Raw genomic sequence first — 115,343 nt, 5'->3', positions numbered from 1 at the left:
CATTGTTCCCATGTGCGTCGATGGGCGTCGACGAGCGGTCTGTAGGGGGCTGGTGGGCGCGCCCGCCCGAGGACCAGGCGCGTCGGACGCAGAACGGGCCGCGTTTGTGCATCAGATCCAGCAACGTCCAGACGGTCCGTCCGCACCTCAGTAGCGGATTGATGCTCGTTCGGAGCACGCGCTGGAAGCAACGGTAGCGTCGCAACCTCGCATTCTTCAGGCGTGGCCAAACTCGCGGTTTGCCGTCAAACACCCAGGGTAGGAGCCGTATGCCCGAATTGGGCTTGTCCGGATCTGGGCAGGGGGCTCAATATGAGTTTCCTACTGCGATACCCAATCGCGCTTTTCGGCGTGGTTGCTCGGCGGGAGAGCGACAAATTCATTTCGGCCTATGCGCTCCCCGCACGCTACACGTTGACGGGATCGCGAGCGTAGCTGGACGAACTGGCGCCGGGGTTTCGAGTAATGCTCTCAAGTCCGCCGTGTGGCGCTCGGCGGCGGCGGCCAGTGTGGGAAAACCGAAGAATTCGAGATAGAGCGAGGCCTGTTGCACCAGCATGTCGAATCCCGGTGACGCACGTAGACCACGCGCACGGGCCGCGGTGACGAGCGGCGTCGGCTGGCCCTTCATCAGAATGTCGTACACGAATGCCTGCGCTCCGAGTCGTTCTACCGGCACGGGCAACGGGTCACCAGCGCGTAGACCGAGCGGCGACGCGTTGACGACGAGATCGTAGCCGGCCGGATCGTTCGATGGCACGCTGTCGACCCGACAATCGGGGAACGATTGCGCGATCGTTTCAGCGAGTTGCACGGCCTTCGACGTGTCCGGATCGAAGAGGCCAATGCGTGCCGCGCGTTGCTCCGCGAGCGCCGATGCCAACGCCGATGCGGCGCCGCCCGCACCGATCAGCAGGACACTGCGGCCGGCGACATCGAAGGCCAGTCGCCGGAGCGAGCGGACGAAGCCGAGGCCGTCGAACAACTCGCCTTCGATACCGGCTGGACCGCGCCGGATCGCATTGATCGCATGTGCGATCCGCGCCTGGTGCGTACATTGCGACACCAGGCCGACGGCCATGGTCTTGTGCGGAATCGACAGCGAGATGCCGCCGACGGTCGGCGACGCGAGCAGCGCGTGCAAGGTCGGGGCGAGCTGGTCGGGCGTCACCCGTAGCGGCACCATGACTGCGTCGACGTCGTACGCGTCGAACAGGTGGTTGAACAATTCGGGTGCCCGTACCTGCTCGATCGGATCGGCGATGCAGTAGAACACTCGTGTGGCTCCGTTGATCTTCATGATCGGTTCCGCAGGTGATGGTGAAATGCGCGGCACTTGCGGTCCGCCGGTGCCGCGTCGACATCGATGCGCCGGACGCTCAGGCCGCATGCAGGCCGAGAATCGCGCGGGCCTGGGTCGGGGTTGCGACAGGGCGGCCGTATTCGGCGCACAGCGCCGCCACCCGCGCGACCAGTTGCGCATTGCTGGACGCGAGCGTGTCCTTGTCCCAGCGCACGTTGTCCTCCAGGCCGGTGCGGCAGTGGCCACCCATCTGCAACGTCCAGTGATTCACTTCGAGCTGGTGCCGCCCGATGCCGGCCGCAGTCCAGGTCGCGTCCGGCAGTAATGCACGAAGTTGTTCGACTTCGAACGCAAGAATCTCGCGTCGCGCGGGCAGGGCATGCTTGACGCCGAACACGAACTGGACATGTACGGGCGGCTTCAGCAGACCCTGTTGGACGAGGTCGACGGTGTTGTACAGCATGGCTAGGTCGAAGATTTCGATCTCCGGCTTGACGTCGTGCTGCAGCATCGTCGCTGCAAGTGAGCGGATGAAATCGGGCGGGTTCTCGTAGACGATGGTCGGGAAGTTGACCGATCCCGTGGCGAGCGATGCCATGTCCGGACGCAGGTCGAGCATCGCCCCGCGCTGCTCGAACGAGCGACCGCGTCCGCCCGTCGAAAACTGCACGATCATACCCGGGCAGTGCTTTCGGATGCCGTTCTGGAGCTCGGCGAAACGCGAGCGGTCGGAGCTGGAATTTTCCTGCTCATCCCGCACGTGCAGATGCACGAGCGTGGCGCCAGCCTCATAGGCTTCGTGCGTGCTTTCGATTTGCTCGGCGACCGAGATCGGCACGGCGGGGTTGTCCTTCTTGCGTGGCACGGAGCCAGTGATCGCGACGGTGATGATGCAGGGGGAGTTCATCTCATGATCCTGACGATAAGGGGGGCAGGGTTGGGGTGTGATGGGTATCCGCGCGGCGCCGTGCATCTGTGCACGGCGCCACCGCGCCGGCGGCCGTCGCTGGACGATGCGTCACTGTGCCGTGCGCATGCGCGCCGCGACGATCAGCGACAGCAGGCAGCCGACCGCGAGATAACCGGCGACGAGGTGCCACGAACCGCCGGCGAGACTGACCAGGCCGACCGCGATGAACGGCGTGAACCCGCCGCCGACGACGCTCGCGAACTGGTAGCCGACGCCCGCGCCGCTGTAGCGGTATTCGGCGCCGAACAGCTCGGTGAACAGCGGCTGCTGGACGCTCACGACCATGTCGTGCGCGGCGTTCGCGAGCAGGATCGAGAAGATCACGATCCACGCGATCGACCGCGCCTCCAGCGCGATGAAGAACGGCACCGCCGACGCGAGGCCGATCACCGCGCCGATCAGGTAGATGCGGCGCAGGCCGAAGCGGTCGGCGAGCCACGCGAAGCACGGGATCGTCACGCAGCTCACCGCACCGACCAGCAGGCCGATGTTCAGGAACAGGTCGCGCGACATGCCGAGGTTGGTCGTCGAATAGCTGAGCGCGAACGCGGTGACGATATACATCGTGAACAGTTCGGCGAGCCGCAGCGCGATGATCAGCAGGAACGCCTTCGGGTGACGCGTGAGCGCTTCCAGCACCGGCAGGCGCACCTTGTGGTCCCCGTGCTCGACCTTCTCGACGAACTCCCGCGATTCGTCCATGCTCTTGCGGACCCACAGCCCGATCAGCACCAGCACGATGCTGAACACGAACGGCAGGCGCCAGGCCCAGGCCTTGAACGCGGCTTCGCCGAGGGTATGGCTCAGGATCGACACGATGCCCGTCGCGAGCACGAGCCCGACGCCGTAGCCGACCTGCACGCCGCTGCTGTAGAACGCCTTTTTTTGCTTCGGTGCGCTTTCGACGGCCATCAGCGCCGCGCCGCCCCATTCGCCGCCCACCGCGAAGCCTTGCAGCGCGCGCATCAGCACGAGCAGCACGGGCGCCCACCAGCCGATCGACGCGAAGGTCGGCAGCAGGCCGATCGCGACGGTCGACAGCCCCATCAGCATCACGGTCAGCACGAGCATCCGCTTGCGGCCGAGCCGGTCGCCGTAATGGCCGAACACGACACCGCCGAGCGGGCGGAACAGGAAGCCGACGCCGAAGGTCGCGAAAGCCGCGAGCGTGCCCATGGTCGGGCTGACCTTCGGGAAGAATTCGGAATTGAAGACGAGTGCGGCGACGATCCCGTACAGCAGGAAGTCGTACCAGTCGACGACGGCGCCGACGAAGCTGCCGATCGCGGCCTTGCGGGCCTGGATGCGTGCGCGGGCGCCGGCAGCGGCGTCGAGGGTGGCGAAGGTTGTGGTCATGGTGGTGTCTCCTGGCACGGCGCATCGTGGAAGCGTGGCGGCGCCGCGTCCGATGCTGCATTGAAATCGATGGGTGAATGAAGGATAGGGTCGGCGCGACGGCTTGGGCAATTGGCCTGCCGCATGTTATGCGCGACTATCGCTCACTTTCGTGCGATGATCGAACGGATTGCGGGTTAGCACTGAGCCGACCTCGAGCAGCACGCGACTCGAGGTTCGGTGTCGACATCGGGATGGGTATCGAACTGTCGACAGAGTCCGTTTGTGGTGGTCGGCTGCTCGGGAATCGCGGAGTCAGCGCGCGAAAGTGAGTTTCGCCGGTCAATGGAAACCGTCGTGCCGTACACATGGCATGCTGCGCAGAAAGCGGGCGTGGTCAAGCAGTGGCGCCCCGCGTTGCCTGGCGGCGAATGCTCGCCCCTTTGCCAGTCGGATGCCATGGCTTGCCGAGATCGGTTCACGGCTGCTCATGCTGGTGTAACAGGCATGGGCTTGCGAAACATCCGACACGTTGGCCACTGGGTGAAGCAGTCTGTGAACCAGATCCGAATCGGCGTCGGCGCCAGTGTCGGGTAGCGGTGGCGCATTGCTGCGTCACGGCCCCCTACGAACCGGACATGCGGGGCGCCCCGCATCCAGCCCGCACCTTTCGTGGGTTGCCGACGCATCGCCCATTACCACAAGAGATCTACATTCGCGGAATATGTTCGACGACAAAGTCTATGAATACTCTGGCGCGCTGGGATAAAAACCGAGTTTGAGGATAGAGAATGTTCACGGGTTGAGGCGTTGCGTAGTAGTCGGGCATCAGGACTTTCAATCGACCGGCCCGGATATCTTCGGCCGCACGCCATTCGGGAATCACGGATATACCCATGTGGGCGAGGGTTGCATCGTAAATGGCGTCCAGATCGTTGACCCTTACGGCACCCGCAATCTCTACTGCCTGGCGTCCGAGCTCGGAGTCGAATTCCCAGCGACTCCATCGCGGCGCGCCCGCGTAAGCGATACAACTGTGATCCGCGAGATCTAGCGGTGACTCGGGTTTCCCATGTGCCTTCAGATACTCCGGGGTTGCAACAACCTTTTGTTGAGCCATCCCTAGCGTACGCGTGATGAGCGTGCTCGACGGGAGCTCTCCGATCCGAATTGCAAGCTCCATTCCCTCCTCGACCAAGTCCAGCATGCTGTCGCCGAAGATTACTTCGACGACCAGTCTCGGGTGGCGAGCAAGCAGCTTAGGAAGAAGCGGCATGATCATCTTGCGACCGAACGCACCCGGCATCGTTACGCGAAGCGTCCCCCCGACGCCCGTTGCCGGCATGCCGTGAACCTCCGATTTCACTACGTCGACCGCATCGAGTAGCTGCCGGACATGCGGATACAACTGCAGTGCCTCGCCCGTCGGATTCAATTTCCGGGTCGTCCGGCGGAACAACTGGACGCCGAGTGTCGCTTCGAGCGACGCGATCTGTTTGCTGATAGCAGATTGGGATGTTCCCTGATCTCGCGCGACTGCGGAGAAGCTGCCCATCTCGACTGTACGCAGAAATGCCTGCAGAAGCTGGAGGTTATCCATGATGCGGATCAATTCAGTCCAATTTGGAATGTATGTTATCCCAGTTGCCTAGGTTTTCGCTGAAATTCGTGCGGAATATATTGAGAACTCACCAGCAGATCGAAATTGAGGGCTGTAACGAACCTCATAACCTAGGAGACAACTCGTGGCACAGAAGAAAATCGGCATCATCGGGGCTGGTACGGCCGGCCTTCATCTTGGTCTCTACCTGCGTCAGCACGACGTAGACGTCACCATTTATACGGATCGCCGGCCGGAGGAGTACGCGTCGATGCGCCTGCTCAATACGGTCGCGCATCACTCCGTCACCATCGCACGCGAACAAGCACTGGGCGTGGACCACTGGGCGGGTCTTGGCTACTTCGGTCATTACTACTACATCGGTGGTCCTCAGCCGCTGCGCTTCTACGGTGACTTGAAGGCGCCGAGCCGTGCGGTCGACTATCGGATTTATCAGCCTGCTTTGATGAACGACTTCGTCGAGCGCGGCGGCAGGATCGAGTACAAGACGCTCGAGGCATCCGACGTGCCGGAACTCGCTGCGGCTTACGATCTCCTCGTCGTTTGTACCGGTAAAGGGCCTCTCGGTCAGATGTTCCAGCATCGGGCGGAATATTCGCCATTCGACCGCCCCCAACGGATGCTGTGTGCTGCTCTCTTCAAGGGTATCGCCGAGGCGCCGATTCGCGCGGTAACCATGTCCTTCTCGCCCGGCCACGGCGAAATGATCGAGATTCCGACTGTCTCGTTCGACGGAATGGTGACGGCGCTCGTCATCGAAAACATCCCCGGCGGCGACATGGAGATCGTCGCCAGGCAAAAGTACGAGGATGACCCCGACGCGTTCATTAAGATGCTGATCGGCAAGTTGCGCGTGCATCACCCGAGCGTCGCGGAACGAATCAACGAAAGGGAATTCGACCTCGCCAACAGCCCGTTGGATATTCTTCAAGGCGCCGTCACTCCCACCGTTCGCGCAACACACATGCCGCTCGAGGGCGGGAAGGTGGCGCTCGCATTGGGCGATGTCCACGCAACGGTCGATCCCGTGCTCGGACAAGGGGCCAACATGGCATCCCACGCCGCATGGATCGTCGGCGAAGAAATCGTTCGTCAAAACGTGTATGACGAACGTTTTTGCGAACACGTCAACATGCGCAGGAGCGATCGAGTACTCAGCGCAACGCGCTGGACCAACTATATGTTGACCAACCTCAGGCTGCTTCCCGCCGAACTCCAGAATTTCATCCTCGACCTCTATCAGCATCGAGAACTCGCGGATGCCTTCACGGACAACTTCAACTATCCGGAAGTGCAGTGGGACTGTTTCTCGAGCCCGCAACGGATGGCCGTGTGGCGTCAACGTTTGAAGGGCCTGGCCGCTGACGCGCACGACGCGCCGTCGATGGCGGCGTAAGAACTGCACTGTGAGGACCACTGCCAATAACGACAATTGATCGGGTGGTCAGCACAAAACACTGGCGCGAGGAAACCGCCGACTTTCGGAGCATCAGATGATTAACACGGAAGTAGAGCAGCGACGAGTGACCGCGGACGACCGGTTGCAATTTCGCAAGACCATATCGCTGTTTGCCACCGGGATTGCAATCGTGAGCGTCGACGCAGAGAGCGCTGGCGAAGTGCATGGCACGACGATCAACAGCTTCACGTCGATCAGTCTTGACCCGCCGACGATCATGATTTCATTGAAACCCGGTCGAACGCATCGGCTCATCAGTGACCAGGGGTGCTTCGGGGTCAGCATTCTGCATGACGAACAGGAGAGTTACTCGGCGCTGTTCAGTGGGCGCGTCGAAAGCGACTGCAAGCCAGAATTCGTCGTTCCGTCGCGGGTACCGGTCCTGCGCGCCGCTCTGGCATGGTTCGAGTGCGATGTGACTGAGCGTGTGGAGATGTGCGATCACACACTCTTCTTCGCAAGAGTGGTCGCGTGTGATGGTTCCGCCGGCTCGCCCCTGGTGTTCTACGCAAGCCGATATCACAAACAGCCGTCGTGGGCATAGCTCGCTAAGCGGAGTGGGATCAATCAACTATTAGGAACAGGAGGCATTTGTGGAAAAGACATTGCAGCAACGAATGGCCGGGCACGGAGTGTTGATGATTTTTTGTACGCTGCTTTTCGGGTTGGGGTTGTGGGTAAGATTGCTCGATGGTTTCGAGCTTTTCCCGGGATATATGCTGCATTTCAAGATACCGGGAACGCCGGAGGGGTGGGCGCGTGCTCACGTGGGTCCCGCCCTGAACGGCATGATGGTGATCGCCGTCGCGTTCGTTCTTCCCACGCTGCGGTTCTGCGAGAGGATTCGTAGCCTGCTCGGGTGGATCGTTGTCGGGGACGGCTGGTCCAACGTCGTTTTCTACTTTTTTTCGAATTTTGCATCGAATCGCGGGCTCTCCTTCGGCGCAAACCATTTCGGGGCCGGCGACATCTTCGGCGTGATCGCACTTGCGCCCGCCTATCTGTTTGGCATTCTCGCAATGGGTGCTCTGCTGATTATCGGCATTAACGCCGTACGCCCGCTTCGAATGCCCGCTCGAACCCACGACGCACACGCATGAGACGCCACCAGGCGCAGCATCTCATCCGGACCGGGTTTGGATATCTACCAATAGTCTAATTCGTCAGCGTCAGACGTCACGTCGATAAATGTCTGAATTATTTCGAGCGTCGGGTGCCAACCGGATTTATATTAAGGAATGCATAATGTATAGAGAAATATCAATGCCACTGGAAGTGACGGGTTCGAGCCTGCGCACCAGCATGTTCATCAATGGTGAATGGCAACAAGCGAATTCCGGCAAGATGATTCCGGTCTTCGATCCGTCAAACGGTGAAAGGATTGCAAGTGTTCCAGATGCCGATGTGGCAGACATCGACCGAGCAGTCGAATCCGCTTCACTAACCTTTCGGTCGACGTCATGGAAGTCGATGCCGCCAGCAGCGCGAGAGCGGATTCTGCTGCGTCTCGCTGATCTGATCGAGAAGCACGGGGAAGAACTTGCCGCGCTGGAGACTCGTAACAACGGGAAATTGATCGCCTACTCGCGCATGTTCGAAGTTGGCGCGGGCACGCAATGGTTGCGCTACATGGCCGGCTGGGCGACGAAGATATCCGGCTCGACACTGGATCTCTCTCTTCCGCTGCCTCCGACCGTGCGTACGTCAGCTTTCACCCGGCGCATTCCCGTTGGCGTTGTCGGCGCAATCATTCCGTGGAATTTCCCGCTCCTGATGGCGGTGTGGAAAATCGCGCCGGCGCTTGCTTGTGGCAACACGGTCGTTCTCAAACCTGCGGAAGAAACTCCTTTGACGGCACTGCGTCTCGCCGAACTTGCTGTCGAGGCCGGACTGCCGGCAGGCGCGTTGAACGTTGTTACCGGCAGGGGGGAGACGGCTGGTGCCGCACTTGTCGCACACCCCAAGGTAAGCAAAGTGACTTTTACCGGATCGACTGAGGTGGGGCGTCTGATCGGGGCGACGTGCGGTCAGAACCTCAAGCCTGCTTCGCTCGAACTCGGCGGCAAGAGCCCCGTCATCGTGCTGAACGATTGCGATCCTGACGTAGCCGCCCGAGGCGCAGCAGACGCGATCTTCTTCAACCACGGGCAGGTTTGCACGGCAGGATCGCGGCTCTACGTTCATCACGATATCTATGACGATGTGCTCGATCGACTCTCCGCGATTGCAGACACCATCGTCGTGGGGTCTGGATTTGACGAATCCGCACATATGGGGCCGCTCGTCTCGCTGCGCCACCAACAGCGAGTGAAGTCGCTGATCGAATCCGGACGCGCTGACGGTGCCGAACAACTTTGCGGTGCGGGTGCGACGCCGGAGAATGGCTACTACGTGCGGCCGACCGTGTTTGCGAACCACGATAACAGGCCGATGCGCCTTTTGACCGAGGAAGTTTTCGGGCCGGTGTTGGTTGCGATGCCATTTACCGATCTGGCCGAAGTCGTTGATGAGGCGAATGACTCGGCTTACGGTCTCGGCGCGAGTGTCTGGACGAATAACCTCTCGGCAAGCCTTGCGTTGACCGAAGCGATCGAAGCAGGGACCGTCTGGGTCAACACGCACAACATGGTCGATCCGAATCTTCCGTTCGGAGGGTTCAAGGACTCCGGAATCGGTCGCGAGCACGGTGCGTCGGCGATTGAGAACTACACCACGACCAAATCGGTATGCATTGCATATCAAGGCTGATTGGCACGCGATTTCGAATACGGACCGAGCTGGACAATGGCCGATAGAACTACAAAAGGCCCGATGGATGGAGACATGATGAGACGAAAAAGCAAGGTAGGTTCGCGCCCGGCAAAAGCTGTTGCTGCAGCTGTACTGTTGGGGCTTGCTGCTGTTCCGGCACATGCACAGTCATCCGACGCGCAACAGGATGGCGGGCGCTGGTGGGTGCGAGCTGGTGCTGCATGGGTGGCATTTGACGAGAATGCCGACTTGACTGCGGGAGGGCAAGCGGTCCCGGGCGGCAACGCCAAGGTGAAAGACAATGCCGCATTTCTGGTCGAAGCGGGCTATCGTTTGACGCCAAACCTCTCCGTTGGGCTGACCGTCGGTTATCCTCCGACGACGACGCTAACGGGTACGGGGACGGTCTCTGGCGTCGGCACGATCGGTAAGGTCAAGTACGCGCCTGCTGCGCTGACGCTGCAGTATCAGTTCAGTACATTCGCCAAGTACAACCTGTACCCCTACGTCGGCGCCGGTATCACTTACATGAAGGTGTTTGATACATCGGACGGCACGGTCACCGATTTTCAGGCCAGGAACGCATGGGGTGGGCTGGCTCAAGTCGGACTCGAGTACCGCATCTCCCGGCATGTGGGCGTGTTCGTCGATGTCAAGAAATTCATCGTACGAACGAGCGCAACAGGCTATCTCGGCCCCGCTCCGGTGCACGCCGCGGTTCGCCTCGATCCACTGGTTACGACTGCCGGGATCGCGTTTCGCTTCTGAATGCACACCACGCGATTGACAGAACCCGAGTGACGATGACCAGCGGGGCGGCAACTATAGCAATCAACGCCCCGCTGGCCGCCACTTGCCTGTTTCTCATCGTGCTGCGCGCGGGGCTCACCCTCTCGTCACCAGTCGCATGCCAACGCGAGCAATCGGTCAACGGTACAAGAAACCAAACGCAACAGGGGCCGCGACAGCGGGGTGGTCACGCACGGAGGCGGCGGTGACCGTCATTTTTCCTGGGTTCGATGGGACAGTCACATCAAGCCGGTCACGTTCAATTCAGAGCAGATGACGCGAAAGTGTGGTTCGGGCGTCCGCTTCCTACGTGCTCGCCAGGTTTTGCTTCGCTATCCCCAACATGTGGATGTCCGCCAGTTCGGATTTTCCATTGCGGGGCAGCGCATCGCTCCACTCGAGGGCACCCACGCATGGGCCCATCCCGAAACTAAGGTTCATCGCTCAGGCTTGCTTGGACCCACCAAGTGGTGTCAGCAGCAGCCGTTCCATGAATGCGCGTCGGTCGCTTTTCTCCTTGTCCGTACCTTGATGTGAAAGGAGCGATTCAGAGAGTTCATAGCTGTAGAGCGCGAACGCGCGTGAACGTGCTTCGCTGGCGCTGAATCCGAGCGCACGAAAGCATTGCGTGATATAGGCCAGGCGTTTTGCGTCGACTTCGTCGAGCACGCTTCGCGCCGACTCGTCACGACGCGCCCACGCCCGGATTGCCAGTTCGGTCGCAGCCGCTTCCTTTGCCGATGCGCCGCGGAAGGGAAGCGTCAGCAGGTCGCGAATCAATTCGCGCGCCGAAAGGCCACGACTTTCAAAGCGGAAAATGATCTGCTCGGTCGCCTCGTCGCGCCATGCGGCCAGCATGCGGCGCAGCAGGTCGTCGCGGTCCTTGAAGTGCCAATAGAAACTGCCTTTGGTAACGCCCATCTCCTTGGCGAGTACCTCCACGCGAACGGCATCGATGCTGCGGCTCTCCAGGACCCGTTGCGCCGCGTGAATCCAGTCGTCCGGGCCAAATTGCCCGCGACCGCTCTGACTAGCTTTTGTCTCTGCCATATCGGCTCCGGAAAACGCTCATTTTATCGCCTTTCAATATGCGGGTCGGTACGGGAGTGGCCCAGACCGTTCCACTACCGAGCGGTCAAGGACGGCGTTTACCCCTAGATCGCGTTCATTGACGACGATCAAGTCGCCTTCTACCATACGCATACGTATGGGTATGGAGGAAATGATGGCGAATCAGGAAGGGATGGGGCGGGAACTCGTAGCCGCCGATCATCGGACGAACTATTTCGACGAGGGACACGGCAAGCCGCTGTTCCTGTTGCATGGCTCTGGTCCAGGCGTGTCTGGCTGGACGAACTGGAAGGGTGTCATGCCCGAACTGGCGGAGAAGTTCCGAGTGATCGTGCCGGACATTGCGGGCTTCGGTTTCACGGAATTCAAGGACGGCAGCCAGTACGACATCAAACTCTGGGTGCGCCACCTCGTGGGCATCATGGATGTGCTCGGGATCGAAAAAGCCTCGTTCGTGGGCAATTCGTTCGGCGGCGCGCTCTCGCTCGGGTTGGCTGTATTCGATCCGTCGCGAGTCGAGCGCATCGTGCTGCTGGGCACGCCGGCGGGCGAATTCGAGCAGACGCCGGGTCTGCGCGCGGCATGGGAATACGAGCCGTCGCTGGAGAACATGGAAAAGACCATGCGCCTTTTCCCGTTCGACCAGTCGATCATCACGCCGGAGATGGTCAAGTCGCGCTATGAGGCGAGCGCACGTTCTGGCGCTCAGGACGCGCTTCGCAAGCTGATCCCGAAGCCGAACGTCGAAGGCCCGACGATCGTGAAGGGTTTCCCCGAGCACGTTGTCGCGAAGATTCAGGCTCCCGCGCTTGTCTTGCACGGCCGTGAAGATCGCGTCGTTCCGCCTGCCTGCGGCCAGTTGCTCGCCCGTGCGATTCCGCGCGCCGACCTGCATCTGTTCGGCCAGTGCGGCCACTGGGTTCAGACCGAGCGCCGGGCGGACTTCCTGCGCCTCGTCACGGCCTTCTGCGAATAAGAGCCATGAGCCGCCACGTACTGGAGCGCGTGCTCCATCAATTGAGCGTCGATCGCGCTGCGAAGCAGCGATTTCGTGAGGATGCCGATGGATTTCTGCGGCGCTTCGCGCTAAGCGATGCAGAGCGCCGGATGGTCGTCGATTTCGACGTGCTCGCGTTGCAACACGCGGGCGTCAATCCGATGTTGACGATGGGCTTCTGGCAAGAGCTTTCGCCAGACCGGGACATGCGCGCGTATATGCGGCGCTTGCGACCGATCGGAGATGGCGAAGCGTTGCACGTTGCGGCGCTCAAACAATAAACAGGGAGAAAGCCGACATGGCAAAAGTGGTAGGTGGCTTTCTCGTGCCACATGACCCGGTGATGTTCGTCACACCGGAAGCGCCGGAGCAAGGGGTGCGCGAGCGCATGTGGAAGGCGTTTGAGACGTGCGCGCGGCGCCTCGCCGAGCTGCGTCCCACTAGCGTGGTGATTGTGGGTGCCGATCATTACATGCTCTTCGGGACGAATTGCCTCCCGAGTTTCCTGATCGGGACCGGGGATGTAGACGGGCCGCTCGACGCGCTTCCGGGCCTCAAGCGCGGTGTGATTCCAGACAGCGCGCCGCTGGCCCAGCACATTGCGGAACATGGTCTCGAGAACGGTTGCGACTGGGCCGTTGCGCGCGCCCTTACGGTCGATCACTCGGTGGCAATCCCGAACCAGCTGATCGTCCAGCCGCTTCGCGATGCGGGTGAGCAGGTCGGGACGATCCCGGTGTACCTCGCGTCGGGCGTCGACCCGTATATCCGCCTGACGCGTGCAGTCGCGCTCGGACGCCAGATTCGTGAAGCTGTCGAAGCGTGGCCGGGCGACGAGCGCGTGGCCGTGATCGGCAGCGGCGGAATCAGTCACTGGGTCGGCACGGCTGACATGGGTCGGGTAAATGAAACGTTCGACCGCGAGATTCTCGACTACGCGACGCGTGGCGCCGTCGACGCGCTCGCGAGCCTGAGCGACGCCTACATCCTCGAGAACGGCGGTAACGGCGGTATGGAAATTCGCAACTGGGCGTGTGCGATGGGCGCGCTCGCGGGAGCGCGTGGTGAAGTCATCGACTATGCACCCGTACCCGAATGGGTGACCGGGCTCGGCTTCGTCCAGCTCCATCTGCAATAACGGAGTGCTTCGAATGAACAAGGTATTTTTGCTCAAGCGTGAAGATCTCGCGCCAGGCGAGGTGCGTCAGGTCCAGACCGGCGGCTGTCCGCTCGCCGTCTACAACCTCGAAGGTCGCTTCTACGCGACGAGCGACGTATGCACGCACGCAACGGCTTCGCTGTCCGGTGGCGAGATTGTCGACGGCGATCTGATTGCGTGCCCCGTGCACGACGGCCAGTTCCACATTCCGACGGGCCAGGCGGTCACTTTTCCGTGCACGGTTGACCTGCGCACTTATCGAATCATCGAAGATGGCGATCAAGTGTTCGCCGATCTGGACGCCGAGTCGGAAGACGCGGTCTCGTCGGTCTGAGGGGGGCGGAGATGTCACACGATTGCACGGGGGCTTGCCCTCGACTCAAGCGCGACACGGCGAGCGAACCGCTGCCGTATCTCGACAGGCTGCTCGACCTGGAGAAGGGCAGTCTGTCGCGTCGGGTCTACTGGGACCATCAAATCTACGAGCAGGAACTCGAGAAAATCTTTGCTCGTAGCTGGCTGTTTCTCGCCCACGAATCGCAATTGCCGAAGGCGGGCGACTATCTGACCACGTACATGGCCGAGGATAACGTCATTGTCGTGCGCCAGAAGGATGGCTCGGTCAAGGCGTTCCTGAATACGTGCCCGCATCGCGGCAACAAGCTCAACTTTACCGACGCCGGCAATACGCGCAGCTTCGTCTGCAACTATCACGGCTGGAGTTTCGGCATCGATGGCGCGCTGCGCGGCATGGCGGGCCAGGAACTGTTCGACGCGAGCGGCATGAAGGCGGGCGAGCACGGTCTCCATCCAGTCGCGCAGGTGGCGTCTTACAAGGGGCTCGTGTTCGGCAACATGGATCCGGATGCGCCGCCCCTCGACGAATGGCTCGGCGACTTCCGCTTCTATCTGGACGTGATGCTGGACATGGACGGGCAGGGCACGGAGTTCGTCGGCAGTTGCGTGAAATCCGTCATCAACTGCAACTGGAAGGTGCCCGTCGAAAACTTCATCGGCGACATCTATCACGCGCTCTGGACGCACGATTCGGCGGCGCGCGCAATGCTCGGCGGCCCTGTTGCCGAGGTATACCGCGATCCGGATTCCTATCATGTGAACTACAACGGACACGGTTGGGAATTCAATCTCGACGTGGTCGGCAATGCCGCGACGCTGGGCGACAAGGAAATCCGCAAGTATCTCTACGGCATCCAGCCCGCTGTCGCAGAGCGGCTGGGCGAATTCCGCTCGAAGATGATCGGTTCGATTTCGTCCGTGAGCGTGTTCCCGAATCTCTCGTTCCTGCCGGGACAGAACACGTTCCGCGTATGGCATCCGCGCGGGCCGGGAAAGATCGAACTTCACACGTGGACGATCGTGAACCGTAGCGCCCCGCAGGACATCAAGGATCGATGGCTCAAGGGCACGATGATGACGTTCTCGCCTTCCGGTGTCTTCGAGATGGACGACGGCGAGAACTTCGAATTCTCGACTCGCACCAACGCGGGGTTCGTGACTCGCCAGCAGGAGCTGTACATGGGTCTCGGTCTTGGCACGCGGCTGACCGATACCGATCTGCCCGGGAACGTCTACCGAAACCAGGTGAACGAGGCGAATCATCGCGCGTTCTATCAGCGGTGGGCCGACCTGCTGAGTGCTCGTTCGTGGAAAGACGTGCCGAAGCGCGACAAGGCTGCGCTGCGGGAAAGTGCGTTCAACTACGACGACAGGAAGGTGAGCGCATGAACGTGAATGTGAAAGGCGAATTCGCTCCTGCGGCGGAGCAACATGTCGACCGCGATACCGCAAATCGAATCGAGCAGTTTTTGTTTCGAGAGGCTCGGTTGCTCGATAGCGAGGCGTGGGAGGCGTGGCTCGCGCTGATGACGCCCGACATCCATTACTGGATGCCGGCGATTGAAAACCGTCGTCGGGCGGACCGAATCGGCGCGTACGGGCCTGGGCGAGGTGCGTACTTTGACGACACTTATCTGGACCTGCAGCGCAGGGTTGCCCGTTTCATGCAACCGTCGGCTTGGGCAGAAGATCCGCCGACGCGGCACGTACACGTCATCAGCAATGTCGAGGCGTGCCGGACGGAAGTCGAAGGCGAGTACCTGGCGCATTCGGTATTCGTGAATTATCGCAGCCGGGGCGAGGCAGATAACGACCTGTTGCTTGGCCGTCGCGAGGACATTTTGCGCGAAACCGAGGACGGCCTGCGAGTCGCACGCCGAAAGATAGTCATCACGCAGTCGCTGCTGATGTCGAAAAACCTCAACACCTTCTTCTGATCATGGGCTGGCTCAACGATGATGTCGCGCTCATTACGGGCGCTAATTCGGGAATCGGACTCGCCGTGCTGCGGCGCTTTCTCGAGGAGGGTGCACGCGGCGTCGGTGTGCTGATTCGCAATGCCGCACAGGCTGATTCCCTGTATGAAACGTTCGGCGAACAGATCGTGGTCACTGTCGGCGACGTACGGTCTCCCGAGGCAAACGCAGAGGCCGTCGATGCGACCGTACGCAAGTTCGGCAAGCTCGACACGTTGGTCGGCAACGCGGGGGTGTGGGACCACTTCGCATCCTTGCGAAAGTTCGACGGGCCCACGCTGAAAGCGACTTACGAAGAAGTCTTTGGCGTGAACGTGCTCGGTTATATGTTGGCCGCGCATGCTGCGGCACCGGCGCTGCGAGAGCGCCGCGGGAGCATGATTTTCACGCTATCGAACGCGAGCTTCTACGCAGGCGGTGGTGGTCCGGTGTATGTGGCCTCCAAGCACGCGTGCGTGGGTTTGATCCGGCAACTCGCCTACGAACTTGCACCCGACGTTCGCGTGAACGGGGTCGCCCCAGGCGGCACCGTCACGCCATTGAAGGGGCCGCAGTCCCTCGGGCGCGAAAACGATCGACTCTCCGATATACCCGGTTTCGCGGATACGGTCGCGGACAGCATGGCGCTCGGATTCATCGCGCAGCCCGAGGACCACACCGGGCATTACGTGCTGCTCGCCTCACGTACGAATTCGCCTGCGACGACGGCTGCAATCCTCCAGAGCGATTGCGGCTGGGAAATTCGCGGGCGGCCCGCCCGCCGGAGGTCGCAATGACGCAACAAATCCATCAGAACGCCATGCAAGAAAAATCCACTGCCGTCCATCTTCGTGAATTGTTCGCGAAAACCCGCCTGCCGGTGATGGCCGCACCGATGTTTCTGGTATCCAGCCCGGAACTCGTGATCGCGTCGTCGCGTGCCGGCATCGTCGGTACCTATGCGGCGCCGAATGCGCGGAACATTTCGATGCTCGATGAGGCGCTGGGCACGATCGCCGACGGTGTGGCTCAAGGTGGTACCGCCCCCTGGGCGCTGAACATGATCGTTCATAGCAGCTACGACCGCTTTGACGCCGAGCTTGAACTGGTGCGTCGTTATCAGCCGAAAATTGTCACGACTGCGCTCGGCAGTCCACGCCGAGTATTGGAGCACGTGCATGGATATGGTGGGTTCGTGATGGCCGACGTCAGCACGCCCGTCATGGCGCGCAAGGCCGTGGATGCAGGGGTCGACGGCCTGATTCTCGTGTGCTCCGGTGCCGGTGGGCATACGGGTACATATCACCCGTTCTCATTCGTCGATGAAGTGCGCCAGTTCTGGCGTGGGCCGCTTGGTCTCGCGGGCGCTGTATCGACCGGAGCGCATACGCGTGCCGCTCTGCAGATTGGCGCTGACTTCGCCGTGCTTGGCACGCGCTTCATCGCCGCCGAGGAGAGCATGGCGCAGCCTGCATATCGCGACATGCTCGTCGAAAGCACGATGGAGGACCTGGTTGCGTCCAAGGCAGTGTCGGGTGTGCTCGCGAACTGGCTGCGCCCGACGCTCGATCGCGCGGGACTTTCAGCGGCACAACTCGGCGAAGAGAAGAAGATCGACTTCTCCGGTGACATCAGTACGGCACCGAAGGCCTGGAAAGACGTATGGTCGGCTGGTCATGGTGTGGGCGCTGTCACGGCGGTCGAACCGCTGTCGGCAATCGTGGACCGTCTGGCTGACGAATATGCCGCATGCCTCTCGTCGGAGCGCGACGTCATCGAACGCCTTGCCCGGCAGGTCAAGAACTGGAAGGTGGCAGATGTATCCGCTGCGCACAGCGAGGGAGCGACAAATTGATGAATGACCGTATCGAACAAGCCGCGGCGGCGCTGCGTGCCGCTCGTCTCGCGCGCACGACCATCCCACGCATTTCGGAAACCTACGGCATCGAAGGCGTAGAGGCTGCGTATTCGGTCGCCGAGATCAATACGCGCGCCGCGATTGCGAGCGGGCGACATATCGTCGGGAAGAAAATTGGTCTCACGTCCAAAGCAGTGCAGCAACAGCTCGGCGTGGACCAGCCGGACTTCGGCGTGCTCTTCGACGACATGGAGTATCTGACCGGCGCCGTGGTGCCGGCAGATCGCCTTGTGCAACCCAAGGCCGAAGCGGAAATCGCGTTCGTGTTTGGTCGCGATCTCGATGACGATGTGATCAGCTGGGGTCGTTTTCTCCACGGCATCGAATATGCGTTGCCGGCAATCGAAGTCGTAGACAGCGTCATCGACGACTGGCGCATTACGCTTGTCGATACGGTCGCGGATAACGCTTCCTGCGGCCTGTATGTTCTGGGAAATACGCCTCGCCGTATCACCGATATCGATCTGATAGGTTGCCGGATGCAGTGCTCGGTGAACGCGGATGTCGTCTCGGAAGGTTCCGGTCAGGCATGCCTCGGGAACCCCCTTTATGCAGCCTGGTGGTTGGCGAAGGCGCTATCGGTATGTGGTCAACCCTTGCGCGCCGGTGACGTTGTGTTGTCGGGCGCACTCGGGCCGATGATTGCAGTATCGAGCGGCGCTCAAATTGAAGTGCACATCGGCGGCTTGGGGTCCGTTGGTTGCCAGATTGGTTAGTTGTCCATTGAAAAATGGCGGATGGAGGAGAGACTCAATGAATGAGACAAATGACGCACTCGACGGCAAGAGCGTACTGACGACCGTTGAGACCACGTTGGAGCGAGCATGTTGACCGGGGCTCCTCTGCAATCACCCCTGGCACGTCCGGGGGCGCTGGCTGTCCCCCGCATCATTCGGGAGGATCGTGGCGACGGCAGCTTCGTTCTGCGCTCGGCGGAACTTCTTCAGCCTTATCACCGCCGTGTCGGCGAATGGCTGATCGAGTGGGCGACGAACACACCTAACGCGACTTTCATCGCTGAGCGTGATGTAGATGGCACACGCAACTTGTGGCGCGAAGTGAGTTACGCGCATGCGCTCGACAAGGTGCGTCGGATTGGTCAGGCGCTGCTTGACCTTGACCTGACAGAAGGCGGCTCGATCGTTGCACTGTCGGATAACAGTGTCAATCTCGCGCTGTTGTCGCTTGCTGCCATGCACGTCGGAAAACCTATTTCCATCGTCTCGTCGGCATACTCGCGTGTTGCCAAGGACCACTCGAAGTTGCACGCGATGCTCGACCAGCTCGCGCCGGCTGTCATTTACGCAGAAGACGGTGAGTTGTATGGGCGGGCGGTCGATACCTATGCGGGTCGCTGCCACGTTGTCTACACCCGGAACGTTCGCCCGGGCGCCATCTCGTTCGCCGAACTGGAGGCGTACGCTCCAACGGATGCTGTTGAGCAGGCGTTCCAGGCAGTGGTGCCTCATACGCCTGCCCGCCTGTTGCTGACGTCGGGTTCCACCGGAAAGCCGAAGGTCGTGATCAACACGCACGACATGCTCTGTGCGAACCAGCAGATGATTGCGCAGTGCTGGCGTTTCGTCGACCGCGCACAGCCTGTCGTGCTCGACTGGCTGCCGTGGAGTCACACGTTCGGGGCAAACCATAACTTCAATCTCATCCTGCGCAACGGCGGGTCGCTGTACATCGACGATGGCCGGCCGGTGCCGGCGATGGTCGAGCGGACCGTTCAGAACCTGAAGGACGTTCGCCCGACGCTGTTCTTCAATGTGCCGCGCGGCTACGACGCGTTGTTGCCGCTGCTCGAAAAGGACCCTGAGGCTACCTCGTCGCTTTTCGAGCGACTCGACATGCTTTTTTTTGCCGCGGCTGCTCTTCCGCAAAAGACCGCCGACCGAGTTCGCGCGCTTGCTGCGACGGTGCGGGACGAGCCGGTGTTCTTCACGACGGAGTGGGGCGCGACCGAAACTTCACCCGTTGTTACGAGCGCACATTTTTCGACATCTGACTCGCGGAACATCGGCGTACCTGTTCCAGGCATTGAACTCAAGTTCGTGCCTTGTCAAGACAAGCTCGAGATGCGGGTTCGTGGCCCGTCTGTTTTTACGACCTATCGAGATGACCCCGAGCGCACGCATGCGGCGTTTGATGAGGAGCGGTTCTATCGTATCGGCGATGCGGGTCGTCTTGCCGACCCGAGCGATCCCAATGTTGGCGTCATTTTCGACGGCCGCGTCGCCGAAGATTTCAAGTTGACCACGGGAACGTGGGTGTCCGTGGGTACGCTGCGCGTTCGCGTCGTATCGGTGCTGAACCCCTATATCCAGGACGCAGTCGTCACCGGACATGATCGGGACGAGGTCGGCCTGCTTCTTTTCCCGTCGATGGCGCTGCGTGCGCTCGCGAACGACTTGAGGTCGGAGATGAGTGGTGACGAGCTTGCCTCATGCGAGGAAGTGCGCCAGCTCATTACGCGGGCGCTTGCCGATTTTGGGGCTGGTCTTGGTTCGTCCCAGCGGCCCGCGCGTGCTGTTCTGCTCACCGCTCCGCCGTCTCTCGAGCTGGGCGAAATCACCGACAAGGGCTATATCAATCAGCGCGCGGTGTTGACCCTGCGTGCAGACGAGGTCGAGCGCCTCTATTCAAATCACCACGCCGTCATTCGCGTGCGCTGAAGCAATCTGGATCGGGAGTTTTCCATATGAAACTTAAGGCGGCCATCATCGGTTCCGGCAATATCGGCACGGATCTGATGATCAAAATCATGCGTAACAGCGCGCACCTTGAAGTCGCGGCGATGGTCGGCATCGACCCTGGCTCGGACGGTCTCGCGCGCGCGGCACGCTTGGGCGTGGCGACCACGCACGAAGGCGTCGAAGGCCTCACGCGCCTGCCGGTGTTCGACGACATCGACTTCGTGTTCGATGCGACCTCGGCCGGTGCGCACATCAAGAACGATGCGCTGTTGCGTGAGCATAAGCCGTCGATCCGCGTGATCGACCTGACACCCGCGGCGATCGGCCCGTATTGCGTGCCGGTGGTGAACCTCGACACGCATATCGATGCGCCTAACGTCAACATGGTGACGTGCGGCGGTCAGGCGACGATTCCGATCGTCGCGGCAGTTTCGCGCGTGGCGAAGGTGCATTACGCGGAGATCGTGGCGTCGATCAGCAGCAAGTCGGCGGGCCCGGGTACTCGCGCGAACATCGACGAGTTCACCGAGACGACCTCGAAGGCGATCGAAGTGGTCGGTGGCGCGGCGAAGGGCAAGGCAATCATCGTGCTGAATCCGGCCGAACCGCCGGTGATGATGCGCGACACCGTCTACACGCTCTCCGATCTGGCAGACCGCGAGAAGATCGAACAATCGATCGAACAGACGGTCGCGAAGGTGCATGCGTACGTGCCTGGCTATCGCCTCAAGCAACAGGTGCAGTTCGACGAGATTCCCGCGAATGCGCCGCTCAACATCCCGGGCCTCGGCAAATTCAGCGGATTGAAGACGTCGGTGTTCCTCGAGGTGGAAGGCGCCGCGCACTATTTGCCCGCATACGCTGGCAACCTCGACATCATGACTTCCGCTGCGCTCGCGACTGCCGAGCGCATGGCGCAAACGCTCTTGAGCGTGTAAGGAGCAAACGGCGATGAACAAAGAACTCTATATCTCCGATGTGACGCTGCGCGACGGCAGTCACGCGATTCGTCACCAGTACTCGATCCAGAACGTGCAGGACATTGCACGCGCGCTCGACGAGGCGAAAGTGGACAGCATCGAAGTCGCGCACGGCGACGGCCTGCAGGGATCAAGTTTCAACTACGGCTTCGGTGCGCACAGCGACCTCGAATGGATCGAGGCCGTGGCTGACGTCGTGAAGCACGCGCAGATCGCGACGCTGCTGCTGCCGGGCATCGGTACGATTCACGATCTGAAGGCTGCATATGACGCAGGCGCGCGCATCGTGCGCGTGGCGACGCATTGCACGGAGGCGGACATCTCGAAGCAGCACATCGAGTACGCGCGCGGGCTGGGTATGGACACCGTGGGCTTCCTGATGATGAGTCACATGACCACGCCGGAGAAGCTCGCGGTCGAAGCGAAGAAGATGGAAAGCTATGGCGCGACCTGCATTTACGTGGTGGACTCGGGCGGTGCGCTGACGATGAACGATGTGCGTGACCGGTTCCGTGCGGTGAAGGCCGTGCTCAAGCCTGAGACGCAAACGGGTATGCATGCGCACCACAACCTGTCGCTGGGCGTGGCGAACTCGATCGTCGCGGTCGAAGAGGGTTGCGATCGCATCGATGCGTCGCTCGCGGGCATGGGTGCGGGTGCCGGCAATGCGCCGCTGGAAGTGTTCATCGCGGCGGCCGAGCGCATGGGCTGGAATCATGGCACCGATCTTTACACGCTGATGGATGCTGCCGACGACATCGTGCGTCCGCTGCAGGACCGTCCGGTGCGTGTCGATCGCGAGACGCTCGCGCTCGGTTACGCGGGCGTGTACTCGAGCTTTCTGCGGCATTCGGAAGTAGCGGCGAAGAAGTACGACCTCAAGACCGTGGACATCCTCGTTGAACTCGGCAAGCGCCGCATGGTGGGCGGCCAGGAGGACATGATCGTTGACGTGGCTCTGGATTTGAAGGCAGCGCATCGAGCACCGAAGGCTGCAGGGGCGGCTTCGTAATTCAGGAAACGATGATGACGACGTTTGTAGTGAAATTTGAACCGTCGAATGTCGAACTGTCGTCGGATGGTGAATCGACCGTGCTCGACACTGCGTTGGCAGCAGGCTTCTTTCCGAAGCACAGTTGTCGTCGCGGCGAGTGTCGCGCCTGCGAGACCCGCATCGTGTCGGGCGAGGTTCGCTATGCGGCGGGTGCCGAGCCGGAAGGCCTGAAGCTCGGCCATTGCCTGACGTGCTTGGCGGTTCCAGCAACGGATGTCGTTCTTGACACCCCGGAAGTGGCAGAAAAGCCAGGCCGCCGCATTGTGAAGACCGGTGCGCGCGTTACGGCCGTCGAACGCGTGAGTGGGGACGTGACGATCCTGCGTCTTCAATTACCCGCAGGCAGCGGGTTCGAGTTTGATGCGGGTCAATATGTCGACGTTGTGCTGCGCGATGGCGCACGGCGAAGCTACTCGATGGCAAACGCGCCTTCCGGGAACGGTGAGATCGAGTGGCACATTCGCGCGATGCCGGGAGGCCGATTTTCGCAACACGTATTCCAGAACCTCAAGCAGCGGGACCTGTTGCGGATTGAAGGTCCGTTTGGTTCGTTCACGTTACGCGACACGAATGCACCGTTGATTCTGCTTGCTTCTGGAACCGGATACGCACCGATTGCCTCGATGATGCGTGCATGTGGAGACCAACTGTCGAAGCGCGGAGCGACCTTTTACTGGGGGGGGCGCCGAAAAGAGGATCTCTATGCGATGAATGAGGCAATGACTTGGGCTGAATCTGCGCCGGGGCTTGAATTTGTACCGGTCCTCTCGGACCCGGACCCGGCCTGGCAAGGCCGTACCGGTTTCGTTCATGAAGCTGTGCAGCACGACCATCCCGATCTGTCTGAATTTGAAGTGTACGCGTGCGGCAACCCCTTGATGATCGACGCGGCCCGTCATGCGTTTCGAGCGGAATGCGGACTTCCCGTGGAGAGTTTCCTTAGCGACTCGTTCGTGACAGCAATGATTCGCTAGCAGATCGAATGCCGAGAAACCGTCGAAGGCTATCGGATAACTTATGATTGAATTAGGAGTATTTATTACATAAGAAATTTGAAATCAAATGGTCAGAAACAAAAGAAGTATAAAAATGATAGAAAGAGATTAGGTCCAGGAGACAACGATGAAGGCGAAGTATCTTGTCGGCGGAGCAATGTGTGCGCTCAGCGCAACATCCTATGCACAAAGCAGCGTGACCCTGTATGGCATCATCGATACGGGTGTCGAGTACGTTTCACACGCGAATGCGGCGGGTAACGGCGTAGTTCGCATGCCGTCGATTACGGGCGAACTGCCTTCTCGGTGGGGCATTCGTGGAACTGAGGATCTTGGCGGTGGATATAAGGCATTGTTCGTTCTGGAAAGCGGATTCAACGTAGGTAGCGGTTCCATGGGGCAGGGCGGGCGTCTGTTCGGTCGCCAGAGCTGGGTTGGCGTCGAGAGCCCGTACGGTACGCTGTCGTTCGGCCGACAATACACGATGACTTATCTTGCGGTCATCGACGCGGATGTCGTCGGGCCCAACATCTACGGCATGGGCTCGCTCGATTCATATATTCCGAACGCACGCAGCGACAACTCGGTTGCCTATCTCGGAAAATTCGGCGGCTTCACCGTGGGCGCGTCCTATTCGTTCGGGCGCGATTCCGCGGGCACCGGGAATTCACCAGGGCAGGGCACATGCGTGGGGCAGGTTCCGGGCGAGATGACGGAGTGCCGTTCGTGGTCGGCGATGCTGAAGTACGACGCATCGTGGTTCGGCGGTGCGGCGTCATATGAAGAGCAGCGCGGCGGTGGCGCTGCCGCCGCGAATTTCTTCGATGGTGTCAAACCATTGGCGCTCACATCGGGTGGCGACAAAGACGACCGTGCGCAGGTCAACGGCTACGTGAACCTCTATGGCGTGAAGTTCGTCGGCGGCTGGATCGGCCGATGGGTCGATGCCGGGTCGTCCGGTGGTCCCAATGTTCATTCGAATCTCTTCTACGTCAGCGCGCGTTATCAGATCGTGCCGACATTCGTGCTCGATGGTGGTGTGTATCGTGTGATCGTCAGTGGGCAGGACGCCCGAGCGACACTCGGCGTGCTTCGCGGAACGTATTTGTTGTCGAAAAGCACTGCGGTGTATCTGCAGGGCGCGTATCTCGCCAATAGCAGTCATGCAAGCTATTCGGTTAGCGCGGGTGGAGGCGGGACGACACCCGCTCCGGGGCAAGGGCAGGTCGGGGTGATGGCCGGCATTCGCCACATGTTTTGAGCGGGTTGGGCGTTCGACCCGCCGTCGCGTCGCTACGATTTGTGCTCGTGACGCGATTTCAGATTGATTCACGAGTCGACACGCCCCTTGTCACGTCACGCCGTGTGGCTTGACATCGCTCCGTTGTGCGACACGCGATACCGGTGCAGTGCGAACTGGTGTGACCGAAAGCGGAGATTCTCCCGGTATGACAAGAGCTACTGGACATGCGGGTGTTCGTGACAACCGGTTCGAATGCGCGGAGACGGCAGGCGGACGGGTTGCTCCGCTCTGGCGTACTACCAGCGCGGACCAGTTCGTAGAGGCGGTCCGTTCCCGTCTCGGACCTTTCGACATTTGCCCCGTAAAGGGGGGATTTAGGGGACAGCTGGATACCCGCACGGCGGATCTCAATGTCGCGGGTGATATTTCGTGTACGCCCTTAAAGGTTTATCGGAACCGCTACGGTTCCGGTTCCACGACGAGCGACGACGTCTTCAAGGTGATATGGCAGGTCAGCGGCGTTGGTGAGATGGAGCAGGGTGGACAATTCCTGCGTCTCGAACCGGGCAATCTCGCCCTTTATCGGCTTGCGCGTCCGTATCAGCTCCAGACCAGCGGAAGTTATCGCGCACTCACCTTGTCGTTTGATCTGTCCGAGATGCCTCAATGGCGACCACTGGCAAACCGGTATGGCGGACAAGCGCTCCCGGTGGACTCGGCGAGCCTGGCTGCGCTTGCGGCAATGCGTTCGCTATTCTCCGTGCCGGGCGACGATTCCATCGCCTCCGTCATGCGTGGCGCGATCGAACTCGTGTTTCGTTCCTTGCTACGCTTCGCGCGTGATGACGGACACACAGTGCCGATGCCGAGTCTGTGCCTGGAGCAGGCAAGGAAAGCGGCGACCGCGCGACTGGCCGATCCGGATTTTTCACCCGACGATCTGGCCCGCGCGCTGCAGATCTCGCGGCGTAGTCTCTACGCGGAGTTCCAGCGGCATGGCATGCCGCCTCCCGCAACCTTCATTCGTGATCTGCGCCTTGCGCGCTGCCATGCAGCGCTTTTGGATCCCGAACTGCGCGATCGCAGTGTGACCGAACTTGCGTTCGAGAACGGCTTCTCGGACAGCGCACATTTCAGCCGAGCCTTCAGGGATTGCTACGGCACGGCGCCCAGTTTCCTCCGAAAGAGACGTACGACCGACGGTGCCTGACGGCTCGCACCTCGCAAGCCGTTCGCGTTGCACGGACAGTCAAGTCGGCTGCATCGTGCGCCATGAACCGCATGATGGTTCTCCGTATATTAGCCAGGAAGCGGAACCGGACAAGTGTGCCGCATAACCAGGAGGAGACGTGGCGATGCAATACGATTTGCGTATGCTTGTCGACGGAGAACTGCAGCATGGTTCGGCGACGATGGACGTGATCAACCCCGCAACCGAACAGGTGATCACGCAATGCCCACGCGCGACGCCTCGTGACGTGGAACGTGCTGTAGCAGCTGCGAAATGCGCGTGGCCGGGGTGGCGCGATACGCCACTCGCCGCCCGGAAGCAGGTTCTGTTGAAGATTGCGACAGCACTGGAACAACATGCGGACGAGCTGGGGCGGCTGATTACGCTCGAGCAGGGCAAGCCGTTGGCAGCTGCAGCGATGGAAACGTTCTTATCGCCCGCAGTACTGCGCTATTTCGCGGGTTTCGATTTTGAACCCGAGATCCTGCAGGACGATGACCAGCAGCGTGCGGAATTGCATCGACGCGCCCTCGGGGTTGTGGCCGCCATCGTGCCATGGAACTTCCCGTTCCTCATGGCTTGCTACAAGTTGGCGCCGGCGCTTATCGCGGGTAACACCTTCGTTCTGAAACCCAGTCCGACAACGCCGCTGTCCGCATTGCGACTGGGGGAGATCATTGTCGACATCGTGCCGCCGGGCGTCGTGAACGTGGTGCCTGACGCCGGCGATATCGGCCCCCTTCTGACGGCTCACCCGGATGTAGCGAAAGTGTCGTTTACCGGGTCCACCAGCACGGGGCGCGCCATCATGAAATCGGCTTCCGACACATTGAAGCGATTGACGCTCGAACTCGGCGGAAACGACGCGGCAATCGTGCTCGATGACGTTGACGTCAAGAAAGTCGCGCCACGCATATTCGAGATGGCGTTCATCAATTCCGGTCAGGTCTGCATGTCGATCAAGCGCATCTATGTGCAATCGGGGATCTACGACGCAATGTGCGACGAACTGGCACGGCTGGCCTGCGACGCCGTGGTTGGCGATGGTCTTGATCCGTCGACACGGTTTGGTCCCGTCCAGAATAAAAGGCAATACGAATCAATCAAGAAAGTGTTGAAAGAGGCGCCGAAGTATGGACGGGTCATTGCCGGCGGCCATGCTTGGGGACCAGGCTATTTCGTCGCGCCAACCGTCATCCGCGATATCGACGAAGGCAATCCGTTGGTGGACGAAGAAGTGTTTGGACCGGTGCGTTCGGTTCTGAAGTTCGATACGGTGGACGAGGCGATCGCGCGTGCCAACCGGAGCACCTATGGGCTCGGAGCATCCGTGTGGACGGGCGATGTCGAGAACGGCACGCGGATTGCCACGCGGCTCGAAGCCGGCAGCACATGGGTGAACCAGCATTTTGCGGTGGCACCGCACATTCCGTTCGGCGGCGTCAAGCAATCCGGCCTTGGCGTTGAATTCTCGAAGGAAGGGCTTCATGAGTACACCAATCCGCAGTCGGTGGTCATTTCGAAAGCTACCGTCTGAGCGGCGAAAACTAACCGAAGGAGACGATTGAATGGATATCAGAGCCGCTGTTGCGCGCGGGCCGCATACGCCCATGTTGCTGGAAACGCTCCAGATCGAGGCCCCGCGCGAGAATGAAATCCTCGTACGCGTCGTGGCAACCGGGATCTGCCATACCGATATCGGTATGCGGGACCAGCACTTGCCGACCCCATTGCCCGCCGTGCTCGGCCATGAGGGTGCGGGTGTGGTGGAGCGTGTTGGCGCTGCGGTCACGAAAGTCAAGCCGGGCGACCACGTGGTGATGACCTATAACTCCTGCGGCCATTGCCCGAGCTGCTTCGACGGTGAGTCGACCTACTGTCACGAGTTCTTCCCGCGCAACTTCTTCGGCACGCGACAGGACGGATCGAGTGGCCTCTCGAAGAACGGGGAGTTCGTTTACGGGAACATATTCGGTCAGTCGTCGTTTGCCAGCCATGCGCTGTGCCATGAACGAAACATCGTCAAGGTGCCGCGGGACGTGCCGCTGGAACTGCTGGGTCCGCTTGCCTGCGGCGTGCAGACCGGTGCCGGGGCGGTGCTGAATTCCCTCGATGTCCGGCCGGGAAAATCGTTGGCGGTCTTCGGGGCAGGGTCGGTGGGTCTCTCCGCCGTGATGGCGGCACGCGTAGCCGGTGCCACCACGATCGTCGCAATCGATGTTCACGAGGAACGGCTGGATCTTGCAAGAGAGTTGGGCGCAACGCACGTCTTCAGCGCGAACACTCCCGATCTCGGAGAGCAGATTCTGCAGATCAATGGAGGCATTGGCGTCGACTACGCCGTTGACGCGACAGGCATTCCTGCTGTGGTCGAGCAAGCCATCAGGATACTGGCCCCACGGGGGTGTTGTGCCGTCGTCGGCGCACCGAAGCCGGGAAGCACGATCCAGATCGATCTGCTTCACCTCATGGGAGCGGGCCGGCAAGTGCGCGGAGTGGTCGAGGGGGATGCGAACCCGGATGTGTTCATTCCCGCACTTATCAGGCTCTACCAGCAAGGCCTTTTCCCGTTCGACAGGTTGGTCAGATTCTATGACTTCGAGCAGATCAACCAGGCGGTCGACGATGCGGAGCGGGGCCGCGTTCTGAAAGCCATTGTGCGACAGCCCTGAGGGCTTGCGGGAATCGGGAAACCCGCGCGCCGGCGCATGTCGTGGCGCGCCAACGACAAGAGAGAGGTCAATGGAATTAGACCGGGAATCAATGCGAGTGACCGAGAGCGGCGTGCTGATCGGTTTGCGCGAGTCCAGCGGCATTTACGCGTGGCGCGGCGTCCCCTTCGCTCGCCCTCCCGTGGGTTCCCTGCGGTGGCGGGCGCCGCAGCCGCCGCTGCCGTGGCAGGGCGTGCTTGAAGCGCGTCGCCACGGTGCGATGCCGCCGCAATTCGGCGATGTTGCGGCGGGCGTGCGGCGGGCGCATCGCGGCCGGATCGTCGGTGACGAAGACTGCCTGACGCTGAACATATTCGCGCCGGCAATGCCCGCCGAGGTGGCACGGGAGCGACGTCTGCCCGTCATGGTATGGATCTTCGGCGGTGCGATGGCGGTCGGAACGGCGGGGATTTACGACGCGGCGCGGAACTACTCCATTCATGACGACATCGTCGTGGTCACGGTGAATTACCGACTTGGGGTATTGGGGTGGTTTCATCATCCCGCACTTCACGACGAGACTTCGACGGCCGACGACCGTTCCGGCAACTTCGGCACGCTCGATGTTGTTGCGGCCCTGCGCTGGGTACAACGAAATATTGCGGCCTTTGGCGGCGATGCGAACTGTGTAACCATCTTCGGCGAATCGGCGGGCGCGTTGCAGGTACTCAACCTGTTGGTCAGCCCGCGCGCGGCGGGTCTTTTTCATCGTGCGATCGCGCAGTCTCCCGCCGTCGTCGGATCCAGCCCGGCGCGGGCCACGCATTGGCGGGACGACGTCGAGCCGGGAGATCCCAATAGTGCTTTCGAAGTGACGGCCAGACTCTTGGTGGCCGCCGGCGAAGCGCGCGATCACGCACATGCGAAGCAGCACATGGCCTCGATGAGCCTGGCATGTCAGGCGGAATTCCTGCGCGGCCGCAGCGCTGAGCAACTGCTCAACGTGTTTACCCCGGGGAGCCTGGGAATCTATCTCGGGCCGCGCCCCATCCACGATGGGGTGGTACTGCCGCAGGCGTCCATGATCGACGCATTGCGTAGCGGTCGGTGGAATCGTGTTCCTGTCATTCTCGGTTCCAATCGCGACGAGTACAAGACGTTCATGGCGAAGATGCCGGAGCATTCACGGCTGATCGCCGGCGAAATTCCTCTGTTGCGTAACCGGTCCGAGTATCTGAAAGAGGCCGAATATCTGTCGCGGGCATGGCAGATACAGGGCGTCGACGAGATCGCCGAGGCGATGGAAGCCGGTGGTCACCGGGACGTATGGACGTACCGCTTCGAGTGGGATGAGTATCCGAAGGTGCCGTTCATTCGTCCTGACCTGGTGCTCGGCGCCAATCACGTGCTGGAAATCGCTTTTGCGTTCCGCGACACGTCAGGGGAAATGGATGTGTTCCATTGCAATACCCGCAGAAATCGGGCAGGCCGTCGCTTTGTTGCAACGGCGATGGGAGACTGCTGGACCTCTTTTGCCAGAACAGGTGAGCCACGCATCGCAGGATCCGACGGCCCGGTATGGCAGCGCAGTACTGGGCGCGATGAACTGGATTCGATGCTGTTCGATAGCCCCGCGAACGGCGGCGTGCGTATGGCTCGCACTCGAACCAGTTTCGCCGCGCTGAAATCTCGTCTCTACGAGGATCGCGACTTGGGCGGGCGCCTGCGCTGTCAGATTTATGCACGAATGTTCTTGTGGAGTCCGCTAATCAAGGGGCGCGGAAGCCTGGCGGAATATGAGCATTGGGCCGCCAGATTCGGCTGTTGTGATTCGGCTGACCGCTTTCGTCCGGTATCTGAAATTTGATCTTGTCGGCATGGGTTGATGGTCGATATGGCAATAAATTTCATGATTATTAGTTAGGATTGCAAATGCAATGCTAAGTTAAGTTTTTGAATTATAAATTCATAAAAATTACGTTTTAATATGATGGAGGAGATCTGGTATGTATCCGAAGAGGAAGGCGAGAATCAAGATGGCAGTCGTGGCAGCCGGCGTGTTGTTTTCCGGGATGTCACATGCGCAAAGCAGTATTACATTGTTCGGCATGGTTGATGGAGGCCTGTTATACACAAGCAAGACACTCGACCCGACGACGGGGCGGAATGCGGGCAAGCAGTTTTCATTTACAGACAGCGGAATTTCGCCGTCGCAATTCGGGTTGATGGGGCAAGAGGATCTGGGCGGTGGGCTGAAAGCGGAATTCAGGCTTGAAAGCGGTATCAGCGTGGCGACCGGTGGCTACAGCGATTCGAACGGAAACCAGTTCGGTCGCCAGGCATATGTCGGACTGAAAGGGCGATTGGGGGAAGTCAAGGCGGGTCTGCAATTCTCTCCGTTCTTTCTGTCCCTCTACGAGCTCGACCCGCGCGGCTTGTCACAGTTCGGCAGCAGCTTGCCGATATACCTGGGCAACGTTTCGGCGACCGGGGTCTTTACGGCAAATGCAGTGTCATATACCAGCCCGATTGTCGCGGGCTTCCAAGGCGGCGTGCTGCTAGCCATGGGTGGCAAGGCGGGTGATTTTCAGGCGGGTCGTCAGTATTCCGCGAATTTGAAATACGATGATGGCACTCTGATGGTCAATGCTGCCTTCTTTGATGGCAACGGGGGCGGAACAGTAAATACCAACCCTCCGTCTACGGTGGCTTTTGAAGGGCGAATGCTGGGCGCATCTTACAAGATCGGAAAACTTACGACGAAGCTGTCGTTTGTCAATTTCAAGATCGCGAGCCGTTTCAATAACAACGTCTACGGTGGCGGCCTCGATTATTTTGCGCTGCCGCAACTGGATCTGAATGGTGGTGTCTGGTACATAACTGATCGAGATAAGTCATCGAATCATTCACTGATGGCCGCATTGGGCGTGCAGTATTTTTTGTCGCGAGCGACGACGCTTTATGCGCAATTCGGCGTGTTGAATAATCACGGAGAAATGAGCACGGGTTTGTCCGTCAGCAATGCGCTGTTTGGCGCGACGGGGACGACGACGGGGGCGAATATCGGCATCAGACACATGTTCTGAGTGCCCCGGGAGACCGGCAAGGAGCAGGTGGTGCAGATCCGCTGCGATGAAGGTGTAGCGAACCACATCGGCCCCGAGCCGTGCTCAGGCTGCCGAGAGGCCATCGACGAAGCGTCGGTGGGGGCTAGCCATTGGGCCGTTATAGTTGTGTTATTCCGGGTGCCGACGCGGATCGGAACGCGGAAGGGCGACATGGGAGGGGCGCGCAAGCGCCCTGACGACCCAGCTGGTCATCAATCTTGGCACGCGCGAACACCCACCGGGAGATATCCAGTCAGGTCAGCGGCAACTCGGGCTGGTCTGCGTCGGGAAGGCGATGAGCCGCAGCCGACGATGAGCAAACGAGAGAAGTCAGACTTCGCCATAGCAGCAAGGGAGCTTGCGAATAACGCCGGGATGTCGACTGCGGAGCGGTTCAAGCCAAGTGCGGGGACCAAGAGGAACACGGGGCACTCGCACACGTGTCGCGCAGAACCGGGTGCGCATACCACGCGGGCTGGACCTTGTGCGGTAGGCTGCAAGGCAGCGGAAGCAGGAACCGTTCACTGCACTGCTGTACCATGCCCCTGGATTGCTGCGCGAACGCGGTCCGCTCGATGCGGCGATCGAGAGGCTTTTTGGGCCAGACCTATCAGGTCGCGTCGTGAGCAGGAGGAATACTCACAATGCAAAAGCGTGTACTGGGACCACTGGGTCCTGAAGTGTCTGCACTCGGCTTCGGCTGCATGGGCTACGGCGACGCTGCCGACAAGGCCGAAATGATTGCGTTGATTCGTGCCGCAGTGGAGCGCGGCGTGACCTTCTTCGACACCGCCGAAGTCTATGGGCCGTTCCGTAACGAAGAGATCGTCGGCGAAGCGCTCGAGCCATTTCTAGGCGAAGTAGTAATTGCGACGAAGTTCGGCTGGGACGTCGATCCTGAAACCGGAGAACATCGCGGCGGCGTGAATAGTCGCCCCGAGCGGATTCGGCGTGCTGTCGACGGTATGCTTAAGCGACTGCGTGTGGAATGCATCGACTTGCTGTATCAGCATCGCGTCGATCCCCAGGTGCCGATGGAGGACGTTGCAGGCACGGTGAAAGACCTGATCGCGCAGGGCAAAGCCAAGCATTTTGGACTCTCCGAAGCGGGCCCGCAATCGATTCGCCGTGCGCACGCCGTCCAGCGAGTCGCCGCTTTACAGAGCGAGTATTCGCTTTGGACGCGCGAGCCGGAGCACGATGTGCTGCCCGTTCTCGAAGAGCTCGGCATCGGCTTCGTCCCGTTCAGTCCGCTCGGCAAGGGGTTTCTCACAGGCAAGATTGACGAGCATACGCACTTCGACGCATCGGATTTCCGCAACAAGGTGCCGCGTTTCTCGCTCGAAGCGCGCAAGGCCAATCGCGCCCTGGTGGACAAACTGCAGGCCATCGCCGCACGGCGGGCAGCCACGCCGGCACAAATCGCACTCGCTTGGCTGCTTGCCCAAAAGCCGTGGATCGTGCCTATTCCAGGCACTCGCAAGATGCAGCGCCTCGACGAAAACCTCGCGTCGGTGAATTTGCAACTGGATGCGAATGAACTCAACGAAATCAGCGAAGTCTCGTCAGGCTTCAAGGTCCACGGCGCGCGTTATCCCGAGGAATTCATGAAACTATCGGGTCAGTGAGGCCAAGGAGAAATCGGCATCCTCAATCTGGTGGATTCATTCGGAGCGGGACTGACGTTTAGCCCTCGGCTCCGCGCGGTGCTTTGAAGAGCGAGCGGACGCTGGTCGAACTGGCGCAGCAGTTCCGTGAAGGTCGTTCGATTATCGACCGGCATGCCAATGCCGCGTCTCCCTGAAGGCCATCATGTCTTAGAAGGCGCGCTCACCCAAACGGGATTGCTGAGCGCAAAGCGAAGAGCGACGGTATGCATTCGTTGCCGGTTTCGTAGCAAGCAGTCACGGGAACTGGCTGAATGACGCGTTGTATTGTCGAATATCGCTAAACCAATCGATGACGATGTCCGCGATCTGTTGGTTGTTCCGATCCTGCACGACCACGTGGCTATTTCCGTCTATACCCCTCTCGGGCAAATGAATCAGGTCGGCACACCGCTGTGCTCCGCGACGCCGTTTCACGAGCCGCACGCATTCGTGAAGACGGCTCTCCCAGCCCGGGCCGGGTAGATAAGTCGGTGTCGCCAGGTGGTCTCCGAAATTCGACATACATCTGATTAATCGTGATCCGATCCGCCGGTCGGCGACTCCCCAGTTCAACGAAATTTTGTTCGATGTGTTCGCCGCCGACGAAAGAGCTGCCCCGAGACTGCAGGACGAGTGGCGTCCCGGGTTGCCGGATGTAGTTGAGATCGCGATCATGTGAAGCCAGTCTCGACGCGGCCGCCAGATCCATGAATGGTTTCGTGACAACTCGCGAGGACGTATTGTCCGAGTTCGAATCGGGCTCTTCGGCCGGAATCCATGGAACTCCTCAGCCAACGAGGTTCGGGACGCCCCCGGGCCCGTCTGCACACGGCAAACGAGGGACGTTCCGGATCGCGGGCATGCACACACCGTGTGTCTCGCGCGGAGACACATGTCCTTGGCGGGGACGTAAATCCGGTCTTCGGGGCAGTCGGTCGGGCGTCCAGGGCCGGTTGCCGGCGCGTATTCGGATTGGCATCGAACTTGCGGATGAGTGCGGGTCCCGCTTCGCGGTGTTCATACCGAATGCGACCACGCAACCCAATGGAGGATGACTCATGCCCAATTCAACACCCGCTCCGGATTCCGCTACAGCGGTCAGTACCAGTCACGGCAATGTGCTCGACTGGCTGAACTCCGGCCCGAAGCAAATGCTGATCGGCGGGAAATGGGTCAACGCGGTATCCGGCAAGACGTTCGACACGATCAACCCGGCCACCGAGGAGGTGCTCGCGACGGTCGCGGAGGCCGACAGCGCGGATATCGATGCTGCCGTCGTGGCTGCGCGGCGGGCGTTCGAGGCGCCATCGTGGGCGGGCATCTCGCCGCATGCGCGCACGCGATATCTGCTGAAGATCGCCGACGCGGTCGAGCAGCACGCCGAGGAACTCGCGATTCTGGAGACCCTCGACAATGGCATGCCGCTTTCTTCCGCGAGGGCGCGTGCGGCCCAGGTTGCCGAGATTTTCCGCTATTACGCCGGCTGGCCGACCAAGATCTACGGCACGACCAACCCGACCGACAGCGCGCGCTTCATCTACATGCTACGCGAGCCGATGGGCGTATGCGGACTCATCAACGCGTGGAATGTGCCGCTGGCGATGGCCGCGATGAAGATCGCCCCGGCGCTTGCCTGCGGCAATACCGCGATCCTGAAGCCGGCCGAGCAAACGCCGCTCAGCACGTTGCGGCTTGCCGAGCTGATCGAAGGCATCGGCCTGCCGGCGGGCGTGCTGAACATCGTGCCGGGGTTCGGCGCGACGGCCGGTGCAGCATTGGTTGCGCATCCGGATATCGACAAGGTTGCGTTCACGGGCTCGACAGGAATTGGCAAGCAGATTCTGCAGGCATCGGCCAGCAACATGAAGAAGGTCACGCTTGAGCTCGGCGGCAAGTCGCCGAACATCATCTTCCCGGATGCCGATATCGACAAGGCGTTCGAGACGGCGGTGGCGACCTTCTGCGGGAACTCGGGCCAAATCTGTTCGGCCGGCACGCGTCTGTTCGTGCACGAGAGCCTGCATGGCGAAGCGACCGAGCGGATCGCGAAGATCGCCGCCACGTACAAGGTCGGATCTCCGTTCGACGCGGATACGAAGCTCGGCCCGCTGATTTCGGCGAAGCAGATGGAGCGCGTGCTGTCATACGTCGACGTGGGCAAGAGCGGCGGCGCAACGCTGAGCCTCGGCGGCGACCGGGTCGGCACGCGCGGCTACTTCGTGGAGCCGACGGTGTTCAGCGCTGTCTCGAACGACATGAAGATCGCGCGCGAGGAAATCTTCGGGCCGGTGCTGTCGATCATTCCATTCAAGGACGAGAACGACGCCGTCTTCAAGGGCAACGACACCGAATATGGTCTCGCGTCCGCGGTCTGGACGCGCGATATCGCTCGCGCGCATCGGGTCGCGCGCGCGATGAAGGCAGGGCGCGTCTGGATCAATACCTATGCGGAGGCCGATCCCGTCATGTCGATGGGGGGCTACAAGCAATCCGGATTCGGGCGCGAGATGGGCTCGGAGTCGATCGACGCCTACACCCAGACAAAATCCGTGTTCATGCGGCTGTAATTCTTCCCGGGGCCGTGCGAAATCGCGCCCTGATGCCGCTGTCGGGCGTCTAGGTGGCCGAGAGCGTTGTGCGGGCAGCGGTGGACGGGCGCGACCGTGTCGTATCCGTCTACGAATCCGGACGACGAAATATCGCTTTCGCTGGACGAGCCTCACGCAGATGGGGCTGGAAGCATAGTCAACTCAACAATAATCGGAGACGTCAAAATGCAACGAATCATTACTTGCCGACGCGGCAAGCGGTCGGTCGTCATGTCGGGGCTGGCGGTCGCGGTGTGCGCCGTTAGCCTGCCAGTGGCTGCGCAGGAGTGCACGATCAAGCTCGGTGTCGCAGGGCCGATGACAGGCGGTGGCGCGAGCTGGGGCCTGTCGGAGAAGGCGGCGACCGAATTCGAGGCGGCGTGGACCAACGCACGGGGCGGGTTGCCGGTCGGTAACCGCAAATGCAAGGTCTCGGTGGTCAGCGTCGACACGCAATCGACAGTCGCAGGCGGTGCGGCGGCCGCGAATTACCTCGCCAGCCAGGGCGTGCATGCGGTGGTCGGGCCAGTCATCTCGCCGGAAATCACCGGTTTCCGGCCGGTAGCCAAACGCAATGGCGTGGTCAGCTTCACGCCATCGTTCGCGTCCGACGTACTCAACCCCGAGTTTCCGCTCGTATTCCACGAGATCCAGTCGCCGGTTGTCTGGGCTCCCGCGGCCGTCAAGGCGGCCAGGGACCGCTTCAAGCTGAAGACCGCCGTCGTGATCGGCCCGAACGATCAGGGCGGAACCGACCCGGGCAAGGCACTCGCGAAGACATACAACGAAGCCGGTGTGAAGACGACCACGGAGTGGTACCAGCGCGGCACCGCCAATTTCGCACCGATCGTCGTGAGGCTGATGGGCATGAACGTCGACGCGGTCGAGCTCGGTGGCATGCCGCCCGGCGAAGGGGCGATCCTGGTCAAGCAGATGCGGGAAGCCGGCTACAACGGTGCGTTCGGTCGCATGGGCGCCGGTGGCGATGTCGTGATCGCCAACGCGGGCGGAATCGGGAAACAGAAGGCGTTCTACTGGTTCGATCACATCCCGACAGATTCGCCCGGCATCAAGAAGCTTGACGCGGATTTCGAAGCGACGATGAAACGCCCACTCCCGGAAATGGCGCTCTGGTACAACGAACAGATCGCGGCCGAGATGTTGCTGAAGGCGATTTCCGCTGCCGGAACCGATCAAGATGGTGAAAAAATCGCTGCAGCACTGCGTACGATGACGCCGGAATCCCGCTACGTCGGCAAAGCCGGTTGGCGCGGCAAGGCACAGTACGGGATCAATCAGGAGTTGTCGTTTCCCGTCGCGGTCAATTTCGTCGTGAGCGGCAAGCGCGAACCGCAGCAGAAGATCGACATCTCGCAAGAACCCGGAAAGTAATGCATCGACGTGTGCGCAGGAAATCCGTCCGGCGCACACGTATCGAGATGAAAACCAGAGGAATTGATAAGGATTGCGACATATAAAGGCGATGCCCGTATCGGCGGCTATTGCCTCGGGTGCGCGTCCAGTTGCACTTTTCTATCACCACCGTACCATTTCAGGAGCAGTCCATGACGTACACCGCTACAGGCGATTCCGTCCGCATTTATCACCATGTTCCGCAGCTCGCCCGCATCCGCGCCGACGTGTTGCTGGGCGATGTCTGGAAACAACCGGAGCTCGCTTTCCGCGATCGTATTCTCGTCACGCTTGGCGTGCTCGCCGCTGGCGGGAAAGTGGAGGAAATGAAGGCATGGATGGCGCGCGGCGTCGAGGCGGGCATCACGCTGGACGAGTTGCGCGGGCTGATCGTGCAGGTCACGTTCTACGCGGGCTGGCCCGCCGGCCTGAGCGCAGGCAAGGCGGCGCTCGACTTGTTCGAAACGGAAGGAAAATGAGAGGACGAACGTGAAGACAATCGGATATATCGGCCTGGGGTCGATGGGATCCGCGCTCGCTCTCCGGCTGCTGGACGAGTACCAACTGATCGTCTGGGACCTGAATCCTGCGGCCGCGTCGGCATTCGAGGCGCTCGGAGCAGTCGTCGCTTCGTCGGCCGCGGAACTCGCTCGCCGATGCGATCTGATCCTGCTGTGTCTGCCGCGGACGTCGGATGTCGATGCGTTGATCTTCGGCGATGGCGGCCTTGCAGGCGGTCTTCGCGCCGGCACGTTGATCATCGACCAGACGAGCGGGATTCCCGCGCAAACCCGCGCTCTCGCCGTGCGGCTTGTCGAGTCGGGAGTCGCGTTGATCGACGCGCCGGTTTCGGGCGGAGTCGTCGGCGCGAACGCGGGCACGATTTCCATCATGGTGTCCGGCCCGGGGGTGGCTTGCGAGACCGCGCTCCCGGTGCTTCGGGCAATCAGTCCGAATGTATTCCGGTGCGGCGATCAGGTCGGCGACGGACAGGCGATGAAGCTCGTCAACAACTTGCTGAGCGCCGGGTGCCGGTTGTCGACACTCGAAGTCATCGCGATGGGCCGGAAGATGGGGGTGTCGCTCGCAGCATTGACGGATGCGGTGAATCGGGGCTCCGGTCGCAACCGTACCACCCGTACGACGCTGTCGGAACTGGCCGCAGGGAAGCTCATGCCGAGCCGTTTCGCGATGGCGCTGATGCTCAAGGACATGAACCAGGCGATCCAGCTTGCCATGGACAACGGCGTGCCGACGCCGCTTACGAACATCGTGCGCGGATTGCTTCAGATCGGTGTCAGTACGCTGGGCGAGACGGCGCAACTCGAGCAGGCCATCGAGCTCGTTGAGTCGATGGCGGGTACGCGGATCATGGATGCGGAGGCGGGCTCGCCCGCAGTTTCCGGGGCGTTGCCGCGGGCCGTGGCCGGCGCGCACGGCACACCACCGCGGATCGGCTATGTCGGTCTCGGCACGATGGGCGGCGCGCTCGCGCGGCGTCTGCTCCTGTCGCATCCGGTGCGCGTGTTCGACCTGAAGGCGGACGCAAGGCTCGCGCTCGAAGCGGTCGGCGCGACGGTGGCGGAGGATCTGCCTTCGCTCGCGCGTGACTGCGACGTGATCTTCATCTGTGTGCCGACGTCGGCCGCGGTGCGGGCGCTGATTTTCGGCGAGGGCGGGCTGGCCGAAGGATTGTCGCCCGGCAAGATCGTCGTCGATCAGACCACAGGCGATCCTTCGATGACCGTCGCCATCGGTGCGGAGCTGCGGCAGCTCGGCGTGTCGTTGATCGATGCACCAGTGGCAGGCGGTGCGCGTGGCGCCGTCGCCGGAACGATCGCGATCATGTGCGGCGGCCAGGACGATGCGTTCGATGCGGTGCACCCGATCCTCGCATCGATCAGCCCGAATGTCGTGCATTGCGGGCCCCTCGGCAACGGCCATATCACGAAACTCGTCAACAACGCGATATCGACATGTAACTGCCTGCTCACATACGAGGCAGCGTCGATCGCAGTGAAGGCCGGACTCAAGCTCGACACGGTCGCGACCGTGATCAACCGCAGCACCGGATGGAGTGCCGCCTCGGAGCGGATCCTGCCGTCGCTGTCGGAGGGCAGGGCGACCGCGGATTTCCAGTTGCAATGGATGGTCAAGGACCTGCAACTGGCAGGACGAATGGCACTCGCCTGCGGTGCGCCGATGCTGGTCGCGAGAACCGTGTGCAGCCTGTACGAGGCCGGTGCGCACATGCTTGGCAAGACCGAGAACATCGATGCGATTGCGCGTTTTTTCGAAACGACGGCGGATGTTCGTTTCGTCGGTGCATGAGCGGCAGCACGGGCGGGCGCGTTCGGCAAGAACGGGACGCCCCGGATCGCCGCGACGCCGGACATTGCGCAAATCCGCGACGTGACGGCGGCGCCAGGCACGGATAGATTCGAACGTCCGATCCAGGCTGGCAACGCGATCGCGACCGTGCGCTCGTCGAATCCTGTCAAGGTGCTGACGGGTGCCGACCACCGCATTCGAATTGATGGCGACGAGCAGTAAGGATGTACGTATCGAACCCGTCGAAGCGGTTGATGCAGGCAGGGCGTCGTTCATCCATCGCGACATCGAGTCGTCAACTCGGTCCGAGCTGACGAGTGCCGACATCATCGTGTCGGGCGGATGCGGTGCCGGTAGCGTGGACAATATCGCGGTGGCATTCGGCGCTTCTCGCGCGGCGATGGATACAGGGGATTTGCCAAACGACAGTCAGGCCGGCCAGACCGGCAAGATCGTCGCGTCGCGGTTGTACCTCGCCGTCGGCATCTCGGGCGCGATTCAGTATCTTGCAGAGATGAAGGATTCGGAAATCGTCTTCGCGGTGTACAAGGACAGCGATGCGCCAATCTTTGGTGCCACCGCTTGCGGCCTTGCCGGCGGCTCGTTCACGATGATTCCGGAGTTGGTCGATTTTCAGAAGCCGGCACCGTAGTCCGGCAAGCATCGTGCGAGGGGCTCGTACGCGATGTCTGCCGATACGGCATGCCGACGTCTTCCTTCCTGATCGGCCGGCGACGTGATGCGAGGTCCGACTGATATCCTTTCCTGCGTCGATTTCCCGCGATGTCCGCCGCGTCGACGCGGCGGAACCGCGCATCCTCAGAACTTATGCCGCAAGGCGAGGCGTGCGAGGATCTGATGGTTATTCGACGAATCGCCGAGCGAATCGATATCCGCGACCGCCCGCGTACCGAGCGACGACGTGCCGGACGCACGCTGCCAGCCGACACCGAGGTAGACGTCGGTGCGCTTCGACAGGAAGTAGTCCGCGAGGAACGACACCTGGTGGTAGTGTTGGTTACCGACCGTGCCGCCGGCGGCCTTCGATACGCCCGCACCGATCACGTAGTCGTAGGCGACACCCATGAACAGGGCCGGGCTGAACTGGTATCTCGCGCCGACGTCGTAGCTGTTGAAGCGTGCCGTGCCGTTCGCATACGCGGCGCCGAGGTGCGCATACTGGACGTTCGAGAACGACGCGGCGAGTGTCAGTGCGGAAATCGCGTAGTTCGCTGACACCATTGCGACCTGATACGCCTGCGCGCCCGTATATCCGCTGTTCAGCGATTGCGAGAGCGTCGTCGCGCCATTCGCGTTGCCGGTGAAGAAGCCTGAACCCGGGGTCGCGGACGTCGGCGTCTTGAAATACTCGAATGCGGCCGCGACCTTGAGCGGGCCGGTTGCATAGGCCGCGCCGACAGAGTAGCCGCTGTTCGACGTGACGTTGCCGGCGATGCCGCCCACGCTGTACTCACCGCCGAACGTGAAGCCGCTGTAATCCCGGCTCATGAAGCGGATCGCGTTGTTGACGCGCAGACCGTTGCCCGCGTTGTCGATGTCGCCCGGATGCGTCGCATAGTCGCCGCCGAGCAGGTTCGAGCCGGTGAGCGGAGCCGGAATGTAGAAGATGATGTCGTACTGGCGCCCGAACGTCAGGGTGCCGAACTGGTCACCAGCGATGCCGACGAAGGCCTGCCGGCCGAACTGGGCACCGCCCTGTGCGGCCGTCCCGTTATTCAGGTTGACTCCCGACTCGAGCGTGAAGATCGCCCGCCATCCGCCGCCGAGATCCTCCTTCCCGGTGAGTCCCCATCGGCTGCCCATCAGCCCGCTCAACGACTCGAGGTAGATCTTCTTGCCGCCGCTGGCGCCACCCGTATTGCTCAGATACATCAACCCCTCATCGATCACGCCATACAGCGTTACAGTGCTTTGTGCGTGGCTGGCGGAGGCGGGCAGTGCGAGTGCCGCGCAGCACAGCAGCGAGCGTTTCATTTTCGATTTCATACGGATCGTCTCCAGGTGTATATAGTTAGATATCCAGATGAGTGGTCTTAATCGAGCTTGCCAAGATTCATCGGACAGGCATCAAACGCAACGTCCGTGCCAGACGGGAGAAGAAAGGATGAATGGCGCGAAGGCGATCACAGGTGAGGTGTGTGGCGGGACATATCTCCGATGTGGTCAAATGGAAAACGAGATCAATAGGGGTAACTAACCAGTACTCTGTTTTCGTAAGATGAATGCCGAGTCGGTCTGAATGCCTTTTTCACGGCTTTGCGATTGCCCTTGAAAAATCCATGTTCTCTGTGGCGACAGTAGCGTTCTCGCAGAGCACACTGCCTTGAAAGTCGACTGCGGGATCGGCGCGCGAACGCCGCGCGTGACGACGCGGTCGTGCAACGAACGGAGAGGGGGCAGCGGGGAGTGATCCGGCGTACAGGCGGTTGAAGCCGGCACACCGGAAAGACAGGCGGGACGTTATGCGAAATCAGGCAGATCGATGCGGTAGACGCGCGCGGCGGTTCCATGGAATAGCGCGGCCTTCTCGGCCGGCGAGGCGGCGCGGGTGAGATGCTTCAGCGCGTTCCAGATCGGCACGAAGCCGCCGGACCGACCGTCCGGAGGATAGTTGCTTTCCATCATGCAGCGCTCGGTACCGAATGCCTCGATGCAAGTCTCGACGTGCGGCCGCCAGGTCGCGGCAAGCTCCTCGTAGCCGATCGGATCCTCACGCTCCTCGAAGCGGAAGCCCCAGAACGGCATCCCGAGGCCGCCGATCTTGCAGTGCACGTTCGGCCGTCGTGCGACCTCGACGATGGCGCGATGGTACTGACGATACACATCGGCGCGTGCGTCGTCGTCCATGTCCATGGCCATCGGGTGGCCGCAGTGATCGAGCACGATGACGGCATCCGGGAAAGCGTCCGCGAGATCGATGATGTCCTGCAACTGATGATGAAACACCGCCGCATCGAAGCTCAAGCCGCGTTTCACCAGCTCGGCGAACCCTTCGCGGAAGCGGGGGCTCTGCATCACGCCGCGCGGCGGACGATGCGTGATGAAGCGGTACGGTGCGTCGGTCGGATCGTTGATCGACACCTGCCGAATGCCGCGAAAGCGATCGGGCGCGCTCGTCAGCGCACGGTCGAGCAATTCGGCGACCGGTGCACCCAGCCGCAGATCGGCGTAGCCGACGATTGCTGCAGCTACACGACAGTCGCCGTATTCGCCGCTCGCGCAAATCGCGCCAATGCCGTTCGCAAATTCGATTTCGCCGATGGGACGCATCAGCGCGGGGCCGGTCTGACGCGCGAATGCCTGTGTTTCCAGATAGACGGATGCGACGATGCGATGGCCGGCGCGTGTATCTGCCAGGTAATCGTCGAGCATGTAACGGATCGGCGGCCGGTCGTACAGATGGTGATGCGCATCGATGATCGGGAGATCCGGATCGAGGATCGGCTCGTCGCGGCCCGCCAGGAGCTGGTGATGAATTGATGGGTCGAAAGTTCGGGTCGTCATGGGTTACAGGTATTCCTCTGCGAGAGCAAGTTCACGGATTTCGTCGACGCTTCCGCTGCGGCGCACTTCGCCGTTACGGATCACATATGCGCGATCGACGAGCTTCAGCGCCGGGCGCGCCATCTGTTCCGTCATGAGAATCGTCGTGCCGCGCTGCTGTAACGCACGGATTGCATCGCTCACATGGCCGATCCATACCGGCGCGAGACCGAGAAACGGCTCGTCGAGCAGCAACAGCTTCGGCATCGTGCTTGCGGCGCGGGCGATCGCGACGATCTGCTGCTGGCCGCCGCTCAGCTGGTTCGCCGGCTGATCACCGCGCTCCTCCAGCAACGGGAAGGTCTTGCGCATCCATTCGAGGTTATCCCGTGCCTGTGCGACCGGAATGCCGGTGGTGCCTGCCATCACGTTCTCCGTCACGCTCAGCGAACTGAATACGCGTCGGCCTTCTGGGGAGTAGCCGATACCGAGACGGGCGCGTGCCGGGCAGGAGATGGTCGACAGATCCGTGCCTTCGAACACGATTCGCCCGGACACGGCCGGTACCAGTCCAACGACCGCATTGATCAGGCTCGACTTGCCGGCGCCGTTCGAGCCGACCAGCAGCACCGATTCTCCCTGTTTCACTTCGATCGATACGTCGTGCAACGCCTCGATCCCGCCGTAGCGTACCCGCAGATTGTCGATGGTCAGCATGGGTTCATTCCTCCGTGACGCCGAGATAGGCATCGATTACGTCCTGGCGTGCCAGCACTTCGGCGGGCGGTCCTTCCGCGAGCAGGCGTCCGGCCTCGAGCACCAGGATGCGCGGGCACAGTCGGTGCACGAGATCCATGTCGTGCTCGACGATCAGCACGCCACATCCGAGCGTCGTGCGGGCGTGCGCGATGAAGCGGTCGACCTGCGTGCGCTCCCTGCGCTCGAGGCCCGCGGCCGGCTCGTCCAGCAGCAGGAAGCGCGGGCGCGTCGCGAGCGTCATGACCAGTCCGAGCATTTTCTGCAGCCCGTACGGAAGCTTGCCGCTCGGCTCGTGCAGATGCGGCAACAGCCCGAACTCGTCAAGCAGCGTGTCGAGTCCGAGCGACGGGCCGCTCTGCGCGGCGCCAAAACGTGTCGCACGGAACAGGTTTTCCTCGACGCTCACCTGGCTGAACGTGTTGGTCTGCTGGAAACTGCGCGCGATGCCAAGCCGGCTGACCATATGAAACGGCTTTGACGTGATGTCGCGTTCGCCGAGCAGGATGCGCCCGGCGGTGGGCCGCAGCATGCCGCAGATCACGTTGATCAGCGTTGTCTTGCCGGCCCCGTTCGGGCCGATCACGCCGACCACTTCGCCTTGCGGCACCGAGAATGAAATGTCGTTGAATACCTTGAGCCCGCCGAAACGCTTCGATGCGCCCTCGATGCGAAGCATCTGCCGGCTGGCGCCGGCCCGGGACTGAAGATCGTGCGTCGTGTTCATGCCTTCCTCCAGTGCATCGATTTGCGCTGCGCGTCGACGTGGGCCTTGCGGCGTGAGAACAATTTCATGCAGGTGCCGACGAGTCCACCGGGCGCGGCCATCATCACGACCACCAGCAGCAGACCGAAAAGCCCGGCCGAAAAACTAGCGTAGCCGCTGAAGATGTTCGTCATCACGATCAACAGCAGACTGCCGACGACGATGCCGAGCATCGAGCCGCGACCGCCGACGAAGGCGTAGGCGATGTAGTTGTTGATCGACCACGATGCGAACGAGCTGGGATGCGCGGTCGCGAGCATATTGACCAACGCAAAGCCCGCGAGCCCGGACACCCCCGCGGAGGCGACGAAACCGATCGTCCGGTATTTCCACACGGCGACGCCCAGGCTTTCCGCGAGCGTTTCGTTCTCGTCTATCGACGTAAATTCCGCGCGGAACCATTGCGTGACGAAAAGCGTGATCAGGGTCGCGATGAGGCAGATTGCGACGGTCACCAGGATCAACATCGACGACGAGCCGAGGTGGTAGCCGAGCAACGTGGCGCTGGGCACGTCGGAAATGCCGTCGGCGCCGCCCGTCAGCGTCGGTGTCTCGAAGATCACGAGCTGGAGGATTTCGTTGAACAGGAACGTGATGATGATGAAGTAGACGCCCTTTAGGCGCAGGACGATTGCACCGAGCGGAATGGCGACCAATGCGGGTATGAAGAACGATACGCCCATCAGCACCAACAGGTCGGTCATGCCTGCCTTCGCGAGCATGGCGGCCGCGTAGCCGCCGACGGCCATGAATGCGGGCACGGTGAACGACAAGAGGCCCAGCCGCAACGTGATGTAGACGGCAAGCGCGGCACTCACGCCGATCGCGCACTGGTAGGTGAGGGAATTCAGGAAGGTGTCGGCCGTGACAAGCGGCACGACGGCGAGCGGGAGGAGCAGCACGACGCCCCAGATATCGAGCTTGAAGTCGCGATGACGGTTCGGGTTCATGAGGATGAGCTCGCGAGTAAATTCGGGTTATGGATCAGGCCTTGCGTGCGACGGTGCCGAGCAGGCCCTGTGGCCGTACCAGCAGGATCAGCACGACCAGCACGAACAGCGCCAGCGCGCCTTGCGAGCCGCCGAGGTAGACGCTCGAATACGCTTCGATGATCCCGACGACGAACGCCGCGATCATTGCGCCGGTCACGCTGCCGAGGCCGCCCAGGATCACGACGATGAACGCCTTGCCGAGCACTGACTCGCCGCCGGTCGGCTCGAGCGCAAGCATTGGCGTCACGAGCGCGCCCGTCAGTCCGGCCAGTGCGGTCGCGATCCCGAATGCCATCGGAAACATCCGGGCGGGCGGGATGCCCTGCGCGCGCGCGACCGGCGCGTCGTCCGCCATGGCCCGCAGCGCGATGCCGTAGCGAGTGCGGAACACGAGGTAATACACGCCGACGATCGCAGCGACGCACACGGCCGTAACGACGATGTTCGGATAGGGGATGTAGAAGCCGGGGCCGCGCAGCGCACCCGTGATCGGGAAGCGGAAATCGACCGGCTCGGCACCGTAGAAGTAGGTGACCCCGGTGGTCATGATCTGGTAGATGCCGAGCGTGATCAGCATCGTTGCGAGATGGTCGCTCACGTACTTGTCGACGAACAGCCGCTGGACGACGTAGCCAAGGATGCCGGTCACGAGCGTCGCGATCAGCACGGCGGCCACGAACGGCAGGCCGAGCAGGGCGGACAGCGAATACGCGATGTAGCCGCCGAGGATGTAGAAGCCGCCGTGAGCGAAGTTGACCACGCCCATGATGCTGAATATGAGCGTGAATCCGATGCTGATCAGCGCGTACTGCGTGCCGAGTGTCAGCCCGTTCACGCCGGCTGCAATGAAGCTTTCCAAGGTGTGTCTCCGATTCTTAAAGTTGTCCATGTCGGGCTGGTCGCCCGAACCTGCCTGCAGGCTCGCAACAGTCGTGCCAAGCGGGAGCGGCCACCGCGCGTGGCGGTTCCAGGCGATTCCTGAAAATGCTGTCGTCGCGAGGAACAGGTGTGCGCGGAGAGGACGACCGCGCGCGCCACTTCGCTTTGGTGCCATGTCGCGGATCGTCGCATTCGGTTTCCGATGCATCGTTTGCCTGCGTACGGGGCTGTGTGCCTTCGTGCGGAAAGCGCGTGCGATGTGTGCGATGCAGACACGAATGTCGAATGGAAAGACAGTCGAGCCTGATACGGGCGGTGACCAGAGCACACGATCGTCTCCTGAAACCCATGTACGGCGGGCGGCCGGCGCGTTCTCGCGGCGGCCGGCACACGCCGGGACGTGACGTGGGTCGGGCTGGCACGCCGATTGCAGTATCGGGGGCTGACTGTCACGGAGAATCAAGATGGAAGACACCGTACCGCTGCCGTTGCCTGTCTCGAATGCCGATTCGTTGCCGTATTGGGAGGCGGCCCGGGCGCGCCGGCTCGTCATCCGGCGCTGTACCGCTTGCGAAGCGCGGCATTTCATGCCGCGTCATCTTTGCCCGGTCTGCTGGTCGGATCGACTCGAATGGGTGGACAGCAAGGGCACCGGTAGCGTCCACAGCTTCACGATCGTGCGCCGCGCGCCGATGGCCGCGTTCGCGGCCAACGTGCCTTATGTCGTGGCACTGATCGATCTCGACGAAGGGCCACGGATGATCGCCAACGTGATCGGTGACGACGCGCTGTCGGTGCGCATTGGTGACCGCGTCGGCGTGACGTTCGAGGATCGCGGCGACGGCGCGATGCTTCCGCAGTTCAACCGTATCTCGTAGTACGCCGACTGAAGGTAAGACTCATGAAAACAGCGGTATCGCTCAAGAACAGGATCGCCATCGTCGGCGTCGGGGAATCGGAGATCGGCCGCGTGCCGCACATGTCAGGGCTAGGGCTGAACGCTCAGGCGGCCAAGCGGGCGCTCGACGACGCGGGGCTGCAGGTGTCGGATATCGACGGCGTGCTGACGGCCTATTCGTTCACCGAGCCGTACTTCATGCTCGGATCGGTCGTCTGTGAATACCTCGGGGTGAAGCCACGCTTCAACGCATCGATCGTCGTGGGCGGCGCAAGCCCCGCCGTGATGCTGAAGCATGCGGCGGAAGCCATCGCGTCCGGCCAGGCAGAGACCGTGCTGGTCTGCGCGGGCGAAAACCGAGCGAGCGGCCAGACCCGCGATGCCGCGGTGGCATCGCTGATGGCGGTCGGCCATCCTTATTTCGAGCAGCCCTACGGCACGTCGATTCCCGGCTTTTACGCAATGATCGCGCAGCGGCACATGCACGAGTACGGCACGACACGCGAGCAGATGGCGGCCGTCGCGGTCAATACGCGCGCCCACGCGCTGCTGCATCCGAACGCGCATATGAAAACGCCGCTCACGGCCGAACAGGTGCTGACCGCGAAGCCGATCGCCGATCCGCTCGGCCTGCTCGACTGCTGCCTGATCTCCGACGCGGGTGGCGCATTCATCGTCACGTCGGCCGAGCGCGCGGCCGATTTGAAGTGCAGACCGATCTACCTGCAGGGAATCGGCGAATACCACACGCACGAGCATCTGCTCTGCGCGCCGAGTCTGACCGAATTCGGCGCCACCGAATCCGGCCGCATCGCATATGAAATGGCGGGCCTATCGCCGCGCGACATCGATGTTGCCGAGTTGTACGACTGCTTCACGATCGTGCCGATTATCGAGCTCGAGGAACTCGGTTTCTGCGGCCGCGGCGAGGGCGGAGCCTTCTTTGCCGACGGCCATGCGCGACTCGGCGGGACGCTACCCGTCAATACGCACGGCGGGATGCTGTCGCATGCGCACGCTGGCGCGGCGGGCGGCCTGTTCGGCATCGTCGAGGCCGTCCGGCAATTGCGTGGCGGGCTCGGCGCGCGCCAGGTGGAGGGTGCGGAGGTTGCGCTCGTCCACAACGAAGGCGGGATCCTGTCCTCGCACTGCACCGTGATCCTCGCGAATGCGAAGGGCTGACGAAGGCGCACCGCCGCGTGCAGCCGCGAGCATTGCGTATTCCCGCTGTCCCCTTTCTCATCTGACGGACTGTTGACTCCCCATGACTCGTGATGCCTTTGTTTGCGACGCCGTGCGGACGCCCTTCGGGCGCTACGGCGGCGCACTTTCCCAAGTTCGTGCCGACGACCTGGGCGCGGTACCGCTGCGCGCGCTGATCGCTCGCAACCCCGGCGTCGACTGGTCAGCCGTGACGGACGTGCTGTACGGCTGCGCGAACCAGGCCGGCGAGGACAACCGCAATGTCGCGCGGATGGCCGTGCTGCTTGCCGGCCTGCCGGATGTCGTGCCGGGTTCGACGATCAACCGACTGTGCGGTTCGGGTCTCGACGCGGTAGGTACTGCTGCTCGCGCGATCAGGTCCGGCGAAGCCGGCCTGATGATCGCGGGCGGTGTCGAGAGCATGAGCCGGGCGCCGTTCGTGATGCCGAAGGCAGAATCGGCTTTCGCCCGCGCGAACGCAATCTACGACACGACGATCGGGTGGCGCTTCGTGAATCGCCTGATGAAAGCGCAGTACGGCGTGGATTCCATGCCCGAGACCGCTGAAAACGTCGCGACCGACTATGGAATCGAACGGGACGCCCAGGACCGGATGGCGGTCGCATCGCAGCAGAAGGCGCTTGCCGCGCAACGACGCGGATTCTTCGACACCGAACTGACGCCGGTGACGGTTCCTCAGAAGAAGGGCGAGCCGATCGTCTTCAGTCGTGACGAGCATCCGCGCGATACGTCGCTAGAGGCGCTCGCGAAGCTGAAGGGCGTGGTGCGGCCCGACGGCAGCGTCACCGCCGGCAACGCCAGTGGCGTGAATGACGGCGCGTGCGCGTTGCTGCTCGCCGATGAGTCGTCGGCCGCGCGCCATGGTTTGACACCGCGTGCGCGGGTGGTCGGCATGGCGACGGCGGGCGTGCCGCCGCGCGTGATGGGTATCGGTCCCGCGCCGGCGACGGAAAAGGTGCTCGCGCTAACCGGTATCGCGCTTGACCGGATTGACGTGATCGAGCTGAACGAGGCGTTTGCCGCGCAGGGGCTTGCGGTATTGAGGCAGCTCGGACTCGCGGACGACGACCCGCGCGTGAATCCCAACGGCGGCGCGATCGCGCTTGGTCATCCGCTCGGCGCGTCCGGCGCGCGACTCGTAACGACGGCGATCAATCAGCTGCATGCATCGGGAGGACGCTACGCGCTTTGCACAATGTGCATCGGTGTCGGACAAGGCATCGCGGTCGTACTCGAGCGCGTCTGATTCAAGTGATGCGGGAGACGTCAGGGCCGGGGGCAGGCGTTACCCCGGCGCGTCGGCCCGCACCCTTTGGATGTGTGCGGAGCCGTCTGTCACTCGTCCCCGGCTTCCCGAACCATACTTACCCAAGGAGCAGCAGCCATGAACATTGGCGTGCCCGTAGAAACCGCGGCAGGCGAAACCCGTGTCGCCGTGACACCGGAAACGGCGAAGAAATTGACCGCCCAAGGCCATGTCGTGCGCATCGCATCCGGTGCGGGGGCGTTGTCGAACGCGCCCGATGACGCATACCGCGCGGCCGGCGCCGAGATGACGGATCAGGCGGGGGCTCTCGGCTGTGATCTCGTGCTGAAAGTGCGTGCGCCGGACGATGCTGAACTGGGCGGGTTTCGGCATGGCGCGGTACTCGTCGGCATGCTCGATCCGTTCGACGCGGGCCGCGCGCAGCGGCTCGCGGTGGCGGGGGTCACCGGCTTCGCGCTCGAGGCTGCGCCGCGTACGACGCGCGCGCAGAGTCTCGACGTGTTGTCGTCGCAGGCAAATATCGCCGGCTACAAGGCGGTGCTGGTCGCCGCGCATGCGTATCAGCGTTTCATGCCGATGCTGATGACGGCCGCCGGCACGGTGAAAGCAGCGCGGGTGCTGGTGCTCGGCGCGGGCGTGGCCGGCCTCCAGGCAATTGCAACCGCGAAACGGCTTGGCGCCGTGATCGAGGCGTCCGACGTGCGCCCGGCCGTGAAGGAACAGATCGAGTCGCTCGGCGCGAAATTCCTCGACGTCCCGTTCGAAACCGACGAAGAACGCGAGGCCGCGCAGGGCTCGGGCGGCTACGCGCGACCGATGCCGCCATCGTGGCTCGCGCGGCAGGCCGCGCTGGTACACGAACGAGCGAAGCAGGCCGACATCGTCATCTCGACCGCGCTGATTCCCGGCCGTACCGCGCCGACGCTGATTCCGGCGGAGACCGTGCGGTCGATGAGGCCCGGCTCGGTGATCGTCGATCTCGCGGCCGGCCGCGGCGTGCAGCACGGCACCCATACGGGAGGAAATTGTCCGTTGACCGAGCCCGACCGGATTGTCGTGCATCACGGCGTGACGATCATCGGGCATACGAATTTGCCTGCGATGGCGGCGGCAGATGCATCCGCGCTGTATGCACGCAATGTCCTCGATTTTCTGAAGCTGATCGTCGGTCAGGACGGCCGGTTGAACATCGATACCGACGACGACATCGTCGCGGCTACGCTGCTCACGCATGACGGCGCCGTAATGCGACACGCGGCATAGGTAATCACGAGAGGGGACAGGTAATGGAAGTCATCAATCACACGGTGATCAACGTGATCATCTTCGTGCTGGCGGTGTACGTCGGCTACCACGTCGTCTGGAACGTCACGCCGGCACTGCATACGCCGCTGATGGCCGTGACCAACGCGATCTCGGCGATCGTGATCGTCGGCGCGATGCTCGCGGCGGCGCTCACCGTCGGCTTGACCGGCAAGTTCTTCGGCACGCTCGCGGTCGCGCTCGCGGCCGTCAACGTGTTCGGCGGCTTTCTCGTGACGAGGCGAATGCTCGAGATGTTCCGCAAGAAGGAGCCGAAGGCGGCGAAGGAGGGCGCGCGATGAGCATGAACGTCGTCACCCTGCTGTACCTCGTCGCATCTGTGTGCTTCATCCAGGCGCTGAAGGGGCTGTCGAACCCGAAGAGCGCGCGCCGCGGCAACCTGTTCGGGATGGTCGGGATGGCCATCGCGATCGTCACGACAGTCGCACTGATCGTCAAGCAGGCGGCCTGGCTCGGCGCGAACCTGCCGCTCGGCATCGCGCTGGTGCTCGGCGCGCTGATCGTCGGCGGCGGTGTCGGTGCCTTCGTCGCCGCGCGCGTCGAGATGACGAAGATGCCGGAACTCGTCGCGGCGATGCACTCGCTGATCGGTCTCGCGGCCGTGTGCATCGCATATGCGGTGGTGTCCGAGCCGGAAGCGTTCGGGCTCGTGCCGCAGGACGCCGTCGCGTCGAACTTCATCCCGCACGGCAACCGCGTCGAGCTGTTCATCGGCACGTTCGTCGGCGCGATCACGTTCTCCGGGTCGGTGATCGCGTTCGGCAAGCTGTCGGGGAAGTACAAGTTCCGGCTGTTCCAGGGCGCGCCGGTCGTGTACGCGGGCCAGCACCTGATTAACCTGATGCTCGCGATCGCGATGCTCGGCTTCGGCGTCCTGTTCGTCATCACGCAGGCGTGGCTGCCGTTCATCATCATGACGGCGATCGCGTTCGTGCTCGGCGTGCTGATCATCATCCCGATCGGCGGCGCAGACATGCCGGTGGTCGTGTCGATGCTGAACTCGTACTCGGGCTGGGCGGCGGCCGGCATCGGCTTCTCGCTGAACAACGCGATGCTGATCATCGCCGGCTCGCTGGTCGGCTCGTCGGGTGCGATCCTGTCGTACATCATGTGCCACGCGATGAACCGTTCGTTCTTCAACGTGATCCTCGGCGGCTTCGGCGGCGAGGCGGCGGCCGGCGGCGCGGCGGGCGCGCAGGAGCAGCGCCCGGTGAAGTCGGGTTCGGCCGACGACGCGGCGTTCATGCTCGGCAACGCGGAATCGATCGTGATCGTGCCGGGCTACGGGCTGGCCGTCGCCCGTGCGCAGCACGCGCTGAAGGAGCTGACCGACAAGCTGATCGAGAAGGGCGTCAACGTGCGCTATGCGATCCACCCGGTTGCCGGGCGGATGCCGGGGCACATGAACGTGCTGCTCGCGGAAGCGGAAGTGCCGTACGACATCGTGTTCGAGATGGAGGACATCAACGGCGAGTTGGGCCAGGCCGACGTCGTGCTCGTGCTCGGCGCGAACGACGTGGTGAATCCGGCCGCGAAGAACGATCCGAAATCGCCGATCGCGGGGATGCCGATCATCGAGGCGTACAAGGCGCGCACGGTGATCGTCAACAAGCGTTCGATGGCGGCCGGCTACGCGGGCCTCGACAACGATCTGTTCTACATGGACAAGACGATGATGGTGTTCGGCGATGCGAAGAAGGTGATCGAGGACATGGTGAAGGCTGCATGACGATCCGCCATGCCACCTCTGGTTGTGTCAACCGAGACAACACAAAGTGTCTTCCCTGGCGACACGTTTGCATCCTCGGGGAGCGCCAAGGGTGGCTACCTGGTGCGGCCCGCGTGATCCGGCGCGGTGGCGCACTACTTGCTTGAAATCAGTTAAACGCATTCACCCCATTCCATTGGAGACCCCCATGCCGATTCGAACGAGCGTAGACGGTGAGATCGCAACCGTCACGCTGAACCGTCCCGAGGCCCTGAACGCACTCAGCTTCGCACTGTTGCAGGATCTGTCCGATGCGTTCGATTCCGTCGCGACATCCGGTGCACGCGCGCTCGTGATCACCGGGGCTGGCGACAAGGCGTTCTGCGCCGGCGCCGACATTCCGGAACTGATGGAGCGCGACCTCATCGCGCAACGCGACGGCGCGCTGTTCGGCCAGGCTGTATTCGCGAAGCTCGACCGTCTGCCGATTCCGTCGATCGCGGTGATCCACGGCTATGCGTTCGGCGCCGGCCTCGAACTCGCGCTGGCCTGCACTTTTCGTATCGCGACCGCGCAAGCCAGGGTCGGGCTTCCGGAGATCAAGCTCGGGCTGATTCCGGGCTATGGCGGTACGCAACGACTGCCGCGCTTAGTCGGCCAGGGGCGCGCGCTTGATCTTATCCTGTCCGGGCGCACCGTCGACGCGCAAGAGGCCGAACGCATCGGCCTGGTAAACGCGATCGTCGAAGGCGACGATCCGCAAGCGCTGGGTGCACAGTTTGCGGCGCGCTATACGCGTTTCAGCCTGTGCGCGTCCGCCTTCGCGCGCGACGCGGTCCGACGCGCGACGGATGTCGATCTCGCGGAAGGTCTGCGCATCGAGGCGGACCTGTCGACGCTCGCGTATCGCACCGCGGATGCGGTCGAAGGCATGCGTGCATTCGTCGAAAAACGCCCGGCGAGTTTTCGTGATGCGTGACACGACGCCCCTTTGCGACGGCCGCGCATCTCGCACGCTACGCACGGCCCGACCTAATGCTGTCCCGGCCCGCGAGGGCCGCCCGACCACGGAATTCCGATGAACGTACTGGAAAGAATCGATTCAGGCATTCGCCTCGACGACGACGAGCGGATGATCGTCGACAGCGTGATCGCACTCGCGCGCGAGCAGATTGCGCCGCGTGCGGCAGGCTACGACCGCAGCGGCGAGTTTCCGCGCGCAAACATCGACGCGATCAACGCGCTGGGCCTCAACGCGATGTTCGTACCCGAAGCGTACGGCGGCGCAAAATTGTCGTTCACGTGTTACGCGCTGTGCGTACGCGAGATCTCGAAGGCCTGCGCGTCCACCGGCATCATTTGGGCAACGAATTTCCACGCGATCAAGCCGCTGATCGAATACGGCAACGAGGCGAGCAAGGCCCGCTTCCTGCCGGCCGTCGTCGACGGTGCGCTCGCATCGCTCGCGATTTCCGAACCGGGCGCCGGGTCGGATGCTACCGGCATGCAGACGACGTTTCGCGAGGACGGCGATCACATCGTGATCAACGGCGGCAAGACATTCATCACGAACGGCGACGTTGCCGACTTGTATCTGCTGTTCGGCAAATGGGTGGGCATCGACGATCCGAAGCGGGCGATCTCGGTGCTAATCCTCGAGAAGGGCACGCCCGGTCTTACGGTGCTCGGCACCGAGCACAAGATGGGCACTCGCGGGTCCGGTACGGCGTCGCTGGCGTTCGACAACTGCCGGGTGCCGCGCGCCAACCTCGTCGGCGACCCCGGCGACGGCCTGCCGATCCTACTCGGTTCGCTGAACCGTTCGCGGCCGAGCGTCGCCGCGCATGCGTTGGGTATCGCGCGTGCCGCGTTCGAGGATGCGACCGCCTATATCAACGATCGCAAGCAGTCGGGCCGCAGGATCATCGAATTCCAGGGCATCCAGTTCATGCTTGCCGACCTCGCCTCGGAACTCGCGCTGTGCGAGTCGTGGCTGTGGCAGGTGGCGGGGATGATCGACGCGGGCGAGACCGATTTCGGCATCGAGGCGTCGATGCTGAAGATGCGGGCCACCGATGCGGCGATGCGCATCACGACCGATGCGGTGCAACTGCTCGGCGGCTACGGCTATTGCGCCGACTACCGCGTCGAGCGGCTGATGCGCGACGCGAAGATCACGCAGATCTGGGAGGGAACCAACCAGATTCACCGCCAGTTGATCGGACGAAGCTTCATTCGAAAATAGGAGACACAGATGACGCAAATCAAGACGGTCGGTGTGGCCGGCAGCGGCACGATGGGATGCGGGATCGCCATCGTCGCCGCACGTGCCGGTTTCGTGACCCGGGTGTACGACACCCGTCAGGACGCGCTGGATCGCGCGCGCAAGCAGACGGAGAGTTTCCTGAACAAATCTGCGGCGCGCGGCAAGATCCCCGCCGATGCGGTGCCGGAGATCATGTCGCGCTGGCACGGCACGACGCGGCTCGACGATCTCGCGGATTGCGATGTGGTGATCGAAGCGGTATTCGAGGATCTCGACGTCAAGCATCGGCTGTTTGGCGCGCTTGACACGATTTGTCCGCCCCACACGCTGTTCGCATCGAATACGTCGACGATCTCGATCACGGAAATCGCGGGGGGCTCGGGGCGTGCGGACCGCTTCGTCGGCATGCATTTCTGCCTGCCCGCGCAATTAATGAAGCTGATCGAGATGTCTCCCGGTCTAAATACGAGCTACGAGACGTTCGAACGCGCATGGGCATTCGCCGAAGCGCTCGGGCAGCGGCCCGTCAGGACGCAGGACACACCGGGTTTCATCCTCAACTACTTCCTGATCCCGTTCAACAACGACGCGATTCGCCTCGTCGAGCAGGGCGTTGCGGATCCGGCCGATATCGACCTGGCGATCAAGACGGCGCTTGGCTACCCGATGGGGCCGATGGAACTGCTCGATCTCGTCGGCATGGATACGCAACGGCTGTTGTGCGATGCGATGCACGGGCTCACGCATGAGCCGCGTGCAGCGTGCCCGCCTCTGGTTCGGCGGATGATCGCGGCCGGCTGGCTCGGCAAGAAGACGGGCCGCGGCTTCCATACGTACGACAACACGAAGATGTTCGGAGCATGACAATGACTTATCGAATCATTCAGGCGGGCGAGAGCCGGTCGTTTCCGGAGGGCCATGCGTTTGTCGACGCGGCACACGCCGATGGCCTTGCACGGGTGTTCGTCGGCGCGGGCGCGGGCGCGGCGTTCGCGGCCGAGCGGCGTGACGGCCGGCGCGTCGAGGATGCGCCGTTCGTTGCGATCGAGCTCGGGAATGAGTGCCTCGCGGTACATACCGGCGAGTCGGCGCGCGCCGATCTGGAAGGAGACGCCGCCCCGAACGTGTTCGGGTTCGCGCGATTCAGGCTCGGCACTGATGCACCGACGAATCTGATCGAACTGGTGAAGCCGGCCATCGCCGATCCCGACGCGTTGCGACACGCGAAGCAGGTGTTCGAGGCGGCGGGATTCGCGGTCGCGGTGTGCAGCGATGTTCCGGGCCGCATTGTCGACCGGCTTGTGCGGCCGTATTACAACGCGGCGCTGCGGCGGCTCGACGACAAGTTGGCGAGCGCCACCGACATGGACACGACGCTCAGACTCGGGCTCGGCTACCCGGAAGGACCGATCGCCCTGCTGGAACGCACCGGCCTCCAGCATCACTACACGGTCACGCAGGCGCTGTACGAAGCGCTCGGCGACAACGCCTATGCGCCCGCGCGCCGCGCGCAAATCGCGCATGTGCGCGCCCGGGACGGGCAGTAAGCCCTCGATCCGACAACCTTCATCCTTCAGGGAGCAGTCACATGACGTCCACCAGGCGGGGCCTCTACTGGGAAGATTTCGAAGTGGGCAGAACCTTCGAAACGCCGGCCCGCACGATCACGTCGACCGATATCGTCAATTTCGCCTGCCTGACGGGCGACTTCAACGAAGTCCACACAAACTGGGAGTACTGCAAGACGACCTCGTTCGGCGAGCCGATCGCGCACGGGCCGCTCGTCTACGGCGTGATCGGCGGGCTGCAATATGCGAGCGGCATCAACGACGGTACGCTGCTCGCGTTGCTGCAGATCGACGCGTGGCGGATGCTCGTGCCGGTCAAGCACGGCGACACGCTGCACGGCGAGTCGACAGTGCTAGAGCGCAAGGCGTCGAGCAAGCCGGATCGCGGCACCGTGAAGATGGAGCGGCGCTTCGTGCGCCACGACGGCACGGTCGTGCAGCAGATGGAAGTGACGATGCTGTATCGGCGTCGTCCGGTGCAAGCAGAGTAAGCGTGCCGGCAGAAATGGGCGGATCCGCTGCCCCGTCGACACCGGCCACGCGGGCATTCGGCCGGGTTTCCCAATTGTTTCAGGAGGACAGACAATGACGAATCGCACCCCTCGCACGTGGCTGATTACAGGCGCGGACAAAGGGCTCGGATACTCGACGGCGAAGGCCGCGCTCGAACAGGGTGATCGTGTCGTCGTGACGGTGCTGGCCGCCGACGGCAGCCATGCGCTGGCCACGGAGTTTCCCGACCGGTTACGCGCCTTTCATCTCGACGCGCGCGATCACCACCGTTTCGACGAAGTCGTCGAACGGGCGGCTGCGGAGTTCGGCAGTATCGACGTGCTGGTGAACAACGCCGGGTACGGTCTGCTCGCGGTCGCGGAGGCGACGCCCGCGGAGAAATACCGTGCAATGTTCGAGATCAATTTCTTCGGACTCGCCGAGATGACCCGTGCGGTGCTTCCCGTGATGCGCCGCCAGCGGTCGGGGCACATCATCAACCTGTCGTCGAAGGCCGGATTTGGTGCATCGGCCGGTTTCGCGTTCTACAGCGCGTCGAAATTCGCAGTCGAAGGCTACTCCGAGGCGCTGGCGATGGAAGTTCGGCACCTGGGCATTCGCGTGACAATCATCGAGCCGGGTGGCTTCCGCAGCGATTTCGCCGGGTCGTCGCTCGTGTCCGCGCAGATCAACGACGACGACTACGCGTCGATCAGCGCGATGATCAACGACTACGCCGCGCAACGCCACGGCAAGCAGCCGAGCGATCCGGCGAAGTTCGGCCCCGCTGTGTGCCGTCTGGTCGATGCGGAGGATCCGCCCTTGCGCTTGCCGCTTGGCGACGACAGCCTTGAATTCATTCGCGACGACCTGCGCACGATCGGTGCCGAGCTTGACCGCTGGGAAGCATTGTCGCGCTCGACGCGCGTGGATGCCTGATGGTTCAATGACGAACGGCCCGGGCCGCATGGTGCGTTCCGGGCCGTTATCGTATGTGCGCAGTACCGGCCCGGTGCGGGCTCAGTGAGCAATCCCCTGGCCACCGTCGACGTAGATCGTGTCGCCGGATAGGAAACGGCACGCGGGCGTGAACAGCGCCGCGACCAGTGCGCCGACTTCGTCGGCGGTTCCCGGCTGGCCGCGCGGAATCCGTTTCTCCAGGTAGGCGCGCAGTGGGCCGGACGCGATCGAGTCGGCATTCAGGTCGGTCTGGATATAGCCAGGCGCGACGTTCACTACCCGGATGCCCTTGTTACCCCATTCGACCGACAGGCAGCGCGTGATTGCGCCGACTGCCGCCTTGCTTGCGCAGTACGCGAGGTTGCGCTTTACGCCGAGCTTGTCGAAGAACGAGCCGATATTGACGATCAAGCCGCCGCCGGCGTCGATCAGGTGCGGGTACGCGGCCTGGCAGGCGGTCACCACCGATGTCGCGTTCATGTCCATCACCTGGTGCCATTGCTCGACGGGCAGCGTGGCGGACGACGCATCGACGTGCAGCCCGGCGTTGTTGACTAGCCCGGCGATGTGCCATCCGTTGCTGCGCAGGTCGCGGAGGACGGCAGCGAGCGTTTCGGGCTGCATCACGTCCGCGCGGCAAGCGATCAGGCGCGATGCGATGTCGTCGCGTATGCCAGCCGCAAGCGGCGACGCACCTGAGCGCGACACGCATGCCACCTGGCGGCCCTGCTCGGCAAGCGCTAGCGCAATGGCGGCGCCGATTCCCTTGCTGGCGCCGGTGACGACAATACATTCACGATTCATTCGGATGCTCCGGACAGGGTTTCGACCGCGGGTGTCGCGCGATAGCGGACGGACTGTGGCTGCAACTGCCCGCTTGCGACGCGCTGCACAAGCTCGCGCTTGAGGATCTTGCCGCTTGCGGTCAGCGGGAATTCGGTCAGCGTGATGAAGTATTCCGGCATGTCGAATTTCGACAGTCCTTCCTGCGCGAGATGGATGAGGACGTCCTCGGCGGTCGGTGGCACACCGTCCGCGATGATCGCGAGGCAAACCCTCTCTCCGAGACGGGGATCCGCGACTGCGAACGCCGCGGCCTTCTTGATTGCGGGGTGACGGTGCGCGTATTCCTCGATATGGGCGGGATGGATGTTGTGGCCGCCCCGGATGATCAGATCCTTCTTGCGTCCAACGATCTCGAGATTGCCTGCGTCGTCGAAGCGGCCGAGATCGCCGCTCATGAACCAGCCGCTGCTGTTGAACGACGATTCGGTAGCGGACTGGTTGTCGAAATAGCCGAGCATCAGTAGGCCGCCGCGTCCACCGATCTCGCCGACGTCGCCCGGCGCGGCCTCGAGGTCGGCATTGTCTGGTTGCCAAAGCCGGATCTCGTAACCCTCGCAGGATTTGCCGCAGGTGCCGGTGATCACGTCGAGCGTCGCATTCGGCTTCGTGTACTGATGCGATCCGCATTCCGTCATGCCGTACACGTTCTGCGGTTTCGCACCGAGCAACAGCAGCTTGCGCGCGGTCTCGGTCGGAATCAGGCTGCCGGCCATGTAGAACACGCGCACGGCGCCGAGCCGGTCGGCTCCGCGCCGGTCGACTTCCTGCAACAGGTCCATCGCATGGGTCGGCACGCCCATCACGTAGGTTGCACCGGTCGCCTCGATCCAGTCGAGCGGCGCGACGCCGGTGGCGGGGTCGTACATCACGAACTCGCAGCCGGTCACGAGCACTTGTTCGAGCCCCACGGTCGCGATGTGATGACTCATCGGGCTCAGCGTGAGCAAGACCGTGTTCGTGTCTTGCCCCCAGTCGGAGACGAGCGCACGCCCGTTCGCGAGCAGGGTGTTGTCGCTGTGCATCACGCCCTTCGGGGTGCCGGTCGTGCCGCTCGTAAACGCGAGATAGACGATCTGGTCCGGGTTCGCGCTGGGCAGCGGCAGCGGAATAACGGATTGCTGCCCGGGAAAGGGCATCGGATGGATGCCGGACGGGAGTGTGGTGTCCTCGGCGTGCAGCTGCGGCAGTGCGTACACGCGCTTCATGTGCGGGAGATCGGACGCAAATGCGAAGATGTTCGCGGTATTTGCATCGGCACCCCAGCCGGGCTGCGCGAAGAGCGCGCGGCAGTCGATGCGGCCGAGCATCGCGACGACTTCCGCGACGGTGTAGTTCTGGTGCAGCGACGGGTTGCAGACATAGCCGTTGCGCGAGCAAGCGAGCATGATCACCACCGTCTCGACGCGGTTCGGCAGCCACACCGACACACGATCGCCGGCGCGAAGCCCGCTGTCGTGGAGGTCGGAGGCCACCGCATCCGCCCACGCGACGAGTGCGCTCCACGTGAGCTGCCGCGAGCCGTCGCGCACCGCATGCGCATTGCCGCGCTCCACCGCATGGCGTTGCGCGAGCGAATACATCGTGTCGGTCTGCCAGATTCCCTTCAGGTAATACCGTCTCGCGGCGGCCGGATCATGCAGGGTAAGTAGGTGCGACATCGTTTGAACTCCGGAGGTGTGCGGTTCAATGACCGAAGCGATTGGCGTCTGGGCTGCGCCGCCCGGCAAATGCATCCGCCAGTTCGGCGTGCTCGTCGGTCTCGAGATAGCCACGCAGCAGCAAGTCGTGGGCCATTCGCGACAGGCCCGCGACACCGCCGTGCCGCGCATTGAATGCTGCCTTGATCGACGCGAGCGCAAACGCGCCGCGATCCGCGATTTCCAGCGCGAACCGACGCGTCGCGTCCGGCAACTCAGCGTCCGGCACCACCTGGTTGATCAGACCCCAGTCCAGCGCCTCGCGTGCGCTCAGCTTCGGATTGCGATACCACATCTCCTTCGCGCGTTTCTTGCCGACGAGATCCTCGAGATACCAGGTGCCGTAGCCCGCATCGAAGCTGCCGACCATCGGGCCGACCTGGCGGAATACCGCGCTCTCTTTCGCGATCGTGACGTCGCATACCATCTGCAGCACGTTGCCGCCGCCGACCGCGAAGCCGTTCACCGATGCGATCACCGGCTTCTGCAGCCGGTCGATGCTCTCGTACATCTCGAGTGTTGGGAGCACGCCTGCGTACAGCAGCGAATCCTCCATCCCGTCCTTGCGGCCCCCGGTGCAGAAGAATTTGTCGCCCGCGCCAGTCAGCACTATCACGCGGGTGCGCGTTTCGCGGCGGATCTCGTTGATGCAGTCCCGGATCTCGTGGCACATCCGGGCCGTAAACATGTTGCCATCGTGAGGACGATTGAGCGTGATGAAGCCGATCGGTCCTTCCTCGTGATAAATGATTTCCTCGAACTGCATTGATCTCTCCTCCAGTAAGGGTGTCAGGCAAGGTGCGGGCCGAACGTTGCGTCGGGTTGCCGCCTGCTTTCCTGATCACGTCGCCGGACGCGCGTCGCGCGGCCGGAAGTGCGGTGTGCTCGCACGAATTTTGCAAGTTTCATGCCATTCGAGAGGCGCCCCCGCGACGCTCGGTGCTTACCCTTGTTTGTGCTACGACCGGGGATGCGACGGAGTACGGCACGGCCCGTCCGGCGGGGCACTGTGCGCGATGCGTGTGCGATTGATGAGCGGAATGGATAGCGCCTAGCTGGAATGGCGGGTAATGCGCGAGGAACGGGGTGGTAGGCTCGTGTCCACGGCGAGTACAGATCGATCATCCAGAAACACCGGTGCTCACGGCGGAGACATGGGAAATACGATGGAGACACGAGACTTGATCCGACACCGCCAGACGGCGGTCGCATTGCGCGGCGTGCTGATTCTCGGCATGGACGGGAAGCAGTTGATTGCGAGTGGCATCGCCGAGCAACGCGAGATGGCGACCCGCATCGTCGCTGGCTGGCATGACGCGCGGCGGCGTGAGTGTCGGTTGTTTTCGGTCGAGGGACCAGATGCCTCATCGGTAGTGGTCGTGGTGTTGCCCGCGACCGAAGCGACGATCCTGATCGCGATGGTGCGCGAGGGACGCGATGCACTATTCGAATTCGTCGGCTCGGTCGATTTTGCCAGCGACATCCTGGCCCACTTCCTGACCAATCCGTTCGAGGCGCTGACAGTCGTCGATCGCGAAGGAACGCTGCGCTACATGAGTCCGGTGCACGAGCGGTTCTTTGGCATGACCGCCGGCAGTGGTATCGGCCGCCCGGTTACCGAGGTGATCGAGAACACCAACTTGCATCAGGTTGCGGCGACAGGCAAGGCGCAAATTGGCTCGCTGCAGGAGATGCGTGGTGTCACGCGCGTCGTCACGCGGCATCCGATCCTGAACGGGCGCGGCGACACTGTGGGTGCGATCGGTCAGGTCATGTTCAAGGGCCCGGAGCAACTGCAGGCGTTTTCGAACGAGCTTGCGAAGCTGAAATCCGAGGTGGCCTATTACCGGCGCGAGCTCAAGGATCTCAAGACACGCGGCTACGGCCTCGACCAGATCATCGGTGAGAGTCTCACGATGCAGCATCTCAAGCAGCAGATCATCAAGGTCGCGCCGCTTGACGTACCGGTGCTGCTGACAGGCGAGAGCGGCACCGGCAAGGAGCTGGCCGCCCATGCTATCCACAAGTTGAGCGTGCGACGCGATGCGGCGATGGTGATGGTCAATGCGGCGGCGCTGCCGTCGACGCTGGTCGAGAGCGAGCTGTTCGGCTACGAGGCAGGTTCGTTTACCGGCGCGGAACGCAAGGGTCGGCGCGGGCAGGTCGAGCAGGCGGACGGCGGCAGCCTGTTTTTCGACGAAGTGGGCGACATGCCCGCGGAGGTACAGGTGAAGCTGCTTCGCGTGCTGCAGGACGGATCTTTCCAGCGTGTGGGCGGCAACGATCCGAGACACTCAAATTTCCGGCTGATCAGCGCGAGTAATCGCGACTTCGAATCGATGATCGAGCAGGGCACGTTTCGCCTGGATCTGTTTTACCGGATCGGCGCCGTCGTGATCCGGATGCCCGCACTGCGCGAGCGCCTCGACGATATTCCGCTGCTGGCGAACCTCGCGCTGCGCAATTTCGCCGAGCGACACGGTCAGCAGCCGAAGACACTGTCGGATGCGGCGCTTGCGTTCCTCGCGGAGCAGTCATGGCCCGGTAACGTCAGGCAATTGATGCATGTGGTCGAGCGCGCTGCAATCTTCAGCGAGTCCGACGTGATCGAGGCTGAGGATTTTGGTCTGACCGAGGCGGCCGGCATGGATTTGCCCGTGCGGGTGCCGACGCACGGCGCCGCGGGCCGGCTCACCGTCCCGATTGGTGTGCCCGACACGATGCGCGTCAGCAGTGCAGTCGAACAGGTCGAGGAACAGATGATCCGCAAGGCAATGGCGCAGTTCGACGGCAACAAGAAGCGGGTCGCATCCAGCCTCGGTATTTCACGATCCTATCTGTACAAGCGGCTCGCGCAGATGGGGTTAGGCGCCTGAGCTCGCGGGCCGCCGCGCGGCGGCCCCCAACTCGCCGGCCACGCTCAGGACGTCGCCGTCAACGTCCGGCCGCGTGGACGAAATCCGGTCGCCGTCCTTCTAGCGCCGCATCCAGTCCCTCGCGGAATTCCGGGCTCGACATCGCCAGTGCCTGACCGAGCCCTTCGAATGCGAACATGTCGTGCAGCGAGGTCTCGAAGCTACGGGCGATCAGCGTCTTCGCGAGGCCCATCACCTCCGCCGGCCCTTCGGCGAGGCGCGCGGCTTCCGCGAGACCGGCCGCGTCGACGCTGTCGTCCGGTACGACCTTCGCGGCGAGCCCGAGCGCAAGCGCGTCTTGCGCGGAGATCGTCGCACCCGAAAACAGCAGGTTTTTCGCGCGTGCCATCCCGATCAGACGGGGCAGATGGTACATCGTGCCGATGTCGGGCAATGCGCCAATGCGAAAGAAGCCCGTGATGAACTTCGCCCCTTCGCCGGCGATCAGCACGTCGGCCGTTAGCGCAAGCCCCATCCCTCCACCGACCGCGGCGCCGCGCACGCCGACCACCACCGGCTTGTCGAGTGTGATCAGCGGGGTCAGCCAGCGGCTCAGGTGGCGAAAACGCTTGTGCACGGGCCACGGATCGCACGCGGTCTTCAGCATCTTCAGGTCGCCGCCTGAGCAAAACGTCGGGCCTTCTCCCGTCAGATAGACAGCGCGAATCGCCGGATCGCATTCCGCGCGCTCGACCGCATCACCCAGTTGCTCGCGCAACTCGCTCGTCAGCGAATTTCGGTTCTCCGGGCTGCAAAGTCTGATTACGAGCACCGGTCCTTCGGTCTGTGTGCTTACCAGTTGCTGGGTCATCAATCGCTCCTTGGGGTTCGTTCGTAGACAGACCCATGGCGATGCAACTGCCGTGCCAATGTGGGAAGCGCCGTCCGCATGCATTCGGCGGGTCTCCGGTGCCTTTGCGGCGTACACCGTCGTCCACCGAAGGGACACTGCGCCGGTGAGCGAACGCGCCCGACATGCATTGTGCGACGACGTTGGCGCTCGCGAAGCCGTGCTGGTGCACCGAGTCGCCGCACGACACGCGACCGGCATGAACCTTGCCTGATTCCACTTCAGCCAGGGACGGCATGCACGCTGCCCGGCAACACATGGAACCATTGGAGAAGACGCAATGTTTGCGAATGAAACACTGAAGGGACGCGTAGCACTGATCACGGGGGGCGGTAGCGGCATCGGACTTGAGATAGCGACAACCTACGCGAAGCTGGGCGCGTCGGTGATGCTGGTTGGTCGCAACGAAGAACGTGTCCAGATCGCCGCACAGGCGATCAAGGAGATGGGCGGAATCGCGGCCGCTCGCAAGACCGACGTCCGCAACTACGACGAAGTGAAAGCCACCGTCGAGGCGACGGTCGAGCAATTCGGCTCCCTTGACATCCTGGTCAACAATGCGGCTGGTAACTTTGTGTGTGCGACCGCCGAGCTGTCGCCGCGCGGCTGGCAGACGGTGATTGACATCGACCTGAACGGCACGTTTCACGGTTGCCATGCCGCTTATCCGTATCTGAAGCAATCGACACACGGCGGATCGATCATCAGCATCATCACGATGCTCGGCGTGACCGGCTGGCCACAGGCCGCGCACGCGGCGGCGGCGAAAGGCGGGATCCTGTCGCTTTCCCGCACGCTCGCGGTCGAGTGGGGGAGCGACGGGATTCGTGTGAATACGATCTCTCCGGGGCCGATCGGCGACACCGAAGGGGTGCAGCGCATGTACATCGAAGGCGGGCGTGGCGAACTCGAGATGAGGAAAACCGCGCTGGGCCGGTTCGGCAAGAAGGAGGACATCGCGAACGCGGCTGTCTACCTCGCGTCGGACCTCGGCGCGTACGTCACCGGCGAGAACCTGATCGTCGACGGCGGGCGGTGGTTGAAGTACGTCGCAGCGTGAGCACGCGCTGATCGGCATCGCGGCACGTCGGTACATGTGCATGCATGTACCGACGGCCTCACGCGGCGACGCACGCTGCTTCGCGCGTCGCGATCACATCAGATCACGCCGTCCTCCCGCAACCGCTCGCATTCGTCCGGCTGCATGTCGAGCCAGCTGCTCAGCACGCTGTCGCTGTCTTCGCCGAGGCGCGGCGGTGCTTTGCGATAGGTGTGTGCATTTCCGTCGACATGAATTCCGAGACCGACCTGAGGGATGCGAGCGTCACCGCGCTCCGCCGCGTAGAAGAAGCCGCGATCACGCAGTTCCGGATCGGCTACCACCTCGTCGATACGGTTGATCGGGCCGGCCGGAATCCGCGCTTCCCGAAACACCGCGAGCCAGTAGTCGCGCGACCGTGTGCCGATGATCGCCTGAATCCGTTCGACGATTTCGCCGCGGAGCTGCCGGCGGTCGCTGTTGCTGGCATAGCATGCCGCCTGCCCCGTCTGCGGCGAACCGAGCGCGCTCCAGAAGCGCGACCAGATGCCGTCGTTGCCGAGGCCGATGGTCAGTGGCCCGTCCGTGGCCTGAAACACCTGATAGACGGCGATCACGCTGTCGCGGCCGCCGGAGCGGGCCGGCACCTCGCCGGACCCGAGATACGGCACGATCCTGGGTGCCATGAAGCGAGTCATGCTCTCGACCATCGATACGTCAATCCGGTGGCCGTTGCCGGTCCGGTCACGATCGACAAGCGCGGCCAGCACCGCAAGCGCGGCATCGGTGCCGGCCAGCAGATCCGCCGCGGGCGTGCCCACCTTCTGCGGAGCGCCGTCCGCCTCGCCGGTCAGATCCATCACGCCGCTGTAGCCTTCCGCGATCAGGTCATAGCATGGAAGTTCGCTGCGCGCGCCCTCGAGTCCGAATCCCGAGATCGACGCATGGATCAGTCGCGGGTTCACGCTCATCAGGCTGTCGGCATCGATGCCGAGCTTACGCTGCACGGACGCGGTGCGGTTGACGATCACGACGTCGGCGATCGCGGCCATGCGCCTGAGTACCTCGAGCCCGGCGGGCTTGCGCATGTCGAGCGTCAGGCTGTGCTTGTTGCGGTTCACGCTGAGAAACCACAGGGATTCGCCGTCGAGAAACGGCGGCCCCCATGCGCGTACGTCGTCGCCGTGGCCTGGCGCCTCAACCTTGACGACCGTCGCACCGAGATCGGCGAGCAGCAGGGTCGCATAGGGGCCAGCGACCGAGGTGGTCAGGTCGAGGACGCGCACGCCGTCGAGCAGTTTCAGTCGTGCGCCTTCGCGCGGCAAAGGCAGTGAGTCGAGATGGGTCATGGTGTTCGGTGTGGGTTCTGACTGAACGAACATCACGGCAAGTCCCGTGCCATCGTTTCGCGGCGAGCGGCATCGCCGGACCCCGGCTCATGCTTGTTCCCGATCGAAGGCAAGGCGGCGTGCGCTTATCGGCGCCACCCGCACGAAGCGGTGAAGCATTGCGTCCGATCGGAACCGTACCGCCGGTTCGGCAGGTGTCTTTCGCGACGCCACGTGCGTTGTCGGCCCATGCATCTGTCTCCGGGATGGACACCCTATACGCATACGGCGACACGGGCGCCAAGTGAAATGCGTGGCTCAAACGTCGTCGTCCGGGTATCCGAAACATGGCACGCATGTTGCGCTTGACTCTCGTCTTTACGGAACGGCCGCTGGCGCTGTCGCCAGTGTGGCCGTGACGAATCCATCGGGCCCATCGGAAGCAATCGGACGGGCTCCGAACCGATACGGGAGTCGAAAGCGTGAAAGAGGCGATACAGCAGGTGGGAGTCGTGGGTGCCGGCGCGATGGGGCGCGGTATCGCGCAGGTCTGCGCGTTGGCGGGGTGCGGCGTGCAGATATTCGATGCGAACGAGGGTGTCGCGGCGGCGGCTCTGGCGGCCGTGCGCGACGACCTGACGGCGGCCGTGGCGCGCGGCAAGCTCGCGCAATCGGACGCCGATGCCTCGCTGCAGCGAATCACGGCAGCACGGACGATCGACGACCTCGCCGGTTGCGATCTGGTGGTCGAGGCGATCGTCGAACGGCTTGATGCGAAACAGCAGTTGTTTCGCGCGCTCGAAGCGGTCGTAGCACCGGGCTGCTTGCTTGCGACCAATACGTCGTCACTGAGCGTCACTGCGATTGCGTCGGCGTGCGAGGATCCGCGCCGCGTAGCCGGATGGCATTTCTTCAACCCCGTGCCGCGGATGAAGGTGGTCGAAGTCGTGCAGGCGCCGCGCACCGATCCAGCCGTGGTGATGGCGCTCGTGGACCTGTCCGAGCGGGTCGGCCATCGTCCGATCGTCACGTCCGATTCGCCTGGTTTCGTCGTAAATCACGCGGGCCGCGCATTCGTGACCGAGGGCCTGAAGCTTCTCGCCGAGCGTACGGCGGCGCATCCGGTTCTCGACGCGATCCTGCGCACAGCCGCAGGCTTCCGGATGGGGCCGTTCGAGTTGCTCGATCTGACCGGTCTCGATGTATCGGTGCCGGTGATGGAGTCGATTCACGCGCAGTACTACGGCGACGATCGCTACCGCCCGGTCGCGCTTGCGCGTACGCGACTCGTCGCGGGCTTGCTTGGCCGCAAGACGGGACAGGGCTTCTACGCATATGGCGGCACGGGCGGACAACCCGATCGGGCGGCGCCGGCGCAGGCCGACACGGCCGCCGGTGCTCGACTGCCGGCGCTCTGGTGGCCTCCGCAAGGCGAAGCCGCGCTGCCTGATGCGATCGTGCCGCTGGTTGCCGGCTGTCCGCGTGTCGATGCCGCGAGCGATGCAGACGTGATTCTGCTCGCCCCGCTCGGCCGCGATCTTTCGACGTCGGCAGCGGACCTGCAGCTCGATCCGTCGAAGGTCGTCGGAATCGATCCGCTGTTCGGCGGGCCGACCGGCGTGACGCTGATGGCGTGTCCCGGCACCGCGCCAGGCACGATCAGGGCAGCGCGTGCGGCGTTCGCCGCGCAATCGATTCCGGTGTTCGAAGTCGCCGATTCCCCGGGCTTCGTCGCACCGCGCGTCATCGCGTGCATCGTCAATCTTGCGTGCGAGATGGCGCAGCAGGGCATCGCGAAGCCGCACGACATCGATGCCGCCGTACGAACCGGGCTTGGCTACCCGCTCGGGCCGTTCGAGTGGGGCGACCGGCTCGGGCCGCAGCGCGTTCTCGCGATTCTCGACGGGCTGCATGCGACCTTCGGCGACCCGCGCTATCGCCCGTCGCCCTGGCTGGTCCGGCGCGCCCGACTGGCGCTCTCGCTGTCGGCGCCAGACCGTGCCCCCTGAATTCTCGAGCCCGCCCGGCTTGTGCGTGCGTCAACGACGGCGCGTGTCGGAGCGGGACACACGTGCTGTCCGTATCGAGGACAGTTCCAGGTGCCGACGCGGCGATTGTCTACCGGTGACGGGGTTGCGCCACTTGGTATGCGACTTGCTGGTATGGCGGGCAGGGCGTGACGTGCCGGAGGGTGACCGATCAGGTGCTCCCGGATCCGTCCGAATGTTTGACGATTCTGGATTGCCGAGGCGAGGCAATCCGAATCGCGAGCAGGAGCGATCGTTGTGCGGTACTGGACCACGATGCCCGCTTCATGAAAACAATCAGGAGACACCGATGATCCCGATGCAGATTGAACGGCCGATGAGACAGCCAATCCGGATACGCCCGTGTGCGCATCGATTGCTGTCGAAGCCGAGCATGATCCACCCGATGCCGGAGGTGACGTGATGAACAGCCAAGCCACGCCACTTGACCGCGCCGTCACGCTGAATGCATCGGACGATCGGCTCTTTCGCCGAATTACGTATCGACTTCTGCCGATGTTGTGGCTGGTCTACTGCTTCAACTATCTGGACCGCACCAACGTCGCATATGCGCATTTGCAGATGCAGGGGGATCTGGGATTTTCCGACGCAGTATTCGGACTCGGCGCGAGCTTGGTCTTCCTTGGACTGATTACGTTCGAAATTCCGAGCAATCTTGTGCTGGCACGCGTCGGCCTGCGCAAGACGCTATTCCGGATCATGATTCTGTGGGGGATGTGCAGTGCGTCGATGAGTTTCGTGACTACGCCGACGGCATTCTACGTGCTGCGCTTCCTCGTCGGGGTGTTCGAGGCGGGCCTTGTGCCAGGCGTGTTGTACTACTTGACGCTCTGGTTTCCCACGCAGCGGCGGGGCCAGCCCTGTGCGTTGTTCTATACCGCGCCGAGTTGCGCGGGGATCGTGTCCGGCCCGCTCGCCGCGTCGTTTATGACCGGGCTGAACGGAGTTGCGGGCCTCAAGGGCTGGCAATGGCTGTTTATCCTGGAAGGCCTGCCCTGCATCGTCCTTGCGTTCTGCGTGCTATGCCTTCTACCCGATCGCCCGGAGCGCGCGTCGTGGCTGACGCCCGATGAGCGCCAGCGGGTACAGAGCCTTATTCATGACGCAGACGTGGAGAATAGTACGCATGGTCGACAGGCTTTTGCCGCGGTCGCGCGTGACCCGCGCCTCTGGGTACTCGCATTCACAGGCTTCCTGATGCTGATTCCGCAGTTCGGCCTGACCTTCTGGCAGCCCTCCCTGCTAAAGGGCATGGGCCTTACGGTGATGCAGGTCGGCATCTGGTCCGTGTTGCCGTCGCTCTGCGGTGTTGTCATGTCCGTGATTGTCGCGAAACATTCGGACGCAACCGGCGAGCGTTGCTGGCACTACGTCGCGTGCGCGCTGACAGCCGCCGTTGGGTTGCTGCTGACGGCACGTTTCCCGTCGAGCCCGGTGATGACTTTGATGTGTCTGTGCGTGGCGTGGTCGGGATTCACAAGTGCTTACGCGATGCTCTGGACGCTCCCGGGGCGAGTCTTCAGCGGCCGGGTAGCTGCCACCGGCCTTGCGGTGCTGACGGTTGTCCACGGATCGGCTGGCATAGTCGGGCCTTACGGGCTCGCGCTGATCAAGACCGCGACGGGCGGCTTCACGACAAGCCTCTACGTGGGCAGCGGACTGCTTGTGTTGTCGACGCTCTTGTTCTATCCGTTTTTCTCACGGCGGTCGTCGTATCAGCTCGGAGAGTCGCGATGAGCGGGCACGTTGCGACTGGCAGGACGCTGTACGACCGGATCTGGTCCGCCCACGCGATTCTGGAAGGCGAGGATGGCCAGACCCTGCTGCACGTCGGTCGCCATATCGTGCAGGATGGATCGAACCACGCATTCACGGCGTTACGCGATCGGGGGTTGCGCGTACGTTGTCCCGACCAGATGTTCGCGACGCCGGACCACGGTGTGTCGTCCCGCACCCGCTCGATCGATGCGATTGTCGATCCTGACCAGAGGCGTGCAGTCGGCGCGTTGTCGGAGAACGCAAGCGCGTTCGGTATCGTCCATTTCGGCCTCGACGACGTGCGGCAGGGCATCGTGCACGTCGTCGGGCCGGAACAAGGCATCACGCAACCAGGAATCACGCTCGTCTGCGGTGACTCGCACACGTCGACGCACGGCGCGCTGGGCGCGCTCGCATTCGGACTCGGGTCGAGCGACGTGCTGCACGTGCTTGCGACGCAGACGATCTGGCAGCGCCGCGCGCGGACCTTCCGAGTCTTGGTCAACGGCGCCCTGCCGCGTGGCGTCACGGCGAAGGACGTCATTCTCGCGATCATCGCGAAGATCGGCGCGAACGGCGCGGCCGGGCACGTGATCGAGTACGCCGGGTCGACGCTGCGCGCGATGTCGATCGAAGCGCGTTTGACGGTCTGCAACATGTCGATCGAGGCCGGGGCTCGGGCCGGGATGGTGTCGCCGGACGACACCACCTACGCGTATCTGGCAGGGCGGCCGTTCGCGCCGCATGGTGAGCACTGGGATCGCTCGCTCGCGTACTGGCGCACGCTGCCGTCCGATGCGGATGCCGTGTTCGACCGCGAGCTGACGCTCGATGCCACGACGCTCGCGCCGATGGTCACATGGGGTAACAGCCCCGAGGATGCGCTACCCGTCGAAGGCCGCGTTCCGGACCCGGCCGACGAGCGCGACCCCAAGCGGCGCGCATACCTGTTGCACACCCTCGAGTACATGGGCCTGACACCCGGCATGCCATTGACTGACATCGAGGTCGACCAGGTGTTCATTGGGTCGTGTACCAACGCGCGGATCGAGGACCTACGCGTGGCGGCGCGGGTCGTCAGTGGCGCGCGTGCAAAGGTACCCGCGCTCGTCGTTCCGGGCTCGACCCAGGTGAAGCTTGCGGCCGAGGCCGAAGGACTCGACCGGATCTTCCGCGATGCGGGTTTCGAATGGGGCGAGGCCGGCTGCTCGATGTGTGTCGCCATGAATGGCGACCGGGTTGCGCCGGGCCAGCGCTGTGTGTCCACGTCGAATCGCAATTTCGTCGGCCGTCAGGGCCCGGGCAGCCGCACGCACCTTGTCAGCCCCGCGATGGCCGCTGCCGCCGCGCTGTACGGGCGCATCACCGACGTGCGTCGGCTGGAGATCTGACATGGAACCATTCACCGTTCTCGATGCGATCGCCGCACCGCTCGACCGCTCGAACGTCGACACCGACCAGATCCTGCCGGCCCGCTTCCTGCGCCGTCCGCGCGACGGCGGCTATCAGGATTTCCTGTTTCGCGACCTGCGCTTCGGCGGGGACGGAGGCGAGCGTCCGGATTTCGTGCTGAATATCGATGCGTACCGCCACGCGCGGATCCTGGTCGCTGACCGCAACTTCGGCGGGGGTTCGAGCCGCGAGCAGGCTCCGTGGAGTCTTGTCGACTACGGGATCCGTTGCGTGATCGCTGCCGACTTCGGCGACATCTTCTATCGCAATGCGACGAAGAGCGGGCTGCTTCCTGTTGCGCTCGACATTGCCACCTGTATCAGCTTGCGCGAGCAACTTCACGCGGCGCCGGGTGCAACAGTGCGCGTCGATCTGCTCAGTCAGACCGTCACCGCTCCGGATGGCGCAGTGCATCGTTTCGACATCGACTCGTTTCGTCGGCGTTGTCTGCTTGAGGGACTCGATGAAATCGGCCTGACGCTGCAGTACGACGCGGAGATAACCGCGTTCGAGCACGCCTACCGACGACGCTTCGACTGGCTCTTCCCGACTGCCGGGTAAGGGCAGCTTCTTCCAATCCACATAGAGGTCCACTGACATGCCATTTTTCAAATCGTTGCCGGCTGACGCGGGCCCGCCCGCGGTCTTCACGCAATTTCCGGAGGTCTACGGTGCCTGGTCAACGATGAGCGAGGCGATGATGAACGGCCCGTCGCCGCTGACCCAGGGTGAGCGCGAGCTCATTCTCGCGTACGCAGCCGGCGCGGCGGGATGTGCATTCGTCTACGTCGCGCACTCTGAAGTCGCCTATGCGCGCGGTATCCCGGAAGGGCTGATCGAGCGTCTGCTGATCGATCCGGATGCCGTGACACTGCCGGCCAAGCTGAAGTCGTTGTTGGCGTTCGTGCGCAAGCTGAGCGTCACTCCGGGTGAGATCGAGCAAGCGGATGCCGACGCGGTGTTCGCGCAGGGTTGGGACGAGCACGCCCTGCATGACGCGATCGCGATCACGGCCCGCGCGGCGTTCATGCAGCGACTGGTGCAGGGCTTCGGCTTCGTGCCGATGTCGCGCGAGCACGCGGTCAAGCGCGCGAAGCAGCGGATCGAGCATGGCTACGTCAATCTCTACAGCGCGTTTCGCGAGCCGAAGTAACGCCGCGACGTCTTTCTTTCCGCTTCAGCTATTCCAGACACGTCAAACCATCATGTTCAACCAGCTCGAAACAGATTTCCCCATCCACCGGCCTCGCCCCGCAGGGGCGGAGGCGGCGCTCCAGGGCATCCGGATCGTTGACTTCACGCATTTCATCGCGGGGCCCTTCGCGACGATGATGCTTGCGGACATGGGCGCCGAAGTGATCAAGGTCGAGGCACCGGGCCGCGGCGACGATTTCCGCCAGTATCCGCCAATGGTTCCCGAGTTCGGCGGCGGTGTGCCGTACGCATGGACCAATCGCAACAAGCGCAGTATCGCGCTGGATCTGAAGTCATCCGAAGGACTCGCGCTCGCGCGAGAGCTGATCGGCAAGGCCGACATCGTCGTGGAGAATTTCTCGACGGGGGTGATCGAGCGCCTGGGCCTCGGCTACGATACGTTCCGGGACAGCCACCCCGGACTGATTTTCTGCTCGGTCTCCGCCTACGGGCGCGAGGGGGCCTTCGCCGACCGGCTTGGCTTCGATCCGATCGCGCAGGCCGAGAGCGGCTTCATCTCGATGAACGGCTACCCCGACCGCGAGGGCGTACGCGCGCTGTCGCCCGTGATGGACATCAGCACGGCGATGATGTCCTGCAACGCGATTCTCGGCGCCCTGGTCGCGCGGTCGCGTACCGGCAAGGGACAGGCGGTCGAGGTCGCGCTGTTCGACAATGCGGTGCTGATGACGGGCTACGCGCCGCTGCAGCAACTCTATACGGGCAAGGAGCCGGTGCGGCCCGGCAACACGAGCCCGGATACGTGCCCGTCGGGCGTGTTCCGATCGCAGGATCGTTCGTTCCTGATCAATTGCGGCAACACGCAGATCTTCCAGCGCCTGATGAACCAGGTTGTCGAGCTGCCGGAGGTCGCGAGCGATCCCGCCTATGCAACCAACAAGGATCGCGTCGCGCGTCGCGAGGCGCTGTTCGCGATCCTGCAGGATGCGTTCTCGCGGCAGCCGTGGTCGTATTGGCAGACGCGGATGCGCGCGGCCAACGTGCCGTGCGGCGAGCTTCGGTCGGTTGGTGATGCGATCCGTGCGCCGGAGGCGCGCGAGCGCGAACTCGTGACGCGCATACCGCATCCGGAACTCGGCTGGGTACCGAACGTCGCGCTGCCGATCCGCTATTCCACGACCCCGCTGGCCGATCCGGTGCCGGCACCGCGTGTCGGGCAGCATACGGCGGATGTCCTGACCGAGTGGCTCGGTTACGACAACGATCGCATCGACCAGTTGGCAGAGACGGGCGCGTTCGGCGCGGCGGCGCCGCGCATCGTGTGACGGCGCGGGCGGCGTACCGGCGTTGTGCGGCACAGGCACGCCGCCCGCGTTACTCCGCCGTTTCGCCCGCGTCGGGGCGGAAGTGTTCCGGCCAGTAACGCCGGATCACCTCGCGCCGGACCGAGTACGCGTAGCAACTGTCCGGCCGGACGACGGTATCCCGCGGATCTACGGTCGCCTGCCCGATGCGGCGCGCACCGCCGATCGCCTGCAGGGTCGTCGTGGCCATCGGGAGCAGCATTTCCATCAGGTGCGTGCAACTGGCCGCGCCGCGCAGCTTCGCCTTCACGATCGACGACCATCCCGCACCGACCCGCTCGCCGACCATAGCGACCAGCGTAGCCGCCGCTTCGCTGCAGAGTGGATATGGCGTTGCGTCGGAAGCGGCCTCGATCTGACGGATGACATGCGCATCGTCGACCGTCATGCGGATCCAGAGGTCATGCAGGGGATCGCCGGCGGACAGTGGCTGCGGCGAGCCGACCAGCGGAAACGGAAACGGCTTCGTGTCGACGAGATGGGCTTCGATGTCATAAAGCCCGTCGTCGCGGGCATACGCGTTCATGTCGATCACGCGTCGATGCAGTGCTTTACGGGATGATGGGGGCGACAGTGGCATGTTGTGGGGTCTTGGGTTATCGGTATGCGTGGGTCCTGGAGCCTGAACGCCAGCGTATCAGTCGCGGCTCCCGAGCGTGCGACGTACGATGCAATAAGCACGCCAGCGGGCCACCCCGGCAATTCGTCGCGATGCGTCGTACGGCCCGATACCGACCGCCTGAGTTCACTTTCGGGGTGCGGTGCGACGGTCGGGCCGTCGGGAGCGCGGACATCCCGTGTCGCCGACAAAGACAGTTGCTGCCTTTTTCCGATGCATGGGGGCCACCCGTTACGGATCGATCGTCGTCGGTTGGTTTGCTCGCGTTTTCGGCGACATCCCGTCGGCGCCCGCATACACGGGGATTGCGCTCGAATCGATGTGCAAAATAGTGTCATGGTGTCTGCATCGGTGTAGCGGGCGTTTATCGACTGGCATTGCATTTGCTCATCCATATCGACGGCTCGGCCCGTCGAGGTGCCGGATGGCATCACGCGTAGCCCGAGGCCACGGAAGGATCGATCGGATATCGGAACCCGTGCGACAAAGACCGAAGGAGACACCGAATGCAATGTGCGCTGGCAGTCCCGACGTTCCGAAACGAGTAGGCATTCGTGCCTTCGAGCCGACGTCGTCGATCCGTCGCGAGCGGGTCGACAGAATCTGAACTGTCGAGAGAGTGGAAATTGGAAAGCTACGATTACGTCGTGATTGGTGCGGGTTCGGCGGGTTGTGTGGTCGCGCGGCGCCTGTCGGACGACCCGACTCTGCGGGTGCTATTACTGGAAGCCGGGCCGCCTGCCGACGACTTCTGGGTCCGCACGCCCGCCGGCATGGGTAAGCTGTTCAAGCACGACGACTACAACTGGAAGTACTTCACCGAGCCCGTGCCGACGCTGCGCAACCGGCGTATCTACTGGCCGCGCGGCAAGGCGCTTGGCGGTAGCAGTGCGATTAACGGCATGGTGTACGTTCGCGGCAACCGTGCGGATTTCGATCACTGGGCAAGCCTCGGCAATCCGGGGTGGGGATGGGACGACGTGCTGCCGTATTTCAAGCGCGCGGAATCGAATCAGCGTATCGGTGCGCCGCTCTGGGGTACTGACGGCCCCCTCGCGATCAGCGATCCCGCCGTCAAGCATCCGACCGCGTACGCGTTCATTGCCGCCGCTCGCGAGAACGGCATCCCGACGATCGACGAAATCAGCGGCGTCGAGCAACATGGGGCCGGCTTCCTGCAGGCAACGATCGCGGGGGGCGTACGACAGACCGCGTATTCGGCGTATATCACACCTGTGGCGGGGCGCCCCAATCTCGTCGTGCGCGCGAACACACATGTGCGCCGCATCGTCGTTGAGAATCGCGAGGCGACCGGCGTCGAGGTGATCGATGCGGACGGGATCAGGACGATCGCCGCACGGCGCGAGGTGATCGTCTGCGCCGGGGCATTGAATTCTCCGCAGGTGCTGATGCTGTCCGGCATCGGCGATGGCCAGCTGCTGAAGCAGCACGACATTCCGATCGTCGCGCACTTGCCCGGTGTCGGGAAGAATCTGCAGGATCATTTCGTCGTGCGGGTACAGGCGCGAGCCACACGCGAGAGTTCGTACAATCACGTGCTGTCTGGCTGGCGAAAATACTGGGAGGGCCTCCGCTATATCACCACCCACCAGGGCTATCTGGCGCTTGGATCCTCGATGGCTGCGGCGTTCGTGAAGAGTCATCCTGACGTACCGTATGCTGATCTCGAGATCAGTTTTCGACCGATGACGTTCCGCTATCTGGAGACGGGCAGCGTCGAGGTCGACAGTTATCCCGGCGTCAGCGCATCCGTCTACAACATGCGTCCCGCATCGACCGGCGAAATCTCGCTTCGGTCTGCCGATCCGCTGCAGGCACCCGTGTTCAATCCGAATTATCTCGGCAACGCGGCCGACATCGGCGTGATGCTTGCGGGCTTGCGCCAGATCCGGCGCATTTTCGCGACCGAACCGCTCGCGTCGCGAATCTGCTCGGAAATCGCGCCGGGCGCCGACGTGACGACCGACGAACAGTTGATCGATTACATGGAGCGCGAGGGACAGTGCGCATTCCATCCCGCCGGCAGCTGCAAGATGGGGGGCGACGAAATGGCCGTCGTCGATGAGCGTCTTTGCGTGCGTGGCATAGAACGTTTGCGGGTCGTAGATGCGTCGATCATGCCGACGGTAACGTCGGGTAACACGAATGCCCCGAGCATCATGATCGGCGAGAAAGGCGCCGACCTGATTCTCCGGCATCCGGTCGACGCGCGAGGTGTGACCGCTTGAATATCGAATCCGGCGGCCTGGACAGCAGCGAAACCGCTCGCTGCCCCGGTGTCGCCCGTTGCGGCTCATGGGGGCCGTCGACGTATTCCCTGCAATGAACGAGGAGTTAGCGAGATGTTTGAATTGCTGAGCGGCGAGACTCGCCTGTTTCCGATCATCGGCGACCCGATCCGGTTCGTGAAGTCGCCGCAGCGCCTGACGAGCGGCTTCGAGTCGCGCGGCTACAACGGCATCTGCTTTCCGATGCAGGTGGCGGCCGGTGCCTTCGACGCGGTCATGAGCGGGCTCTCCGCCACGCCGAACGTCGAAGGCCTGCTGATCACCATGCCGCACAAGTTCACCGCGTTTGCGCATTGCGCGACGAGCTCCCCTACTGCGCGACTGCTCGGTGGCGTCAGCGTGATGCGCCGCAATCAGGACGGAACCTGGCATGGCGGCATGCTCGACGGCCTTGCTTTCGTGAAGGCGCAGATCGACGAAGGTGCGCGGCCGCAAGGCGCGAAGGTACTGCTGGTCGGGGCGGGCGCGGCAGGCAGCGCGATCGCGATCGCGCTGCTCGAGGCCGGCGTGAGGGAGCTCGTCATTCACGATGCCGACGCTTCGCGTGTCGAGCAGCTTCTCGCGGTGATCGGGGAGCTGGGCCGGGGGCGTGCGCATGCAGGGCCGGCGGATCCGACCGGCTGCGAGATGGTATGCAATGCGACGCCGATGGGCATGGCCGACGGGGATCCGTTGCCCGTGGCCGGTCATCTTCTGTCCGCGTCGATGTTCGTCGGCGACGTGATTGCCGGGCACGGCGTCACGCCGTTTCTGCAGGCGGCACAGGCGGCCGGCTGCAAGACCGCGAACGGCGTGCAGATGGTCGAGGCGGTTCAGGAAATGATGCTTGATTTCATGATGGGCAAATGATTTGACATGCGCGCACGTCAGGCGGCGGATCGGCTTGTTATCGGGCCGTATGCGCGAGCACATCGACGATGCTGCCATGAAAGGAGGCGCGAACGTGCCGCTGCGACCGGCGAGCGCGATTCGCGTCGCGTACCGTTCTGGAATGCGAATGAACCACGACGAAGAAACAATCAGAACCGCAGCAGCGAGGTTGGCGAATCGTGACGATGCCGATCTCTGGCGATGGTTCTGCATGATGTACGAAGAAGGCCGTCTGCGATGGTGCGCGGCGGGCCATGGCTGGCTCGTCAGCATCGACCACCGACATCTGGCGACGGAGCCGGATTTCGATACCGCGATGCGAGCCGCGCATCGACGGTTCAGGTCGGGCTGTCGGGGAATCACTCGCAAACGCGACGCGTTGGCCGGCACGTCAGGTTCCAGAAGCCGCTCGCAAGCAGCTGATTTGTCGCTCGCAGGACGGTGAAATCCGCGGCGCTCGAACGGGTTAATCGGCCTCGCCGGAGGGTGTGCGCATCGAAGTGGGTATCGGCCTGCAGCCGGGATCGGCTTGGCGAACGTGCGCGAGCGTGTTGGCTCAATTTCGGATTTTACGCGACAGTCGTATCGACCAGCCGTATCGACCAGTCGTAATGCTCATATAAATCCTGTTCATGAATGAATGCCGCGCGGCAGCGCATCGGCCCTTGATGGATAGCGATACATACATGGAGGATTGCCGTCCGATCAATGACGGGGTTCATTTCGGGGGATCCGGTAGGTAGAATGCCGAGAATCCTATAAGAGGGGTTCATCAATGTCGCGAGATAATTTCAGCAGCCTGCTCGCGTTCATCGCAGTGGCGCGGGCACGTAGTTTTACGCGTGCGGCGGCGCGACTGCGAGTATCTCAGCCCGCGCTGAGCTACACGATCCGAGCGCTCGAAACGAAGCTTGGGGCCCGCTTGCTGATGCGCAACGCGCGCAACGTCGAGCCCACCGAAGCTGGCCAGCGGCTCCTCGATCGTCTCGCGCCGGAATTCGACCGTATTGAAGCGGAAATCGAGGCGCTGAGCGAACTCCGCGACCAACCTACCGGAACGATCAGGATCACGGCGATCGACTACGCGATCCGCAGCGTGCTCTGGCCCAAGCTTGCGGCCTTTCTGCCGAAATATCCGGATATCAAGGTTGAGCTGGTGAACGAGTACGAAAGCGTCGATATCGTTGCGCGTGGCTACGATGCGGGCGTCCGGTTCGGCCAGGAGCTGGCGCAGGACATGATCTCGGTCCGTATCGGGCCGGACATCACGAACCGAGTAGTCGGCTCGCCTGCCTATCTCGCGCGACGCAAGCCGCCCAGGACGCCGGACGACCTGACGGAGCATGCGTGTATCAATCTGCGCACGTCGACGTACGGCGGACTCTACGAATGGGAATTCGTCAAAGGAAAGCGCGCATGGAACGTGGCGGTCGACGGCCAACTGGTATTCAACAACGCCTATGACATCTTCGAGGCGGCCAAGGCCGGTTTCGGGCTCGCGTATTTGCCGGAAGACATGGTGCGCCCATGCATCGAGAGGGGGCAACTCGTATCGTTACTGGAAGCGTGGTGTCCGACATGGTCCGGGCTGCACCTTTATTTTCCGAACCGCCACCAGCCGTCGCGCGCAATGGCACTCCTGGTCGAGGCGTTGCGCCATCATTCCTGACGCGTCGAGCGGCTGGGAACACGCGTCGCGCCGGCATCGGTTCGCCGGCTTGCCTGCGTCCGGTTCGGGCTTGTGTGGAGGCAGGGATCCGACGTAATGGCACACTCGTCGCCGGCCTCGGTGTCCCGATACCGGGAAGACATATCCCGATACTGAAAGGGGTGATCAAATGAGCAAGCTCATGTCGGGCGAAAATTTTCGTGACATCCTCGCGTTTCTCGCCGTGGCCCGCGAACGCAGTTTCACGCGCGCGGCTGCACAGCTCGGCGTGTCGCAGTCCGCGTTGAGCCATACCATCCGCTCGCTTGAAACCCGTCTCGGACTGCGGTTGCTGACTCGGACGACGCGCAGCGTCGCGCCGACCGAAGCGGGCGAACGCCTGATCCAGACTGTCGGTCCGCGTTTCGACGTCATCAGCGCGGAACTGGAGGCATTCACGGCCCTCCGCGACAAACCGGCCGGAACGGTTCGCATCACGGCCTCCGATTTTGCGACCCACACCGTGCTTTGGCCCAGGCTTTCCCGTTTGCAGCCCGACTATCCGGACCTGAAGATCGAGATTGCAATGGATGCCGGCTTGACCGATATCGTTGCGGAACGTTACGACGCGGGTGTGCGATTCGGAGATCAGATCGGAAAAGACATGACGTCGGTACCGATCTCGCCGGATATCCGGATGGCGATTGTCGGCGCGCCGTCATACCTGGACAAACGTTCCACTCCAGCGCTACCGAACGACCTGCTCGACCATGACTGCATCAATATGCGCTTCTCTCCACGGGGAGGCATCTATAGCTGGGAACTCAAGAAGGGAAAGGATAGGGTCAACGTCCGCGTGAATGGAGCATGGACCTTCAACAGCATCACGCTGGCGGTCGATGCGGCAGTGGCTGGCTGCGGACTTGCATATATGCCGGAGGAACTCGCAATGCCGCATATCGCGGCCGGGCGCCTGCGGCCGGTGATGCAGGCTTGGTGCCCGACGTTCCCGGGGCTGCATCTCTACTATGCGAGCCGCAGCTATCCGTCGCCCGCGTTGTCGCTGATCGTGGATACCTTGCGATATCGGCACAAACGGAGGGCGTGACGAGCTTCGAGCGCTCGCCGTACGGACTTGACACTCAACGCTTAAGTTGTCATTGCTGGTCCTTCGGGTAGTGATCACCGACGATTCTTGTCGGGGCTACCATAGCGTCGAGATCGTCTCGCGATAGTCGAAAGTCGGCCGCGCCGACATTCTCGTCGAGATGCGCCGCCTATGTCGTACCCGAAATCGGCATGATCCAGGGCCTGCGCGCCAGTGGCCAGGCAAGCGCCGGCCGGGGTTGACGTGGCGCCTCGAGCGCGGGCAAACTCGCCGAGGCGCGTATGCGCGTTCATCGCACCCCCGAGGAAGCCTCGTTTGATCGCACTATCAGGCGTGAAGCTGATCCCGAGTTCTTCCAATAATCGGGAAGAGCGCACTCTCGGATTCCCGCCACATGAGCGAATACTCGCTCTGGACCACGGTTACGGGCTGTACCCTGTACGCGCGGGGGATGATGTCGGGGCCCATCTCGCACAGTCCGAGATGGCGGACTTTACCGACCTGAATCAGATCCTTCACTACACCGGCTACGTCCGCGATCGGCACGTCGGGATCGTAACGATGCTGGAAAATCGTTTCACGTCGCTGCCGCCTGAGCGAAGCATTGGCAACCTCATGAATGTGCTCTGTCCAGCCCCGTGACGCGGATGTCTTCGCAGCGGAATCCGAACTTGGTGCTGACCGCAACCTCGTGCCGGGACGGCTCGATCGCCTCGCCGAACAGTTCCTCGTTCGTAAACGGCCCGGACGTTTTAGTCGTGTTGAACAGCGTTATCCCCCGTTCTGCCACTTGGCGGACGAGCGAGATCATCGCGCTCCGGTCGGGGACCGGGCCACGGTGGTGGTTCATCCCCATGCATCTCAAGTCGAGTGCCGAAACCTGCAGCGCGGCGTGGCCGGATCAGAGCGTGCGCTGCTGCATTCGCGCCGCCGGGGCCGCGTCGGTGCTTTGCCGATCGATGCACCGGCAGCAGGGTGGTTTTCTCGTCAGTCATCATCTGATGACAGGAAGTCCGTCCGAGGCACATCGGTGTACACCGGCCAACGGGCCGGGAAATCGCGACAATTTGCTACGACAGGGCACCCAATTCTGGCTGACTAGTCTCCGAATTCGGCAAACAGCCATTTAACGGGCTCATCAATGTGGCCGCCGCATGCCGGTCGCACGTGTTCCACGTGACGCCCGTCCGGGATGCGGACGAGCGTCGGTCAGGGGAATTCCGTGCCTGGGCCGGGTGCCGCGTCGATTCATGAATGTCGCTCATAGCAGCATGCAGTCTGGCGGCCTTCATTGGAGGCATCGTCGTCGCTATCATTCATCGATATCGTCAGCGGGGTTGTGATGCCGCGTGGGCGATGCGACGGCGTCCGGTGTCATGCTACGCATCGCTTGTGAAGCTCGTTGAGGGGCTGTTTCGGTCGGACGACGATGAGGCCTGCACTCGTATCGAGCCTGCATGCCGTGCCGTTGACCCAAAGCAAGCCACATACGGCGATCCGGTCGGCGACGGGGTATCACTTGCCATAACCGACACGAAATCGCCCGTCCCCGTGTGCGCTGAAATGGTTCGGTGCTTTCCGACGACGCTGACACCGTAATACACCACCTCTTTCACCAGAAACCCCGGCCTCGCCCGTGTGGAGAAAACGAATGGATTACCGATATCTGGGCCGTAGCGCCCTCAAGGTTTCGCCGCTGTGTCTCGGTGCGATGATGTTCGGCGGCGAAACTGATGAGGCCACGTCCCGCCGTATCCTCGACAAGGCGTTCGAGCAGGGCGTGAATTTCCTCGATACCGCGGACGTGTATCACGCGGGCCGCTCGGAGGAAGTCGTTGGTCGTGCGATTGCCACGCGCCGGGACGACTGGGTCATCGCCACGAAGTTTGGCTACCCGGCGTCGGCCAGCGCCCGACCGAACGAACAGGGCCAGTCGCGCAAGTGGATATTCCAGACGGTCGAGGCAAGCCTGAAGCGGCTCGGTACCGACTACATCGATGTGCTCTATTTTCATCGTGCCCTGCTCGACGCGCCGCTGGAGGAGGGCGTGCGCGCGATCGGCGATTTGATTCGACAAGGCAAGGTCCGCTATTTCGGGCTGTCGAACTTTCGCGGCTGGCGTATCGCCGAGGTCGTGCGTCTCGCCGACCAGATGGGCATCGATCGTCCTGTTGCGATCGAACCGGTCTACAACATGGTCGATCGCATGGCGGAGGTCGAGTTGCTGCCTGCCGCGGCTCATTATGGGATCGGCGCGGTGCCGTACAGCCCGCTCGCGCGCGGAGTGCTGACCGGCAAATACGCGACCGACGGCTCGCCGCCTGCCGATTCCCGCGCTGGGCGCGGCGACAAGCGTATTCAGCAGACCGAATGGCGCCCCGAATCGCTCGCAATCGCGCAGAAGGTCTCCGCATACGCAGCGGAGCGCGGCACGACGTCGATCGCGTTCGCGATCGCATGGGTGCTGAAGAACCGGATCGTCAGCTCGGCAATCGCGGGGCCGCGTACGGAAGCGCACTGGGACAGCTATGTCGACGCGCTGACGCTTGAACTCGGACCGGATGACGAAGCGTTCGTCGACAGCTTGGTGCCGCCGGGCCACGCATCGACGCCGGGCTACACCGATCCGAACTATCCGGTCGAAGGCCGGCTCGTGATCGCGTGATTGCCGGGGGCGACGATCGAATCGACGGGGATGCCGTAGTCGTCGTTCAATCGAGGCCTCCCCGACGCGCCGGCCGATCCCGATCAACAACATTCCGAAAGTGACCTCCATGGCAGACGAATCGACTCTTTCCGACAAACAGAAGGCGATCGCGCCGATCGCCGCGTTCGCTGCCGCCGGCGCGATGGTACCGCTCGATGATGCGCTGAACCGTGGCCTCGATGCCGGGCTGAGCGTGAGCGATGCACGCGAGATTCTCGTACAGCTCTACGCGTACGCGGGTTTCCCCCGCGCCCTGAACGCTTTGGGGCAGTTGATGAAGACGCTCGACGCTCGACGGCAGCGCGGCATCGACGATGCGCTCGGACGCTCGCCTTCGGCGGATAGCCCGACCGGCGAGGCCCTGCTCAATGCCGGTACCGCCAACCAGACGAAGCTGGCGGGCAGCCCGGTGGTGGGCCCGCTGTTCGATTTCGCGCCGGCGATCGACCGATTCCTGAAGACGCATCTATTCGGAGACATTTTCGAACGCGACAACCTCGACTGGGTAAGCCGCGAACTGGCGACGGTCGGTATGCTGGCCGCGATCTCCGGCGTCGAATCGCAATTGCTCGCCCATGTCCGGATCAGTCTGAATGTCGGGTTGAGTCCCGCACAGTTGCGCGAACTCGCACACGCTCTCGCCGAAGCCGGCGACACCGCTGCCGCCGTGCGCATTCGAGTAGCGATCGACCAGCATCTCGCCGCTGCGAAATAAACCTCGCTCGACATGCCTCCCCCACGTCGGAGTATCACGTGTGTCGGGCGGACGTGTGGACGACAGCCGTTTGAAGCCTCGCGTCCGATGCGCACGTTTTGGCCAGCGCGTGTTCAAACTATCCAGGCATCGAACCGACCCTCTCCATGCCTTACCTCATCGACAAGATCGCCCAGGGCCGCAGCGGCGACATCAAGCAGGGGGGGGCGACCGACTGGCCACCACCATGGCGGACGTATTGGCGATCGATGCGAATGCCGTATCAGTCGCGGTGGAGGACATGCTGGCGGAAGATTGGACGGAGAAAGTCTACGTTTCCGGCATCGATGGGGCGGCCCATCTTCTGCACAAGCGCCCAGGATACGGCCCGCTCGCCATTGCCCAGGAAAGCGAGCGTTGATCCACACACCATCTCCGGGGCAATCCCGGACGTGACTATGCGAAAGTGAGACGCGATGAACTACGCACATCTTGGCCGCACCGGCCTCAAAGTCAGCCGCATTGCGTTAGGCACCTTGAATTTCGGCGACGTGACCGACGAAGCGACTAGCTTCGAAATCATGGATAGCGCCGTGGATGCGGGTATCAACTTCTTCGATAGCGCAGACGTATATGGCGGCCCGCAGTCGCCGGACATGGAAATGGGCTTCGGCATCTCCGAGGAGATCATCGGTCGCTGGCTGGCTCAGGGGAGTGGTCGGCGCGACAAAATCGTGCTGGCCACAAAGGTTTATCAGCCGATGGGCACCGGTCCAAACGATAAATACCTGTCGGCCTATCACATCCGCCGCGCATGCGAGGCCAGCCTCAAGCGGTTGAAGACCGACCATATCGACCTTTACCAGATGCACCACATCGACCGGGCAACACCCTGGGAGGAAATCTGGCAAGCGATGGAACAACTGATCCGAGAGGGCAAGATAACCTATGTCGGCAGCAGCAACTTCGCCGGCTGGGACATTGCCACAGCGCAGTGCACGGCCGCCTCGCGCCACTTGTTGGGACTGGCATCGGAGCAGAGCATCTACAACCTGACGCAGCGAACCATCGAACTGGAAGTGATCCCGGCGCTGCGCCATTTCGGGGTGGGCCTCATTCCTTGGAGTCCGATCGGTAAGGGGCTGCTGGGCGGCGTGTTGGGCGACACACTCACCGCGGGACGACGTGCCTCGTCGCGTCTTCAAGCACAGATCAAAAAATACCGCCCCCAACTGGAAGCCTACGAAGCATTGTGCGCGACGCTGGGTCATGCACCCGCTCTCGTGGCACTCGCCTGGCTGCTGCACAACCCGGTCGTAACCTCAGTCATCAGTGGTCCGCGCACGGCCGAGCAGTGGCGTCAGAGCCTGGAGGCGCTATCGCTGAAACTATCGACCGAGACGCTGGCCAAGCTGGATGAGATCTGGCCCGGTCCAGGCGGGGAGGCGCCTAACGCCTACTCCTGGTAGACGAGTCGCGGGCGGGTCTGCCCCCGCCTGCGTCAAGTCAGTCATTCACCTTGAAAGCAAGCATCGGGGTTTCGGGCTCAGGGGCTGGCAGTCTGATCACATACCCCATGGATCGTCGAAGATTTCTCGTCGCAGATGACGAACCGGCTTCTCTAACATCGGCACAGCTCGACCGAGGGCATGTAACTAACATCCTGCTGGCAAGCACCGCGGCGGCGCCGAAGCTCAAAGAACTCCTTCCGCATTTCATCATGTTCGTGTTTCCGATTCACGACGAAACCAGCAACGAGCCGCCATCTTAAACTTTCAGCCGTCAACCTGTTTTCGCTGTGACGCGGGATAGCGATCGCCCACGATCTGAATCGCGGAGACCTCTCTCTCCAGCGCTTGCACATCCGTCGGTGTCAACACCAGATCGGCGGCGCGAAGGTTTTCGTCCAAGTGCGCCAGTTTGGTGGTGCCTGGGATTGGCACAATCCAATTGGCCTCCGCCACCGTCCACGCCAGTGCGATTTTAGCGGCAGTCATCCCACGGGGGCGACCAAACGAGTTGAGAACTTCCACGATCGCCAGATTTGCCCGAATGGCTTCGGGTGTAAAGCGAGGTAGTGTATTGCGGTTATCGTTGCCCGAATCGAAACGGGTGTATTCGGTGATGCCGCCGCCAAGGAAGCCTCGGTTGAGCTGACTGTAGGGTACAAAGCCGATACCCAGTTCTTGGAGCACGGGGAAAACTTCCTTCTCCTGGCCGCGCCACATCAGGTGGTACTCGCTCTGTACTGCGGTAACCGGCTGCACAGCGTGAGCGCGGCGGATCGTTTGCGCACTGACTTCGCAAAGACCAAAGCGCCTGACCTTGCCTTCTTGGATTAGATCCCTGACGGTGCCCGCGACATCTTCGACGGGCACTGTGGGGTCGAGCCGGTGCTGGTAGAACAACTCGATGGTCTCAATCCGTAGGCGTTTTAGCGATTCCTCCGCAACACGGAGAATATTTGTCGGACTGCTATCCAGTTCACCCTCGATGTACTTGCCATCTACGATGCGATGCCCGAACTTGGTCGTCACGTTCACCTTGCCCCGGAACGGGTACAGCCCTTCACCAGCAAGCTCTTCGTTGACGAGTGGTCCATAGACCTGCACGGTATCGAAAAGTGTGACTCCTCGCTCGGCCGCCTGATGTAGCAGCTCGATCATGGCCTTTCGGTCGGGGTGGATGCCCCGGTTGTAGTTCATACCCATAAACGCCGAAACCCAACGCGGAAACGTCCATTTTGAAACGCCGCGAGCCTAAGGTGCGACGCTTAGTGATGGTTGGCAAATCCATTGCATTGTTCCCTGATGGAGTTGCTTGCGCTGGCTGTGCTGCGGCTATTCCTACGACGGCTGACGAGACGCACACGGCAGCCCCAATCCCCGCGCCCGTCTTCAAGAAGGTTCTGCGGCCAGAAGAATCGAAAGTAGTCACGGCGTCCTTCTCCTTCATTGGTGGATTCGGGTGGTGCCTCGCGCTCGTTCCGATGAGGCAAAGTCAATCGCAAAGGGACAGCGAATATCCTTATCGATGACGCGCTCGAATATCTGGGAAATTGGATCCGGTCAGATCAGTTCAATATCGGCGGGGACGTTGCGAGCCGCGCAGTAATCGATGATCTCCGGCGTCTCGGTGACGCCGTCGATCATGGAACCCGCGAGACGCTCACGGCTGAAGGTCGGGCGCGAGCCATCCAATTCCGTTCCATCTGGGTAGCGCCGCATCACGACATCGACTAGCTACCGTATTGTTCGTCGCTGACCTGTTCGAGCCATTCGACGTTGTTCCCATCCAGTGCTTCCTGAATTGCGAGATGAGTCATTCCGGTGGTCGCAGTGGCACCGTGCCAATGCTTGACACCAGGCGGGCACCAGACGACGTCGCCGGCACGGATCTCATGCTTTCGGCCGTTCCACTCCTGCGTCCAGCCCACACCGGATGTGACGATGAGCGTTTGGCCAAGCGGATGCGTGTGCCATGCGGAGCGCGCGCCCGGCTCGAACTTCACGCTGCCGACGGACACCATCGACGGCGCTTCCGCCTGCTTCATCGGCTCCACTCGCACGACGCCCGTGAAGTTGCGGGCGGGGCCCACGAACGACGGCCGTGTACCGCTTGCCGAGATGGTCATCGCGGCCGAGCTGGCCTGCTGCGCGTGAACGACTTGATTCGATGCTACGAGCAGCAGCAATGTGACCGGCAGGATTGATTTCATGGCGTCGAAGGGAACGAAGTCGGACGGAGGGGCTGAATCGGATTGGCACGACGTCATCGGACGGGACGCTTGTCGAACACGTCACGTACGATCGGAAGCGCCGTGAAGACATTCGGCCAGCCCGTATAGAACGCCAGCTGCGTCAGTACCTCTGACGCTTCGGAGCGGGTCAGTCCATTGTCCATCGCACGATTCAGATGATAGGCGAGTTGCGCGTCCTGGCCGGTGGCGACGAGCGCGCTGACCGTCACGAGACTGCGGTCACGCGGCGCAAGGCCTGGTCGTAGCCACAGGTCGTTGAACAAGGTGTCACGGGTGAATCCGACCACCCCGGGCGCAACCGTACCGAAGCTGTGTTGTACGGCCGACTCGCGGCGTGCTTCCGCGGCTGCGTCGATCGGGAGCCGAGCGTCGGATGCCGGCGACGACTGCACGACCGTGATACCGCGCTCGCGATATACGGTCTGTATCGATCGGGCCGCCGCCGTTGCGTTGTCCCAGCCGGTATAGAACGCGAGATGCGCAACCAGCTCGGACATCTCGACGGGGCTGACGCCGCTGTCCAGCGCAAGGTTCACATAGGCAGGCAGATCTGTCGTCTGGTTCCTTGCGATCAAAACGGACAGCGTCACGATGCTGCGGTCACGACGCGACAGTTGCGGACGTTTCCACAGATCACCGAACACAACATCTTCGGTATAGCGATCCAGGACCGGCGAGCCGGAGTACAGGCTTGTCGGAGTCGACATCGGCGGTCGGTGGGGTGGTGCGTCGGAGCCAGATGTTGTTGATATCGGTGCGCACGCTGAGGTACCGAAAGAGATCAGTACAACCACGACTGCAATCCATTTCATGCGGGAATCTCCGTCGGGGCGGTCAGGAAAGTGTAGTGATACATGTGTAATCCACAGCGCTTCGGCCTTGTCGCTGGCACATGGCTTCCGCGAGGTTCATGCCGTGCCGGCATTTCATTTTCCTTGCAGCGACCAGCCGAATTTAACCGGTGCGAGTCGGCGTGGATAGCTATCGAAACCGGCTAAGCACGATAAACAGCGCTCATCAATTGCGTGCCGTCGCCTGTAGGCGCGTCGGACGGACCGGTCCCGTTCATCGAATTAACGCCGATCCCGTAATGGCGTAGCGCACCGCGCGCTGACTGATGGCATCAGCCGGATGGACATAACGATTGCATTCATGAGCGTTGTTGATGACGGCTTGCGGGTTTGAAGACTTCATCAATCGAGCCTACACGCCTATGATTGTCGTTATTGCAGTAGTCGTGATCCCTGCAGCCTCTCGTGTTTTACTCGAGCAGCTACTGCCATTGACCACATCGTCGCTCGCCGGATCATCCGGCAAGCCGTCCGTCGTATCGCCTTGCCCCCTTAGGTCTCAGATGCTTGCTACCGTACTTCACGGACCGCGCGACATTCGTTTCGAAACGCGCGCCGATCCGGAAATTCTCCATCCGACCGATGCGATCGTACGCATAAGCGCAACCTGCGTATGCGGCTCAGACTTGTGGCCGTACCGGGGTATCCAGCCGATCGGCGCACCCATGCCGATGGGCCATGAATACTGCGGGATCGTCGAGGCGGTGGGCGCTGAAGTCCGCCACGTGAAGGCGGGCCAATTCGTGATCGGTTCGTTCTTCGCATCCGACAACAGTTGCCCTGTCTGCAACTTCGGCTATCAGTCGTCGTGCCGACAGGCCGAATTTGTCGGCGGTGCGCAGGCCCCGTTGCTGCGGGTGCCGCTCGCCGACGGCACGCTCGTCGCGACGCCCATGCTGCCGTCGCCGGACATGATTCCCGATCTGCTTTCGTTGTCCGATGTAATGGGTACCGGCTGGTTCGGCGCTGTTGCCGCTCAGGTGACACCAGGCGCAACCGTCGCGGTGGTCGGCGATGGCGCGGTCGGGCAGTTGGCGGTGCTATCAGCCCACGAGATGGGCGCCGAACGCATCATCGCGATGAGTCGGCATCCGGCGCGTCAGGCGATGGCGCGTGATTTCGGTGCCACCGACATCGTCGACGTACGCGGAGACGAAGGCGTCGAGCGGGTCCGCGAAATGACCGCAGGCCTCGGCGTCGATTGCGCGATCGAATGCGTCGGCACACAGGAATCGATGATGCAGGCCATTCACGCGACGCGTGTCGGCGGACATGTCGGTTACGTCGGCGTGCCGCACGGCGTGACGCTGAAAGGTGAGGAACTGTTCTTCGAGCACGTCAAACTGCATGGAGGGCCGGCGCCCGTTCGGCAGTTCCTGCCGAAGCTGATCGGCCTGGTGCTGGAAGGCAGGCTACATCCGGGCAAGGTGTTCGATCTGACGCTCCCGCTCGCGGATGTCGCCGAAGGCTATCGCGCGATGGACGAGCGGCGGGCGGTCAAGACTTTGCTGATGCCGTAACGCGGTACCCGGAAAGCCGCTGAAGCTGCTGCCCGTCGGGCATTGATTGCCCGGCATGACGGTGACGGTAGCGGCACCGACGCATGCTATTTCACGCGACGCACAAGTATTCTGCAACATGGAAATCCAATGAACATTACGTTTGAAAATCAGGTCGCGCTCGTGACGGGCGCAGGTTCCGGTCTGGGGTTGGCGACAGCGCGCGCCTTCGCGGCATCCGGTGCGGCGGTGGCGCTCGCCGATTACAACGAGGAGGCAGTGCAGAATGCGGCCGACGCGTTGACGGCATCAGGGCATCGCGCCATTGCAATACGTTGCGACGTGTCGGATGACGCGCAGGTCGAGGCGATGGTTGCGCGGACGGTCGACGCATTCGGCCGGCTGGATGTTGCGTACAACAACGCTGGCGTGCAGAACGTGCTCGCAGAGACGGCCGATTCCCCGCGAGACGATTTCGACCGGGTCATCGCGATCAACCTGCGCGGTATCTGGAGTTGCATGAAATTCGAACTGCAGCAGATGCGCAAACAAGGCAGCGGCGCGATCGTCAACTGTTCGTCGCTCGGCGGCCTGGTGGGCGGCGCGGAGCGCGGCACGTATCACGCGGCGAAGCATGGAGTGATCGGGCTGACCAAGAGCGCGGCGCTCGAATACGCTGCGCGTGGCATCCGCGTGAACGCAGTCTGCCCCGGCCTGATCTGGACACCGATGGTCGATCAAATGGTCGCGTCCGGGCAGGGTCCGGCGCTCGAGGCAATGACCGCCAGCGTTCCGATGCAGCGTCACGGACGTCCCGAAGAAATCGCCGACGCGGTGCTGTGGTTATCCAGCAGCATGGCGAGCTACGTAACCGGCCAATCGATCTCGATCGACGGCGGATTTATCATGCGTTGACTTCAGCAAGCCTTGTCGGCGCTGATCCGGTCAAATACTCGCTGGACCAATGCAGTCAGAAGCATCAAGGATGCAAGGTCTACGCGGTTGACAGTTCGGTCGTATGGTATGGGGAAAAATAGCTTGCCGATGCATTCGCTCGCGTCCGCCTCAACCAGTCTGGGCAACGGCGGATAACCGCTTTTGCCCCCTCGAAAATCAACAGAACTCCCTAGCTGTCGTTGTCAGCGCCCCGAGCAACTCGGTGCGATCGACAAGCTTGCTCGCGATCAGGTGCCGGACCTTACCTTCGGCCTGCCAGACGCCATAGACCGCAAGCAGTGCAGCACCGAGCGCTTCCTTCCGAAACTTTTCGAGTAGACCCGGCCAGAGGATCACATTTACCTGGCCGGTCTCGTCTTCGAGCGTCATGAACAAGACACCGTTCGCGGTACCTGGACGCTGTCTCACCGTGACAACCCCGCATGCACGCGCAAGCTGTCCGCTGCGCAACGTCGCCAGCTGCTCGGCCGACTGCAGGCGATCGAGCGCCAGGCGATCGCGCAGGAGCGCCAGCGGATGTCGGCCGAGCGTGAATCCCATCGCACGATAGTCGGTCACGATCTCCTTTCCTTCGGAAGCCTGCGGCAACGCCGGCGCCGCGTCGTCGCGTTCGGTGCCGCGCAGGAGATCCCGATCGGGCACAGCGGCCGCAGCCAACCAGAGCGCCGCGCGCCGGTTGCCGCCGGCGAGCGCGCGCAACGCGTTCGCGCGCGCGAGCACCTGAAGATCGTGCCGATCAAGCTGCGCCCGCCGCGCAAGATCCGCGACGTCGACGAACGGCCGCACTGTGCGCGCGAACTCGATGCGCTCGGCAGATTCCACGCGCATGCCGCGCAGCAGCGAGAAGCCGAGCCGCACCGGTGCCGACGTCGTCGAGCCCTCGATCGCTGAATCCCACGTGCTAATCGTGACGTCGACGGGCAACACCTGGACGCCGCGGCGCTTCGCATCCTGTAGGAGCTGCGACGGCGTGTAGAAGCCCATCGGCTGACTGTTGAGCAGCGCGGCCAGGAACACGGCCGGCTCATGCCGGCGCAGCCAGGCGCTCGAGTAGACGAGCAGAGCGAAGCTGGCCGCGTGGCTCTCCGGAAAACCGTATTCGCCGAAGCCCTTGATCTGCGCGAAGATCGACTCGGCGAACTCGCGATCGTAGCCGCGCTCCAGCATGCCGTTCACCAGGCGGTCGTGGTACGGCTCGAGGCCACCTTTGCGCTTCCATGCCGCCATCGCGCGACGCAGCTGGTCGGCTTCGCCGGCGGAAAAGCCGGCGGCCAGCATCGCGACCTGCATCACCTGCTCCTGGAAGATCGGCACGCCGAGCGTGCGCGCCAGCGCCTTCTCCATACCTTTCGACGGAAACGTGACCGGCTCCAGCCCTTGGCGCCGGCGCAGAAACGGATGCACCATCCCTCCTTGCACCGGGCCCGGCCGCACGATCGCGACCTCGATCACCAGATCATAGAAGCATTGCGGCCGCAGGCGCGGCAACATCGACATTTGCGCGCGCGATTCCACCTGGAACACGCCCATGCTGTCCCCGTTGCAGAGCATGTCGTAGGTGGCCGCGTCCTCTGCTGGAATATCCTGCAGCTCGAAAACTTCACCTCGTTTTTCTGAAATCATGTCGAGCGCACGCTTCGTGGCGCTCAACATCCCAAGGGCCAAGACGTCCACCTTCAGGATACCGAGCGCCTCGATGTCGTCCTTGTCCCATTGAATAATCGTGCGATCCGCCATCGCGGCGTTCTCGACCGGCACGAGCCGCGTCAGCTTGCCGCGGCTGATCACGAAGCCCCCCGAGTGCTGCGACAGGTGACGCGGATAGCCGAGCAGCTGCGCCGCGAACGCGGCCCACTGCTGGTTGAGCGGTGCCTCGGGATCGAGGCCGGCCTCGGCGAAGCGCTGCAGCAGATCCGCGCGGGAATCGAACCAGTGGTGCTGCTTCGCCACGCGATCCACGATCGCTGGATCCACGCCGAGTGCCTTGCCGGCCTCGCGCAGCGCGCTGCGCGGCCGGTACGTGGTGACGGCCGCCGTCAGCGCCGCGCGATCGCGACCGTACTTCCGGTAGATGTACTGCATCACTTCTTCGCGACGTTGATGCTCGAAGTCGACGTCGATATCGGGCGGCTCGTTGCGCTCCTTGCTGATGAATCGTTCGAACAGCATTGACTGTCGCGACGGGTCAACCTCGGTCACGCCGAGTGCGTAGCAAACGCACGAGTTCGCGGCCGAGCCGCGGCCCTGGCACAAGATGCCGCTCTGGCGCGCGAACTGCACGATGTCGTAGACGGTCAGGAAATATGCCTCGTAACGCAACTCCGCGATCAGCTGCAGCTCGTGCTCGATCTGCGCCTGCACGTCGACCGGGATACCGGCCGGGAAGCGCCGGCGTGCGCCGATATAGGTCTGCTCGCGCAGGTACGTCGCGGCGTCGTAGCCGGCCGGCACCAGCTCGTCCGGATACTCGTACTTCAGGTCGTCGAGATTGAACGTGCAGCGCCTCGCGACACGCACTGTCTCCTCGAGCGCACCGGCGGGGTAGAGGTTCGCGAGCCGCAGGCGCGATCGCAGGTGACGCTCCGCATTCGGCGCGAGTTCGTACCCGCACTCGGACACCGGCCGACCGACCCGGATCCCGGTCAGCACGTCCTGCAGCGGCTTGCGCGACCGGACGTGCATCAGCGGCCAGCTAGTCGCCACCACGGGCACACCGTGCCGCGCGGCGACGCGTTCGACCACGCCGCGGTGGATGTCATCCATCGCCCGTGCGTGCAGCGTCAGCGCGACCGATGCGCGATCGCCGAACATGCGCGCGAACCATTCGAGCTGCGCGTCGAGACGCTGCTCATTGGCCGGGAAGTCGGGTGACAGAATCGCCAGGCAATCGGGCAAGCCGCGCAGGTGGGCGTAGGGTGCTTCGGGATGATCAACGTCGAGCGGCGCGAGCCGGTAGGAGCCCTTCTTGCCGCGCATGCGACCGAGCGAAATGAATTCGCAAAGATTGCCGTATCCGTCGCGGTTCATTGCGAGCGCGGTGAACGCGAGCGCGGACGATCCGTCGGCGGCCGTCAGTCGGAAGTGCGAGCCGATGATCAGCGGCATGTTTGCCGCTTTCGCTTCCACGTACGCGCGCACGACGCCGGCCAGCGAGCATTCGTCGGTGATCGCGATCGCGCTGTAGCCGAGCTGCGCCGCGCGTGCTACGTATTCCTCCGCGCGCGACGCGCCGTGCAGGAACGAGAAATCGGAGGCGACCTGGAGTTCCGCGTAGGCGGGCAAGGTGCCGAAATTCCCGGCGTCCACGACGAATCAACCGAACAGGCCGTGCAGAAAAAAGCGCGCTTCGCTTTCGTCGCTGGCCGTCGGCCGCTCCTTGTAGATCCAGTAGCAGATGCCGTTGTCGTCCTCGGCGACGAAGTAGTCACGCGTGACGACCAGCCCGTCTTGCCAGCCGCCTTCAATGCGCTCGCCGGGCGACACCATGCGCAGCGGCGTGCCGTAGAACGGCCGATGTTGACGTATGAGCAGCGGAACAGGTTTGTCGAGCAACCAAGCGGGGCGCGGCAGATCAGCCGGCAGCGGCCCGACCTTCGGTGCATCGCGCATCGGCACCCAGCGGGCGGCCGCCTCCGGACGGTAGTCGGCCATGGGAGCGGGCACCAAGACGTTCTCGGCTCCGAGGCGCGCGGTCAGCAGTTCGAGCAGCCGGGCGTGATCCTGCGGTGTGCCGCCAGGTTCCGGGAACAGCGAATCGCTCGGCGCGGCCGCTTCCTGCACGCTTCGAGCGACGAGCCGCACGGCGATCACGGGGCCGGCGAGCTCGACTTGTGCGAGCCGTTCCTTGACGAGCCGCATCAGGTGCTCCTCGAATCGAGTGGGAGCACCCAGTGCGATCTCGATTTCGGTTGGCGCGATCGCGTCACGCCCGCGCTCATGCTCGAGCAACAGCGCGAACGCCGCGACATCGAGCTGCTTCGCGGTGAGCCAGCCAGTCAGTTGCATGATCAGCCGACGCGCGACGAACAACAACGCCTCGGCATGCTCAACACGGTCCATCAGCTCGACGCGTGTGTCGAACGAGGGCGGCATTTCAAGCCACTCGTAGGCGGCCGGCGCGTTGCCCGCGACCTGGTCGAGCCAGTCGAGTAGCCGCGTGCCACATCGCTTCTTGAGACCAGCCCGCGGAAGGCGCTGCAGATCTGCGAGCGTTTCGCAGCCGAGCTCGTCGAACCAGATTGCGTATCGTCGTGCGTCGGGGGCAACGGCGAGCGACACGCGCGCGAGCGCGCGGCGCAACGACCGCGCGGACAGCGCGAGACCACCACGCAGACCGCGGGCGACCATCCACGCGGCCGGGCCCGTCGACGCCACGGATATCGCCGCGGTAACGCCGAACGATGCGACGACGTCGCGCACACGCTGGCGCAACGCACGGATGCCGTGGAACAGGCGCAGGCTTGCTGTCACGTCGAGCAGCACCACGGCTTCCTCGGCGTCGACAACGCTCGGCGTGAACTGCAGGAGCGCGTAGGCGACACCCAGCACGAGCTCACGCTCGCGCGCGGCGTCACGCTCGCGGATCTGCGCGTCCGGCGCGAGCGACAGCACGCCTCCGCGGCGCATGCCGGCGACCACGCCGAGCGCACGCGCGGCGCGATCGAGCGCCACGACACGGCCGCCCTCAAGCACAACAAGCCCGCGCGCATCGTCAGGCGACGGCGCCGGCGATCGCGGCCGGAACACTTCGAGGTTGAGATGCGGCAGATGCACGCCGATCCAGACTTGCATGACGGTTCAACAAAATCGGCGAGGGAGACAAGGGAACGAACAGCGGCGTATCACGTGCCGGCCCGCGGCGCTTCACAAACGTGACATCGATGCCGTCACGCCTGGCCGCCAGCGCGAGCCGTAACGGTGCCGGTGACGCGTCGCGTGCCGCAGCTGCCGGCCGGAACAGGAAAAACAGTGTCGAGCCGCTCTGCGCGGCCAGATTGAGCCGACGCAGCGCGTCCGCACGCACATGGGACTGCCAAAGCAGTACAGCAGCGCACGTCCCGGCACGCAACGCCTGTTCGGCGGCCCATAAGGCGTCAGCCGTCCGCGGCGCCGGCAGTGACACAAAGCCCGACGAATCGACGCCCCAATACGCGAGGGCCAGTGGCTGCAACGCGTGCGGGGGCTGGATCAGCACGACCGGCCGGCCAGCTGAGCGCGCGAGTACCGGTGCCAGTAGCCGAAGCTCGCCGATACCAGGCTGCTGCGCGAGCAACTCGACCAGTGCGCCGGCCGGCCAGCCGCCGCCAGGTAGCTCGTGCGTCAGCTCCGGATGACCGGTGTCGACGCCACGCACGCTCGAGCGCGCCAGCTGGCTGGCGCGCCAAAGCGCTGGGTGAATGGCTTCAGGATGGGCGAGGGCGGGGTGCATGGGGTCGGTTACGCAAACACTGTACGTTTATACAGTATATGCCAGAGATTGCCCCCTCTCCAACCCCCAGCCGTTTACGCCGCCAGTTGGTGCTCGTAGTACGGTCGTTCGCGATCAGCGAGGATTTCGCGCAGTTGCGCGCGCCGGCTTGGATCCGGTGCAAGCCAGGCGTCGACGTTTGAGGATTTAATGGGGACGATACACCTGTCGTGGCCAGCTGCCGCCACTTCCGGCGGCGGCTCGTCGGTAATCGCCGCGAACGACCAGAGATCGTCCGCGCCCGGGATTTCGGTGCGCGTCCACAAGCAGGCAACCTGCATGGGTTGCGGCGGCGTAGGGTCGAAGCGGAGCACCACCTTCTGACCATCGCGATCGACGTTTTCGAAAAACGCATCGACCAGGATCAGACCATGCGTGAAGCCGAATACCTTCCGCCAGGCCGTGTGGAGCGCGTCGGCCCGAGCATTGTATGTGCCATGCTTGATGCGCTCGTCCGCCTCGGTCCAGCCCGGCAAGCGGCATCTATATCGCATCGGCACAACCAGGCGCTTGCCATCGAGTTCGATCAGCACGGGGGCGTACCAGCCTGGGAAGATCCGCGAATCGCCTTCCTTCAGCTCACGCCGGCGGAGATCGTCGAGGCCGCGCTGCGCCGCGGCGATTTTGTCCGTGGAGATCCGGACATCCTCACTGGCGGACTTGGTGACCTTCACCTGCAGCTTGCGTTCTGCCGCCGCGAGTCGCGCCCGCTGCGCGAACAATTCGGCCTCGAGTTCGGACGTGCGGCGTTGCTGAAAGTCGGCGATCGCGATCGTGATGTCGTCGCTGATGGGCGCCTCGAGGAGTCCGGCATCGAGCGCTTTCGGGATCTTGATGTTGGTGGTCGCCAGGCGCGCGAAATACAGGCGCCGGAACGTCTCGATGTCCATATCGGCGCCGTACCGCCGCACATACTCGCGATAGTTGGCCTGGACCTTGGCGGAATAGCACATCGTGGTCTCCCTCGACAACCGCAGGTCAACAGGGTACCGCATGTCACACTCACCTGCTAAACACCTGTCCCTTGCCAGCTGGCACATCCATTTCGGCACGTTAAAGCTTCAATGCTGAATCGGCCGACACACTGCCGAGGTCGCCATTCCTCATCGCATGTGACATCTCCGAATGCAACGCATATCAACTTCTGGGCCGTGCTCCCCATGGGGCGCCCAGTAAATATTGGAGAGCGAACATGCCAGATCAAATGAAACTGCCAGCACCGTCAGGTGAGGCGAAGCTGTACCGAGTCACGCTTGATTGGAATCCAGACGACAGCGAGGAAGGTGACTACTGCACAACCGTCTGGGCCTCCAGCCATGACGATGCAATCCGTGCTGTTGCCGTTGAAATGGCGGACTCAGGAGAACGGGAGTTTGACGCTCCGGCGGACCGGGACCGCTTCATCAAACACGTCATCGGCGGTTCGGGGCTTTACGCAGCCGAAGACTATGCGGAGATCATCGACGCCGGCTTGCGAGAGTTGCTTGCCGGTTGCCAGGATGTGTTGGCGACAGTCCGTGATCTGATCAAAAATTCCGGTATCCTGCGCAAGCCATCCATGTCGGTGGACAAGTTCGACTACGACGGAAGTTTCGTGCAGGACCATTGTTCCGAATGCGGACAGTACCAGGCGGAATGCGAGTGCGATGAGCTCCAGACAACTTATCGAAATCGTTGAGCCGAGGCCTTCGCCACTGCCACCGTACAGCTGATCGAGCAGCTCGCAACAAACACCCACTGCGTACCTTCTCCGGTACCGGTGGGTGTTTTTTCTTGTGTGCGCTCTTAGCGTGGCTGACTGGCTTCCTGCAGAGCGAAAAAGCAAGGTGCGAGCCGACATATACACCGAAGAGGTTCCGTGCCCCGGGTTCCAACGTTGACAGAAAACCGCCCCAAAATCCACTCATTGAGTGCTATCCTGTTGGATGCATTCACGGTCGATCTCGACCAATACAGGTGCAGTACCTTCATCCCCCGACATATTGCCGGAAAGACGCTATCCGCCTGAACGCAATCTCTATTCGATGTCGGTCATGCGGTCCCTTACGCCGCATAGTCCGAGTCGGGGAATTTAGTCCGGTCACTGCAAAATGGCACGGTTCGATAGGAAGGCAAAGTGGCAAAGAACAAGCCTTTACCCCAAGGGGATTTTCTCAGGGACGCGATGATGCGTCTGGGTATGAAGACCATCGATGAGTTCGCGGAGCGTTTGGGTACGCCCAAACGAACGCTGGAAAACTGGCTCGCATCGCCAGATTCCTCGTCGTATCGAACCATGCCGGAAATAGCATGGAAGTTCGTTCGCGAGATTCTACAGAATGCGCGAGGACGCGGAGTGATCGGATTCTGAAACGAACCATTATGCAAACTGTTAACTTCCCTTCCGTCTCTGACGTAGATTCAGCGATTACCGAGTTCAATCGCGACTTTCCTCGCCCAAAAATGGGCGCGATTGTGCTAAGTTTGCCCTACCATATCGTTGACGACTTCGCCTTCGGAAGTTTTCCCAATTCTGCTGCGGCGGGCGTCTACCTTGTATTCGACAGGGAAGATCGCCTGCTCTATGTCGGTAAAGCGGATGGGTTGGGTAAGCGTCTCGGCACCCACTTCGGCTGGAATCCCGACCGAACGGCGGGCTTTGTGAAGAATCCCAAACTTGAAAACGCACACGCAGTGCGGACGATAGGACTTCCGGCGGAAAGTTGGTTTGAAGCGGCAGCTATCGAAGCGTTCCTGATTCGAAAGCTGGACCCTGGCCTCAACGTAGTAGGGCGAGAGACATCCTAGTCACTTGCCAGCGAATCTGAGGATTAGAGCCACAAGGGGCGCACCTGCGCCCCCCCCGAACGTCGGCCGGTCGCCGACAAATATTCTAGGCACTCGTGATGGCAGAAACCAAACGCACCTATTCGAAAGTGAAGGCCGAAATCGAAGCATTGACTGCCGAGGCCGCGCAACTTCGCGCCGCAGAAATCGAAGCAATCCTCACTGACATCCGCGCGAAAGTAGTCGAATACGGTTTAACCGAGCAGGACGTCTTCGGTCGAAAGCGAAGCCCACGCGCAAAGAGCACGTCTGAAGCGAAGACGACTAGCGTGGCGAAATATCGCGACCCGAAGTCCGGTGCAACGTGGTCCGGCAAAGGGCGTGCACCGTCGTGGATCGCAAAAGCCCGGAATCGCGATCGCTTCTTGATCACGGAATAACCGCAACACGGGCGCGCCATGCAACCGTATACATCAAACGTACTCCGAACTATCTAGCGATTCCAAGCGGGCCGTCTAACTAGCCGCCGCAACGGCCCGTTTCCCCACCTGACGCACTGTCCGCGCACCTTCATTCACGCCCCACTCTCGCTGGGAATACCCTGGCCCCATGGCTGTATCGGCGTCAGTTCGTCTTCACCCCCCCTCACACGGGGAACACTCTTCGCAGTTGGCGATCAGGCATTCGCCAGTCCTTCAACCCCCGCTCACGTGGGGAACACAAATGCAGACTGCCAGCAGCCTGAGCCACTTCCCTTCAACCCCCGCTCACGCGGCGAACACATGACGGCCTGAACCTTCTGCCGCTGCTCATCCCTTCAACCCCCGCTCACGCCGGTAACACGGTGTGGCGGGGCATTCCTAACTGGGGGCTTTCCTTCAACCCCCGCTCACGCGGGGAACACAGTGGACCGAACCTAATCCACTCACGGGACTGCCTTCAATCCCCGCTCACGCGGGGAACACCGGGGTTCCCCCCTCAACACGGCCCCAAGGTACCTTCAACCCCCGCTCACGCGAGGAACACGTGTTTCACACGGCATTGCCGCTCAAATACACCCTTCAACCCCAGCTCACGCGGGGAACACGAGAAATTCGCGCACCTCGAAGCCTTGTTCTACCTTCAACCCCTGCTCACGCCGGGAATATGCATACCTACCACGTTTGCCCATAATCCACTAACTTCAACCCCCGCTCACGCGGGGAACACTATTGCTTTAGCTGCGCTTTCGTCATCAGCTTCCTTCAACCCCCGCTCACACGGGGAACACGCTATGGGTCGAGATCCCGGATGGGACATACAGCCTTCAACCCCCGCTCACGCGGGGAACACAGTTGAGGGCGTTCCGCAAGGCGTGTTTCACACCTTCAACCCCCGCTCACGCGGGGAACACCCAGTAAAGGCCAGTCGGAAAGTCGCCGGCCTCCTTCAACCCCCGCCACGCGGGGAACACTTGAAAAGCCGGCATTCGGATTCACGCATCGACCTTCAACCCCCGCTCACGCGGGGAACACCGCAGTCACTGCATCTTCTCGGCGCGATTGATCATTCTACTTTTCCCAATCTTCAACCCCCACTCACGTGGGGAATACGTTGTATGGCCGCCCGTCCTTTCGACCTGTTACCTTCAACCCTCGCTCACGCGGGGAACACACCCGCGAGCTGTCGTCCCAGCGTGGATTCTCGCTTCAACCCCCGCTCACGCGGGGAACACAATTTGAGAATGGCAGTCGAGATCGAACTGACACTTCAACCCCCGCTCACGCGGGGAACACGGGTGCGCTGACACAGAATGCCCAAATGGCTCCCTTCAACCGCCGCTCACGCGGGGAACACGGTGTTCCCACCTATATTTTGACGCTGAGTCAACTTCAACCCCCGCTCACGCAGGGAATCATCGAAGCCGCCTACACAAGCAGGTCCGGCGTCACGTACGCAATCCCCCTCGTGTCGACCGCCCAATATGGCGGCCGCGTCGCCATCGCGACCGCCTCCGCTCCTTCGTGTGGCCAGGGAAGCACGCGTCGCTGCCAGAGATCGCGCGCGGCATCATCACGCTCGATGTGAAAAGACCTGATCCGCCCGTAGCCCATTCGCGCTTTCGCACCGAGATGCGTCACATACCCGGTTTCGGGGGACAACAGATCCACCAGTCGATCCTCGTCACCGACACACCACGCGTGTACCTGCTCAACCTGCCGAACAGGAAAAAACTTGAACTGCTGTTTCAGCAGCCCACGCGCGGTGTCGACCTTGTAGGCGTACTGCTTGAGCGGAAACTTGTACCGCCCTTCGATCTGCCCACCCTCGATGCGCCGAGCCATATCGTACGCATCCGTCTTTCTGGTCCAGAAGCGCATCGAGTGCGGTCCTGGATCGCCGCCAGGAACGATGGCAGACGCCTTCCAGCACCTGGCGTCGTCACGCTGATCGCGCTCGAGTGGAAGAGGGAAGTCTGCAAGCTCGCGCAGCGTCTTGGGATCGGCCTCCCAAGCCCCAGCAGCCCGAAGGCTTTCCTCGACGATCGCATACGCGATCAAGGCGTCCAGATGGAGCGGGTGCGCACCCGCCACCATCGGTGTCGCGAGGGTCCACGTCAGTCGAAGGGGGGTCATCTCAAGCCTCCTCTTCGACAGCCTGACGCGGCATAAAGAAGTCCATCATCACCTCTGCGGAAAGCGAAGCCAACGCGTCATTTGCCGCCGCGACATACCGCTGCGACACTTCATCGGAAAGCGTGGCGTCCGCTCCCGCCAGATCAGTCGTGAAAACCTGGAAGGACTCACCATCCCGTTCGAGCGACAGCCGCGCGCCAAACTGCCCAAGCCCAGTACGCACCCAGCCGCCGAGCGCTTGCTCGCGGACCAGCGCACGCAGCGCCAGCAGCATCAGCCCGACGTGTGCGTCGCTGACGTCATCCGCAAGATCCAGATGGAAGTACATCGGCGTGCCCGCAGCGATCGCCTGAATCGACATCATGTTCCCGACGTCCGACTTCTTCTGAATGTCCTTGCTCGCGATCTCCTTGTTCTGAGCCTTCTTCTTGTCGTCGCCGCGCTGAACCCGCTTCTGCAAAATGTCGGTCTGGTACCCCTCCACCGCAGCCGTGGCATTCTCGATGTACTTCTCGAGCTCGTCGGGACGCAACACGCGCATCACGTCGTCGACCCGCAGCAAATGCCGAACGACCAGCAGTTGGTCACCCCGCAGCGGGCTCTCACCAGTGAAATCCTTCGGCAACCACGTCGTGTCGGTTTCGTCGCCATACTGTCGCGGCACCGCGCCAACTTCGATCGTCGAGGCAATGACCGGGAGCAAATCGGCAACACGGAACCGCGACCGCAGAATACGCGTCCCGCCACCGAACAATCCCATGTAAACGTTGTCCCGCGCGCGAAGCACCTCTTCGATCGTCACGTCGTTTTCGGGCTTACCGCTGACTGCACCGCAATTCAGGCCCGCGTAGAGCTCGAGCTTCACCTTGCGCGATGCAGTGATCGTGTCCAGCACGATCGATGCAGCCTTGCGACGAAGGCGGCCGCGCAGGTCATTGCCCGGGAAGTACGGAATGCGCTCCATTCCCCGGCGGGTGAGAATGCGTTGCTGCATAGTCGGGGTGGCCGTGCTTGCCTCGACGCCCACCATCGACCCCTTCAGCGATTCGTCCGGCGTTGCGCAGTGGAGCGGATGGGTCAGCTGGAAAATGCCGGTGATGCGGTTCGTGATCGTCATGTTCCTTCTCCAAAAGATGTGCCTAAGAGGGCGGGGATTATTGCTGCGCGGTGGCTGCCGGCAGCTTTCGTTCGGGGCGCTGCGGATCCGGTGCGTACAAGGTCGCTGTCAGCCCCCAGATCTCGCCTGCTGTCAGCGAGTGAATGAGGGCGATGTCATCCTTGACCTGCGCGTCTTGCCCCGCCAGTTCGTAGAGATCGCCACGGATGGCTCCGTGCGCCGGATCGGTCAGGTCACGCGACAGGCGAACGAAGGGGTTCTTCAGAGCCGCGCCGCGTCCTTTCCGATTCGCGGTCGCGGCCGCAGCGAGGCGCCTAGCCGCAGCAGTACCTTCTTCGAGAAACTTCCGTCGTACCGTCAGCAGGACCTCCCCATATCGAACGGTGAACACCTCGCGGGACACATTGACGGGTGTACGCCAAACCACGTGCTGTCGCTTTTGATCCGACTGCAGGAACAGCCACTGCCCCTCGGGAGGATTCAGGAGCCAATACGCGATGTGCTCATTGCTAGCGGCCGGAAAGACCCCTTCATCACAGATCACCGACTTTGTGTAGCGCTGCGTGAAATCCAGGTTCCACGTTGCTGCGCACCAGCCACAGATCACGCGCGACGCCCCTGAGCGCAGCGCCCCGTAATCCGTGAATGAAGCGTCGGGCTCGAACGGCATCACCGGCTCTCCCGCCAGATAGATATGACCGCACATAGCGCACGTGCACGCCGAACGTGCGCGGCCCGATTCAACAGGTTGCAGGCCCGCGGCAGAGATCGCGAGACGAGACGGGCTGATCAACGGAAGGGGGCTCATCCTGCAAACCTCCGTGGACGTTGCTGTTCAAGAGCGTAGTTGACCGAGAGCGCCGCCAGGTCGAGCCCGATTCGCCCGTACCCACGGGAGGTAAGGTTGCCGACAAACCAGAAGCCCTCAAGTTCGGCGTGAATGGTGAAGGACATGTCGAGCAATGTGACGTACTCGTTCGTCGGCCCGGCCGTCGTCGACAGGCGGAGCCCAATTTCTCGCTTGACCTCAACATCGACCCCCAGCTGTTCCTCGGGCGGGCAGTCGATTCCATACCGTGCGGCCATGCGCTCGATTCCCGCGACCAGCCGCCGACGCGCCAGTTCTTCGATATCCGAAGCCCGCGCGCTGGGTGAGCGGCGCTTCAGCGCCATTTCTCGAACCCAGTATCGCCGCGGCTCGTGACGCGGCTTCAGGCTCAGCTCGTGTTGCTCGACCTGAACCGGCGTGTTTTGCTCCGCGAGGTGGCTAGCCGCCCGCACCGCGTCTCCCATGACCTGATAGATCACGCCCGCATGGTCCTCGTCCGCCAGGATGCCCAGCCAGCGCTTCCCGCCCAGGATCCGCACGCCCGGCATACCCTGCGCCGGTCCGTTGCGATCGTCGTAGTGGAAGAGGGCGCTCGGGAACTCCCGACCCGCCGACTCTTTCGCGAGCAATTCACGGAATCGCGAGGCGTAAATCTGGACGCCGGCCGGTAGACCGATTCGCAACAATGTCTGCTTTCTCATCGACTTCTCCTGCGGGTTGTTCAACGTCGTTGACCGCTTCATCTCGCGGAAACAGAACCGAGCATAAAAACCGAACCTGTTTTGCAGAAATGATTTCTGCAATTTTTCTCGGGCGACGACACTTCGCACGTGCGGCCCACGGACGTGCGGCCGATCGCGAAGGAATTTGTTGACGAATTGCGCACTTTCGTCCGGCCCTTTCGCGGAACCGCCATATCGCGCGGAAACGGAAACGGACCAAATTCGGTGTTCGGCACCGCAGTGGCGTCCCCGCTTCCATAAGGAGAAAGCTCAATGAGCCTGAACATGACGCTCGCCATTCCAGCCGAATGGCTGTCCGTATCGATCCCCGAGTACCTGACGATCCAGCACGACGAAGATCGCGTGCGATCGGCGGTCAAATCGCTGATCATCGATGCGTTGCATCGCGAATTGCCGATCGACCAGGCCACCGACGAGCACGGCGACCGCCGACGAATCTTCATCAGTCTTCCCGAACCCCATGCAAGCGCGCTGCGCGCGAGGGCGAAGGACCACGCTCTCGGTACTTCGGCATTTACTCGCGCATTGGTTGCAAGCGGCTCACGGCAAAGAGGGGCTCAAGCCGCGCCGGTTACCTGGGACGAAAGCGACCCGATGGTCCGCGTCACGCGAGCGCTGCAGGCGATCGACTCGGGAGTCACAATCCGCGCAGAACAGATCACGGTGGCCGCGATGATGCGAAACTGCCTCGCGGACGCCGGTATCGGGTTGATCGAAGCTGGAACGGGCGTCGGCAAGACGCGAGCGATGGTCGCAGCCGCATTCGATTGGATCTCGGCACGCGGCAAGCGAGCAGTAATCGCAGCACCCACAATCGCACTGATCCGTCAGCTCGCTGCGGAAGTGGCGCTTCAGCAGCGAGCTTGCGCCGAGCCGCCCTGCGTACGACTTGTATTCGGACGACGGGAGTTCGTGAGCGCGCGGGCATTGGAGGCGTTCATCGCAGACGCTGACGCGCGGCGACGCGACGTACCAGACGTTGCGCAAGCTCGCCAGTGGCTGGCCGACGGTGGCTCAGCTGTTCATCAACATCTCGGTGTTGGCACGCGTTGGCTGGCCGGTGCCCTGGAAGCCGTCGCTCCGGCTTTCCCGGTCGACGAAGTCCGGTTGTCCGATGTGAACGCGATGGAAGATCCTGGTTATCGCGCGTATCGAGCACAATTCATCGTCGCGCCCGACGACGAGAACGAAATAGTCCTCTGCACCCACGCCATGTTGGCTCAGGACATGAGAATCCGACTACGAGCCGCCGGCAAAGACGAGGATTTCCGTGCGGTAGACCAGGAAATCGGAGACGAACTCCGGTCGCTGCGCAGCGGCAGGGAGGACACTGCGGTCGCGCGCGACCGTCTGAAGGATCTCTACGCAACGCGGCACGCACTGTTCGAATCGGTAACCGAAGACAATGGACTGCTACCCGACTATCGGGCGCTGATTGTCGACGAGGGACACCTCCTCGAGCAAATTTTCTCGAGCTCGCTCTCACGCTATGTCTCTCTCAATCAATGCGTCCGCCACATTCGAGAATACAAGAGGCACGGTGGGCGAGTCTCCGGACAAGTCATCGAACGCCTCGAGCAACTGGTGAGCGAGATCTCCGGCGTCGGCGCGAGCGCGCGTCGGGATTTCGTCAACTTGTCGGGCAGCGATCCAAATATTCGGCGCCTCGCGGTATTGCTACAGCGTATCGCTGAATGCCTCGACGAAATACCGGCCCCTAGGAAGAGCGCGGAGGGCGACCCTGCTCGTGCACGCAGTGCCATCCAGGCGCGCATTGCGGCCTCCGTGATCCGCAATGCGACAACGTCAGCGATCACACGGGCGTACCTTCGATTCTCCCCGACCCGCCATTACCCCCAGTTGTACGTTGGTAGCGGTTCCGTCGAGTCGATCATGCGAACGATGTGGAGTCGCCTCGACGGCGCAGCTGTCGTCTCCGCCAGCCTGTATCTGAAGCGCTTGAACGGCCCCTCGGCCGGTTACCAACGAATGCTACTTGGCATCCCCGAGGCGCGAGGAATCGAGTACCCGCCCATACATGCGCCGTGGAGCGTCGCGCCGGTGGCGGGTCTTTGGACACCAGGTGCGTTCGCGAAGCGATTGCGACCGCCCACGCGCGCCGATCGTCTTGCCGATACCGAATACCAGCGCGCGGAGGAAGGGTGGCTCGACAGTCTCGCTCCCATCATCGAGTCTAACCATCAGACGGCGATTGGCGGCACCCTCGTGTTACTCACGAGCTACAAGGCTGTCGACGGCCTCGCCAGACGGTTGTCGGGCACCACAACACTACTTGTGCAAGCGAGGGAAGAGTACCCGCTGCGACGGCAAGCCGAGGACTTTCTGAAGCTACGTAAGGCCGGAGTGCGACCGCTCTGGCTTGCGGTCGGAGGAGCGTGGACCGGACTCGATATCGGGGGACACGATCCCTGGGCGCGCCTCTTCGACGGGGGGAGCATTGCTGCCGATCAGGACAATGTACTGACAGACCTGGTGATTCCGCGGCTACCATTCGGCACGAACCAGTCCATCACGCATTTGTGGCGCGCGCAAAATCGGCCCGGGATACCGTGGGACCTCCTCGAGGCCGCTTTCCGATTCAAGCAAGGTCTTGGGCGGTTGGTTCGGCGCGCCGGCCTCCCACAGAATCGCCGGATTTTCGTACTGGACGGTCGACTCGAAGACGCTGGCGCCGACTCGGCATACGCGCTTTTCAGGCAAGCAATGTCGCTCTATCCGGTCAAGGCACTGGCCACCGAATAGCGGAACACTTCAGGTCGGCGGCACTTCTCGCATGCGGGAAGCGCTGCTGTGCCCTTGGCATCTCGGCCTTCAATACTGCCCATCACACGGATCAGCGGTCACCTTGCTAGCACCATGGTTTGTCCACCACGCCCATTCCACTTGCGCGTACGCATCTCCAGGTACTACGACTTTGCCGAAAGGCCCAACCAGGAGATCCGCCATGCTGAAGCAAACCTTTGTACACAAGGCAGTTCCGAATTACGGCGTCCGACTTGCACCGAGACCGGCAGCCCTGACGACGGCAGAGAGCACCCGCACCGCCAAGGCCGACACGCCAATGCGCTCGTCCTCTGCCCCTAAGGAAACGACGATTGCCGATGGCTCGGCACCCCGTCAACGTCCGGCTCGCCACGTGCCGGCGAGCGAAAAACGGACCGTCTGCCTGTTCGAATCCGACCGACGCCGATCCGGTGACGCGCGTGCCCATCCGACTTCCCGGGTATTCGAGGGAGGCACGATCAGCGGTGTACTGAACGCGGACCAATCCGTGACCCTCCATACCAGTACGCTGAGCTTCACCGATGCACGACTGTTCGCCGACGGCATGCTTTGCCCAGTGCAGAAGCGAACGGGCCGCTCGCCTGACTTCCGCGGGCATCTCGACGTACCGTTCGACTCGCAATTCGAGACGACCGAATACACCGAGGACGTTGCCGGCTGGTGGAAGGTAACGAGAGGAGGGACGCAGTACCTCTTTCTAGTCCTGACTCGCCGCCCGAAGGTGACGAAGCGCTAAAGCACTTCAGCGCACCTACACATGACCCATAGCCCGCGCGATACCACGGTATCCACGGGCTTTTTCTTTTCCCGTTCCACCTTTCCCGCCGCATTTCAGGTCGCTCTGCCTTTCAACCTCCACCGGAGATCGACCTTGACCCTTGCATCCTATCTGACCGCCCAGCAGCATGAAAAACGCCTCCTCGGCCTCCTCAACCAGTTCTCGTACAACCATCGCGTATCCACGGTTTTTTCGGACTTCGTCGAGCTGTCGGCGCTCGCGATCAGCAACGCTGTCGATCGAACCCAGTACCAAGACCGCGAAGCGCAATGGCACCTGATCAACGATCGCTATTCGAAGGAAGAGCAAGCACGCTTTCCTGCCATGCTCGCCGAGCTGACGATGGCGTTCGAACGGAGAATCGAAGCACTGCAGGTGAGCGGTGCGCGCAGCAGCGTGATGTCGATCTCAGGGGACCTTGCCGACGTCCTCGGCGCCACGTTCATGGCGTTGGATTCCGGAAACTCGAGGGCGGGGCAGTTCTTCACGCCCTACGAGGTGTCGTTGCTGATGGCGGAGATGATGTTGACCGACGTCGATCCCACGATTTCGGAGAAGGGATACGTCACCCTGAGCGAGCCCGCTGTGGGAGCTGGAGGGATGGTGATCGCGGCCGCCGAAGTGATCCACTCTCGCGGCTTCAACTATCAGCGCTCGATGCACGCGACTTGTGTAGACGTAGACCTGCGATGCGTACACATGACCTATCTCCAACTCGCACTTCTGCACATCCCTGGGGTAGTCGTCCATGGGAATTCGCTGACGGTGGAAGAGTGGAGTGTGTGGCATACGCCGGCACACGTGCTCGGCGGATGGCGTGGACGGTTGCAACGCGCACGCGCGACCGATAGGTCCGGTCGCAACTTTGACCCCGCCGTCGAGAACGCTGACCACGACCGCGAGATCGCGATCGAAGCGGTGAGCCAAGGGACGTAACCACGAAATGAACTCAGGCCTGTTCCGGACTCGTCCGAAGCAGGCCTTTTTCTTTTACGGCCGCCACTCAACTCACCCCACCTTTTTCGGGCGGCGCTTCCTGGCGGCAGGGGCGGGCGGATTCGCGAAATATTCGAGCCGGCGCGATTCCACCTGCGCGCGAAATTCCTCCAGCATGTCAGACGGCGCGATCACCTCCGCCTTGACCCAATCCGGTGGGTACTGCACGTCTGCGAGATAGTCGTTGTAGACCTTCGTCCCGATCTGGCTCAGCCGTGCCAAGCTCAGGTCGTACTTGGCCGCAAGATCCGCGGGCGGACGCCCCTCGACGAGCAATGCGTGGGCGATCGCTCGAGTCTTCTCGACCATGCGAGGGCTCTTCGCGATCGCCTGCGCGAATTGTTCTTCGGACAGGCGAATTGTGGACTGGTTTTCGTGGTTCAGCATGCGTGACGGGCAGGTTCGCGCGCAAGCCGGAGCGGATTAGGCGAATGCCACCGGGCACTCGACTTCGACCTTGGTAAGGCCCACCGCAGCCAGGCGCTGTAGTAGATCCTCAAGGTTATCAAACTTCTCCGCAACTACCCCCGCAGTCACGCCCGCAATCCAGTGCCCATCGCGCTTTCGCACGAGCGCCGCTTCGCCCGCTGCGGCCGCACGAGCAAACGTCTCGATAGAGACCGTCGGGTCACATACGTCACCTGCGTCACCGTCCGGGGCGGGATCGGCCTGGACAGCGGGCGGCACGCCGGGCGCAGTGTCCAGCCGAGCACCGATGCCGGCGCTATCGTCCTCGCGCGGGCTTTCCGCGTCAGCGTCATGACCCGTCACACCAGGAGCATTGCCGGCCGGCGCCGCCGTGCTGCGGGACTCCGCAGGGGACACCTTGCCGTCGAAACCCTGACTGAACGTTGCGTCGCGCGCCCCGGTTCCCTCCTGGCCCCCGACACGGACATCTGCAGCAGCAGCCTGCTTGATTTCCTTGATTGCAGACCGAGCCGCTTGCCGCACGTTCAGATTCGGATCCGCCTTCGCGGCGCTGACTACGCGCTTCGCGGCCGCCGGATCCCGCTTCTCCAGCTTCGCGAGCTCGTTCACCGTCGAGATATCGGCCGTCACTCCAGCATTGACCGCTTCCGCCGCAACACCGCCGGCATCAAGCGCCTCGACGAACTTGAGCCGTTCGTGTATCCAGTTGATCGACTTGCCCCACAGCTCGGCCACAAGTTCGAGCGTGCCGAGTTCCGCGTAATCGTCTTTCACCGCAGCTGCGAGTTCCGCGGGAGTAAGATCCTCGCGTTCAATGTTTTCCGCGATCTGAACGCGCCGGGCTTGCTTGGCAGTCAGTTCTTTGATCGTCGCCAGCAAATCCATCCCGCCGATCTCGCATGCACGGTAGCGACGCTCACCAGCAACAAGAAGGAATTCGGAAATCCCATCGGGATCCCGCACGACGATCGCTGGCTGGAGCTGGCCGTTCGCCTTGATATCCGCCGCCAGCTCTTTAAGCGACTCAGACCGAAACCCCGGGTTTTTCGGCCCACGTATCTGCGCTTTGACGCGAATCCGAGACGGTGCGATGAGCTGCGGAATGTCGACGCCAGTGGCCCTTGCATCGATCGACTGCTGGACCGAAGAAGCACGCTTGATGCTATTCGCAAAGACATTTTTCACTTACGCCTCCTTCACCATGCCAAGACGCCCGAACACCTCGGCGCACGCGGCCATCATTTCCTTCGCAGCGACCCGCTGCGCGCCAGCACTCGCACCGCGCCATACGGGGCGGCCTTGGGCGAGCGATGTCGACACGCTTACCCGGTCCATTACGACTTGCTTGAGGATCAGATCGCCGAACTCCTGGCGCATTGCCGCAACACCGCCCAACTCGGTCAGCGACTTGCTGTTGATCTTGCACATCAAGAACCCGACCTGCTTCAGGCCCGGGTTGAATTCACGCCTGATCGAATCCAGCGTCTGTTGCAACTTTGAAATGCGGGCCATCGTGAACACGCTGATGTTCGTCGGCGTCACGACTGCGTCTACTTCGCACAGCACCCCAAGGGCGCGCCGTGCAAGGTGGGGCGGGGTATCGATGATGCAAAGATCGAAGTCCTTCTCGATCGTCGCGAGTCCCTCGTCAAGCGGCAAGGTAAGCCGGTCTTGAATCTCGCCGAAGAGTGTTCGAACCCGTCCCAAGTCGACCGGACCGTCTTGCTTTCCGAGCTCCGTTTCGAGATCCGCGAGCACATCGACGGGAAGATCGTGCAGGTCAAGAAGTTCGGGTTCAGCGTCGACCACGAACAGCCGATCGCCGACCTGGCGCGGACGGCGTCCGTTCGGGTTCCCCCGAAAAAGCTCACCGGTCGTCAGCGCGTCCGACGCGCCGTCACTCAGCGTGAAGACTTCGGATACGTCACCCTCGTCGGCGTCGATGAGCACCGTCCGCAGGCCCAATTCATTCGCAGCGTAATCTGCGAGGTGCAAGGACGTCGTCGTCTTGCCGACACCACCTTTCTGATTCGTAACCGCAACTTTATCCATCTCGAATTCCCCGGTTTGGACCCGCACTACTGCGTGGACAGACATCAGAATACTATTAATCGGTTAATAGTTTGTCAACGCCAAATTGCGTGATTGAGTGCGCGGGAAATTCCCGCATGCGTGAATGCCAGGGGGACTCTATCGGAGGATGTGGAAATGCAGAAACGCCGCCCTGACAGCGGCGGCGTCAAAATTCCTCTAGTGCGAGCCTTCGTCAGCTCGCCAGCAAATCTGGAACGTCCTCATTCAACGGCGCGTTGTACTCGATGTGCGGCGGTATCTTCATGTGCCCAGTGATCCAGAGCCGCGCGGATTGCTTCACGCGTTGCTGTGTCGGTTTGTCAAGGTTGCCCATCATCGCGTCCGCCGCCGCGCGATAGCGGGGTGCACCGGTGGCCGCAATCCATAACCACTGCGCCGCTGCGAAAATGTTGCGCTCCTGGTAGTCGCTTCCCATACCGTTCAGCGAAGCGAGGTAATACATCGCGTCGCGTTGCCACTTTTCGGCACTTCGCTGCAGCTGGACGAGTCCATCGAAGTAGTTCTTTTCGGCGCCTTTCCCCTCCACAAGCGCGACGCCCCATTTCAGTAGCGCGGTCGGCTCACCGGCACCTGCAGCTTTCCGATACCAGAGCATCGCTTCGCGCAGGTCCGCCGGCACCGATCGAAATCCGTTCTCGTAGATCACTGCCAAATGCATTACTGCTGGCAGAAACACTTTGTCGGTCGCCGTATTTGCGGCCGCGCGAAACCAGCGCACTGCCAGCTCCGGCTGCGGATTCCCCCCGTTATCCAAGCCCCAGAGGTAGATCAACCCAAGGTTGTACGCGGCGAAAACGTTGCCGGATATCGTTCCCTCCGGGGTCATCTTTCCTGCTGCGATCAGGTAGGACTTCATCGCAATCGGGATGCTGCCGCCTGGTGGGTAGCCGGGCTGCATGGCGGTCGACGTGCCTGGCGAGCGACCGATCTGATAGAGGTAGCCGAACTGCATCGTCGCCCAGGGGTCACCCCCGCGGGAGCTCTTGAGCAGCTTGTCGAGCGCCTCTTGCGAGCCATTCTGCGCTGCCCGGAATAGGGCGAGCGCATCTTTCTGATTACCACCGACAAGGCGGTCGAGAAGACCTGCAAAGCTCGGTTGCGTCCACGTCGCAACGGCCACTGCAGCGACATTGCGCAACATGCGGCGACGCGCACGCGAAGCGTTTCTGGAATATCGAACCGGCGGATACCATTTTCTCGCTTTCATCGGGAAGGGGGCTGTCTTGTCCAAGAAGAGCACTGTCATGCGACGCATTATCGAACTGGTTATCGAAAATCCAGAAATCACCAGCTGTGAAGTCGCTGCGTTGCTATACGAACGCGACATCGATGGGTATTCCCCTGAGATGAAGCGCGTCCGCGTGGCGCTCCATGGACTGTGCAAGCTCAGGTGGCTGAGTCGACGCCTCAAGGAAGGCGATGGCGTCTATCTCTATCGATATAGCCGCCGCCGGCCGCCGAAGAAAGACGCCGTCATCCACCGTCCCCCCGACTCTCCGCCGCCGGCCGTCGGCCGGCTCGCTACGGCAATGGTGAAGTGGGGGAAGTGCCGCACCAATCACAACCAGTTTGAAACCACCGAGACCCTCAAATGAGCATCTTTTCCGGCGTAAAGCAGCGCGTGTTGTCTCAGCAGGCAACCGACCCTCAACTGCAGATGATGGAGCTCATGGTCCGCGACCGCCGAGCAGACCGCCGCTTCAGGATCCTGCGCCTCGTGATCGTCGTTCTCATTCCGATCCTTGTCTTCGTGAGCAAGATCGATCTGACCGCTTTGCCGCTCGCGTGGCCGTCGTCCACACCCCAGCTCGGTATCGTGCGAATCACGGGCACCGTAGGGAAGGGCACAGACAGGGCAGACGTGATCGTGCCGCAGCTCACTCGCGCGTTCACTGACGACAGCGTGAAGACCATTGCTCTGATGATCGACTCGGGTGGCGGTTCACCGATCGACGCCGAGCGGATCAACACCGCGATCGACACACTCAAGCAGAAGCACCGCAAGCCCGTCGTCGCCATCATCAATTCGCTCGGCGCGTCCGCGGCCTACCTGATCGCTATCCACGCCGACAAGGTGGTCGCCGGCCGCTTTTCCCTCGTCGGGTCGATCGGCGCTGTCATCGAGTCGTGGAACGTCTCGGGTGCGCTTAGACGCTTCGACGTCGAGCAGCACGCGTACGCGTCGGGACCGCTCAAAGCGATGCTGAATCCGTTCATCCCGTCGACAAGCGATGCGGACAAGAAGGCACAGACGCTCGTCAACGTGTTGGCGAAGGAGTTCGTCGACGAGCTCGAGCAGCAGCGTGGCACGAAGCTCGTCGCAGGCGTCAGGTACGACACGGGCGAAGTCTGGAATGGCGAGGCCGCGAAACGTATCGGACTGGTGGATTCCATCGGAACGATCGAAGACGTCGTGTCAGATCTGAAGACTCGTTATCCGGACCTCCGCACACGCGACTATGCAACCGCTGGGCCCGCGATTCGGCTTGGGATTTCCGATGCTATCGACGGGCTGCTGTCAGCTACATCAGGACTTTCTGTTCGTTGATACAACGGAGCGACATCATGAAGCGATCACCCAATGCCAACGCTGCGATCTGCGCGGTTGTCTCCCTAGTTGCATTTGCCGGGGTACCTGCAACCGTGTTGCACCCCGGACCTCTCGGGTTACTGCCGATCGCAGGCTCACTTCTCGTCGGGCTGATTTTCGCTCGCTACGCGTACCGGCAATGGCGCAATCAAACAATAGAAATCGACTTGCTCTCGAACACGCTCTCGAACCTCTTCATTTTTCTAGTCGTGTTTGCTGCGGCAGTTGGCCTCGGCATGCTGGCCGAGCGCTCGTGAGGCGACGATGAAAACCAGTAATGCACTTCTTTTTTCGGCAGCGGCCATTGGCCTTCCGGCGTTTTTTGTTCCCCCAAGCACTCTTCCGACGGCGGTACAGATTGGTTGGGCTGCATGCTTTTTAATTTGCGCAGCCCTGGGGTTGGCGGCATGG

General features: G+C 62.4%; 106 protein-coding genes and 2 pseudogenes. 72 read left to right on the top strand and 36 right to left on the bottom strand.

The genetic code is table 11. From position 1 onward, the window contains the following. Positions 1-379: 379 nt before the first annotated feature. The 5 genes and pseudogenes from DIE13_RS02215 to DIE13_RS02200 form a co-directional block, all read right to left on the bottom strand. Positions 380-1,483, bottom strand: a complete 1,104-nt coding sequence (locus DIE13_RS02215; RefSeq protein ID WP_221622208.1) for a shikimate dehydrogenase — start codon at positions 1,481-1,483, stop codon at positions 380-382. Further along, a complete protein-coding gene (locus tag DIE13_RS02210; RefSeq protein ID WP_124825663.1) occupies positions 1,380-2,210 on the bottom strand; it encodes a 3-keto-5-aminohexanoate cleavage protein in 831 nt (276 codons plus the stop codon). Before DIE13_RS02210 ends, DIE13_RS02215 begins: the two co-directional genes overlap by 104 nt. Before the next feature lie 111 nt (positions 2,211-2,321). Beyond that, positions 2,322-3,629 carry a shikimate transporter gene (shiA, locus tag DIE13_RS02205; protein ID WP_124825598.1) on the bottom strand — a complete coding sequence of 436 codons (1,308 nt, stop codon included), beginning with the start codon at positions 3,627-3,629 and terminating at the stop codon, positions 2,322-2,324. Positions 3,630-4,092: 463 nt separating this feature from the next. After that, positions 4,093-4,193, bottom strand: a pseudogene (locus tag DIE13_RS33780) (IS5/IS1182 family transposase); the annotation flags it as partial. Between the two features lie 124 nt (positions 4,194-4,317). Then, positions 4,318-5,208 (bottom strand): LysR family transcriptional regulator, encoded by an 891-nt coding sequence (locus DIE13_RS02200; protein WP_124825597.1) that lies wholly within the window; start codon positions 5,206-5,208, stop codon positions 4,318-4,320. Positions 5,209-5,353: 145 nt separating this feature from the next. Here DIE13_RS02200 and styA point away from each other — a divergent pair, with 145 nt between their 5' ends. The 5 genes from styA to DIE13_RS02175 all read left to right on the top strand — a co-directional run bounded on the left by styA (position 5,354) and on the right by DIE13_RS02175 (position 10,207). Further along, complete coding sequence (gene styA / locus DIE13_RS02195) at positions 5,354-6,625, top strand: styrene monooxygenase subunit StyA (protein WP_124825596.1); 1,272 nt, start codon at positions 5,354-5,356, stop codon at positions 6,623-6,625. Positions 6,626-6,722: 97 nt separating this feature from the next. Further along, positions 6,723-7,232, top strand: coding sequence for a styrene monooxygenase NADH-dependent flavin reductase subunit StyB (styB, locus tag DIE13_RS02190; protein ID WP_124825595.1), 510 nt, complete (start codon positions 6,723-6,725; stop codon positions 7,230-7,232). 49 nt (positions 7,233-7,281) lie between these two features. Continuing rightward, complete coding sequence (gene styC / locus DIE13_RS02185) at positions 7,282-7,788, top strand: styrene-oxide isomerase StyC (protein WP_221622207.1); 507 nt, start codon at positions 7,282-7,284, stop codon at positions 7,786-7,788. Positions 7,789-7,951: 163 nt separating this feature from the next. Next, on the top strand, positions 7,952-9,436 hold the full coding sequence (gene styD / locus DIE13_RS02180) for a phenylacetaldehyde dehydrogenase StyD (protein ID WP_124825594.1): 1,485 nt from the start codon (positions 7,952-7,954) through the stop codon (positions 9,434-9,436). Positions 9,437-9,472: 36 nt separating this feature from the next. Continuing rightward, positions 9,473-10,207 (top strand): OmpW/AlkL family protein, encoded by a 735-nt coding sequence (locus tag DIE13_RS02175; protein ID WP_124825593.1) that lies wholly within the window; start codon positions 9,473-9,475, stop codon positions 10,205-10,207. Positions 10,208-10,672: 465 nt separating this feature from the next. Here the strand turns inward: DIE13_RS02175 and DIE13_RS02170 are convergent, their stop codons facing one another. Then, positions 10,673-11,278: a TetR/AcrR family transcriptional regulator gene (locus DIE13_RS02170; RefSeq protein WP_124825592.1), complete on the bottom strand. Its 606-nt coding sequence runs from the start codon at positions 11,276-11,278 to the stop codon at positions 10,673-10,675. Between the two features lie 175 nt (positions 11,279-11,453). On the opposite strand from DIE13_RS02170, the gene DIE13_RS02165 reads away from it, so the two are divergent. The 26 genes and pseudogenes from DIE13_RS02165 to DIE13_RS02035 all read left to right on the top strand — a co-directional run bounded on the left by DIE13_RS02165 (position 11,454) and on the right by DIE13_RS02035 (position 40,278). Continuing rightward, the gene (locus DIE13_RS02165; RefSeq protein WP_124825591.1) at positions 11,454-12,275 is read left to right on the top strand and encodes an alpha/beta fold hydrolase; all 822 of its coding nucleotides are present in this window, start codon (positions 11,454-11,456) and stop codon (positions 12,273-12,275) included. A gap of 5 nt (positions 12,276-12,280) precedes the next feature. Further along, positions 12,281-12,577: an extradiol ring-cleavage dioxygenase gene (locus DIE13_RS02160; RefSeq protein WP_124825590.1), complete on the top strand. Its 297-nt coding sequence runs from the start codon at positions 12,281-12,283 to the stop codon at positions 12,575-12,577. A gap of 17 nt (positions 12,578-12,594) precedes the next feature. Further along, positions 12,595-13,434, top strand: a complete 840-nt coding sequence (locus DIE13_RS02155; RefSeq protein ID WP_124825589.1) for a protocatechuate 3,4-dioxygenase — start codon at positions 12,595-12,597, stop codon at positions 13,432-13,434. A 13-nt stretch (positions 13,435-13,447) separates the two neighbouring features. Then, positions 13,448-13,789: a non-heme iron oxygenase ferredoxin subunit gene (locus tag DIE13_RS02150; RefSeq protein ID WP_124825588.1), complete on the top strand. Its 342-nt coding sequence runs from the start codon at positions 13,448-13,450 to the stop codon at positions 13,787-13,789. Between the two features lie 11 nt (positions 13,790-13,800). After that, on the top strand, positions 13,801-15,201 hold the full coding sequence (locus DIE13_RS02145; RefSeq protein ID WP_124825587.1) for a Rieske 2Fe-2S domain-containing protein: 1,401 nt from the start codon (positions 13,801-13,803) through the stop codon (positions 15,199-15,201). Beyond that, positions 15,198-15,749: a 3-phenylpropionate/cinnamic acid dioxygenase subunit beta gene (locus DIE13_RS02140; RefSeq protein ID WP_124825586.1), complete on the top strand. Its 552-nt coding sequence runs from the start codon at positions 15,198-15,200 to the stop codon at positions 15,747-15,749. Before DIE13_RS02145 ends, DIE13_RS02140 begins: the two co-directional genes overlap by 4 nt. A gap of 2 nt (positions 15,750-15,751) precedes the next feature. Beyond that, the gene (gene hcaB, locus DIE13_RS02135) at positions 15,752-16,564 is read left to right on the top strand and encodes a 3-(cis-5,6-dihydroxycyclohexa-1,3-dien-1-yl)propanoate dehydrogenase (protein WP_124825585.1); all 813 of its coding nucleotides are present in this window, start codon (positions 15,752-15,754) and stop codon (positions 16,562-16,564) included. After that, positions 16,561-17,622, top strand: a complete 1,062-nt coding sequence (locus DIE13_RS02130) for a nitronate monooxygenase family protein (RefSeq protein WP_174912058.1) — start codon at positions 16,561-16,563, stop codon at positions 17,620-17,622. The genes hcaB and DIE13_RS02130 overlap by 4 nt, the downstream gene beginning before the upstream one ends. Continuing rightward, positions 17,622-18,401 carry a 2-keto-4-pentenoate hydratase gene (locus DIE13_RS02125; protein ID WP_124825584.1) on the top strand — a complete coding sequence of 260 codons (780 nt, stop codon included), beginning with the start codon at positions 17,622-17,624 and terminating at the stop codon, positions 18,399-18,401. Before DIE13_RS02130 ends, DIE13_RS02125 begins: the two co-directional genes overlap by 1 nt. A 108-nt stretch (positions 18,402-18,509) precedes the next feature. Next, positions 18,510-20,363: a feruloyl-CoA synthase gene (locus DIE13_RS02120; RefSeq protein ID WP_124825583.1), complete on the top strand. Its 1,854-nt coding sequence runs from the start codon at positions 18,510-18,512 to the stop codon at positions 20,361-20,363. Positions 20,364-20,389: 26 nt separating this feature from the next. Beyond that, positions 20,390-21,322 (top strand): acetaldehyde dehydrogenase (acetylating), encoded by a 933-nt coding sequence (locus DIE13_RS02115; RefSeq protein ID WP_124825582.1) that lies wholly within the window; start codon positions 20,390-20,392, stop codon positions 21,320-21,322. A gap of 13 nt (positions 21,323-21,335) precedes the next feature. Beyond that, entirely contained in the window at positions 21,336-22,376 is a 1,041-nt protein-coding gene (gene dmpG / locus DIE13_RS02110) for a 4-hydroxy-2-oxovalerate aldolase (RefSeq protein ID WP_124825581.1), read from the top strand. Positions 22,377-22,390: 14 nt separating this feature from the next. Next, the gene (locus DIE13_RS02105) at positions 22,391-23,392 is read left to right on the top strand and encodes an FAD-binding oxidoreductase (protein WP_124825580.1); all 1,002 of its coding nucleotides are present in this window, start codon (positions 22,391-22,393) and stop codon (positions 23,390-23,392) included. A 148-nt stretch (positions 23,393-23,540) separates the two neighbouring features. Next, positions 23,541-24,674, top strand: a complete 1,134-nt coding sequence (locus DIE13_RS02100) for a porin (protein WP_124825579.1) — start codon at positions 23,541-23,543, stop codon at positions 24,672-24,674. A gap of 187 nt (positions 24,675-24,861) precedes the next feature. Next, complete coding sequence (locus tag DIE13_RS02095; protein WP_124825578.1) at positions 24,862-25,866, top strand: helix-turn-helix domain-containing protein; 1,005 nt, start codon at positions 24,862-24,864, stop codon at positions 25,864-25,866. A gap of 145 nt (positions 25,867-26,011) precedes the next feature. Further along, positions 26,012-27,424 carry an aldehyde dehydrogenase family protein gene (locus tag DIE13_RS02090; RefSeq protein WP_124825577.1) on the top strand — a complete coding sequence of 471 codons (1,413 nt, stop codon included), beginning with the start codon at positions 26,012-26,014 and terminating at the stop codon, positions 27,422-27,424. Positions 27,425-27,455: 31 nt separating this feature from the next. Next, positions 27,456-28,559 carry an NAD(P)-dependent alcohol dehydrogenase gene (locus DIE13_RS02085; RefSeq protein WP_124825576.1) on the top strand — a complete coding sequence of 368 codons (1,104 nt, stop codon included), beginning with the start codon at positions 27,456-27,458 and terminating at the stop codon, positions 28,557-28,559. Positions 28,560-28,671: 112 nt separating this feature from the next. Next, on the top strand, positions 28,672-30,405 hold the full coding sequence (locus DIE13_RS02080) for a carboxylesterase/lipase family protein (RefSeq protein ID WP_260435024.1): 1,734 nt from the start codon (positions 28,672-28,674) through the stop codon (positions 30,403-30,405). Positions 30,406-30,544: 139 nt separating this feature from the next. Further along, positions 30,545-31,624, top strand: a complete 1,080-nt coding sequence (locus DIE13_RS02075; protein ID WP_124825575.1) for a porin — start codon at positions 30,545-30,547, stop codon at positions 31,622-31,624. Between the two features lie 665 nt (positions 31,625-32,289). Beyond that, positions 32,290-33,273, top strand: coding sequence for an aldo/keto reductase (locus DIE13_RS02065; protein WP_124825573.1), 984 nt, complete (start codon positions 32,290-32,292; stop codon positions 33,271-33,273). 1,079 nt (positions 33,274-34,352) lie between these two features. Further along, positions 34,353-35,861, top strand: a complete 1,509-nt coding sequence (locus tag DIE13_RS02060) for an aldehyde dehydrogenase family protein (protein WP_124825572.1) — start codon at positions 34,353-34,355, stop codon at positions 35,859-35,861. 96 nt (positions 35,862-35,957) lie between these two features. After that, complete coding sequence (locus tag DIE13_RS02055) at positions 35,958-37,274, top strand: ABC transporter substrate-binding protein (protein ID WP_260435023.1); 1,317 nt, start codon at positions 35,958-35,960, stop codon at positions 37,272-37,274. Positions 37,275-37,447: 173 nt separating this feature from the next. Continuing rightward, positions 37,448-37,774 (top strand): carboxymuconolactone decarboxylase family protein, encoded by a 327-nt coding sequence (locus DIE13_RS02050; RefSeq protein ID WP_124825571.1) that lies wholly within the window; start codon positions 37,448-37,450, stop codon positions 37,772-37,774. Positions 37,775-37,784: 10 nt separating this feature from the next. After that, the gene (locus DIE13_RS02045; protein WP_124825570.1) at positions 37,785-39,626 is read left to right on the top strand and encodes an NAD(P)-dependent oxidoreductase; all 1,842 of its coding nucleotides are present in this window, start codon (positions 37,785-37,787) and stop codon (positions 39,624-39,626) included. A 27-nt stretch (positions 39,627-39,653) separates the two neighbouring features. After that, a pseudogene (locus DIE13_RS33775) lies at positions 39,654-39,848 on the top strand (hypothetical protein); the annotation flags it as partial. Then, complete coding sequence (locus tag DIE13_RS02035; protein ID WP_124825569.1) at positions 39,808-40,278, top strand: FAD-binding protein; 471 nt, start codon at positions 39,808-39,810, stop codon at positions 40,276-40,278. The pseudogene DIE13_RS33775 and the gene DIE13_RS02035, both read left to right, overlap by 41 nt. 167 nt (positions 40,279-40,445) lie before the next feature. On the opposite strand, the gene DIE13_RS02030 is transcribed toward DIE13_RS02035, so the two are convergent. From DIE13_RS02030 to DIE13_RS02005, 6 genes are all read right to left on the bottom strand, one after another. Beyond that, positions 40,446-41,633, bottom strand: coding sequence for a porin (locus DIE13_RS02030; protein ID WP_124825568.1), 1,188 nt, complete (start codon positions 41,631-41,633; stop codon positions 40,446-40,448). Between the two features lie 474 nt (positions 41,634-42,107). After that, positions 42,108-43,151, bottom strand: a complete 1,044-nt coding sequence (locus DIE13_RS02025; protein ID WP_124825567.1) for an amidohydrolase — start codon at positions 43,149-43,151, stop codon at positions 42,108-42,110. Between the two features lie 3 nt (positions 43,152-43,154). Continuing rightward, entirely contained in the window at positions 43,155-43,847 is a 693-nt protein-coding gene (locus tag DIE13_RS02020; protein WP_124825566.1) for an ABC transporter ATP-binding protein, read from the bottom strand. Positions 43,848-43,851: 4 nt separating this feature from the next. After that, positions 43,852-44,613: an ABC transporter ATP-binding protein gene (locus DIE13_RS02015; protein WP_124825565.1), complete on the bottom strand. Its 762-nt coding sequence runs from the start codon at positions 44,611-44,613 to the stop codon at positions 43,852-43,854. After that, positions 44,610-45,602: a branched-chain amino acid ABC transporter permease gene (locus DIE13_RS02010; protein ID WP_124825564.1), complete on the bottom strand. Its 993-nt coding sequence runs from the start codon at positions 45,600-45,602 to the stop codon at positions 44,610-44,612. The genes DIE13_RS02015 and DIE13_RS02010 overlap by 4 nt, the downstream gene beginning before the upstream one ends. Positions 45,603-45,636: 34 nt before the next feature. Beyond that, positions 45,637-46,503 (bottom strand): branched-chain amino acid ABC transporter permease, encoded by an 867-nt coding sequence (locus tag DIE13_RS02005; RefSeq protein ID WP_124825563.1) that lies wholly within the window; start codon positions 46,501-46,503, stop codon positions 45,637-45,639. Positions 46,504-46,987: 484 nt separating this feature from the next. Between DIE13_RS02005 and DIE13_RS02000 the strand changes: the two genes are divergently transcribed. From DIE13_RS02000 to DIE13_RS01945, 12 genes are all read left to right on the top strand, one after another. Next, positions 46,988-47,401, top strand: coding sequence for a Zn-ribbon domain-containing OB-fold protein (locus DIE13_RS02000; protein ID WP_124825562.1), 414 nt, complete (start codon positions 46,988-46,990; stop codon positions 47,399-47,401). 23 nt (positions 47,402-47,424) lie between these two features. Next, the gene (locus DIE13_RS01995; protein WP_124825561.1) at positions 47,425-48,603 is read left to right on the top strand and encodes a thiolase C-terminal domain-containing protein; all 1,179 of its coding nucleotides are present in this window, start codon (positions 47,425-47,427) and stop codon (positions 48,601-48,603) included. A gap of 82 nt (positions 48,604-48,685) precedes the next feature. Next, the gene (pcaF, locus tag DIE13_RS01990) at positions 48,686-49,891 is read left to right on the top strand and encodes a 3-oxoadipyl-CoA thiolase (protein WP_124825560.1); all 1,206 of its coding nucleotides are present in this window, start codon (positions 48,686-48,688) and stop codon (positions 49,889-49,891) included. Between the two features lie 138 nt (positions 49,892-50,029). Continuing rightward, the gene (locus DIE13_RS01985; RefSeq protein ID WP_124825559.1) at positions 50,030-51,175 is read left to right on the top strand and encodes a Re/Si-specific NAD(P)(+) transhydrogenase subunit alpha; all 1,146 of its coding nucleotides are present in this window, start codon (positions 50,030-50,032) and stop codon (positions 51,173-51,175) included. Between the two features lie 23 nt (positions 51,176-51,198). After that, the gene (locus DIE13_RS01980; RefSeq protein WP_124825558.1) at positions 51,199-51,516 is read left to right on the top strand and encodes an NAD(P) transhydrogenase subunit alpha; all 318 of its coding nucleotides are present in this window, start codon (positions 51,199-51,201) and stop codon (positions 51,514-51,516) included. Further along, on the top strand, positions 51,513-52,964 hold the full coding sequence (locus DIE13_RS01975) for an NAD(P)(+) transhydrogenase (Re/Si-specific) subunit beta (protein ID WP_124825557.1): 1,452 nt from the start codon (positions 51,513-51,515) through the stop codon (positions 52,962-52,964). The genes DIE13_RS01980 and DIE13_RS01975 overlap by 4 nt, the downstream gene beginning before the upstream one ends. Positions 52,965-53,151: 187 nt before the next feature. Further along, positions 53,152-53,922, top strand: a complete 771-nt coding sequence (locus DIE13_RS01970; protein WP_124825657.1) for an enoyl-CoA hydratase/isomerase family protein — start codon at positions 53,152-53,154, stop codon at positions 53,920-53,922. 99 nt (positions 53,923-54,021) lie between these two features. After that, complete coding sequence (locus tag DIE13_RS01965; RefSeq protein ID WP_124825556.1) at positions 54,022-55,188, top strand: acyl-CoA dehydrogenase family protein; 1,167 nt, start codon at positions 54,022-54,024, stop codon at positions 55,186-55,188. A gap of 9 nt (positions 55,189-55,197) precedes the next feature. Then, positions 55,198-56,073: a 3-hydroxyacyl-CoA dehydrogenase family protein gene (locus DIE13_RS01960; protein ID WP_124825555.1), complete on the top strand. Its 876-nt coding sequence runs from the start codon at positions 55,198-55,200 to the stop codon at positions 56,071-56,073. A 95-nt stretch (positions 56,074-56,168) separates the two neighbouring features. Continuing rightward, positions 56,169-56,756, top strand: a complete 588-nt coding sequence (locus DIE13_RS01955) for a 3-hydroxyacyl-CoA dehydrogenase family protein (RefSeq protein ID WP_260435022.1) — start codon at positions 56,169-56,171, stop codon at positions 56,754-56,756. 41 nt (positions 56,757-56,797) lie between these two features. Further along, positions 56,798-57,268 (top strand): MaoC/PaaZ C-terminal domain-containing protein, encoded by a 471-nt coding sequence (locus tag DIE13_RS01950; RefSeq protein WP_124825554.1) that lies wholly within the window; start codon positions 56,798-56,800, stop codon positions 57,266-57,268. 94 nt (positions 57,269-57,362) lie between these two features. Then, positions 57,363-58,208, top strand: a complete 846-nt coding sequence (locus tag DIE13_RS01945) for an oxidoreductase (protein ID WP_124825553.1) — start codon at positions 57,363-57,365, stop codon at positions 58,206-58,208. An 81-nt stretch (positions 58,209-58,289) separates the two neighbouring features. Here the strand turns inward: DIE13_RS01945 and DIE13_RS01940 are convergent, their stop codons facing one another. From DIE13_RS01940 to DIE13_RS01930, 3 genes are read right to left on the bottom strand one after another with little or no spacing between them, the layout of a single operon-like run. Beyond that, on the bottom strand, positions 58,290-59,033 hold the full coding sequence (locus tag DIE13_RS01940) for an SDR family NAD(P)-dependent oxidoreductase (RefSeq protein ID WP_124825552.1): 744 nt from the start codon (positions 59,031-59,033) through the stop codon (positions 58,290-58,292). Then, positions 59,030-60,733, bottom strand: coding sequence for a class I adenylate-forming enzyme family protein (locus tag DIE13_RS01935; protein ID WP_124825551.1), 1,704 nt, complete (start codon positions 60,731-60,733; stop codon positions 59,030-59,032). The genes DIE13_RS01940 and DIE13_RS01935 overlap by 4 nt, the downstream gene beginning before the upstream one ends. A gap of 25 nt (positions 60,734-60,758) precedes the next feature. Continuing rightward, on the bottom strand, positions 60,759-61,538 hold the full coding sequence (locus DIE13_RS01930; protein ID WP_124825550.1) for an enoyl-CoA hydratase-related protein: 780 nt from the start codon (positions 61,536-61,538) through the stop codon (positions 60,759-60,761). 415 nt (positions 61,539-61,953) lie between these two features. Here DIE13_RS01930 and DIE13_RS01925 point away from each other — a divergent pair, with 415 nt between their 5' ends. Continuing rightward, positions 61,954-63,648: a sigma 54-interacting transcriptional regulator gene (locus tag DIE13_RS01925; protein ID WP_311768313.1), complete on the top strand. Its 1,695-nt coding sequence runs from the start codon at positions 61,954-61,956 to the stop codon at positions 63,646-63,648. A 58-nt stretch (positions 63,649-63,706) separates the two neighbouring features. Here DIE13_RS01925 and DIE13_RS01920 read toward each other — a convergent pair whose 3' ends face one another. Next, positions 63,707-64,498 (bottom strand): enoyl-CoA hydratase/isomerase family protein, encoded by a 792-nt coding sequence (locus tag DIE13_RS01920; protein ID WP_124825548.1) that lies wholly within the window; start codon positions 64,496-64,498, stop codon positions 63,707-63,709. Positions 64,499-64,817: 319 nt separating this feature from the next. Here DIE13_RS01920 and DIE13_RS01915 point away from each other — a divergent pair, with 319 nt between their 5' ends. After that, positions 64,818-65,597 (top strand): SDR family oxidoreductase, encoded by a 780-nt coding sequence (locus tag DIE13_RS01915; RefSeq protein WP_124825547.1) that lies wholly within the window; start codon positions 64,818-64,820, stop codon positions 65,595-65,597. Positions 65,598-65,695: 98 nt separating this feature from the next. Here the strand turns inward: DIE13_RS01915 and DIE13_RS01910 are convergent, their stop codons facing one another. Beyond that, positions 65,696-66,925, bottom strand: coding sequence for a CaiB/BaiF CoA-transferase family protein (locus DIE13_RS01910; protein ID WP_124825546.1), 1,230 nt, complete (start codon positions 66,923-66,925; stop codon positions 65,696-65,698). Positions 66,926-67,386: 461 nt separating this feature from the next. Here DIE13_RS01910 and DIE13_RS01905 point away from each other — a divergent pair, with 461 nt between their 5' ends. From DIE13_RS01905 to DIE13_RS01880, 6 genes are all read left to right on the top strand, one after another. Continuing rightward, a complete protein-coding gene (locus DIE13_RS01905) occupies positions 67,387-68,913 on the top strand; it encodes a 3-hydroxyacyl-CoA dehydrogenase (RefSeq protein WP_124825545.1) in 1,527 nt (508 codons plus the stop codon). A 381-nt stretch (positions 68,914-69,294) separates the two neighbouring features. Then, positions 69,295-70,689: an MFS transporter gene (locus DIE13_RS01900; RefSeq protein ID WP_260435020.1), complete on the top strand. Its 1,395-nt coding sequence runs from the start codon at positions 69,295-69,297 to the stop codon at positions 70,687-70,689. Next, entirely contained in the window at positions 70,686-72,101 is a 1,416-nt protein-coding gene (gene leuC, locus DIE13_RS01895) for a 3-isopropylmalate dehydratase large subunit (RefSeq protein WP_124825544.1), read from the top strand. The genes DIE13_RS01900 and leuC overlap by 4 nt, the downstream gene beginning before the upstream one ends. A 1-nt stretch (position 72,102) precedes the next feature. Continuing rightward, positions 72,103-72,723 carry a 3-isopropylmalate dehydratase small subunit gene (leuD, locus tag DIE13_RS01890; protein WP_124825543.1) on the top strand — a complete coding sequence of 207 codons (621 nt, stop codon included), beginning with the start codon at positions 72,103-72,105 and terminating at the stop codon, positions 72,721-72,723. Between the two features lie 37 nt (positions 72,724-72,760). Continuing rightward, positions 72,761-73,315 (top strand): carboxymuconolactone decarboxylase family protein, encoded by a 555-nt coding sequence (locus tag DIE13_RS01885; RefSeq protein WP_124825542.1) that lies wholly within the window; start codon positions 72,761-72,763, stop codon positions 73,313-73,315. Between the two features lie 52 nt (positions 73,316-73,367). After that, positions 73,368-74,642: a CaiB/BaiF CoA-transferase family protein gene (locus tag DIE13_RS01880; protein ID WP_124825541.1), complete on the top strand. Its 1,275-nt coding sequence runs from the start codon at positions 73,368-73,370 to the stop codon at positions 74,640-74,642. A gap of 49 nt (positions 74,643-74,691) precedes the next feature. On the opposite strand, the gene DIE13_RS01875 is transcribed toward DIE13_RS01880, so the two are convergent. After that, positions 74,692-75,261: a DUF2889 domain-containing protein gene (locus DIE13_RS01875; RefSeq protein ID WP_124825540.1), complete on the bottom strand. Its 570-nt coding sequence runs from the start codon at positions 75,259-75,261 to the stop codon at positions 74,692-74,694. A gap of 665 nt (positions 75,262-75,926) precedes the next feature. Between DIE13_RS01875 and DIE13_RS01870 the strand changes: the two genes are divergently transcribed. From DIE13_RS01870 to DIE13_RS01850, 5 genes are all read left to right on the top strand, one after another. Continuing rightward, complete coding sequence (locus DIE13_RS01870; RefSeq protein ID WP_124825539.1) at positions 75,927-77,549, top strand: GMC family oxidoreductase; 1,623 nt, start codon at positions 75,927-75,929, stop codon at positions 77,547-77,549. A 48-nt stretch (positions 77,550-77,597) separates the two neighbouring features. Beyond that, positions 77,598-78,458, top strand: a complete 861-nt coding sequence (locus DIE13_RS01865; RefSeq protein ID WP_221622206.1) for a shikimate dehydrogenase family protein — start codon at positions 77,598-77,600, stop codon at positions 78,456-78,458. Positions 78,459-78,606: 148 nt separating this feature from the next. Next, complete coding sequence (locus tag DIE13_RS32765; protein ID WP_185731188.1) at positions 78,607-78,924, top strand: hypothetical protein; 318 nt, start codon at positions 78,607-78,609, stop codon at positions 78,922-78,924. 330 nt (positions 78,925-79,254) lie between these two features. Beyond that, a complete protein-coding gene (locus DIE13_RS01855; protein WP_124825538.1) occupies positions 79,255-80,148 on the top strand; it encodes a LysR family transcriptional regulator in 894 nt (297 codons plus the stop codon). Between the two features lie 181 nt (positions 80,149-80,329). Further along, positions 80,330-81,235, top strand: a complete 906-nt coding sequence (locus DIE13_RS01850; protein WP_124825653.1) for a LysR family transcriptional regulator — start codon at positions 80,330-80,332, stop codon at positions 81,233-81,235. A 327-nt stretch (positions 81,236-81,562) separates the two neighbouring features. Here DIE13_RS01850 and DIE13_RS33225 read toward each other — a convergent pair whose 3' ends face one another. After that, positions 81,563-81,922: an aldo/keto reductase gene (locus tag DIE13_RS33225; protein ID WP_409333468.1), complete on the bottom strand. Its 360-nt coding sequence runs from the start codon at positions 81,920-81,922 to the stop codon at positions 81,563-81,565. After that, positions 81,849-82,085 carry an aldo/keto reductase gene (locus DIE13_RS33770; RefSeq protein ID WP_409333467.1) on the bottom strand — a complete coding sequence of 79 codons (237 nt, stop codon included), beginning with the start codon at positions 82,083-82,085 and terminating at the stop codon, positions 81,849-81,851. The genes DIE13_RS33225 and DIE13_RS33770 overlap by 74 nt, the downstream gene beginning before the upstream one ends. A gap of 801 nt (positions 82,086-82,886) precedes the next feature. On the opposite strand from DIE13_RS33770, the gene DIE13_RS01840 reads away from it, so the two are divergent. From DIE13_RS01840 to DIE13_RS01825, 4 genes are all read left to right on the top strand, one after another. After that, entirely contained in the window at positions 82,887-83,900 is a 1,014-nt protein-coding gene (locus tag DIE13_RS01840; protein ID WP_124825537.1) for an aldo/keto reductase, read from the top strand. Between the two features lie 109 nt (positions 83,901-84,009). Then, positions 84,010-84,657 (top strand): carboxymuconolactone decarboxylase family protein, encoded by a 648-nt coding sequence (locus DIE13_RS01835; protein ID WP_124825536.1) that lies wholly within the window; start codon positions 84,010-84,012, stop codon positions 84,655-84,657. Between the two features lie 226 nt (positions 84,658-84,883). Then, a complete protein-coding gene (locus DIE13_RS01830; protein WP_221622205.1) occupies positions 84,884-85,057 on the top strand; it encodes a hypothetical protein in 174 nt (57 codons plus the stop codon). Between the two features lie 55 nt (positions 85,058-85,112). Continuing rightward, on the top strand, positions 85,113-86,105 hold the full coding sequence (locus DIE13_RS01825) for an aldo/keto reductase (RefSeq protein ID WP_124825535.1): 993 nt from the start codon (positions 85,113-85,115) through the stop codon (positions 86,103-86,105). Between the two features lie 306 nt (positions 86,106-86,411). Here DIE13_RS01825 and DIE13_RS01820 read toward each other — a convergent pair whose 3' ends face one another. The 4 genes from DIE13_RS01820 to DIE13_RS01810 form a co-directional block, all read right to left on the bottom strand. Further along, complete coding sequence (locus tag DIE13_RS01820; RefSeq protein ID WP_311768312.1) at positions 86,412-87,341, bottom strand: aldo/keto reductase; 930 nt, start codon at positions 87,339-87,341, stop codon at positions 86,412-86,414. Between the two features lie 363 nt (positions 87,342-87,704). Beyond that, the gene (locus DIE13_RS32760) at positions 87,705-87,863 is read right to left on the bottom strand and encodes a hypothetical protein (RefSeq protein ID WP_185731187.1); all 159 of its coding nucleotides are present in this window, start codon (positions 87,861-87,863) and stop codon (positions 87,705-87,707) included. Positions 87,864-87,874: 11 nt separating this feature from the next. Then, positions 87,875-88,270: a cupin domain-containing protein gene (locus DIE13_RS01815; RefSeq protein ID WP_185731193.1), complete on the bottom strand. Its 396-nt coding sequence runs from the start codon at positions 88,268-88,270 to the stop codon at positions 87,875-87,877. 137 nt (positions 88,271-88,407) lie between these two features. Next, the gene (locus DIE13_RS01810; RefSeq protein WP_260435019.1) at positions 88,408-89,103 is read right to left on the bottom strand and encodes a carboxymuconolactone decarboxylase family protein; all 696 of its coding nucleotides are present in this window, start codon (positions 89,101-89,103) and stop codon (positions 88,408-88,410) included. A gap of 647 nt (positions 89,104-89,750) precedes the next feature. Here DIE13_RS01810 and DIE13_RS01805 point away from each other — a divergent pair. Then, positions 89,751-90,767 carry a zinc-dependent alcohol dehydrogenase family protein gene (locus tag DIE13_RS01805; RefSeq protein ID WP_124825652.1) on the top strand — a complete coding sequence of 339 codons (1,017 nt, stop codon included), beginning with the start codon at positions 89,751-89,753 and terminating at the stop codon, positions 90,765-90,767. Positions 90,768-90,896: 129 nt separating this feature from the next. Continuing rightward, a complete protein-coding gene (locus DIE13_RS01800) occupies positions 90,897-91,661 on the top strand; it encodes an SDR family NAD(P)-dependent oxidoreductase (RefSeq protein WP_124825651.1) in 765 nt (254 codons plus the stop codon). Positions 91,662-91,859: 198 nt separating this feature from the next. On the opposite strand, the gene DIE13_RS01795 is transcribed toward DIE13_RS01800, so the two are convergent. From DIE13_RS01795 to DIE13_RS01780, 4 genes are all read right to left on the bottom strand, one after another. Then, on the bottom strand, positions 91,860-95,009 hold the full coding sequence (locus DIE13_RS01795) for an error-prone DNA polymerase (protein ID WP_124825532.1): 3,150 nt from the start codon (positions 95,007-95,009) through the stop codon (positions 91,860-91,862). Between the two features lie 6 nt (positions 95,010-95,015). Continuing rightward, positions 95,016-96,494, bottom strand: a complete 1,479-nt coding sequence (locus tag DIE13_RS01790; RefSeq protein ID WP_185731186.1) for a DNA polymerase Y family protein — start codon at positions 96,492-96,494, stop codon at positions 95,016-95,018. Further along, the gene (gene imuA, locus DIE13_RS01785) at positions 96,415-97,131 is read right to left on the bottom strand and encodes a translesion DNA synthesis-associated protein ImuA (RefSeq protein ID WP_124825531.1); all 717 of its coding nucleotides are present in this window, start codon (positions 97,129-97,131) and stop codon (positions 96,415-96,417) included. The genes DIE13_RS01790 and imuA overlap by 80 nt, the downstream gene beginning before the upstream one ends. 74 nt (positions 97,132-97,205) lie before the next feature. After that, on the bottom strand, positions 97,206-98,123 hold the full coding sequence (locus DIE13_RS01780) for an SOS response-associated peptidase family protein (protein ID WP_124825530.1): 918 nt from the start codon (positions 98,121-98,123) through the stop codon (positions 97,206-97,208). A gap of 239 nt (positions 98,124-98,362) precedes the next feature. On the opposite strand from DIE13_RS01780, the gene DIE13_RS01775 reads away from it, so the two are divergent. From DIE13_RS01775 to DIE13_RS01760, 4 genes are all read left to right on the top strand, one after another. Next, entirely contained in the window at positions 98,363-98,848 is a 486-nt protein-coding gene (locus DIE13_RS01775) for a hypothetical protein (RefSeq protein ID WP_124825529.1), read from the top strand. 438 nt (positions 98,849-99,286) lie between these two features. Then, on the top strand, positions 99,287-99,520 hold the full coding sequence (locus DIE13_RS01770) for a transcriptional regulator (RefSeq protein ID WP_260435017.1): 234 nt from the start codon (positions 99,287-99,289) through the stop codon (positions 99,518-99,520). 11 nt (positions 99,521-99,531) lie between these two features. Continuing rightward, entirely contained in the window at positions 99,532-99,957 is a 426-nt protein-coding gene (locus DIE13_RS01765) for a GIY-YIG nuclease family protein (protein ID WP_185731185.1), read from the top strand. Between the two features lie 98 nt (positions 99,958-100,055). Next, on the top strand, positions 100,056-100,376 hold the full coding sequence (locus tag DIE13_RS01760; RefSeq protein WP_124825527.1) for an H-NS histone family protein: 321 nt from the start codon (positions 100,056-100,058) through the stop codon (positions 100,374-100,376). A 1,467-nt stretch (positions 100,377-101,843) separates the two neighbouring features. Here the strand turns inward: DIE13_RS01760 and csf3 are convergent. Genes csf3 through csf5 form a run of 4 tightly spaced genes read right to left on the bottom strand, consistent with a single transcriptional unit; the run spans position 101,844 to position 105,300 of the window. Then, a complete protein-coding gene (gene csf3 / locus DIE13_RS01755) occupies positions 101,844-102,551 on the bottom strand; it encodes a type IV CRISPR-associated protein Csf3 (RefSeq protein ID WP_124825526.1) in 708 nt (235 codons plus the stop codon). A 1-nt stretch (position 102,552) separates the two neighbouring features. Continuing rightward, positions 102,553-103,668, bottom strand: a complete 1,116-nt coding sequence (csf2, locus tag DIE13_RS01750; protein WP_124825525.1) for a type IV CRISPR-associated protein Csf2 — start codon at positions 103,666-103,668, stop codon at positions 102,553-102,555. Positions 103,669-103,705: 37 nt separating this feature from the next. After that, positions 103,706-104,476: a type IV CRISPR-associated protein Csf1 gene (gene csf1 / locus DIE13_RS01745; protein WP_409333466.1), complete on the bottom strand. Its 771-nt coding sequence runs from the start codon at positions 104,474-104,476 to the stop codon at positions 103,706-103,708. After that, the gene (gene csf5 / locus DIE13_RS01740; RefSeq protein ID WP_124825523.1) at positions 104,473-105,300 is read right to left on the bottom strand and encodes a type IV CRISPR-associated endonuclease Csf5; all 828 of its coding nucleotides are present in this window, start codon (positions 105,298-105,300) and stop codon (positions 104,473-104,475) included. Before csf5 ends, csf1 begins: the two co-directional genes overlap by 4 nt. 192 nt (positions 105,301-105,492) lie before the next feature. Here csf5 and csf4 point away from each other — a divergent pair, with 192 nt between their 5' ends. The 3 genes from csf4 (at position 105,493) to DIE13_RS01725 (ending at position 109,759) form a co-directional block, all read left to right on the top strand. Further along, a complete protein-coding gene (gene csf4, locus DIE13_RS01735; protein WP_124825522.1) occupies positions 105,493-108,003 on the top strand; it encodes a type IV CRISPR-associated DEAD/DEAH-box helicase Csf4 in 2,511 nt (836 codons plus the stop codon). Positions 108,004-108,205: 202 nt separating this feature from the next. Further along, positions 108,206-108,781 carry a hypothetical protein gene (locus DIE13_RS01730; RefSeq protein WP_124825521.1) on the top strand — a complete coding sequence of 192 codons (576 nt, stop codon included), beginning with the start codon at positions 108,206-108,208 and terminating at the stop codon, positions 108,779-108,781. Between the two features lie 135 nt (positions 108,782-108,916). After that, on the top strand, positions 108,917-109,759 hold the full coding sequence (locus DIE13_RS01725; RefSeq protein ID WP_185731184.1) for an N-6 DNA methylase: 843 nt from the start codon (positions 108,917-108,919) through the stop codon (positions 109,757-109,759). 72 nt (positions 109,760-109,831) lie between these two features. On the opposite strand, the gene DIE13_RS01720 is transcribed toward DIE13_RS01725, so the two are convergent. From DIE13_RS01720 to DIE13_RS01705, 4 genes are all read right to left on the bottom strand, one after another. Further along, positions 109,832-110,206: a TrfB-related DNA-binding protein gene (locus DIE13_RS01720; protein ID WP_098557332.1), complete on the bottom strand. Its 375-nt coding sequence runs from the start codon at positions 110,204-110,206 to the stop codon at positions 109,832-109,834. Positions 110,207-110,242: 36 nt separating this feature from the next. After that, positions 110,243-111,433: a ParB/RepB/Spo0J family partition protein gene (locus tag DIE13_RS01715; protein ID WP_124825519.1), complete on the bottom strand. Its 1,191-nt coding sequence runs from the start codon at positions 111,431-111,433 to the stop codon at positions 110,243-110,245. After that, positions 111,434-112,300: a ParA family protein gene (locus DIE13_RS01710; RefSeq protein WP_124825518.1), complete on the bottom strand. Its 867-nt coding sequence runs from the start codon at positions 112,298-112,300 to the stop codon at positions 111,434-111,436. 214 nt (positions 112,301-112,514) lie between these two features. Beyond that, positions 112,515-113,588 carry a tetratricopeptide repeat protein gene (locus DIE13_RS01705; protein ID WP_234745768.1) on the bottom strand — a complete coding sequence of 358 codons (1,074 nt, stop codon included), beginning with the start codon at positions 113,586-113,588 and terminating at the stop codon, positions 112,515-112,517. Between DIE13_RS01705 and DIE13_RS32755 the strand changes: the two genes are divergently transcribed. The 3 genes from DIE13_RS32755 to DIE13_RS01695 are packed head-to-tail and all read left to right on the top strand — an operon-like array spanning position 113,587 to position 115,189. Beyond that, positions 113,587-113,937: a hypothetical protein gene (locus DIE13_RS32755; protein WP_185731195.1), complete on the top strand. Its 351-nt coding sequence runs from the start codon at positions 113,587-113,589 to the stop codon at positions 113,935-113,937. The two genes, DIE13_RS01705 and DIE13_RS32755, sit on opposite strands and share 2 nt — an antisense overlap. Further along, positions 113,934-114,890: a S49 family peptidase gene (locus DIE13_RS01700; protein ID WP_124825516.1), complete on the top strand. Its 957-nt coding sequence runs from the start codon at positions 113,934-113,936 to the stop codon at positions 114,888-114,890. Before DIE13_RS32755 ends, DIE13_RS01700 begins: the two co-directional genes overlap by 4 nt. 17 nt (positions 114,891-114,907) lie before the next feature. Further along, a complete protein-coding gene (locus DIE13_RS01695) occupies positions 114,908-115,189 on the top strand; it encodes a hypothetical protein (RefSeq protein ID WP_124825515.1) in 282 nt (93 codons plus the stop codon). The last annotated feature ends 154 nt before the right edge of the window (positions 115,190-115,343 follow it).

Source organism: Burkholderia sp. Bp9016 (assembly GCF_003857765.1).
Lineage (GTDB): Bacteria > Pseudomonadota > Gammaproteobacteria > Burkholderiales > Burkholderiaceae > Burkholderia.
This window is presented reverse-complemented; position numbering and strand designations above follow the sequence as displayed.

Bases quoted from the DNA above. Each gene is read 5' to 3' on its own strand.
- DIE13_RS02215 (WP_221622208.1), bottom strand. From the start codon at position 1,483: ATGCGCAACTGGTCGCGCGGGTGGCGGCGCTGTGCGCCGAATACGGCC.
- DIE13_RS02210 (WP_124825663.1), bottom strand. From the start codon at position 2,210: ATGAACTCCCCCTGCATCATCACCGTCGCGATCACTGGCTCCGTGCCA.
- shiA (WP_124825598.1), bottom strand. From the start codon at position 3,629: ATGACCACAACCTTCGCCACCCTCGACGCCGCTGCCGGCGCCCGCGCA.
- DIE13_RS02200 (WP_124825597.1), bottom strand. From the start codon at position 5,208: ATGGATAACCTCCAGCTTCTGCAGGCATTTCTGCGTACAGTCGAGATG.
- styB (WP_124825595.1), top strand. From the start codon at position 6,723: ATGATTAACACGGAAGTAGAGCAGCGACGAGTGACCGCGGACGACCGG.
- styD (WP_124825594.1), top strand. From the start codon at position 7,952: ATGCCACTGGAAGTGACGGGTTCGAGCCTGCGCACCAGCATGTTCATC.
- DIE13_RS02175 (WP_124825593.1), top strand. From the start codon at position 9,473: ATGGCCGATAGAACTACAAAAGGCCCGATGGATGGAGACATGATGAGA.
- DIE13_RS02170 (WP_124825592.1), bottom strand. From the start codon at position 11,278: ATGGCAGAGACAAAAGCTAGTCAGAGCGGTCGCGGGCAATTTGGCCCG.
- DIE13_RS02165 (WP_124825591.1), top strand. From the start codon at position 11,454: ATGGCGAATCAGGAAGGGATGGGGCGGGAACTCGTAGCCGCCGATCAT.
- DIE13_RS02160 (WP_124825590.1), top strand. From the start codon at position 12,281: ATGAGCCGCCACGTACTGGAGCGCGTGCTCCATCAATTGAGCGTCGAT.
- DIE13_RS02155 (WP_124825589.1), top strand. From the start codon at position 12,595: ATGGCAAAAGTGGTAGGTGGCTTTCTCGTGCCACATGACCCGGTGATG.
- DIE13_RS02150 (WP_124825588.1), top strand. From the start codon at position 13,448: ATGAACAAGGTATTTTTGCTCAAGCGTGAAGATCTCGCGCCAGGCGAG.
- DIE13_RS02145 (WP_124825587.1), top strand. From the start codon at position 13,801: ATGTCACACGATTGCACGGGGGCTTGCCCTCGACTCAAGCGCGACACG.
- DIE13_RS02140 (WP_124825586.1), top strand. From the start codon at position 15,198: ATGAACGTGAATGTGAAAGGCGAATTCGCTCCTGCGGCGGAGCAACAT.
- hcaB (WP_124825585.1), top strand. From the start codon at position 15,752: ATGGGCTGGCTCAACGATGATGTCGCGCTCATTACGGGCGCTAATTCG.
- DIE13_RS02130 (WP_174912058.1), top strand. From the start codon at position 16,561: ATGACGCAACAAATCCATCAGAACGCCATGCAAGAAAAATCCACTGCC.
- DIE13_RS02125 (WP_124825584.1), top strand. From the start codon at position 17,622: ATGAATGACCGTATCGAACAAGCCGCGGCGGCGCTGCGTGCCGCTCGT.
- DIE13_RS02120 (WP_124825583.1), top strand. From the start codon at position 18,510: ATGTTGACCGGGGCTCCTCTGCAATCACCCCTGGCACGTCCGGGGGCG.
- DIE13_RS02115 (WP_124825582.1), top strand. From the start codon at position 20,390: ATGAAACTTAAGGCGGCCATCATCGGTTCCGGCAATATCGGCACGGAT.
- dmpG (WP_124825581.1), top strand. From the start codon at position 21,336: ATGAACAAAGAACTCTATATCTCCGATGTGACGCTGCGCGACGGCAGT.
- DIE13_RS02105 (WP_124825580.1), top strand. From the start codon at position 22,391: ATGACGACGTTTGTAGTGAAATTTGAACCGTCGAATGTCGAACTGTCG.
- DIE13_RS02100 (WP_124825579.1), top strand. From the start codon at position 23,541: ATGAAGGCGAAGTATCTTGTCGGCGGAGCAATGTGTGCGCTCAGCGCA.
- DIE13_RS02095 (WP_124825578.1), top strand. From the start codon at position 24,862: ATGACAAGAGCTACTGGACATGCGGGTGTTCGTGACAACCGGTTCGAA.
- DIE13_RS02090 (WP_124825577.1), top strand. From the start codon at position 26,012: ATGCAATACGATTTGCGTATGCTTGTCGACGGAGAACTGCAGCATGGT.
- DIE13_RS02085 (WP_124825576.1), top strand. From the start codon at position 27,456: ATGGATATCAGAGCCGCTGTTGCGCGCGGGCCGCATACGCCCATGTTG.
- DIE13_RS02075 (WP_124825575.1), top strand. From the start codon at position 30,545: ATGTATCCGAAGAGGAAGGCGAGAATCAAGATGGCAGTCGTGGCAGCC.
- DIE13_RS02065 (WP_124825573.1), top strand. From the start codon at position 32,290: ATGCAAAAGCGTGTACTGGGACCACTGGGTCCTGAAGTGTCTGCACTC.
- DIE13_RS02060 (WP_124825572.1), top strand. From the start codon at position 34,353: ATGCCCAATTCAACACCCGCTCCGGATTCCGCTACAGCGGTCAGTACC.
- DIE13_RS02050 (WP_124825571.1), top strand. From the start codon at position 37,448: ATGACGTACACCGCTACAGGCGATTCCGTCCGCATTTATCACCATGTT.
- DIE13_RS02030 (WP_124825568.1), bottom strand. From the start codon at position 41,633: ATGAAATCGAAAATGAAACGCTCGCTGCTGTGCTGCGCGGCACTCGCA.
- DIE13_RS02025 (WP_124825567.1), bottom strand. From the start codon at position 43,151: ATGACGACCCGAACTTTCGACCCATCAATTCATCACCAGCTCCTGGCG.
- DIE13_RS02020 (WP_124825566.1), bottom strand. From the start codon at position 43,847: ATGCTGACCATCGACAATCTGCGGGTACGCTACGGCGGGATCGAGGCG.
- DIE13_RS02015 (WP_124825565.1), bottom strand. From the start codon at position 44,613: ATGAACACGACGCACGATCTTCAGTCCCGGGCCGGCGCCAGCCGGCAG.
- DIE13_RS02010 (WP_124825564.1), bottom strand. From the start codon at position 45,602: ATGAACCCGAACCGTCATCGCGACTTCAAGCTCGATATCTGGGGCGTC.
- DIE13_RS02000 (WP_124825562.1), top strand. From the start codon at position 46,988: ATGGAAGACACCGTACCGCTGCCGTTGCCTGTCTCGAATGCCGATTCG.
- DIE13_RS01995 (WP_124825561.1), top strand. From the start codon at position 47,425: ATGAAAACAGCGGTATCGCTCAAGAACAGGATCGCCATCGTCGGCGTC.
- pcaF (WP_124825560.1), top strand. From the start codon at position 48,686: ATGACTCGTGATGCCTTTGTTTGCGACGCCGTGCGGACGCCCTTCGGG.
- DIE13_RS01985 (WP_124825559.1), top strand. From the start codon at position 50,030: ATGAACATTGGCGTGCCCGTAGAAACCGCGGCAGGCGAAACCCGTGTC.
- DIE13_RS01980 (WP_124825558.1), top strand. From the start codon at position 51,199: ATGGAAGTCATCAATCACACGGTGATCAACGTGATCATCTTCGTGCTG.
- DIE13_RS01975 (WP_124825557.1), top strand. From the start codon at position 51,513: ATGAGCATGAACGTCGTCACCCTGCTGTACCTCGTCGCATCTGTGTGC.
- DIE13_RS01970 (WP_124825657.1), top strand. From the start codon at position 53,152: ATGCCGATTCGAACGAGCGTAGACGGTGAGATCGCAACCGTCACGCTG.
- DIE13_RS01965 (WP_124825556.1), top strand. From the start codon at position 54,022: ATGAACGTACTGGAAAGAATCGATTCAGGCATTCGCCTCGACGACGAC.
- DIE13_RS01960 (WP_124825555.1), top strand. From the start codon at position 55,198: ATGACGCAAATCAAGACGGTCGGTGTGGCCGGCAGCGGCACGATGGGA.
- DIE13_RS01950 (WP_124825554.1), top strand. From the start codon at position 56,798: ATGACGTCCACCAGGCGGGGCCTCTACTGGGAAGATTTCGAAGTGGGC.
- DIE13_RS01945 (WP_124825553.1), top strand. From the start codon at position 57,363: ATGACGAATCGCACCCCTCGCACGTGGCTGATTACAGGCGCGGACAAA.
- DIE13_RS01940 (WP_124825552.1), bottom strand. From the start codon at position 59,033: ATGAATCGTGAATGTATTGTCGTCACCGGCGCCAGCAAGGGAATCGGC.
- DIE13_RS01935 (WP_124825551.1), bottom strand. From the start codon at position 60,733: ATGTCGCACCTACTTACCCTGCATGATCCGGCCGCCGCGAGACGGTAT.
- DIE13_RS01930 (WP_124825550.1), bottom strand. From the start codon at position 61,538: ATGCAGTTCGAGGAAATCATTTATCACGAGGAAGGACCGATCGGCTTC.
- DIE13_RS01920 (WP_124825548.1), bottom strand. From the start codon at position 64,498: ATGACCCAGCAACTGGTAAGCACACAGACCGAAGGACCGGTGCTCGTA.
- DIE13_RS01915 (WP_124825547.1), top strand. From the start codon at position 64,818: ATGTTTGCGAATGAAACACTGAAGGGACGCGTAGCACTGATCACGGGG.
- DIE13_RS01910 (WP_124825546.1), bottom strand. From the start codon at position 66,925: ATGACCCATCTCGACTCACTGCCTTTGCCGCGCGAAGGCGCACGACTG.
- leuC (WP_124825544.1), top strand. From the start codon at position 70,686: ATGAGCGGGCACGTTGCGACTGGCAGGACGCTGTACGACCGGATCTGG.
- leuD (WP_124825543.1), top strand. From the start codon at position 72,103: ATGGAACCATTCACCGTTCTCGATGCGATCGCCGCACCGCTCGACCGC.
- DIE13_RS01885 (WP_124825542.1), top strand. From the start codon at position 72,761: ATGCCATTTTTCAAATCGTTGCCGGCTGACGCGGGCCCGCCCGCGGTC.
- DIE13_RS01880 (WP_124825541.1), top strand. From the start codon at position 73,368: ATGTTCAACCAGCTCGAAACAGATTTCCCCATCCACCGGCCTCGCCCC.
- DIE13_RS01875 (WP_124825540.1), bottom strand. From the start codon at position 75,261: ATGCCACTGTCGCCCCCATCATCCCGTAAAGCACTGCATCGACGCGTG.
- DIE13_RS32765 (WP_185731188.1), top strand. From the start codon at position 78,607: ATGAACCACGACGAAGAAACAATCAGAACCGCAGCAGCGAGGTTGGCG.
- DIE13_RS01855 (WP_124825538.1), top strand. From the start codon at position 79,255: ATGTCGCGAGATAATTTCAGCAGCCTGCTCGCGTTCATCGCAGTGGCG.
- DIE13_RS01850 (WP_124825653.1), top strand. From the start codon at position 80,330: ATGTCGGGCGAAAATTTTCGTGACATCCTCGCGTTTCTCGCCGTGGCC.
- DIE13_RS33770 (WP_409333467.1), bottom strand. From the start codon at position 82,085: ATGAACCACCACCGTGGCCCGGTCCCCGACCGGAGCGCGATGATCTCG.
- DIE13_RS01840 (WP_124825537.1), top strand. From the start codon at position 82,887: ATGGATTACCGATATCTGGGCCGTAGCGCCCTCAAGGTTTCGCCGCTG.
- DIE13_RS01835 (WP_124825536.1), top strand. From the start codon at position 84,010: ATGGCAGACGAATCGACTCTTTCCGACAAACAGAAGGCGATCGCGCCG.
- DIE13_RS01830 (WP_221622205.1), top strand. From the start codon at position 84,884: ATGGCGGACGTATTGGCGATCGATGCGAATGCCGTATCAGTCGCGGTG.
- DIE13_RS01825 (WP_124825535.1), top strand. From the start codon at position 85,113: ATGAACTACGCACATCTTGGCCGCACCGGCCTCAAAGTCAGCCGCATT.
- DIE13_RS01820 (WP_311768312.1), bottom strand. From the start codon at position 87,341: ATGAACTACAACCGGGGCATCCACCCCGACCGAAAGGCCATGATCGAG.
- DIE13_RS32760 (WP_185731187.1), bottom strand. From the start codon at position 87,863: ATGCGGCGCTACCCAGATGGAACGGAATTGGATGGCTCGCGCCCGACC.
- DIE13_RS01815 (WP_185731193.1), bottom strand. From the start codon at position 88,270: ATGACCATCTCGGCAAGCGGTACACGGCCGTCGTTCGTGGGCCCCGCC.
- DIE13_RS01810 (WP_260435019.1), bottom strand. From the start codon at position 89,103: ATGTCGACTCCGACAAGCCTGTACTCCGGCTCGCCGGTCCTGGATCGC.
- DIE13_RS01805 (WP_124825652.1), top strand. From the start codon at position 89,751: ATGCTTGCTACCGTACTTCACGGACCGCGCGACATTCGTTTCGAAACG.
- DIE13_RS01800 (WP_124825651.1), top strand. From the start codon at position 90,897: ATGAACATTACGTTTGAAAATCAGGTCGCGCTCGTGACGGGCGCAGGT.
- DIE13_RS01790 (WP_185731186.1), bottom strand. From the start codon at position 96,494: ATGCAAGTCTGGATCGGCGTGCATCTGCCGCATCTCAACCTCGAAGTG.
- imuA (WP_124825531.1), bottom strand. From the start codon at position 97,131: ATGCACCCCGCCCTCGCCCATCCTGAAGCCATTCACCCAGCGCTTTGG.
- DIE13_RS01780 (WP_124825530.1), bottom strand. From the start codon at position 98,123: ATGTGCTATTCCGCCAAGGTCCAGGCCAACTATCGCGAGTATGTGCGG.
- DIE13_RS01775 (WP_124825529.1), top strand. From the start codon at position 98,363: ATGCCAGATCAAATGAAACTGCCAGCACCGTCAGGTGAGGCGAAGCTG.
- DIE13_RS01765 (WP_185731185.1), top strand. From the start codon at position 99,532: ATGCAAACTGTTAACTTCCCTTCCGTCTCTGACGTAGATTCAGCGATT.
- DIE13_RS01760 (WP_124825527.1), top strand. From the start codon at position 100,056: ATGGCAGAAACCAAACGCACCTATTCGAAAGTGAAGGCCGAAATCGAA.
- csf3 (WP_124825526.1), bottom strand. From the start codon at position 102,551: ATGACCCCCCTTCGACTGACGTGGACCCTCGCGACACCGATGGTGGCG.
- csf2 (WP_124825525.1), bottom strand. From the start codon at position 103,668: ATGACGATCACGAACCGCATCACCGGCATTTTCCAGCTGACCCATCCG.
- csf1 (WP_409333466.1), bottom strand. From the start codon at position 104,476: ATGAGCCCCCTTCCGTTGATCAGCCCGTCTCGTCTCGCGATCTCTGCC.
- csf4 (WP_124825522.1), top strand. From the start codon at position 105,493: ATGAGCCTGAACATGACGCTCGCCATTCCAGCCGAATGGCTGTCCGTA.
- DIE13_RS01730 (WP_124825521.1), top strand. From the start codon at position 108,206: ATGCTGAAGCAAACCTTTGTACACAAGGCAGTTCCGAATTACGGCGTC.
- DIE13_RS01720 (WP_098557332.1), bottom strand. From the start codon at position 110,206: ATGCTGAACCACGAAAACCAGTCCACAATTCGCCTGTCCGAAGAACAA.
- DIE13_RS01710 (WP_124825518.1), bottom strand. From the start codon at position 112,300: ATGGATAAAGTTGCGGTTACGAATCAGAAAGGTGGTGTCGGCAAGACG.
- DIE13_RS32755 (WP_185731195.1), top strand. From the start codon at position 113,587: ATGCGACGCATTATCGAACTGGTTATCGAAAATCCAGAAATCACCAGC.
- DIE13_RS01705 (WP_234745768.1), bottom strand. From the start codon at position 113,588: ATGACAGTGCTCTTCTTGGACAAGACAGCCCCCTTCCCGATGAAAGCG.
- DIE13_RS01700 (WP_124825516.1), top strand. From the start codon at position 113,934: ATGAGCATCTTTTCCGGCGTAAAGCAGCGCGTGTTGTCTCAGCAGGCA.
- DIE13_RS01695 (WP_124825515.1), top strand. From the start codon at position 114,908: ATGAAGCGATCACCCAATGCCAACGCTGCGATCTGCGCGGTTGTCTCC.